Genomic DNA, 113,046 nt, shown 5'->3' with positions numbered 1-113,046 from the left:
GAAGAAGGGGCGTGAGCGGGAAAATCCGGACAGCGGGGAGTCAGCTCAACAGGAAGACGACCACACGCGACCGAAGTCGATGTGGGAGCGGGTGACCAGCCACTGCTGCGGATGCATGGGCCAAGTGGAGCAGGCATCCGAGTGCGCGTCAACCAAGGTGAGATGTACGGCTCACAGTGTGGACAGGCTTGACAACGCCCCGTGCACGCCGCTTATCTCGAAGACGGACCGGCGCTGAGGGGCCCGGCCCACGTGTGGTTTCCGGTGTGAAGGCACGCCCCGTGTTCGATCTGAGCATCCACGGAGCTCCCCCATGCCCCCGCAGACCGTCTCGCTGCCCCCCTCCTCCTCCCCGTCGCTCGTCAAGGACGCTGCCGACGTGGTGCCGCGCATCGTCCCGGTACGCCGAACAGGCCGCTGGGCAGCGGCTGTCGCCGTCCTCGTGCTGCTCGGGCTGGCGCTGAACTCCGTCCTGCGCAACGACGCCTTCCAGTGGGACGTCGTGCTCTCCTACTTCGCCACCGTCCCCGTCCTGCGCGGACTCTGGCTCACCCTGTGGCTCACCGCGGTGGTCGTGGCGCTCGGCTTCGTGCTGGGAGCCCTGCTCGCCGTGCTGCGCCTCTCCGGCAACCCCGTTCTCCAGGCGGTCGGCTGGGGATACGTCTGGCTGTTCCGGTCCACCCCGATCCTGGTCCAGCTGTTGTTCTGGTTCAACATCGGCGCCCTGTACCCGCAGATCCTCGGCGTCTCCACGGTCAGCCTCCTCGGCCCGGTCACCATCGCCGTCATCGGACTGACCCTGCACGAGGCCGCGTACGCCGCCGAGGTGGTGCGCGGCGGGATCCTCTCCGTGGAGCGCGGACAGGTGGAGGCCGCCCAGTCCCTGGGCCTGGGACCCTGGCGGCGGTTCCGGCGCATCGTGCTGCCGCAGGCGATGCGCTCCATCGTGCCGCCGGCCGGGAACATGCTGATCGGCACCCTCAAGGGCACCTCCATCGTCAGCATCATCGCCGTGCAGGACCTGCTCTACTCCGTCCAGCTCGTCTACCACCGCACCTACCAGGTCATCCCGCTGCTGCTCGTCGCCACCGTCTGGTACGCGCTCGTCACCACGCTGCTGAGCATCGGCCAGCGCTATGTGGAGCGGTACTACGCCCGTGGCACGGCGGGCGCGCGATGAACCCCGCACCCAGCATCGTGGTGATCGGCGGCGGCCCCCGCGGCGCCGGAGTCATCGAGCGCATCGCCGCCAACGCCGGTGAGCTGTACGCGGACACGCCCCTGGACATCCACCTGGTCGACCCCTACCCGGCGGGCGGCGGCCGGATCTGGCGGCCGGACCAGTCGCCGCTGCTGTGGATGAACTCCATGGCCGAGGACGTCACCGTGTTCACCGACGAGACGGTGGAGCTGGACGGGCCCGTCGTGGCGGGCCCGGCCCTGGACGCCTGGGCCGAGGACGTCCGCACCGGCCGCGTCGTCCCGGACGCCGACCCCGCCGTCCTGGCCGAGATACGCGGCCTCGCCGGAGCGGACTTTCCCACCCGGCGCCTCCAGAGCGCCTATCTGCGCTGGGCCTACGAGCGGGCCCTGGCCGCCCTGCCGCCCGGCATCACCGTGCACGAGCACCGCACCACCGCCCTCACCGTCACCGGACCGCGCGGCGGCCGCCAGCGCGTCCGGCTCCAGGACCGCGCCGAACCGCTGCTCGCGGACCTCGTCGTGCTGACCGTGGGCCATCTCGACGCCGAGGAGGAACCCGAGCAGGAGCAGCTGGGCGGCTTCGCCCGGCGCAACGGACTGGTGCATCTGCCGCCCGACTTCACCGCCGACAGCGACCTCGACGCCCTGCGCCCCGGGGAGCCGGTCATCGTCCGGGGCTTCGGGCTCGCCTTCATCGACCTGATGGCGCTGCTCACCGAAGGGCGCGGCGGGCGCCACGAGAACGGGGTCTACCTGCCCTCCGGCCGAGAACCCGTGCTGCATGTCGGATCGCGGCGAGGCGTCCCCTACCACGCGAAGATCGGCTACGGCTGGACCGGCGAACGCCCGCCGCTGCCGCGGCATCTGGACCGGGCGTGGGCCGATGAGCTGCTGAGCCGGCCTGGGCCGCTCGACTTCCGGCGCGATGTCTGGCCGACGGTCGCCAAGGAGCTGGGCCACGCCCACTACCACCGGCTGTTCACCGTCCACCCCGAGCGCACCGCCCTGGCCCACGAGGTCTTCGCCGAGAAGTACGCCGCCGCCGACCCGGGCAGTCCCGAACTGGCCGGCCTGATCGCCGAGGCCGTGCCCGACCCCGCCGACCGGCTCGACCTCGACGCCCTCGACCGGCCTCTGGACGGCATCCGCCACGACTCGCCCGAGGCCCTCCAGGAGGCCCTGCGCGACCACGTCACCGCCGACCTGACCCGGCGTCACGACCCGGAGCACAGCGAGGATCTCGCGGTCTTCCTCGGGCTGCTCTCCGCCTACGCCCAGCTCACCCGGCTCGGCGACATCGGCGGGTGGTGGCACGGGTTCTTCAGCTACCTGGCCTCCGGCCCGCCGGGCCCCCGCCTGCACCAGCTCCTGGCCCTCTCCCGGGCCGGCGTCGTCCGCTTCCTCGGCGCCGACCTCACCGTGGAGACCGATGAGGAACGCGGCGTCTTCCGGGCCCGGAGCGCCACGGTCCCCGGCGCGCACACCGAGGCCCGCGCCCTGGTCGAGGCCCGTCTCCCCGACCCCTCGCTCCGGCACACCGCGAGCCCCCTGCTGCGCGCCCTGCGCGAGGACGGCGCCGCCGTCACCGACACCGGTCTGCTCGCCGTGGACCCGGCCGACAGCCGGGTGCTGGACCGCGAGGGCCGCCCGCACCCGCGCCGCTTCGCGCTGGGCCCGTTCACCACCGCCCGCAACAGCGGCGCGTTCACCCGGCCCCGTACCGGCGGACCGGCCTTCCGGCAGAACGACGCCGCCGCGCGCGCCGCGCTCGCCTTCCTGCGGGACCTCTCCTGTCGGGGATGTCCGGGGGACCGGCTCGCCTCCTGACCGGCCCCGCCCCGCCCCCCTTCCCGCACCACCGCCGCTTCCGCGCCCAAGGACTCCTCTCATGTCGCTGACCAGCGATCCACCCATCGACCCACCCATCGATCCACCCGTCGAACCGCCCGTCGGCCCACCCGCCGCGAAGGCGGCAGGCCCCGACGCGGACCCCGACGAGCTGACCGTCGTCCCCGTACGCCACCCGTGGCGGTGGGTCGCCATCGCCGCGACAGCCATCCTGCTGGCCCAGTTCCTCAACGGGCTGATCACCAACCCCGGCTGGGAGTGGGACGTCTTCGCGCAGTTCTTCACCGCGCCGACGATCCTCAAGGCCGTCTGGATCACGCTCCAACTGACCTTCTACGGCACGGCGATCGGCTTCGCGCTCGGCATCGGGCTGGCCTTCATGCGGCTGTCGGCGAGCGTGTTCCTGAGGACCGTCGCGTACGGCTACATCTGGGCGTTCCGCTCGATCCCGCTCATCGTGCAGCTGCTGTTCTGGTTCAACCTCGCCTATCTCTACAAGGAGTTGAAGTTCGGCATCCCGTTCGGGCCGGGCTTCTTCACCTTCGAGACGATGAACCTGGTCGGCGCGATGAGCGCCGCCGTCCTCGGCCTCGCACTGCACCAGGCGGCCTACGCGGCGGAGATCGTGCGCGGCGGCGTACTGGCCGTGGGAAGCGGCCAGTTGGAAGCCGCGGCCGCGCTCGGCATCCCCAAGTTCCGGCAGCTGCGGCGGATCGTGCTCCCGCAGGCGATGCGCTCCATCCTGCCCAACGCCGCCAACGAGATCATCTCGCTGTTCAAGGGCACCTCGATCGTCTCCGTCATGGCGATCGGCGAGCTCTTCTACCAGGTGCAGGTGGTCTACGGCCGCAACGGCCGGGTGGTGCCCCTGCTGATGGTCGCCACCGTCTGGTACATCCTGCTGACCACCGCGCTCTCCGTCCTCCAGTACTACGTCGAACGTCACTACGCCAAGGGGGCCGTGCGATGAGCGCACCCAGCGATGCCATGGTCGAGATCCGCTCCGTGCACAAGAAGTTCGGCTCCCTGGAGGTGCTGCGCGGGATCGACCTGTCGGTCCGGCCCGGCGAGGTGACCGTCATCCTCGGCCCCTCCGGCTCCGGCAAGTCCACCCTGCTGCGCACCATCAACCACCTGGAGAAGGTCGACCAGGGCTGGATCAGCGTGGACGGCGCCCTGGTCGGCTACCGCAGGGACGGCAACAAGCTCTACGAACTGCGCGAACGCGAGGTGCTGCGCCAGCGCACCAAGATCGGCTTCGTCTTCCAGAACTTCAATCTCTTCCCGCACCTCACCGTGCTGGAGAACATCATCGAGGCGCCGGTCTCGGCGCTGCGCCGCCCCCGCAGGGAAGCCGTGGCGGCAGCCGAGAAGCTGCTCGACCGGGTCGGCCTCTCCGACAAGGCGACGGCCTACCCCGGACAGCTCTCCGGCGGCCAGCAGCAGCGCGTCGCCATCGCCCGCGCCCTGGCCCTGGAACCCCGGCTGCTGCTCTTCGACGAGCCGACCTCCGCGCTCGACCCCGAACTCGTCGGCGAGGTCCTCGACGTCATCAAGGACCTGGCCCACGGCGGCACCACGATGATCGTCGTCACCCACGAGATCGGCTTCGCCCGCGAGGTCGCCGACACCGTCGTCTTCATGGACGAGGGCCGCATCGTCGAACAGGGCCCGCCCGGCGACGTGCTCGACCGCCCGACCCAGGAGCGCACCCGCGCGTTCCTCTCCAAGGTTCTCTGACCCGCCCTCATGATTCCGACCCTCGCAAGGAGTGCGCACGTGTCCGTCCGCCGCAGCATCACTCTCGCCGTCGCCACGCTCACCGCCACCGGTCTGCTCACCGCCTGCGGCGCCTCCGACCCCTCCACCGACCTGGCGGCCCCGAAGGGCCACCAGGACACCGGGGTCAACATCGGGCCCGACCAGGACCGCATCAGGGGCAAGAAGGCGGCGGCCGCCGCCGACCTCGTACCGGAGGCGATCCGCGAGCGCGGCACGCTGAGGATCGGGGCCAGCGCGGACGCCTCGCCGCCGCTCGGCTTCTATGCCACCGACGACAAGACCCGGATCGGTTCCGAGATCGACATCGCCACCCTCGTCGCCGACACCCTCGGCCTCGAGCCGCGGTTCGAGGAGGTCTCCTGGGAGAACCTCTTCGTCGGCCTGGACAGCTCCAAGTTCGACGCCGTCCTGTCCAACGTCACCGTGACCGAGGAGCGCAAGGAGAAGTACGACTTCGCCACCTACCGGCTCGACAACATCGCCTTCGAGGCACAGAAGGGCTCCGGCTGGAAGGTGAAGGGCCCCGCCGACGTCGCCGGGAAGACGATCTCGGTCTCCTCCGGCACCAACCAGGAGAAGATCCTCGTCGAGTGGAGCGAGGAGAACGTCGAGGCCGGGCGCAAGCCGGTGGACATCAAGTACTTCCAGAAGGACACCGACTACTACCTGGCCCTCCAGTCCGGCCGCATCGACGCCCACCTCGGCCCGAGCCCCACCGCCGCCTACCACGTCGCCTCGGCGGGCCAGTCCGAGATCATCGGCCAGCTCTCCGGCGCCGGCGGCGACCTCCAGGGCAAGATCGCCGCCACCACGAAGAAGGACAGCGGCCTGGTCGAGGCGTATGCCGCCGCGATCGACCACATCGTGCGGGACGGCTCGTACGGCAAGGTCCTCAAGCGCTGGGGGCTCGGCGGCGAGGCGGTGGAGAAGTCGGAGATCAACCCGCCCGGCCTGCCCAAGACGAAGAGCTGATCCAGGGAGCCCCCTGCCGGGCCCGCCGTCCCGGCCGCGCGTCCCGTCCGGCGCGCGGCCCGGGGCAGCGGACCCGGCGGGAGCCCCGACCGACCGTCGACCCGAGAGGTCCCCGCCATGTCCGCCCGAACATCCCTCCACCTGGCCGCCGAGATCGGCGGCCCGCCGCACTACGACGCCGGGCACTACCTCCGGCTCGCCCAGCTCGCCGAGGACGGCGCGCTCGACTACGTCACCCTCGGCGACTCGTTCGCCCGCCCGGGGCTCGACGCGCTCGCCGTCCTCGCCCGCGTCGCGCCCGCCACCGACCGCATCGGGCTCGTCCCGACCGTCACCACCACCCACACCGAGCCCTTCCACGTCTCCTCCGCCGTCGCCACCCTGGACTGGGTGAGCCGGGGCCGCGCGGGCTGGAGCGCGGACGTCTCCACCACCGAAGCGGAGGCCCGGCTCTTCGGCAGACGCCCGGCCGCGCCCCCCGCCGAGCTGTGGCAGGAGGCCGGGGAGGTGGCCGACGTGTCCGGGCGGCTGTGGGACAGCTGGGAGGACGACGCCGAGATCCGATCCATCGCCACCGGACGTTTCATCGACCGGGACAAGCTGCACTACGTCGACTTCGAGGGCTCCACGTTCACGGTGAAGGGCCCGGCGATCGTGCCGCGCCCGCCGCAGGGCCGCCCGGTCACCGTCATCGACGCCACCACCGCCCCGGCCCGCGAGGCGGCCGCCCGGCACGCCGACGTCGTCCACATCCGGGCCACCACCCCCGAGCAGGCGGCCGCCGTCCGCGACGAGGTGCGCCGCAAGGCCGCCGCCCACGGGCGCGACCCCGAAGCCCTGCGGGTCCTGGTCGCGCTCACCGTCGACCTCGGCGACGTCGAGACCGCGCCGGAACCCGGACTGGAGAGCGGACCGCGGCTCGCCGGGCGTGGCACCTACTTCCGGGGCGGCCCGGTCGACCTCGCCGACCTCATCGCCCAGTGGCACCGGGCCGGCGTGGCCGACGGCTTCCACCTCACGCCCATCACCCCCGAACGCGACCTCGAAAGGATCGTCAACGGCACCGTGGCCCTCCTCCAGCACCGCAGCCTCTTCCGTACCTTCCACCCCGGCGGCACCCTGCGCGAACACCTGGGGCTCGTACGCCCCGCCAGCCGGTACACCGTCGCGAAGGAGGTCTGACCGTGCCCCGTCCGATGCACCTCGCCGCCCATTTCCCCGGCGTCAACAACACCACCGTGTGGGCCGACCCCCGCTCCCGCAGCCAGATCGACTTCTCCTCCTTCGAGCAGTTGGCCCGGACGGCGGAGCGCGGGAAGTTCGACTTCTTCTTCCTCGCCGAGGGGCTGCGGCTGCGCGAGCACAACGGCCGTGTCCACGACCTCGACGTGGTCGGCCGGCCGGAGTCGCTGACCGTGCTGAACGCGCTGGCCGCCGTCACCGAACGGCTCGGCCTCGCCGCCACCGTCAACGCCACCTTCAACGAGCCGTACGAGCTGGCCCGCCGGCTCGCCACCCTCGACCACCTCAGCGCGGGCCGTGCCGCCTGGAACGTGGTGACCTCGTCCGACGCCTTCACCGGGGAGAACTTCCGCCGGGGCGGCTATCTGGACCGGGCCGACCGGTACACCCGGGCCGCCGAGTTCGTCGCCACCGCCCGCGAACTGTGGGACTCCTGGACGCCCGACGGCGCCTCGCGGCCGTTCGCCCACGAGGGGCCGCAGTTCTCGATCTCCGGTGAGTTCACCGTGCCGCGCTCGCCGCAGGGGTACCCGGTGGTCATCCAGGCCGGGGACTCCGACGAGGGACGGGAGTTCGCCGCCTCGGCCGCCGACATCATCTTCACCCGGCACGGCACCCTGGAGGCGGGCCGCACCTTCTACGCCGACGTCAAGGCGCGGCTGGCGGCCCACGGCAGGGAGCCCGAGGACCTCAAGATCATGCCCGGCGTCACCGTGGTGACCGGCGACACCGACGCCGAGGCCCAGGAGCGCGCCGCCGAGATCCGCCGGCAGCAGGTCTCCCCGCAGAACGCGATCCTCGCCGCCGAACAGATCTGGGGCACCGACCTCTCCGCGTACGACCCCGACGGGCCGCTCCCCGGGATCGACCCCGTCCCCGACTCCGAGATCACCCAGGGCCGGGTCCGGCACGGGGACCCCTTCGCGACCGTCGCCCGGTGGCGCGCGATCTCCGAGAGCAAGGGGCTCTCCCTGCGGCAGACCGTCATCGAGACGACCACCCGGCAGTCGTTCATCGGCTCGCCCCGGACGGTCGCGGCGGAGCTGACCGCGTTCGTCGACGAGCGGGCCTCCGACGGCTTCATCCTCGTACCCCATCTGACCCCCGGCGGCCTGGACGACTTCGTCGACCGGGTCGTCCCGCTCCTCCAGGAAAGCGGGGCGTTCCGCTCCGAATACACCGGCTCCACGCTGCGGTCGCACCTCGGCCTCGCGGAGCCGGTATGGAAAGGTTGACCGCATGAGCACGGACGCGACGCAGCAGGAGCAGGACGGCGGGCCGGACGCCGCGCGGGACTGGCAGCGGTGGCACGAAGGGCGCATCGTCGCCGTGGCCGCCCCGTACGGCCCCCTTTCCCTGACCGGAACCCACTGGCTCTCCGACTACCCGGAAGGGCGAATTCCGGCCGTCCCGGGGCAGTGGCGCGAGGACGGCGACGAGGTGGTCCTCACGGCCGCCGCCGAGGACGGCGTCGTCGTCGACGGCAAGCCGCTGACCGGCCAGATCCGGCTCGGCGCGGACCGCGGGCCCATCGACGACTCCCGGGTGGCGCAGGGGGCGCGGCGGCTGGTGGTGCTGCGCCGCGAAGGGCTCTGGGCGGTACGGGACTTCGACCCGGGTTCACCGGCCCGGCGCGCCTTCTCGGCCATCGAGGCCACCCCCTACGACCCCCGCTGGGCGCTGTCGGGGACCTTCCGTCCGTACGGCGGCGACCGGACCGTACAGGTGGCCAACGCGGACGGGGTCGAGCGCGGTCTCGGGCTCGGCGGGGAGATCGCCTTCACGGTGGACGGAGAGGAGCACACGCTCCAGGTCGCGGTCGAACCCGACGGTTCGCTGTGGGCCGTCTTCGCCGACGCGACCAGCGGGAACAGTAGCTACCGCTTCCGTTTCCTGCGGCCCGGCGCGCCCGCCGCCGACGGCCGGGTGAGCGTCGACCTCAACCGCGCGCTGCTGCCGCCGTGCGCCTTCGCCGATCACTTCATCTGCCCCTTCCCGCCACCCGGCAACACGCTCGCCGTGGCGGTCCCGGCGGGGGAGCGGAACCGGATCGACGCCTGACCCGCGAGAGGTCCCTCCGGCCCCGGCAGCCCCATGGTTCCCGGGGCCGGAGACGCGGGTGATCCGGGTGGCCGAAAGGCATGCTTGCGCCCCCTGTCCGGACCCCTCGATACTCCGGTCAGCGATTGTCAGGGGCACGGCAACTCCGGAATCCGGACAGGGCCCCCGACTGCGCCTCACGGGCCCGCCACCCCACAGGAGGGCCCCCGATTCCCCTCGGAGGAACCCGAAGTGTGGATCAAGCGCACCAACAACCGCTCGAACACGGCGAGACGCGTCCGGACCACGGCCGTACTCGCGGGGCTCGCCGCCGTCGCGGCACTGGCCATTCCCACCGCGAACGCCGAATCACCCCGTACGTTCAGCGCCAACCAGCTGACCGCGGCGAGCGACGCCGTGCTCGGCGCCGACATCGCGGGCACCGCCTGGAACATCGACCCGCAGACCAAGCGCCTCGTCGTCACCGTCGACAGCACGGTCTCGCAGGCCGAGATCAACCGGATCAAGAAGTCGGCCGGCGCCAACGCCGACGCACTGAGCATCGAGCGCACCCCCGGAAAGTTCACCAAGCTGATCTCCGGCGGCGACGCGATCTACTCCAGCACCGGACGCTGCTCCCTCGGCTTCAACGTCCGCAGCGGCAGTACCTACTACTTCCTGACCGCCGGTCACTGCACCCAGGGTGCGACCACCTGGTGGGCCAACTCGGCCCGCACCACCGTGCTCGGCACGACCTCCGGGTCCAGCTTCCCGAACAATGACTACGGCATCGTGCGCTACACCAACACCACCATTCCCAAGGACGGCACGGTCGGCGGCCAGGACATCACCAGCGCCGCCAACGCCACCAACGGCATGGCGGTCACCCGCCGCGGCTCCACCACCGGCACCCACAGCGGCTCGGTCACCGGACTCAACGCCACCGTCAACTACGGGGGCGGCGACGTCGTCTACGGCATGATCCGCACCAACGTGTGCGCCGAGCCCGGCGACTCCGGCGGCCCGCTCTACTCCGGCACCCGGGCGATCGGTCTCACCTCCGGCGGCAGCGGCAACTGCTCCTCCGGCGGAACGACCTTCTTCCAGCCGGTCACCGAGGCGCTGAGCGCGTACGGCGTCAGCGTGTACTGACCGGCCCCGCCGGCCAGGTACGGAGCACTCCGTACACACGTGCCCCCGTCCGGATTTCCGGACGGGGGCTCCCGCTCGCCCGGGGGCTCTTGAGAGGATGTCGCGACGACGGGTCGTCGTGACGGGGCGACGGGGGCGGACCCGCCCCCGGGGTGCGCTCCGCTGGCATCAGGGGGTAGCAGGTCCGTGAATCGCATCGGAGTGACCGGTCACCGCTCCATCCCCGCCGAGGCCCAGGCCCATGTGCTGGCGGGTCTGCGGGCCGCGCTGTGCGGCCTCGACGGCGCGACCCAGGCGCTCTCCAGCCTGGCGGTCGGCGCCGATCAGCTCTTCGCCGACCTCGCCCTGGCCTGCGGCGCCGAACTGACCGCCGTGATTCCCAGCGGCGACTACGAGGCCTGCTTCGAGAACGCCGCCGACCTCGCCCGCTACCGGATGCTCAAGGCGCGCGCGGCGCAGGAGGTCCGGCTCGACTTCGCGCACTCCACCGACGAGGCGTACTACGCGGCGGGCGCCTACATCGCCGACCACTGCGACCGGCTGCTCGCGGTCTGGGACGGCCTCCCGGCCCGGGGCCTCGGCGGCACGGGCGACATCGTCACGTACGCCCGCACCCTGGGCCGCCCGGTCACCGTGATCTGGCGGGACGGGGTGCTGCGCGGCTGACGGGCCGCCACCCGCGACAAGGATCCCTGCGGCGACCGGCTCACACGCGGTGTCTGACCAGCCAGTCGGTGTGCTCCGGCGACACGATCCGCTCGGTCTCGAACACCGCCGCCGGCCAGTGCCGCTCGGTGAGGGTGGTCTCCATGGCGGCCTGCATCGACTCCAGGTCCTGCTCCACCAGCGAGTGGGCCGAGATCAGCGGATGGTGGCGGCGCATCTCGTTCCAGGCGAGACAGGCGGCCGCCGCCGCGGACAACGCCCCCGTCAGGCCGAACGACCGCCCCACCCCGAAGGTCTGGAACACGCTCAGCACCAGCGCCGGGAGCGTCAGCGCGACCACCGCGCCCGACCACAGGAGCGCCCCGCGCCGGGAGGCCTGCTGACGTCTGCGGTACCACCGCCGCTGTTCGATGAGCCGGTCCCGTACATAGGTTTCCTTGCGGACCGTGTAGGCCTTGTTCCGTAACGCGCGCATCGACTCCGTGATGAGGCCGCCGGAATCCTTCAGGTCCTCGCGCGGGTCGGCCCAGCCCACTTTCCGCAGCTCCTGGAGGCCGTCCTCCAAGCGATGGGCGAACAACGCCTCGGGGTGTCCGGAGGCGCTGTCGAACGGCGCGCCGTGGACCGCGTAACGCCAGCAGTTGGACTTGATGAACTCGGCCGCCGAGCGGTTCAGTTGCCAGTGCGACTTTGCTTTCCGGCGGGAGGCGAGGAAGGTCGCGAGGAGCACGCCGAGGTAGGCCAGCGCCGCCACGCCGTACAGGGCCCGGACCGCCGGGCCGTCCTCGGCGCGCCAGGGCAGCGCCGCGGGCACCGTGCCGCCCACGAGCAGCGCCAGTTGGACCCGCGTGGTGTTCACGGCCTCGCGCTGGCGGGCCACGGCGACCGCGTCCGTGTGATGGAACAGCGCCGGCAGGTCATCGTTCCTGAAGACCATGGATCTCAGCGGCTCGGGCAGCGCCGTCATGGTCGCCTCCGTCTGCAGTTGTCGTGTGGCCCGGCCGGTCGTCGTGCCCCCGTCCGGGCCACGAGAGTAGGGGGGAGGGCCGGGCGCGGCAAGACCGTCCCGGCCCCCCGGGCGGTCACCACGGCGGGGTTCGGCCACTTCGGCGCAGGCGTCCTTCCTCGCCCCGCGACAATGTGGCAAGGTTGCCCAACTGGACTGACAGGCAGGTGAGTTGTCGCTTCTTCGGAGGCGCGGCCGCCTCCGGGCGGGGGAGGGGCCATCGAGGAGGACCGGCACGGAGGGGCGGAGGACGACATACCGCTCCAGGACAGCCAGAGCAGGGTGCGCCGCAGCCCCCTGCTCTTCACCGCTCCCCTGGTGCTGCTCGCCGTCCTGATCCTGATCCTTCTGTGGGAGGCCGTCCGGGCCAACGTCTCGCCCGGCGCCCGGAGCGACTGGCCCTGGCGCCTGCAACTGCTGGACATGGAGGCGCTCGGGAGCCTGCTGGCCGTGGCGGCGGGGGCCGTTCTGGCGAGGGCGCAGTACGCGCGTACGGTCCGGCCCTACCTCGGCTACCGGGGCTCCTGGCGCAAGGGGCTGCTCGCCGAGGGGGAACCGGCTTGGCGGGTGGGGATACTGAACGGCGGTCAGCACATCGCCGTGATCGACAGCTGGGACTGCCGTGTGGTCCTGCGCGGCAAGCCCGAAGGGGCGACGGCGCCCTGGGTCGCCGTCCCGGACGTCGTCGCGACCCTGGACGCGGGCGGGCTGACGGTGGGGCGGGACTACCAGCTCATCGCCTTCGGACAGGGCTTTCCGCTGGTCGGCACCGGGGGCTACGAGACCGTGCCGGTGGGGATCTTCTCGCAGCGGTTCGTCGGGAAGGTCGAGTCCCTCCACGTCCGGGTGCGGGTCACGGACGTCGTGGGCGACAGTCACGAACGCGTCCTGGACTGCATGCGCGGCTCCCGTGCGGGATACAACGTTCCCGGCGAGGAACCGCTGAACGAGTGAATGACATCACGCCGAGGCGTCCGGGCGAGCCGGGCCGGGGCTCCGGAAGGCGCGTCCCGGTTCGCTCTCCCGACACATCCGTGCACGGCTTTTCCGGCGGCGGGAAGTCTCCCACCTGCAAGGGCCGGCGGCTGGGCGGACCACTGCGCGGTCCGCCGCTTCCACCCCTCCACTTCCGCTCACCCGACCGGTCGAGCGGAGGGCGTGTTTCGACTTTTGAAACCCGTGGTGAAGGCTGGTCCGCCGGCATGTGTCAGGGGCCGCGCGGTAGTAAAGTGCGCGTGCCGGGCCGTGTGATGACACGGAATCCGGCAGCGTTTCAATGTCCGGAAACAGACCCCTTCAGGATCCCCCTAGGACGGCCGTGAAGACCTACGGAACCACCCCCGCCTTCGCCCTTGCGAAGACCCGCGCCACCCTCGCGGCGACCGACGTCCACAGCGCCGAGGCTGCCAGGAAGCTCAGCCGCGTGTGCGGTGCGACAACGGCCCGGTCCACACGGATCTCCACCTTCAGTTCGGCGCTCTGAACGGCCGTCAGGAGTGGCTAGAATGTCGGAATGACAGGACCCTTGGTCCCCTTCCGTGAATTCGTTCTCAAAGTGCACAGCAGGTGCGATTTGGCCTGTGACCACTGTTATGTCTACGAACATGCAGATCAGAGCTGGCTGACCCGCCCCAAGACCATCTCTGACGAGGCAATTTCCTGGACTGCCCGGCGCCTGGCCGAGCATGCGACCACTCATGCGCTTCCCTCCGTCACAGTGATCCTGCACGGCGGGGAACCGCTCCTGGCGGGGCCCGCGCGACTGCGACGGGTCTGCGAGGAGCTCGGCTCGGCTCTGAACGGCATCGCTGAGCTGGACCTCAGGATCCACACCAACGGCGTCCAGCTCAGCCCCCGTTACCTCGAACTCTTCGACGCCTTCCACGTCCGGGTCGGGATCTCGCTCGACGGCGACCGGGCGGCCAACGACCGCCACCGCCGATTCGCCAACGGACGCAGCAGCCACCCGATGGTGATGCGAGCGGTCGAACTGCTCCGCCAGGAGCGCTACCGCCATCTGGACCTCGGCCTGCTGTGCACGGTCGACATCCACAACGACCCGGTGGCCGTGCACGACGCCCTCGCCGCGCTCGAACCCCCGCTCGTCGACTTCCTGTTGCCGCACGCCACCTGGGACGACCCGCCGCCGCGGCCGGACGGATCGCCCACCGCGTACGCCGACTGGCTCCTGGCGGTCCACGACCGCTGGACGGAGCAGGGCCGCCCCATGCCCGTACGGATGTTCGCTTCGGTGCACTCCAGCCTGAGCGGCGGCCCGAGCCTCACCGAGTCACTCGGCCTGGCCCCCACCGACCTCGTCGTCATCGAGACCGACGGGCAGCTGGAACAGGTCGACTCGCTCAAGAGCGCCTACGAGGGCGCTGCCGCCACCGGGTTCGACGTCTTCCGCAACAGCTTCGACGAGGTCGCGGCCCACCCCGGCGTCCAGGCGCGACAGCTCGGTCTGGCCGGCGTCAGCGAGACCTGCCGCCGCTGCCCGGTCGTGCGCTCGTGCGGCGGCGGGCTCTACACCCACCGCTACCGCTCCGACAGCGGATTCGACAACCCGTCGGTCTACTGCGCCGACCTGGCCGCCCTGGTCCGGGGCATCGAGGACCGCACGGCCGCCGCCGCCGAGTCGCCCGCCGTCCGGTCGCCGGACGAACTGCTCGCCGCCCACCAGGACCTGACCCGGACGCTGCTCGCCGTGCTCCACGACACCCTGGACGGCCGGGGCGGAGCGCTCTGGGACGAGGCCTGGCGGCTCGCGGCGGCGCTGGAGGCGGACACCACGGGCGCCGAGGCGCTCGACGCGGTGCTCGCGCATCCCTACACCCGCACCTGGCTGGTCGGCGCCCTCGAGGACGTCCAGGCCGGCCGCGGCCTGACGGGGCCCGCCGCCGAACGGCTCGGCGCCTCCGTGGCCGCCGCCGCCGTCCGGGCCGGACGCGACCTGCCCGTCCCGGTGGCCCACCGGGACGGACGCCTGTATCTGCCCACCCTCGGCACGGTGCTCATCGGCGGCCCGGGGGAGCGGGGAACAGCGGTGGTGCGGGCCGCGGGCAACGGCTTCCTCGTCCGCGGCCAGGACGCCGCACCCGGAACGGAGCTGCACATCGCGCCCGGGAGCGCCGAGGGCCCGCACTGGCGCCCCGTGCGCCACCTGCGGCGGGCAGCGGCCCCCGCCCTTCTGCTGGACGACCTCGACCCCTTCCGCGACTGCTTCGACGCCCCGGCGGCCGGCCGCCTCGAAGCGGCGGGGGCCGAGGCCTGGGCGGACCGGATCGCCGAGGCCTGGGCGCTGCTGGAGGACGCCGTTCCGGACCAGGCCGCCGAGGCGGCCCGGACGCTCACCACGGTGACCCCGCTCGCCTCCGGTGCGGCCCGGCCCGGCCGGCACGGCCCCGGCGCACTCGGCGCCGGGGCGACATCCGACGCGAAAGAGCTGGCACTCGGCCTGCTGAGCGGATTCCGTCGGGCGAAGCTGCGGGCGCTCGGTGAAGTGACGGATCTTTACGCCTTGGACGGTACCTGGGAACATCGGACGCCCTGGGAGGGCGAACACGTGACGTTCTCCCGGCTGCTGGCCGAGACATTCGAACGGGCGGGGCTCGGGCTTTATGATCCGCGCTTCCTCACGGGTGTTCCGGAAGCACTCGACATGATCGAAAACGCGGCGGAGGTGACGGTCGACGGAAAACAGCTGATCGCCGCTGTCCGCAAGGAGATCAGCGGAACGCGGAGGACGGCCGGGAAGAATCGCGGCACGTACTCCCCGCCGTCCGGGTCGAGCATCGAACGTTCTGACGTCTGACCAAAAAGTGACGTTCGAATGACCGAACGGCAGGGGGGTGTAAAGCGGTCCGTTCCGGAATGATGAGTTCGCTTGCACTCCCTTCCTCCTTCTGGGATGCGAGTGCTCACACAGGACGGGGGTCGTGTGCACGCATCGACGCAACAGCGAGCGGTGGGCCATCGGCCGTATTTCTTTCTGAGTTACGCCCACACACCGGGGTATGGCGGGGGCACGGACCCCGATATGTGGGTCGAACGGCTTTTCCAAGATCTCTGCGGCCATGTGATGGCCATGACCGACTTACCCGCCGGCGCACCGGCGGGATTCATGGACCGGGAGATACGTTCCGGCGAGGGCTGGTCGGAACGGCTCGGCGATGTCCTCGCCACCTGCCGGGTCTTCGTCCCGCTGTTCTCGCCGCGCTACTTCGCCAGCGAGATGTGCGGCAAGGAGTGGTACGCCTTCGAACAGCGGGCCATCCACCACCGGGCCCGCTCCAACCAGCCGGCCGAGGCCATCGTCCCGGCCCTCTGGGTGCCGGTGCCGCCCAGCCAACTGCCGGGCTCCGCCGAGCGGTTGCAGTTCAACCACCGTGACTTCGGAGAACGCTACGTCAGCGACGGGCTCTACGGCCTGATCAAGCTCCGACTCTTCGCCGAGGAATACGAACGGGCCGTCTACGAACTGGCCAAGCGCATCGTCAGCGTCGCCGACTCGGTCCGCATCGACACCGGCCGGCCGGTCGACTACCGCCTCGCGCCCAGCGCCTTCGGCTCCCCCAGCAGCGGAGTCGGCGCCCCCCGGCCGATGCAGATCACCGTCGCCGCGCCCACCCGCCACGATCTGCCCGAGGGGCGCAACAGCGACCACTACGGCGACCACCCCCAGGACTGGAACCCCTACTACCCGGCCGCCGCCCGCCCGCTGGCCTATGTGGCCGAGGAACTGGTCCGATCGCTCAACTACCAGGCCGTCATCACCTCGTTCGACGAGGACCGGCACGACGGCAAGGCCCCGCCCAGCACCCCCGAGATCCTGCTCGTCGACCGCTGGGCCCTCAGGGACGAGGACCACCGCCGCAGGCTCGCCGCCTTCGACGCCGAGAACCGGCCCTGGGTGACCATGGTCGTCCCCTGGAGCCGCGACGACCACCAGAGCCGAGCGGCGGAGAACGAGCTCACCGAGAAGCTCGAAGCGACCATGCCGATCAAGATGGGCCAGGGCCGGGCCCTCTGCCGTGCCGCCGCGAAAGGAGTCCCCACCATGGAGGCGTTCGGTCAGCTGCTGCCCCAAGTGGTCGAGGTGGCGGCCCAGCAGTACCTCAAGCACGCGAAGGCCTACCCGCCCGGAACCGGCGGCGGATCCGGCGAGCGGACCCGGCTCACCGGCCCCATGGGCAGTACGAGCTACACCCCCGACCCGCACGACCCTGCGACGGAAGCGGAGGACCTATGAGTGCCGGTCGTGACGGGCGCATCGTCACCTTCTACTCGTACAAGGGCGGTACCGGGCGCACCATGGCGCTCGCCAACACCGCCTGGATCCTCGCGGCCAACGGCAAGCGGGTGCTGGCCGTCGACTGGGACCTGGAGGCCCCCGGACTCCACCGGTTCTTCCACCCCTTCCTCGACCCCGCCACCCTCGGCGCCACCACCGGCGTGATCGACCTGATCACCGAGTACGCCTGGGCCGCGACCAGCCCCGCCCAGCGCGCCGAGGACTGGCACCGCGACTACGCCCGCATCCAGCCGCACGCCGTCTCGCTGACTCCGGAGTCGCTCGGCTGGGAGTTCCCGCAGGGCGGCACGCTCGACTTCGTCTCCGCCGGACGGCAGAACCGCGAATACTCCGCGACCGTCTCCACCTTCGACTGGGACAACTTCTACGACCGGTTCGGCGGCGGCCACTTCTTCGACGCGCTGCGCGACGACATGAAGGCCAACTACGACTACGTCCTCATCGACAGCCGCACCGGCCTCAGCGACATCGCCGACATCTGCACCGTCCACCTCCCCGACGTGCTCGTCGACTGCTTCACCCTCAGCGACCAGTCCATCGACGGCGCGGCCTCCGTCGCCCGCCAGATCGCCGAGCGCAACACCGGCCGCCCCATCGCCCTCTACCCCGTCCCGATGCGCATCGACGAGGGCGAGAAGGAGAAGGCGGACGCCGGACGGGCGCTGGCCCGGCTCAAGTTCGACCGGCTGCCGCGCGACCTGTCCGGCGACGAACTCACCGCCTACTGGGGTGCGGTGGAGATCCCCTACCGCCCCTACTACGCCTATGAGGAGACGCTCGCCACCTTCGGGGACGAGGCCGGACTCACCAACTCGCTGCTCTCCGCCTTCGAACGGCTCACCGCGGTCATCACCGACCGGGAGATCACCTCGATGCCCCCGATCGGCGAAGAGGTCCGGCTGCGCATCCGCGACGCCTTCACCCGGCGCAGGCCCGCCCTGCCCGCCGATCTCTTCCTCAGCTATGTGGCGGAGAACCGGATGTGGGCCGACTGGCTCGAGTCGATCCTCACCCGGGCCGGCTTCCGGGTGGTTCCGCGCGACGTCTCCGCCGAACGCCCCCCGGAGGAGCCGGCTGACGCCACCGCATCGAGCGCCGTCCGTACCGTGGTGCTGCTCTCCAGCGCCTACCTGAAGTCCCAGCGCGCGGTCGAGCTGTGGGAACGGACCGCCGCCGAGGCCGTCGGCAGCGGCCGCCGCCGTCTGGTCCCGCTGCGGGTCGGCGACGTACGCCTGACCACTCCGTACATCGACCGCAATCCGGTCGACCTCTTCCGGCTGGACGAGGTGCACGCCACCACCGCCGTGATGCGGGCCCTGGACCGCCCGGTGCAGGTGGCCGACGGGGTATCGCCCGGCCCCCGCTTCCCCGGCACCGTGCCGAGGATCTGGAACGCACCGCCCCGCAACCCCGGCTTCACCGGCCGCTCGCTCGTCCTGGAGCGGATGCGCGACCAGCTCGGCGGCGGCCTGGCCGTCGTCCTGCCCCAGCCGCAGACCCTGTACGGACTCGGCGGCGTCGGCAAGACCCAGGTGGCTCTGGAGTACGTGCACCGCTTCATGGCCGACTACGACCTGGTGTGGTGGATATCGTCCGAGCAGCCCGACGACGTGGTCGCCTCGCTCGCCGAACTCGCCGTCCGGCTCGGCGCCCAGGGCGGCGACGACATGGCGGCCGCCTCGCAGGAGGCCGTCGACCTGCTGCGACGCGGCGTGCCCTCGGACCGCTGGCTGCTGGTCTTCGACAACGCGGACGACCCCGAACAGCTGCGCCGCTACTTCCCACAGGGCGGCTCCGGCCACATCCTGGTGACCTCCCGCAACCAGAGCTGGTCCCAGCACGGGGACGCGCTGCCGGTGGACGTCTTCCTGCGCGAGGAGTCGATCGAGCACCTCCAGCGCCGGGCCCCTGGGCTCAGCGACGAGGACGCCTCCCAGGTGGCGACCGCGGTGGGCGATCTGCCGCTCGCCGTGGAACAGGCGGCCGCCTGGATCGCGGAGACCGCCACCCCCATCGACGCCTATCTCGAACAGCTCGCCCGGCAGGCGCCCCAGGTCCTCGCGCTCAACCAGCCGGCCGGCTACCCGGAACCGGTCGCCGCGACCTGGAACATCTCCATCGCCCGGCTCAAGGAGCGCTCGCCCGCCGCCGTACGGCTGCTCCAGCTCTGCGCCTTCTTCGCCCCGGAACCGATCTCCGCGAACCTCCTCTACAGCAAGGAGATGATCGACGCGCTGAAGCCGTACGACTCCTCGCTCCAGGAGAAGCTGGTGCTGGGCCGGGTCATCCGGGAGATCGGCCGGTTCGCCCTCGCCAAGGTCGACCAGGTCTCCAACTCCATCCAGGTGCACCGCCTCGTCCAGGCCGTGATCAAGGCGCAGCTCAGCGAGGAGGAGCAGCGCGAGGCCCGGCACGTCGTCCACCGGATCCTCGCCGGCGCCCGACCCGACGACGACGAGCCGATCGACAACCCGGACACCTGGCCGCGCTTCGCGACGATCTGGCCGCACCTCGGCCCCTCCGACGCACGCAACTGCAAGGAGCCGGAGACCCGCAGGCTGCTGATCGACCGGGTCCGCTACCTCTGGAAGCGCGGCGACGTCAGGACCGCGGGGGCCCTCGGCGACGAGCTGCGGGCCATCTGGCACGAGAAGCTGGGGGAGCGGGACCTGCAGTACCTCTACCTCTGCTTCCACCTCTCCAACATCCTGCGCACCCGGGGGCGTTACGTGGAGGCGAGGGATCTCGACGAGTTCACCCTGGAACGGCAGCGGGCGGTGCTGGGACCCGAGCACCCGCACACCTACATGACCACCAGCAGCCTGGCCATCGACCTCGGTCTGCTGGGGGACTACGCGCGGGCGATCGAGATGGCGACCGAGGCCCACGAGGGGTTCGGGCAGATCTTCCACGACTCCCACCCCCGGACCCTTGCCGCCGCCAACAACCTGGCCCTGAACCTGCGCAGCGTCGGCCAGTACGCCCGCGCCCGGGAGATCGACCAGGATGTCTACGACCTCCGCTCCCAGGTGCTCGGACCGGAGCACCCCTACAGCCTGTCCTCCGCCATGAACCTCGCTCGTGACCTGCGGGAAGTGGGACGGTACGAGGACTCGGTGGGGCTGCTCAGCACGACGTACAACAGCTTCAAGGAGACGATGGGCCGCAGCTTCCCCGCCACGCTGAGCGCGGCGAAGAGCCTCGCGGTGTCGTTGCGCAGGGCGGGCCGGCTGGAGGACGCCCGCCGCCTCACGGTGGCGACCCGCGGCCGCTACCGGGCGAAGTACACCACGGCCAACCCCGATTCACTGGCCTGCGATCTCAACCTCGCCGCGGACCTGTTCGCGGCGGGCGAGAGCGCCGAGGCGAGGGCCACCGCGCAGGAGGTCGTCGACCAGTACATGAAGGTGCCGGGGGAGAAGCACCCGTACACCCTGGCGGCGCAGAACAACCTCGGCGTCTATCTGACGGGGGCCGGGGAGCCGGACCAGGCGGAGCGGGTGCTGAAGCTGGTGGTCGCCGCCATGCGGGAGACGTTCGGCCGGGAGCACCCCAACACCCTGTTCTGTGTGATGAACCTGGCCAGCGCGACAGCGGACCGGGGGGAGCTGGACATCGTGCTGGAGACCGAGCAGCGGCTGTCCGGGCAGTTGCGCGAAGCGCTCGGGGCGCACCATCCGGAGACGCTGGCCATGACCTCGAACATGGCGGTCACGCTCGATGCCATGGGCCGGGAGGACCAGGCGCTGCAGTTGCGGGCGGAGATCGTCGTCGAGCTGTCCCGCCAGCTCGGCGACGACCATCCGCTGACCCGGATCGCCCGGACCGAGGAACGGTTCCGGCGGGAACTGGAGCCGATGTCGGTGTGACCGCCCGTGCCGGGAGGGCTCACCCTCCCGGCACGGCCGCCGGTCGTCTCCTGTCCGGGTGCTCCCGGCCGTCCAGCAGCCAGTCGAGGATGCGGGGGAACACGGGGAACGCGTCGAAGTGCGCTGCCGTCGGTTCGAGTACGGCGGTGGCGCCCGGGATCTGCCCGGCCAGCCAGCGGGAGTGGCCGACCGGGGCGAAGACGTCCTTCACCCCGTGCCAGAGCAGCACCTTGCCGGTGATCCGGGCCGGCTCGAACCCCCAGGGGGCGCAGAACGCGATGGCGTCGTCGATCCAGCCGTAGGCCGAGGTGCGCAGCCCTTCGCTGTAGTTGCGCAGCAGCATGGACCGGATCCCCGCGTCGTTGACCACCACCCGGTCGGAGTCGGTCAGCTCCCGGCGCAGATCGTCCAGGAGCCGGACCGGGTCCCGCCGGATCTGCGCGGAGCGGACGATGAAGGACTCCGCCAGGCCGTCCGGGTCGTCGGCCGCCGTGGAGTAGGCCAGCACATTGGACGCGGTCATCCCGTCGAACCAGTCGAGACCGGCCGCGTCCGGGGGCGCGAGACTGACCAGAGCCGCGGTCCGGGTGATCCGCTCCGGCATCAGCGCCGCGCAGGCGAGCGCGTGCGGGGCCCCGCCGGAGCGGCCCACCACGGCGAAGCGCTCCAGTCCCAGCGAGTCGGCGATGGCCCGGACGTCCTCGACGACGTCCTTGATCCGGCGGCCCTCGTGCCGGTCGCTGCCGCCGTATCCCGGGCGGTCGTAGGTGATCAGCTGCGTATGGCGCTGGTAGAGCACCATGCCGCGTGGGGCGGGCCCGAGCCTGCTGCCCGGGGTGCCGTGGAGGAGGAAGACCGGTCTTCCCCGTGGGTCCCCCATCCGCTCCACCATCAGATGCCGGCCGTCCGCCGCGAGCACCCGATTGCGCACCCGTGCCTCCTCCCGCTCGGTCACCCGGCGGCGCACACCGCCTTTTCGATGATGGCCCATCAGAGGCGTTACGGGGACCGTTCGACGACAGGAACTGTGAAGGTCCTGGGAGGTCCCGGCGGGCGATTTCCGTCGGCATCCGGACGGGTGCGTACAACATCCGGACCGGCAGGGGCGAATATCGGACAGGACTAGTCCTCACCCAGGGGCCGCCGATCGTTGCACCGGGTGTTCGCGAATGGAACCGACGTGGCATGACGCCCGGGAGGTGAACGCCTCGCGTGCGAAGCGTCTGTGTCGTGTGCACGTCTGGAAGTCGGCCTTGTGTGCGTTTCCCGGCCTCGGAATAGTGGGCGCCCCATCCTCCGTGTACGGGCACCCCACTTGCTCCGTGCGCGGCCCCACAGGAGGTCGAAGTTGAAGCATCGACGCATATCCAGGAAGCGCGCGACGCTGGCCGGCTCGGCCGTCGTCGCTCTCGTCGCAGCGGGATTCACGTTCCAGACTGCGAACGCCAGTGACGATGTGCCGGAGTTCACGGCCAAGACCCTCAGCGCGGACGCGGCCGGAAAGCTGGCCGGCGCGCTCGACCGTGACCTGGGCGCGAACGCGGCCGGCTCGTACTACGACACCACGGCGAAGTCCCTCGTCGTGAACGTCGTCGACGAGGCCGGCGCCGAGCAGGTCCGCCAGGCGGGCGGCAAGGCCAAGATCGTGGAGAACTCCCTCGCCGAGCTGAAGTCGGCCCGGCAGACCCTCACCGACAAGGCGACGATCCCGGGCACCTCCTGGGCGGTCGACCCGGTGAGCAACAAGGTGGTCGTCACCGCCGACCGTACGGTCGACGGCGCGGCCTGGAAGAAGCTTTCGGCCGTGGTCGACGGCCTCGGCGGCAAGGCCGAGCTCAACCGGACGGCGGGCGAGTTCAAGCCGCTGATCGCGGGCGGCGACGCGATCTGGGGCTCCGGCTCCCGGTGCTCGCTCGGCTTCAACGTGGTCAAGGACGGCGAGCCGTACTTCCTGACCGCCGGCCACTGCACCGAGTCGGTCACCAGCTGGTCGGACACCCAGGGCGGCTCGGAGATCGGGGCGAACGAGGGCTCCAGCTTCCCGGACAACGACTACGGCCTGGTCAAGTACACCTCGGACACCGCGCACCCGAGCGAGGTCAACCTCTACGACGGCTCGACCCAGGCGATCACCCAGGCGGGCGACGCGACGGTCGGCCAGGCGGTGACCCGCAGCGGTTCGACCACCCAGGTGCACGACGGTGAGGTCACGGCGCTGGACGCCACGGTCAACTACGGCAACGGCGACATCGTCAACGGCCTCATCGAGACGACCGTCTGCGCCGAGCCGGGCGACAGCGGCGGCGCCCTCTTCGCGGGCGACACCGCGCTCGGCCTGACCTCGGGCGGCAGCGGCGACTGCTCCTCGGGCGGCACGACCTTCTTCCAGCCCGTACCGGAGGCGCTGGCCGCCTACGGCGCCGAGATCGGCTGACGCACCACAGCACCACGGCACGACAGCTCCACTGCTCCACAGCTCCACGGCTCCACAGCGACAAGGAGAGGCCCCCGGTTCGCCGGGGGCCTCTCCCCTGTGCGGGGACGGGTGCGGTGGAAGGTCAGGCGGCCTTGGGCAGGTTGTCGGCGTCCGCCTTGGCCGGGGAGATGCCGAAGACGCTCACGGCCTGGTAGTAGGTCCAGGCCGTGCCGTTGCACGACGTCTTCTTGGCGCCGGAGTAGCCGGAGCACACGCGCTTGAGGTCCTCGTAGAAGGCGGAGTCGATACGAGCCTTGTTGGCGGGGAAGATGCCGGCGGCCTTGTGGTTCCGGTAGCCGAAGTCATGGCGGGCGCAGGAGGTCTGGAAGGGGAAGCCGAACGGGTTGTCGGGGGAGCTGCTGCAGTAGTCCGTCGACCAGTCGAAGCCGTATGCGGACCAGGCGCCCTGGTTGTTGCGGGCGGCGTTCCAGGCGTTGTAGCTGGAGGCGCTCGTCTGGGTCCAGGAGCTGAGCACCTGAGGCTTGTCGGCCGGGGCGGCCGATGCGGAAGCGGCGGTGATCAGGGTGAGCGGCAGCGACAGCGCGACTGCGGCGAGCGGAGCCATGAATCGACGACGCATGAGCGACCTCCGTGGGGGTGTAAGGAGTGGTTTTCTGGCCGTGCTCCTCGTCGGGTGTACGAGGCGGCTCCAGCATGTCGTCATGTACCTGTCATGCCTAGTCATTACGTCGACCTGACATCAAGAATTGGGGCGCATGTCAGACGGGGCCGCCATCGGGACGGCCCCACAGACGGATCATCACGGAGGAAAGGGGCGAAGGGAGGAGAGGGGGAGAGGGGAGGAGAGGAGAGGGGGCCGGCCGCTCGGCGTCAGACCGCGGTCGACCCGCCGGCGCCCGGAGCCGGGGCGGCGGCCGGGTCCGCCGGGCCCGTCGGATCCGCTTCCGGCCGGTGGCGCATCGACAGCAGCAGGGTCAGCGCCGTGCCGACGACCGCCCAGGCGGAGAGCACCAGCAGCGGACCGGTGACCGCGTTGCCCCGGAAGTACGCGATCGAGCGGGCCACCCAGGTGCCCGCGCCCGGGGGCAGGGCCGGGCCGATCGCCCGCCAGAAGTCCGGGAGCATCGGGAGCGGGAAGGCGCCGCCCGCGCTCGGGTTGCCGGCGATGACGATGATCAGGACGGCCAGGCCGATGCCGACGACGCCGGTGAGGGCCTCCAGGGCGAGCGTGATCATGCCGACCGAGAAGACGACCAGGGCGCCGAGACCGGCCAGGCCCCAGACGCTGCCCGGCAGCGCGCCGAGGATCGGGCCGATGATGATCGCGCCGCCGATGCCGCCTGCGATCGCGTACAGCGCCATCACCGCGGTCCGGATCACCGCGCGTTGCCGGTTGGCGGGCTTGGCGCCGGCGCTGATCGCCAGGATCGAGGCGCAGAGGTAGCCGCCCACGCACCAGCCGACCACCAGGTAGAAGGACGAGAGCCCGTCGAAGTCCTCGGGCGAGGCCGGGGCCACGTCCACGGTCCGTACGGTCCGCTGCTGGGAGCCCTCGACCTGGGTGAGGATCCGCTCCAGGGCGCTGGAGAGAACGGTCCCGCCGCCGGAGGCGACCAGCAGGGTGTCGGTCCGGCCCTCCGGCGAGACGATCAGGGCGCCGTCGATGTCGCGGTTCATGATCTGCTCGCGCGCCTCGGCCGCGCTGCTCACCGTGCGGGGGTCCAGCGGTCCGCCGGGGAGCCCGTCCAGTTGGCTGACGAGCTGTTGGGACATCCGCTGCGGGGCCACCACCCCGAAGGCGACGTCCGTCGGCTTCGGCTTGTGGAGCGCTCCGACGTAGGACGCGATGAACAGCAGCTGCAGTCCGAGCACACCGATGACGAGCAGGGCGGCCCGTGGGGTGACGGCGTTCTTCACCTCGTCGACGAAAGTCATGCCCCCACCGTCCGGGCGGGGCGGAGTTCGCGCAGGCGGGGCGGGGCCGAACGGCTTAGGGGTCGGCGGCCGTGTCGGCCGCCGACGGGAAGCCGGCCGTGGGCTCCCGTGCGGTCCCGTGAGGGGTCGTGAGGGCCCGTGAGGTTTTTCCGGGTTTCCGTGAGGGTTTCCGTGCGGCGGGGCCGCCCGGCGCACGGCCTGAATCGTACGGTGGGCGCCTGCGGTGGTCCGCTGTGAGGCCGCGCCATCTTTTTACCGACGCGTAACTTCCCTCCGTACCTTACTCGTGCGTAAGTTGGCATGAGCACACAAAGCTTGTGGTCCGGGCCACAGGGCGCACCGCCATCGCACCCCCCTTGAGCCGCAAGGAGATCACACGATGCTGCCCTGGATCCGTGCTGCGCGCGTTCCCCGCGCGCGGAGTCTGTTCGCCGCCCTGCTCCTCGCCCTCACCGTTCTCGTCGCCCCCACGGCGACCGCGACCGCGGCCACCCCGGCCGCCGCCGCAGCCACCTCGCGTGGCTGGAACGACTACTCCTGCAAACCCTCCGCCGCCCATCCCCGTCCCGTCGTCCTGGTTCACGGAACGTTCGGGAACTCCATCGACAACTGGTTGGTCCTCGCGCCCTACCTGGTCAACCGGGGCTACTGCGTCTTCTCCCTCGACTACGGCCAGCTCCCGGGCGTGCCGTTCTTCCACGGCCTCGGCCCCATCGACAAGTCCGCCGAACAGCTCGACGTGTTCGTCGACAAGGTGCTGGACGCCACCGGAGCCCCGAAGGCCGACCTCGTCGGCCACTCCCAGGGCGGCATGATGCCGAACTACTACCTGAAGTTCCTCGGCGGCGCGGACAAGGTCAACGCCCTCGTCGGCATCGCCCCGGACAACCACGGCACCACGCTGCTCGGCCTCACCAAGCTGCTGCCGTTCTTCCCGGGCGTGGAGAAGTTCATCAACGACAAGACCCCCGGACTCGCCGACCAGGTCGCGGGATCGCCCTTCATCACCAAGCTCACGGCGGGCGGCGACACCGTTCCCGGCGTCCGCTACACCGTCATCGCGACCAAGTACGACCAGGTCGTGACCCCGTACCGCACGCAGTACCTGGACGGCCCGAACGTACGCAATGTGCTGCTCCAGGACCTGTGCCCGCTCGACCTGTCCGAGCACGTGGCGATCGGGACCATCGACCGCGTGGCCTTCCACGAGGTGGCCAACGCCCTCGACCCGGCCCACGCCACTCCGACCACCTGCGTCTCGGTCGTCGGCTGACCCACCGCGCAACGACGGGCCGGGGCCCGCCGTCCGATGCGGACGGCGGGCCCCGGCCTCGTCATGTCCTGCCGCGCCCGACGTCCCGGAGGGACGCGGCAGGGGTACGGAGAGGGGCGCTGCGGCGGTCAGCGGCCGTGGCGGCCCGTCGACGTGGCGGCCCGTCGGCGCTGCGAGGCGAACAGTACGGCCGCGCCGGCGGCGAGCACCCCGGCGCCCCCGATCGCCAGGTAGGTGCTGCTGCCGGAACCGCCCGTCTCGGCCAGCACCTCGTCCTCGCCCGCGGCGTTGACCTCGGGGGCGTTGCCCTCGGTCTTCTCCTCCGGGGCTGCCGGAGCGGCGGCGGTGACCTTCGCCCCGGTGTTCGCGTCGTCGTCGCCGTGGCCGTTGTGCTCGACGGACGACTTCTCGGCACCCTCGGCGATCGCGTCGTCGGAGGGCGCGGAGGGCGCGGGGGCCTCGGCGCCGGAGTCACCGCCGGTGCCTTGCTGCCCCTTCCCCTCTTCCTGCTCCGCCGCGCCGCCGCCCGCCGAACCGCCGCCGAACGTCACGTCGGAGCAGGCGTAGAACGCCTCGGGGGAGTCGGAACGCTGCCAGACCGTGTAGACCAGCTGCCGCCCCGAGCGCTCGGGGATCGTCCCGTCGAAGACGTACGAACCGTCCTCCAGCACCGGGTCGGTGGCCTCGGCGAACGGCTTCTCCTCCAGGTCCGACCAGGCCAGCGGCTTCGTGGCGTCGTAACCGGGCTTCGTCATGTACAGCTCGAACGAGCCCTTGTGCGGGGCCGTCGCGCGGAACCGGAAGGTGTGCTTGCCCGCCGCCAACGCGGTGGCCGGCCAGTCGGCGCGCGGGAGGTCGAGCCCCTTGAACTTGTCGTTGGCCGCGCTGCACAGCTTGCCGTCCGGGATCAACTCACGGTGCTTGCCCGCCGCGTTGGCGATGTTGACCCCGTTCCAGTCGTACAGCGCCTGCGTCCCGCCCGCCGCTACCGCCGCCTGGCACGCCGCCGACTTCGGGCTCTCCGGGCCCTCCGCGAAGCAGGCGGACACCCGGCTCACCGGATCGGTCAGCGAACCGTGCGCGACGGCCGGGGTGGCGCTCAGCCCGGCCAGCGCGAGCGGTGCGAACCCGAGGGCGAGGATCCCGGCGGCCTTGCGACGAGCGGTCATGGATGGATCTCCTTCTGAACGGCACGGCTGTGGGGGTGGCGATCAGCAAGCTAGTCGCTCGGAAGGTCGAAAAAGCCTGCTGGGACGGGGTGATGGCGATCCTTATGCTCCGGTTAAGGGGCGGTTAGGAGAGAGCTGAGGAAGCCCCGGATCCGGCAGCGTCCGACCGCTGTCAGTGGGGTGCGTGATACTCGATGAGGAAGGGCGCAGAGGCCTGATCGGGGGAGGGGGAACGGCGATGGCCGACCGATGGGGCGAGGACGAGCCGGTGCGGGACGAGAGCCTGCCGCTGGAGTACGCGGTGCTCCCCGGGCAGCGGCGGCTGTGGCGGTGGATCGCCGGGGGGTGGCTGGCGACCTATGCCCTCGCCGCTCTGTACCTGGGCGCGGGCAGCGCGGCCGCGCTGCCCCTGTGGGCGGCGGCTCTCGTCTGTCTGCCGGTGGTGGCGGGGGCGGTGCACTCGTGGCGCAGGTCCGCCGGGGGGACCCGCATCGACCAGGACGGGGTCACCACCGGAGTCTGGCCCACCCGGCAGCTGTGCCGCTGGGAGGAGATACGGACCGTCACCACCGTGCGGACCGGCCGGGGGCCGAGCGCCCGCACCTTCATCCAGCTCATACGCCAGGACAGCCGCGCCGTGACGCTCCAGGCCCCCGTCGATCTGGCGGAGGACCCCGATCACCGTTTCCGGCGTGCCCACGCGATCGTGCGCGGCACCTGGGAGGAGCGGTGCGCCGGCGGCGCCCCGTGAGGCCTCAGCCCGTCCAGCGGTAGCGGCGTTCGGGGCGGCCCGCGCCTCCGTAGCGCAGGGTCACCTCGGCCCGGCCCGTGCCGGCGAAGTACTCCAGGTAGCGCCGCGCGCTCACCCGGGACAGCGCCCCCGCCTCGGCGCACTCCGAGGCGGACAGGCCCCCGGGATGGTCGCGCAGGGTGCGTTCCACCAGCTCGGCCGTGGGGGCGGCCAGTCCCTTCGGCAGCTCGCGGGAGCCGGGCGGGCGGGTGCCGAAGATCTGGTCGACATCCTCCTGGCGGGCCTCTCCCAGCTCGTCCAGGCGGGTGCGGAGCGAGGCGACATGGCGCATCTGCTCCTGGAGGGCGGACCGGCTGAACGGCTTGATCAGGTAGTGCAGGGCCCCGGCGCGCAGCGCCGCCCGGATCACCCCCGCGTCCCTGGCCGCCGTGATGAACAGGGCGTCCGTGCTGGCGCGTGAGGCGTCCCGCTCCTCCGCCGTGCGCAGGGCGCGCAAGACGTCGATCCCGTCCATATCGGGCAGGTAGATGTCGAGCAGCACCAGATCGGGGCGCAGCCGCTCGGCCGCCCGCAAGGCGTCGGCGCCGTTGTGCGCCACCCCGACGACCGCGAAGCCGTCCATGGCGGACACATAGCGGCTGTGCAGTTTCGCGACCATGAAGTCGTCGTCCACCACCAGCACTGTTGTCACGCCGACACGCTAAGCCGCGACCGCAACGACCACAACATCCGTTGATTCCGGAAGAGAGACAGCTTCTCGACGCGCGGGCAACATGTGGGCCACTTCACAGCGAAAGGCGGAACCCGTGCGACTGCGCACTCCCCTCGCCCTGGTCGGGGCCGCGTTGCTGGTGCTGGTGGGGCCACCCCTGCTCTCCACCGGCGACGGCTCCGACACCGGCACCCAGATTCCCGGGCTCCGCTTCATGGTCCCCAACACTCCCGGCGGCGGTTATGACATCACCGCCCGCACCATGGCCAAGAACGCCGAGGACGCCGGACTCACCCACAACATCGAGGTGTTCAACCTGCCGGGCGCCGGCGGAACGGTCGGCCTGACCCGGCTCGTCGGCGAACACGGCAACGGCAAGCTCGCGCTCTCCATGGGCCTCGGCGTCGTCGGAGCCGTCCACACCAACAAGTCCCCGAGCACGCTCGCCGACACCACCCCCATCGCCCGGCTCACCGAGGAGCCGGACATCGTCGTCGTCGGCAAGGACTCCCCGTACCGGACCATCGGTGAACTGCTCGCCGCCTGGAAGAAGAACCCGGCCGCCGTGCCGGTCGGTGGCGGCTCCTCGCCCGGCGGCCCCGACCATCTCGCCCCGATGCTCATGGCGCGGGCCGCCGGGATCGCACCGAAGGCGGTCAACTACGTCCCGTTCGACGGCGGCGGCGAGCTCCTCGCCTCCGTCCTCGGCAACAAGGTCGGCTTCGGGGTCTCCGGCCTCGGCGAGTACCGCGACCAGATCGAGGCCGGTGAGCTGCGGCTGCTCGCGGTGACCGGCCCGAAGCGGGTGCCCGGACTCGACGCCCCCACCCTGCGCGAAGCCGGACTCGACACCGAGTTCACCAACTGGCGCGGCATCGTCGCCCCGCCCGGTCTCTCGGCGGCCGAACGCGACAAGCTCACCGGCCTGATCCGCGAGCTCCACGACTCGAAGCAGTGGCAGGAGTCGATGAAGAAGAACGGCTGGGACGACGCCTTCCTCACCGGCGAACCCTTCGGCGACTTCCTCGACGAGCAGGACCAGCGGGTCGCCACCGTTCTCAAGGAGCTCGGGCTGTGACCACCGAACCCACCGGACCCACCGGACCTACCGAACCCACCGGACCTACCGAACCCACCGGACCTACCGAACCCACCGGACTCACCGACCTCGCGGGGCAGTCGGGCGACGAAGCCGCTCGGCAGGAGAACACCACCCGTTCCTGGCTGCGCGAACACTCCGAACTCGGCGTCTGCGTGCTGCTGTTCGCCCTCGGCGCGCTCGTCCTCGTCGACGCCCTCACCATGAGCGTCGACATCGCCCAGCGCGGACCCATCGGCCCCCGGACCGTGCCCTTCGCCGTCGGCGCCGGGCTCCTCCTCGTCGCCGCCCTCCTCGCCCTCGACGTCCTGCGCGGCGGCCGCGGCGAGGCCGAGAGCGGCGAGGACATCGACCTCGACGAACCGGCCGACTGGCGCACCGTCCTCCTCCTCACCGGAGTATTCCTCGCCGCCGCCGTCCTCATCGGCCCCCTCGGCTTCCCGATCGCCGGGGCACTGCTCTTCTGGGGCTCCGCCTACGCGCTCGGCAGCCGGCACCACGGCCGGGACCCGCTCATCGCGGCCGGACTCTCCCTCGCCACCTACTTCGTCTTCGACAACCTGCTCGGTGTCCCCCTTCCCGGCGGCCCGCTGATGGGGGTGCTCTGACCGATGGATTCCCTCAACTCCCTCCTCGACGGCTTCGGCACGGCGCTCACCCCGATGAACCTGATGTGGGCCGCGATCGGCGTCCTGCTCGGCACCGCGATCGGCGTGCTCCCCGGCATCGGCCCGGCGATGGCCGTGGCGCTGCTGCTCCCGGTGACGTACGGCCTCGATCCGACCGGCGCGTTCATCATGTTCGCCGGGATCTACTACGGCGCGATGTTCGGCGGCTCCACCACCTCGATCCTCCTCAACACCCCCGGGGAGAGCGCCGCCGTGGTCGCCGCGATCGAGGGCAACCCGATGGCGAAGGCAGGACGCGGCGCCCAGGCGCTCGCCGCCGCCGCGATCGGTCACTTCGCGGGCGGCATGATCGGCACGATCCTGCTGGTCGTCCTCGCCCCGACCGTCGCCTCCCTCGCCATCGGCATCGGCGCGCCCGACTACTTCGCCATCATGGTGCTGGCCTTCATCGCCGTCACCTCCGTCCTCGGCGCCTCCCGCATCCGCGGCATCGCCTCCCTCCTCATCGGCCTCACCATCGGCCTGGTCGGCCTCGACCAGATGACCGGCCAGCAGCGGCTGACCTTCGGCTCGCTCCAACTGGCGGACGGCGTCGACGTGGTGATCGTCGCGGTCGGGCTCTTCGCGATCGGCGAGGCCCTCTGGGTCGCCGCCCACCTGCGCCGCTCCACCGGAAAGCCGATCCCCGTCGGACGCCCCTGGCTCGGCCGGGCCGACCTGAAGCGCACCTGGAAGCCCTGGCTGCGCGGCCCCGTCATCGGCTTCCCCTTCGGCGCGATCCCGGCGGGCGGCGCCGAGATCCCCACCTTCCTCAGCTACGTCACCGAGAAGCGGCTCTCCAAGCACCGCGACCAGTTCGGCAAGGGGGCCATCGAAGGCGTCGCCGGACCGGAGGCCGCCGCCTCCGCCTCCGCGGCGGGGACCCTCGTCTCGATGCTCACCCTCGGGCTGCCCACCACCGCCGTCGCCGCCGTGATGCTGGCCGCCTTCCAGCAGTACGGAATCCAGCCCGGCCCCCTCCTGTTCGAACGCGAACCGGAGCTGGTCTGGGGCCTCATCGCCTCGCTCTTCGTCGGCATGGTCCTGCTGCTCGCCCTCAACCTCCCGCTCGCCCCCGTCTGGGCGAAGCTCCTGCGGATCCCGCGCCCCTATCTGTACGCGGGCATCCTCTTCTTCGCCGCCGTCGGCGCGTACGCGGTCGGCGGCGAGTCCCTCGACCTGGTGATCCTCCTGGTCATCGGGCTGATCGGGTTCGGGATGCGGCGCTACGGGCTGCCGGTGCTGCCCGCCGTCATCGGGGTGATCCTCGGCCCGGCCGCCGAACAGCAGCTGCGCCGCGCGCTCCAGATCAGCGACGGGAGCGTGTCCGGCCTGGTCAACACCCCGTTCTCCGTCACGGTCTACGCGATCGTGGCGCTGATCGTGGCCTGGCCGCTGATCAGCCTGCTGATCGCACGGCTGCGCGGAGGCCGGAAAACCGCGGAGGAGTCCCGCACGGCCGGTGACGGCTGAGAGCATCGGAACCATGACCACGATCGACTGGGACGCGGCGGCCGGATCCTTCGACGAGGAGCCCGACCACGGGCTCCTCGACCCCGCCGTGCGCGACGCCTGGGCCGGGCGGCTGGAGAGCTGGCTGCCCGCCACCCGCGGCGACGTGCTGGACCTGGGGTGCGGCACCGGCAGCCTGTCCCTGCTCGCCGCGGGCCAGGGCCACCGCGTCACCGCCGTGGACCGCTCGCCCCGCATGGCCGAACGGGCCCGTGCCAAGCTCGCCGGGACCGGCTCGGAGGTCCTCGTCGGGGACGCCGCCCGGCCCCCGGTCGGGGAGCGGGCGTTCGACGTGGTCGTGGCCCGGCACGTGGTCTGGCTGCTGCCCGACCCGGCGGCCGCCCTGGAGCACTGGTTCGGCCTGCTGAAGCCGGGCGGGCGGCTCGTCCTGATCGAAGGGGTGTGGGGCGGCGCCGGCCTGTCCGCCACCGCGCTCACCGCCCTGCTCTCCGCGCACACCGAGCGCATCCACCACGAGGACCTGGCCACCGACGCCAGGCTGTGGGGCAAGGAGGTCGACGACGAGCGCTATGCGCTGGTCGCCCGCGCGATGCCGCCGCACCGGCACACCGAGGTCGTCGACGTCCATCTGATCCTGCGCCGCGGCCCGGACGTCCTGCTCGCCCGCCGCTTCAATACGGGATACGCGGACGGCCTGCTCCACATGCCCTCCGGCCACGCGGAGGACGGCGAGGACGTCCGCGAGGCGATGATCCGGGAGGCCGCCGAGGAGATCGGCCTCGACCTGGATCCCGACGAGTTGCGGGTGGCCCTCGTGATGCAGCACCGGGGCCCCGGCGGCGGGGCGCGCATGGGCTGGTTCTTCGTCGCGGAGTACGACCCGGCCCGCCCGCCGCGCAACGCGGAGCCCGAGAAGTGCTCCGAACTGGCCTGGGTCCCGCTGGACGCGCTGCCGGACGACATGGTCGCGTACTGCCGTGCGGGCCTGGACGGCTACCGGGCGGGCGAGCACTTCATGATCCACTGGCATCGGGACGGGGAGCCGATCGCGTATGTGCCGGACGGCGTCCGCCGGGCCGTCCCGCTGCCCGCCGCCGGGGAGGTCACCGGACGGGTGCACCACATCGAGCTGTGGGTGGCGGACCTGGCGGAGGCGGAGCGCGGCTGGGGCTGGTTGCTGGGCCGGCTCGGCCATGTCCCCTATCAGCACTGGGCCCACGGCCGCAGTTGGCGGCGCGGCGATGCGTACGTGGTGCTCGAACAGTCGCCGGACCTGGTCGCCGGCGGTCACGACCGCCGCCGCCCCGGCCTCAACCACCTGGCGTTCCATGTCGCGGACCGGGCCGCGCTCGCGGCCCTGACGGCCGAGGCCCCGGCGTACGGCTGGCGGCTGCTGTTCCCCGACCGCCATCCGTACGCGGGCGGCGACGGGCACCACGCCGCCTATCTGGAGGACCCGGCGGGGCACGAGGTCGAGCTCGTCGCCGACTCCCGGCCCCACCCCTGATCCGGTCTGCGGTCCCTCGGCGGTCCCGTCAGTCGGGGAGGCCGGTCAGACCGGTCAGGCCCTCGGTCCTGGCCAGGCGTTCCAGCTCGTCCAGGGCCGACACCGCTGCCCCCGCCGCCGCCGGATCGCGCCCGGCCAGACCGCTCGCGGCGAACTCGTCCTCGTCCAGCCGCAGTACGCGGGAGCCGTCGGCCGACACCCACAGGTCCAGGTCCAGGTCCTCGACCGCCAGCACCCCGTCCGCCAGCACGGCGGGCCGGGTGATGTCGCAGTACCAGCCCTTGAGCGCGCCGTCGCCGGTGCGGACCTCCTTCACCGCGAACCACCGGTCCCGCCAGTAGTGCTCGGTGAAGACGTCGCCCGGCACGAACCGGACGAAGCCGAAGTCCCGCACCCCGGGCGCGGCCCACGGGGCCCGGACGGTGACGCGGACGCCGTCGTCCCGGACCAGCTGCGCGGGATACCTGATCTTGGTGCGGCCCGCCTTGGTCAGGGCTACGACCACCCCCTTCGAACGGGCCGCGAAGGGCTCAGGGGAGCGTGCGGACATGGCGGACCTCCGTCGCGCAGATCGTGTAGCCGAACCACGCGTTGACGGCCAGCATCGGGCCGTTGCCGGTGTCGTTCGAGGTGTAGGCGTCCGTGTACCCGGCCGCCCGCGCCCGGTGCAGCGAGTCGTTCTTCGCCAGCTTCGCCAGGCCCCGCCCCCGGAACTCCCGCAGCGTGCCGGTCATGTTGCTGGTGTACGTCCGCAGACCGTCGGAGCCGGCCGCGCTGAACGCCGCCACCTTCCCGTCCACCAGCACCACCGAGGTCAGCCCCGGGTCGAAGGACGGATGCCGCCAGACGTTCGCCAGCCAGTCCTCGTAGTCGTCCAGCTCGACGGCGACGTCGCTCGGCTCGTCCGCCGTCACCTCGGCGTCCGCGTCGAACAGCGGCCGGGGATCGCCGGCGAAGTCGGACCCGGGCCTCAGCTCGACGCCCGCCGGAGGCTCCCGCCGCGGCGGCAGTGACCCGCCCGCGAGGTCGAGGTGCTGGAAGTGCGCGGAACGGCTGGGCCGGTAGCCGCGGCCGCGCGCGAACTCCAGACTCTCCGCCGTGTCCATCGCCCAGGCGTACACGACGGAGGCGCCCGCCTGGGTCAGGTGCTCCTCCGCCGCACGCAGCAGCAGGGAGCCGGCCCCGCGGCGGGTGCGGCCGGGGAGCGTGTGCGGGGTGCAGAACCCCTGCCCCGGCTCCGCGCTGTCGTGGGCGATGCCGGCCTGTGCCGTGCCGATGATCTCGCCGTCCTCCTCGGCGACCAGCAGTCGGTAGTGCCGGTCGGGATGCGCACGGTCCAGGTCGTGGAGGACCTGCTCGGGGGTGGCCACCATGTAGGGGAGCGAGGCCCGGCGGACACGTGTCCACGCCTCGGCGTCGGACGTCCGGAAATCGCGCACGATCACAGTCATGCGGAGGACCGTATGCGCAGCCCCGCCCCGAACGCCTCCTCTTTTTCCGGCGGTGGGGGAGAATCGGCCCGTGATGGAAAAGATCGTCCTCGACCCGGACTCCGGCATCGCGCCGTACGAGCAACTGCGCACCCGGCTCTCCGAACTGGCCCGCTCCGGCGCCCTGCCCGTGGGCCACCGGCTCCCGACCGTACGCGGCTTCGCCGAGGAGCTGGGGCTGGCCGCCAACACCGTCGCCAAGGCCTACCGGGCCCTGGAGGCGGACGGGGTGATCGAGACCCGGGGGCGCAACGGGACCTTCGTCGCGGCCGCCGGGGGAGCGGCCGAGCAGCGGGCCGCGACCGCCGCACAGCTGTACGCCGAGACCGCCGAGCGGCTCGGCCTCACCCGGCAGCAGGCGCTGTCGCTGGCCACGGACGCGGTGCGGGCGGCGTACGGGGACTGAGCGTTCGGGCCGGCGGCGCGGACATCGCCCGCCCCGACCGCCTCTCGGGCCGCGAACCGCGCCCGGAGTAACCGCTACAGGTACAGCCCCGCGTCGGCCCCCGCGTCCTGCTTCGGCACCGAGGCGGGGCCGAAGCCCCGGCGCAGCGCGTACAGCTCGGCGAGCGAATTGCCCTCCCGGTTCACCCCTTCGTCCGTGCCCAGCCAGGCCACCGACTCCTGGCGGGTCAGCGGGCCGACCTCGATCCGGGCCAGGCAGCGGCCGGGCCGGACGACCGCCGGGTGCAGCCGTTCCAGGTCCTCGTTGGTGGTGACCCCCACCAGGACGTTGCGGCCCTGGCCCAGCAGACCGTCCGTCAGGTTCAGCAGCCGGGAGAGCGCCTGGCCCGCCGTGTGCTTGGCCTCGCCGCGGATCAGCTCGTCGCAGTCCTCCAGCAGCAACAGCCGCCACCGGCCCTTCGCCGTACCGTCGTCCTCGCCGATGGCGATGTCCATCAGATAGCCGACGTCGTTGAAGAGCCGCTCGGGGTCCAGCACGCAGTCGACCTGGCACCAGTCGCGCCAGGAGCGGGCCAGGGTGCGCAGCGCGGACGTCTTGCCGGTGCCGGGCGGGCCGTGCAGCAGGAGCAGCCGGCCCGCGATGTCGTCCGGGGTCACCTTCATCAGCCGGCCCATGGCGTCGGCCACCGGCGCGGTGTAGTTGGGGCGGACCTCGTCCCAGCTGCCGGCGGCGATCCGGCGGGTGGTGCGATACGGGCCGCGGCGCGGGGAGACGTACCAGAAGCCCATGGTCACGTTGTCGGGCTGGGGCTCCGGCTCGTCCTGCGCCCCCTCCGTGGCCTGGCCGAGGACCTTCTCGGCCAGCTCCGCGCTGGTCGCCGTCACGGTGATGTCCGCGCCCCGGTTCCACCGGGAGGCCAACAGGGTCCACCCCTCGCCCTCCGCGAGCGTCGCGCTGCGGTCGTCGTCGCGGGCGGCCCGCAGCACCGTGGCGTCCGGCGGCAGCAGCGTGGCTCCGGTCCTGACCCGGTCGAGGGAGGAGCTGTGCGAGTACGGCTGCTCGCCCGTCGCGAAGCGGCCGAGGAGGAGCGCGTCGACGACGTCGGACGGTGAATCGCTGTCGTCGACGGTGAGCCGGATCGGCAGAGCGGATTCGGGGGAGTCAGACATGGCGCCCATGATCCGCCACGGGGACACCCGGTGCACCCGGGTTTCGCAGGCTCCGGCCGGGCCCGCGCCCCGGCCGACGGGGCGACAGCGGCGCGTCAAGGAGCGGCCGTTGAACCTCCGGGGGCGGACGGAAGCATTCGAGCCCTATTTTTGGCATGAACACTTCCACAGCAACGGGCCTGCTGCTACTACGGAGTAGGCAGATACCCCCTGCTCAAGGAGGTTCCATGAAAATGTCCAGACTCGTGGCGTTCTCGTCCTCTCTCCTGCTCGGCGCCGCCCTCGCCCTCACCGGTGCGGGGGTCGCGAACGCCGACTCGTCCGCCGCGGCCGTCGACTACGTCGCCCTCGGCGACTCGTACTCCTCCGGCGTCGGAGCCGGCAGCTACGACGGCTCCAGCTGCAAGCGCAGCAGCCGCGCCCACCCCGCCCTCTGGGCGGCCGCCAACTCCCCCTCCTCGTTCGTCTTCGCCGCCTGCTCCGGCGCCCGGACCGGAGACGTCACGGGCGGTCAGCTCGGCGGGCTGAACGCCTCGACCGACCTCGTCTCGATCTCCATCGGCGGCAACGACGCGGGCTTCGCCGACGTCATGACGACCTGTGTCCTGCAGTCCGAGGCCACCTGCCTCAGCCGGATCGCCACCGCCCGCGCCTATGTCGACTCCACCCTGCCCGGCAGACTCGACTCGGTGTACTCGGCCATCCGCTCCAAGGCCCCCGCCGCACAGGTCGTCGTCCTCGGCTACCCGCGCTTCTACCAGCTCGGCGGCGGCTGCATCGCCGGTCTGAGCGAGAAGGAGCGCTCCGCCATCAACGGGGCCTCCGACCACCTCAACACGGCCACCGCCAAGCGTGCGGCGGACCACGGCTTCACCTTCGGCGACGTCAGGACGACCTTCGCGGGGCACGAGATCTGCTCGGGCAACTCCTGGCTGCACAGTGTGAACTGGCTCAACATCGGCGAGTCCTACCACCCCACCGCCGCCGGACAGTCGGGTGGCTATCTCCCGGTCCTCAACTCCGCTCTCTGACACGGGAAACCGTTCCGCCGCCCGCCGTCCCCCGCGCGGGAGGCCTCGCTCGTCGAGGCCTCCCGCGCCACGGCCGAGCGGCCGGTGACTCCGGGGCAAACCGGTTGAACTGTCCCAAGTCGCCCTGGAATCGCGCGGATTCGGTAACGGGCCGTCAACCTCCGTATGTGTGTGCGCAATCCTGTGGCCGGGATACACGGGTGTCACCGCGGGACGATAGGGTTAACCTGCCCGGACCGGGTGCCCTTGTACGGGTGGGGAGTGACATGGAACAGATAACGGTGCGGAGCAGGCCGCGGGTGCCTGCCATCACATGCGGGAGCGGTGCGACCAGTACGCGCCTCGACCGCCATCTCGCGGTGCTCGGCGGCCCCGTCGTCCCGCAGCGCGAGTCGGCGGAAGCGACGCTGCTGATGCGCGAGCTGACCTCGCGTGATGCCGCGCACACCCGCCGGAGCAGGAGCGCCCGCGTGTCGCTCTTCGCGCCGCTGCGGCGACTGCGACGCTCGCTCTTCGGCAGCCGCCGCTGACCCACGGCACGGCATCGCCCGTCTGGACCGGCCCGCCGCTCGGGACGGCTCAGGCGATCACTCCGTCCCGGCGCAGCGCCGATGTCTGCTCGTCCGTCATCCCCAGGGCTCGCAGCAGCGCATCGGTGTGCTCACCCAGCGCCGGTACGGCACCCATGAGTGTCTCCGCACTCCCCGGCAGCGTGATCGGCGGCAGCAGCGCCCGCAACGGTCCCACCGGTGAGCCCACCTCCCGCCACCGGTCCCGGGCCGCGAGCTGCGGATGCGCCGCCACATCGGCCACCGTGTTCAGCCGGGCACAGGCGATGCCCGCCGCTTCGAGCCCGGCCAGCGCCTCCCGACCCGTCAGGCCCGCCAGCGCCCGGCCCACCGCCTCATCGGTCCGCGCCCGGTTCGCGGTGCGTGCCGCGTTCGTCGCGAAGTGCGGATCGTCGGCCAACTCGGGCCGTCCGAGCACCTGTTCCGCCAGCCGACGCCACTCCCGGTCGTTCTGCACGGAGAGCAGCACCTGCTCGCCGTCGGCCGTGGAGAAGGCGTCGTACGGGGCGATCACCGAGTGCGCGAGACCGGTACGCGCCGGGGGAGCGGAGCCGTGCATCCCCTGGTGCAGCGGGTGGCCCATCCACTCGGCCAGCGCGTCCAGCAGGGAGACCTCCACCGGGCCGCCCCGCCCGGTCGTGGCCCGCCGCAGCAGCGCCGCAAGCACCCCGGAGAACGCGTACATCGCCGCCGCGATGTCCGCCGCCGGAATGCCCGCCTTCACCGGCTGCTCCGCCGTCCCCGTCACCGAGACCAGACCCGCCTCGCACTGCACGAGCATGTCGTAGGCCCGCTTGTGCGCGTACGGCCCGTCGGCCCCGTAGCCGGAGATGTCGACCGCCACCAGCCGTGGGTGCGCCGCGCAGAGCGAGGCGGCGTCGAGCCCGAGCCGGGCCGCCGCCCCCTGTGCCAGGTTCTGGACGAACACATCGGCCCCGGCGACGAGCTCCCGGACCACCGCGAGGCCGCGCGGGTCCTTCAGGTCGACGGCGAGGGACTCCTTGCCCCGGTTGCACCAGACGAAGTGCGAGGCGAGCCCGCGCGCCGCCGTGTCGTAGCCGCGCGCGAAATCGCCGCCGTCCGGGCGCTCCACCTTGATGACCCTGGCTCCGAGATCGGCGAGCTGTCGGGTGGCGAAGGGAGCGGCGACCGCCTGTTCGACGGCCACCACGGTGATGCCGTCGAGGGGGAGTGGAAAGGTGTTCATGGCCCCGTGCTTACCCTCTGACCGGCGCTTTCGCCACCCTCCGCCCCCCCGGGCCGCCGCTACAGCAGCGCGAACTGTCCCTCCGGGCCCTCCTCCTGGTGCCCGAGCACCGAGGCGGGACGCCGGGCCGAGGCGGGAACCGGCAGCACCCCCGCCGCCCGCAGCTCGGCGGGGGCGATCAGCTGCCCCGCCTCCAGCCGGTCCCGCAGGTCCTTCCGGGGCCCCGCCGTGCCGTCCAGCAGGGCCAGCACGGTGATGAGTTCGAGCAGCTCCGAGGTCCACTCCCGGGGCCAGCCGCGCGCGCCGACGGCCTCGAGACCGTCCGGGGCCGCGCCGTCCGGCCCCCGGCCCGCCGCCGACGCGGCCCGGCGCCCGAACCAGAGCTCCAGCACCCGCACCCCGCCCACCGTGAACGCCCAGGCCGCCGCGGGCACCGGCGAGATCCGGCCGTCGCCGACGATCAGCGCCTCGTCCCCGGCGTCGTAGGACAGCTCCGAGGGGCGGGCCGGGAGGGCCGCCCGCACATAGGGCCTGCGCCCGCCCGGCAGCCGGGGGCGCTCGCCGCCCCGGGCCCCGCGCAACTGGAGCCGTGTCAGCTCCCGGCCGAGCGCCACCCCCGCCGACCACGCCTGCGCGTCGGCCGGCAGCGGGACCCGGGGGCCGGTGGCGGAGGGCCGGGCGGCCGCCAGGATCCAGGCCAGCACCGCCTGCGGGGTGAAGTCGCCGGTGTCCGCCCCGCCGCCGAGCCGCCCGCGCAGCAGGTCCAGGAGCCCCGGCGCCAGATTGGGTTCCGTGCCGCCGGGCCTGCGGAAGAGCGGCCTGATCCGGCCGGGCCGCCCGGCGGGGGAGTGCCCGTCGGGCAGCAGCGCGGTCACCGACAGGGCGGGCCCGGCATCCTCGGGGGCGGCGCTGTGCTCGACCGCGAAGAGCTGCTGCCCGTCGGCGACCCGCCACAGCTCGGGGCGGGCCGCGTCGATCAGCCGGTGGTCGGGCAGCAGCCACTGTTCGTCGTAGGGGCCGTGCAGGATCCGTACGGGGTCGGGGCAGGGGCCCGGCGTCCGGGCGAAGCGGCCCGTCCCGGCGGACCGGCCGGGCAGCGCCGCGACCGAGGTGCGCGGCGTACGGGAACGGGTGGACGCGAACAGCCGCTCCTGCTCGGCGGCGCCGGCGGCGGCCAGCCGTTCCCAGCGGGCCCGGAGTGCCGCGGGGTCGGGGCCGCTCACCCAGGCGCGACCGGTCCGCAGCGGCCGTACGGACCACGGCATCAGCTCGTCCAGCGGGACGAGCCCGTCCAGCGCCGAGGGCGTCCCCGGCGGCGTGGACGCCGTGTCCCCGTCGCGGCCGGCCGTCCCCTCCCCGCCCACTCCCACCTGCCCGTCCTCCCCTGTCCGCGGTGACCCTTTCGCATCGTAACGGCGGGCGGCGTCCCCGTGGGGCGGGGTCAGTGGGCGTCCACCGTCACGGAGAAGGAGAACCGGTCGCCCCGGTAGCGGATCCGGGCCACGTCCACCACGCGCCCCTCCGCGTCGTACGTCACCCCCGTGTAGTGCAGGATCGGGCTGAGCAGCGGGACCTGGAGCAGCTCGGCGGTGACGGGATCGGCGAGCCGCGCCTCCACCGTGTCGGTGATCCGGGAGATATTCACCCCGGCGACGTCGCGCAGGACCTTGGTCATCGGCCAGCGTTCGAGGGCGGCCAGCTCGATCCGGGCGGCGACGTCGGGGCGTACCGCGTTCTCCGCCCAGTTGGTGGGCTCGTCGCTCTGGCCGTCGCGGCGCAGCCGCCGGTAGCTGATCACCTCGGCGCAGTCCGGGAAGAACTCGGCGAACTCACCGGGCACCGGCGTCGGGCCGTGGCTGAGGACGGTCGTCGCGTCCCCGGACTGCTGGGCCACGATCGCGTCGACCGAGCCCAGCAGCCGGACCGGGGAGACCCGCCGGGCGCGCGGCTCGATGAACGTGCCGCGCCGCCGGTGCCGGCTGATCAGCCCCTCCGTCTCCAGCTCCTTGAGCGCCTGGCGCATGGTGAGGACGCTGACGCCGTAGTGCGCGGCCAGCTGCTCCTCGGTGGGCAGCCGGGCGGGGGCGTCCTGCGGGCGGCCCAGTACGGAGGCCCGCAGGGACTGGGAGACCTGGTACCAGAGCGGCAGCCTCCGGTTCAGGACGAGGGAGTCGGGGGCGAAGGCGGGCGGTTGCGGCGCCCTGGCCGCCTTGGCGTCCGGGCCCGGCCCGGCCGCCGTGGCGCCCGCCGTGGTGTTCGCGCCCGGCCCGGCCGGGACGTCCGCATCCGTGTCTCCCCGGGCGTCCGCCCCGGCTCTCTCGTGGCTCTTTGTCACGTCGTCCCCGTCCCTGTGGCCCTTCCGCCGTCTACGGCCGGAAGTTGCGGCTCAGACCCTGCCACACGTCGTCGTAGCCGCGCTGCAGCCGGTCGGACCCGGCTGCCTGGGCGGTCGCCGTGACCGGCCAGCGGGTCTCGAACATGAAGGCCAGGCCGTCGTCGATCTTCTGCGGCCTCAGCTCCGCCGCGCTCGCCCGGTCGAAGGTCTCCCGGTCCGGTCCGTGGGCCGACATCATGTTGTGCAGGGAGCCGCCGCCGGGGACGAAGCCGTCGGCCTTCGCGTCGTACGCCCCCTCGATCAGGCCCATGTACTCACTCATCACGTTGCGGTGGAAGTAGGGCGGGCGGAAGGTGTTCTCGCCGACCAGCCAGCGCGGGGCGAAGACGACGAAGTCCACTCCGGCCAGCCCCGGGGTGTCGGACGGCGAGGTCAGCACCGTGAAGATCGACGGGTCGGGGTGGTCGTAGCTGATCGTGCCGATCACATTGAACCGGCGCAGGTCGTAGACGTACGGGGTGTGGTTCCCGTGCCAGGCGACCACGTCGAGCGGCGAGTGGTCGTACGTCGCCGACCAGAGGTTCCCGCAGAACTTGTTGACCACCTCCACCGGGCCCTCGTGGTTCTCGTACGCGGCGACGGGGGCGAGGAAGTCCCGGGCGTTCGCCAGGCCGTTGGCGCCGATCGGGCCGAGGTCGGGCAGCGCGAACGGGCGGCCGTAGTTCTCGCAGACGTATCCGCGCGCGGTATCCTCCAGCAGCTCCACCCGGAAGCGGATGCCGCGCGGGATCAGCGCGATGTGGCCCGGTTCGACGTGCAGCAGGCCCAGTTCGGTCCGCAGGAGGAGTCCGCCGCGCTCGGGGACGATCAGCAGCTCCCCGTCGGAGTCGCTGAACACCCGGCCGTTCATGGAGGAGTTGGCGCTGTAGAGATGGATCGCCATGCCGGCGCGCTGGGCGGCGTCGCCGTTGCCGCCGAGCGTCCACAGGCCGCTCAGGAAGTCCGTGCCGGGCGCGGGGTCGGGCAGCGGGTTCCAGCGCAGCCGGTTCGGGTCCGGCACGGTCTCGGTGAAGGGCGCCGAGCGCAGGCCCCCGTTGTCGGTCCGGGTGAACGCCGGGTGGGCGGCGGAGGGGCGGATCCGGTAGAGCCAGGAGCGGCGGTTGTCCGCGCGCGGCTCGGTGAAGGCCGAACCGCTCAGCTGCTCCGCGTACAGCCCGAGCGGGGCGCGCTGGGGGGAGTTGCGGCCGTGCGGCAGCGCCCCGGGCACCGCCTCGGAGCCGTGCTCGTTGCCGAAGCCGGAGGAATACGTCAGCCCCTCGGCCGTCTTCCTCGCCTCGTCGATCGCGCTCATCCCGCACTCCCGGTGCCCAAGAAAGCCCTCGGATCCACCGGACGGCGAATCCTATGTACTACCGTAGGAATAGGAGAGGGGTGCGTCAACGGCATACATCGCGCCATTCGGGGCCTGTGCGGGGAAGGGGCTCTCCCGCGTCGGGTACGGCTGCCGTCCGACGGGCGGAGGGGGCACGGCATCATGGGGCCCGTGCCTCCTGTCAACCCGAACCTCCGGCGCGCCCCCGTGCAGCAGCGCAGCGCCGACCGCCTGGCCCGGATACTCGACTCCTGCGCCGGCCTCCTCGACGAGACCGGCTACGAGCAGCTCACCACCCGGGCCGTCGCCGAGCGTGCCGAGGTGCCCATCGGCTCCGTCTACCGCTTCTTCTCCAACAAGCGCGCGCTCGTCGACGCCCTCGCGCTGCGCAACCTGGACACCTACGCCGACCGCATCGCCGCCCGGCTCGCGGGCCTCCCCGCCGCCGACTGGCGCGCCGCCATCGACGCGGTGCTCGACGAGTACCTGGCGATGAAGCGCAGCGTCCCCGGCTTCGCCCTCGTCGACTTCGGTCCGCCGTTCCCGGCGGAGGGGGCGGCGGACGACGCCAACCGTCGCCTGGCGGACCGGCTCGCCGCACTGCTCGCCGGCCACCTCGGCCGCCGGCCCGACGAGGGGCTGTCCCGGGCGATCCTGGTGAGCGTCGAGGCCGCCGACGCGCTGCTCCAGCTCGCCTTCCGCACGGATCCGTCGGGGGACGCGGCCATCGTCGCCGAGACCCGGACCCTGGTCAGGTCCTACCTCGCCCAGACGCTCGACTGAGCGGCGCCCCCGCGTCCGCCCTTTGCTCCGCTCGACACCTCCCCACCATGCGTACCGGTCGGTATGCTCGGCCGTGCCGGGGCTCCCACGCCCGCCCGGCCCATGTCCGCGCGCCGTCGCCGCAGCAGCCCCGGGGAGGGCCCATGTCCCACGAATCCCGCACCGCTCCGCGTATCTGCCCCCTCTGCGAGGCCACCTGCGGCCTCGTCCTGACCATCGAGGGCAATTCCGTCACCGGGGCGCGCGGCGACCGCGACGACCTCTTCAGCCAGGGATTCATCTGCCCCAAGGGCGCTTCGTTCGGAGGGCTCGACGCCGACCCCGACCGCTTGCGCGTCCCGCTCGTACGCGGCGACGACGGGGAGCTGCGCGAAGCCACCTGGGGCGAGGCGTTCGACCTGATCGCCGCACGGATACCGGCCCTGACGCAGGCCCACGGGTCAAGGGCCGTCGGCGTGGTCCTCGGCAACCCCAACGTGCACACGATGGCGGGCTCCCTCTACCCGCCCCTGCTGCTCGCGGCCCTGCGCACCCGCAACGTCTTCACCGCGAGCACCCTGGACCAGATGCCCAAGCACGTCTCCAGCGGCCTGCTCTTCGGCGACGCGCAGGCCATTGCCGTACCGGATCTCGACCGCACCGACCACCTCCTCCTGATCGGCGCGAACCCGCTGGAGTCCAACGGCAGTCTCTGCACCGCCCCCGACTTCCCCGGCCGGCTCAAGGCCCTGCGCCGGCGCGGCGGCACCCTCACCGTCATCGACCCGCGCCGCACCCGCACCGCCCGCATCGCCGACCGGCACGTCGCGATCCGGCCCGGAGCCGACGCCCTGCTGCTGGCCGCCATCGCGCACACCCTCATCGACGAGCAGCTCGCCGACCCCGGACCGCTCGCCGAGCACCTGGAGGGGATCGACCAACTCGCCCCGGCCCTGGCGGACTTCACCCCGGAAGCGGTGGCCGCCGCCTGCGACGTGGACGCGGACACCATCACCGCGATCGCCCGCGAACTCGCCGCCGCCCCCACCGCCGCCGTCTACGGCCGCATCGGCAGCTGCACCGTCGAACACGGCACCCTCGCCAGCTGGCTGGTGGACGTCCTCAACATCCTCACCGGCAACCTGGACCGTCCGGGCGGCGCGCTGTTCCCGCTCTCCGCCACCGCGCGCGCCCCACGCGCCGCCGCCCCGGGCAAGGGGTTCGCGCTCGGCCGCTGGGCGAGCCGGGTCTCCGGGCACCCCGAGGCCAAGGGCGAACTGCCCATCGCGGCCCTCGCCGAGGAGATCGAGACCCCGGGCGAGGGCCGCATCCGCGCCCTGCTGGTCCTCGCGGCCAACCCCGTGCTCTCCGCGCCCGACGGCGACCGCCTCGACGCGGCCCTCGCCGACCGGCTCGACTTCATGGTCAGCGTCGACCCGTATCTCAACGAGACCTCCCGCCACGCCGACGTCGTCCTGCCGCCGCCGCCGCCCTCGCAGAGCGCCCACTTCGACTTCGCGCTCAACTCCCTGGCCGTGCACAACCAGGTGCGCTACACCCGCGCCGCGCTCCCCCTCCAGGACGGCCGGATGGACGAGAGCGAGATCCTCGCCCGGCTCGTCCTCGCCGTGAGCGGCATGCACGGCGCGCCGCCCTCCGCCGTCGACGACCTGGCCATCGACACCGCGCTCACCCGGGCCGGAGCCCCGAAGGAGCTGGCCGCCGAGCTCACCGGGGACAGCGGACCCGAACGGCGACTGGACCTGATGCTGCGCCTCGGTCCGTACGGGCTGACCCTGGAGCAGCTCCTCGCCCACCCGCACGGCATCGACCTCGGCCCGCTGAAGCCCCGCGTCCCGGAGATCCTGCGCACCCGCTCCGGGCGCATCGAACTGCTCCCGGAGCCGATCGCCGCCGACCTGCCGCGCCTGCGCCGCGCGCTGGGCGACCGGCCCGCCCCGCTCGTCCTCGTCGGCCGCCGCCACCTGCGGTCCAACAACAGCTGGATGCACAACATCGGCTCGCTCTCCGGCGGGTCCAACGTCTGCACCCTCCAGATCCACCCCGACGACGCGGCCCGCCTCGGGCTCGTGGACGGGGCCACCGCCCGGATCGAGTCGGCGGGCGGCGGGATCGAGGCCCCCGCCGAGATCACCGACTCGGTGCGCAGCGGAGTGGTGAGCCTGCCGCACGGCTGGGGCCACAGCCGCCCCGGCACCCGGCTGTCGGTCGCCGCCGCCCGGCCCGGGGCGAACGTGAACCAGCTGCTCGACGGCACCCTCCTGGATCCGCTGTCCGGCACCGCCGTGCTCAACGCCATTCCGGTCTCCGTGACCCCCGCTCTCTAGCATCACCGTGTTGACCTGGGGTTTTGCTCGTATTGCTCACGCGTCAACATCTTGTTAACGCTGCGAGGGGGCCCCTAACGTCGTCCGGACCGCCGAGACCGGTGGGAGTTCAAGGATGAACGTTAGGTATCCCCCATGCTGACAATCCTCGGCTTCGCCATGATCGCGACCTTCCTGGTCCTGATCATGACGAAGAAGATGTCGCCGATCGCGGCGCTGGTACTGATCCCCGCACTGTTCTGTGTCGCCGTCGGGCAGGGAGCGCAGCTCGGCGACTACGTCATCGAAGGCGTCGGCAACCTCGCGCCCACCGCCGCCATGCTGATGTTCGCCATCGTCTACTTCGGCGTGATGATCGACGTCGGCCTGTTCGACCCGATCGTCCGGGGCATCCTGAAGTTCTGCCAGGCCGACCCGATGCGGATCGTCGTCGGTACGGCGGTGCTCGCCGCGATCGTCTCGCTGGACGGCGACGGCTCCACCACCTTCATGATCACCGTCTCGGCGATGTATCCCCTCTACAAACGCCTGAAGATGAGCCTCGTCGTGATGACCGGTGTCGCGGCCACCGCCAACGGCGTCATGAACACCCTGCCCTGGGGCGGCCCCACCGCCCGTGCCGCCACCGCGCTCAAGCTGGACGCCTCCGAGATCTTCGTGCCGATGATCCCGGCGCTGGCCGTCGGGCTGCTCGCCGTGTTCCTGCTGGCGTACGTGCTCGGCCGCCGGGAGCGCACGCGCCTGGGCATGCTCACCCTCGACGAGGCGCTCGCCCGCGAGCCCGAGCCGCAGACCGTGTCGGCCGGCGCGGCCGGGACCGGCGGCGAGGACCGCCTCCGCAAGGGCGCCGCCGCCTCCGGCTCCGGTTCCGCGTCCGGCCACCCGGGTGCGGGCGCCGGCGGCGCGAGCGCAGGCGACGAGAACGACGAGAGCGACGAGGACGAGGAGGAGTTCAAGGGCCTCGACCCGAACCGGTCCACCCTCCGTCCGAAGCTCTACTGGTTCAACGCCGGACTCACCGTCGCCCTGCTGACAGCGATGATCATGGAACTGCTGCCGATCCCGGTGCTCTTCCTCCTCGGCGCGGCCCTCGCCCTCACCGTCAACTTCCCGCACATGCCCGACCAGCGGGCCCGGATCGCCGCCCACGCCGACAACGTCCTCAACGTCTCCGGCATGGTCTTCGCCGCCGCCGTGTTCACCGGCGTCCTCACCGGCACGGGCATGGTCGACCACATGGCCACATGGGTCGTCGGCGCCGTCCCCGACGCGATGGGCCCGCACATGGCCATCGTCACCGGCGTCCTCAGCCTGCCGCTCACCTACTTCATGTCCAACGACGGCTTCTACTTCGGCGTCGTCCCGGTCCTCGCCGAAGCCGGGGCCGCCCACGGCGTCTCCCCGCTGGAGATCGCCCGCGCCTCCCTGGCCGGACAGGCCCTGCACATGTCCTCGCCGCTCGTGCCCGCCGTGTACGTGCTCGTCGGCATGGCGAAGGTCGAGTTCGGCGACCACACCCGCTTCACCGTCAAGTGGGCCGTGCTCACCTCACTCGTCGTGCTCGGCGCGGGCATCCTCTTCGGCACCATCTGATGGTTCGGCGCCCTGGGGCGGCACCCGCACCGCGACCCGGGCCCGGCAGGGGCTGGCTGCTGCGCCTCGTCATCGCCTTCGCCTTCGCGCAGGGGGCGGTGTCCATGGCGCGGCCCGCCGTCTCCTACCGGGCCCTCGCGCTCGGCGCGGACGAGGCCGCCATCGGCGTGATCGCCGGGGTGTACGCCCTGCTCCCGCTGTTCGTCGCGGTGCCGCTCGGCCGCCGTACCGACCACGGCCGCTGCGCACCCCTGCTGCCGCTCGGCGTTCTGCTGATCTCCGGCGGCTGCGCGCTCAGCGGCATCGCCTCCTCGCTGCCCGCGATGGCCGCGTGGAGCGGGGTGATGGGCCTCGGCCACCTGTGCTTCGTGATCGGCGCGCAGTCGATCGTGGCCCGGCAGTCCGCGCCCGAGGAACAGGACCGCAACTTCGGGCACTTCACCATCGGGGCCTCGCTCGGCCAGCTCGTCGGCCCGGTCGCGGCGGGTGCGCTGATCTCCGCCGAGGGCGGTGCTCTGGGCCGTACGAGCGCCCTCGCGCTCCTTGTCTCGGCAGGGGTCTGCGCGGTCGCCCTCACCTCGCTCCGGCGCATCGAACACCGCCGGGCGACCGGCTCCGGGGGCAAGCCCGGCCGGCGGGTCCCGGTCCGCGCGATCCTGGGCGCACGCGGCGTCCCGGCGGGCATCCTCATCAGCATGGCGGTGCTGTCCGCCACCGACATCCTCACCGCCTACCTGCCGGTCGTCGGCGAGCACCGCTCCATCGCGCCGCTCACCGTCGGACTGCTGCTCAGCCTCCGGGCCGCCGCGACGATCGCCTGCCGGCTGGTGATGACGCCGCTGCTGCGGCTGCTGGGCCGCAGAGCCCTGCTGGCCGGCAGCTGTCTGCTCGCCGGGCTCCTCTGCGCGGGCGTCGCCCTCCCCGTGCCCGTCCCGGCCCTCGCCGTCATGCTCGCCGTGCTCGGCTTCTGCCTCGGCGTCGGCCAGCCGCTGTCCATGACCACGGTGGTCCGGGCCGCCCCCGCCGGGGCCCGGTCCACCGCGCTCGCCCTCCGGCTGACCGGCAACCGGCTCGGCCAGGTCGCCGCCCCCGCGGTGGCGGGCCTGATCGCGGGCGCGGTGGGGGTGGCGGCCCCGTTCGTGCTGCTCGGGGTGGGGCTGTTCGGCGCGGCGGGACTCGGGCTGCGCGACGGCGGACGTACGAAGTCCGCACCCGTGCCGCCGGATTCCGGGCCCGCTCCCGGTGGCCCCGCCGACGCCGTGCCACCGGACACCGCGCCGGCCGCGGAACCGCCGACCGTCCGGAGCGGGACCGAGCCCTCCGGCTGACCGTCCCACCCGACACCCACGCCCCAACCTTCGCGCGAGTCATTCCCACACCCCGCCCGGTGGGCTAGCTTCCCCACAACGCCGCTCCCCACCGCGATGCCACCACTTCCCTTCGGGCGGACCCTCATGACGCGCGCGATCTCCCTGCACCATGTCAGCAAGACCTACGGCCGGGACCGGCGGGCCGTCGACCGGTTCACGCTCTCCATCGACCCGGGCGAGTTCGTCGTGCTGCTCGGCCCCTCCGGCTGCGGCAAGTCCACCGTGCTGCGCATGATCGCGGGCCTGGAGGAGATCACCGAGGGCGACCTGTTCCTCGACGGGGAGCACGCCAACCACACCCCGCCGCGCGAACGCGGCATGGCGATGGTGTTCCAGAACTTCGCGCTCTACCCGAGCATGACCAACCGGGCCAACATCGGATTCCCGCTGAAACTGGAGAACCCCCGCGAGGACAGCACCGCCCGCGTCGAGGCCACCGCCCGGATGCTCGGGATCGGGCACATCCTCGACCGCTACCCGGCGCAGCTCTCCGGCGGTGAGCGCCAGCGGGTCGCGATGGGCCGGGCGATCTCCCGCCGGCCCTCCGTGTTCCTGATGGACGAGCCGCTCTCCAACCTCGACGCGAAGCTGCGCAGCCATCTGCGCGCCGAGATCGCCCTGCTCACCAAGGAACTCGGCGTCACCACCGTCTATGTGACGCATGATCAGGCCGAGGCGATGTCCCTCGGCGACCGGGTGGCCGTGCTGCGCGGCGGGGTCCTCCAGCAGGTCAGCTCGCCCCGCGAGGTCTACGCCCTGCCGGACAACGTCTTCGTGGCCGCCTTCATCGGCACCCCGCGCATCAATCTCCTCCAGGCCGTCGTGCACGCGCCGCTGGAGGGCCGGATGTCGATCGACCTCGGCCGGCAGCGGCTCGCCCTGCCCGAACCTCTCAGCCCCGACCACCAGTTGCTCCGGATCCAGCAGGGCCGGCGGATCATCGTGGGGCTGCGCTCCGAGGCGGTCCGGATCGCCCCGCCCAGCCAGGCCCGCCCCGGCGAGGTCGCCCTGAGCGGCATCGTCGAGCACGTCGAGTACCAGGGGCACGAGGCGCTGGTCCACCTCAGGACCGGCTCGCGGCCCGCCGTGGTCCCGGACCTGGAGTCCGCCCAGCCCCGGGCGATGCCCCGCCGTCGTAGGGCGGCGGCCGGCGGGGGAGGCGGGGTCGGCGTCCTGGAGCGGCTCAGGGGCCGGGCCGCCGGCCGGATCAGCGGACCCGTCGTCACCCTCGACGAGCCCGCCGCCGACCCCACGGAGCTCCGGGGCCCCGACCACCCCGCCATCCCCTCGGGCGACCTGGTCGTGCGGACCGGACCCGATATGCGGCTGCGGACCGGGGGGCAGGTGCCGCTGCTGGTGGACCTGGCCCACCTGTACGTCTTCGACCACTACGGCCGCCGCATCTGCCCGCTGCCCCAGGACGCCCCCGGACTGGACGACGCCCCCCGGGCGCATTGACCGGCGTCGGCCTCCGCGACCGATCGCGCCGGGCGTGACCGGGGTCTCGGGTGGCTCCCTGGCGTCAGAAAACTAACGGCGCTAGTTTGGGCGGGTGCGACGTGTGCCCCGCGCCGCACGGCTTCGGCGCTCCGCACAGCCCGTCCGGGAGGAAAAAGCCATGAAGGCCCACGACCAGATGTACATCGACGGCGCCTGGCGGCCCGCCGCAGGCCAGGACACGATCGCGGTCGTGAATCCGGCCGACGAGCAGGTCATCGCCCACGTGCCGGCGGGAACGGCCGAGGACGTCGACGCGGCGGTGCGGGCCGCGCGCGCCGCCTTCCCCGCGTGGGCCGCGACCCCGCCCGCCGAGCGCGCCGCCCGGCTCACGGCGCTGGCCGACGCGCTGGCCGCCCGCAAGGACGCGCTGGCCGAGACGATCACGGCCGAGCTGGGCTCGCCCCTGCCGCTGTCGCAGATGGTCCACGCGGGCGTGCCCGTGCTGGTGGCCGCCTCGTACGCCGAACTGGCCGCCCGCCACGCCTTCGAGGAGCGGATCGGCAACTCCACCGTGCTGCTGGAGCCGGTCGGCGTGGTCGGCGCGATCACCCCCTGGAACTACCCGCTCCACCAGATCGTCGCCAAGGTCGCCCCCGCGCTCGCCGCGGGCTGCACCGTCGTCCTCAAGCCCGCCGAGGACACCCCGCTCACCGCCCAGCTCTTCGCGGAGGCCACCGAGGCGGCCGGACTGCCGCCCGGGGTCTTCAACCTCGTCACCGGCCTCGGACCGGTCGCCGGCCAGGCGCTCGCCGCCCACGAGGACGTCGACCTGGTCTCCTTCACCGGCTCCACCGCCGTCGGCAGGCAGATCGGCGCCACCGCCGGGGCCGCCGTCAAGCGGGTCGCGCTGGAGCTGGGCGGCAAGTCCGCCAACGTGATCCTGCCCGGCGCGGACCTCGCCAAGGCGGTCAACGTCGGCATCGCCAACGTGATGACCAACTCCGGCCAGACGTGCAGCGCCTGGACCCGGATCCTCGTCGACGCCGAGCGGTACGACCAGGCCGTGGAGCTCGCGGCGAACGCCGTCACCAAGTACGTGCCCGGCGAGCGGGTCGGCCCGCTCGTCAACGCCAAGCAGCAGGCCCGGGTGCGCGGCTACATCGCCAAGGGCGTCGAGGAAGGCGCCCGGCTGGTCGCGGGCGGTCCGGACGCGCCCCTGGAGACCGGCTACTACGTCAGCCCCACCGTCTTCGCCGACGTCACCCCGGACATGACGATCGCCCGCGAGGAGATCTTCGGCCCGGTGGTCTCGATCCTGCGGTACGAGGACGTGGACGACGCCCTGCGGATCGCCAACGACACCGTGTACGGGCTCGCCGGGGCCGTGTGGGCCGCGGACGACGAGGAGGCGGTGGCCTTCGCCCGCCGGATGGACACCGGGCAGGTCGACATCAACGGCGGGCGCTTCAACCCGCTGGCCCCGTTCGGCGGTTACAAGCAGTCGGGCGTGGGGCGCGAGCTGGGGCCGCACGGTCTGGCGGAGTACCTCCAGACCAAGTCGCTCCAGTTCTGAGCCCCCTCAACCCTTCGCGTCGACACCAAGGAGTCTGTTCGTGGTCCGCGCCGCCGTACTGCCCGCCGTCGGAGCTCCGTTGGAGATCACCGACATCGTCCTGCCGGAGCCCGGCCCCGGCCAGGTGCGTATCGCGCTCGCCGCCGCCGGGGTCTGCCACTCCGACCTGTCCCTGTCCAACGGCACCATGCGTGTCCCGGTGCCGGCCGTGCTCGGCCACGAGGGCGCGGGGACGGTCCTGGCGGTCGGCGAGGGCGTCACGCAGGTGGCCCCCGGCGACGGCGTGGTCCTCAACTGGGCCCCCTCCTGCGGGGCCTGCTTCCACTGCGGGATCGGCGAGGTCTGGCTCTGCGCCGACGCCCTCAAGGGGACCGCGGGCCTCCACGCCCGTACGGCGGACGGAGTCGACCTCCACCCCGGCCTCAACGTCGCGGCCTTCGCGGAGGAGACCGTCGTCGCCGCGAACTGCGTGCTCCCCGCCCCCGAGGGCATCCCGCTCACCGACGCCGCCCTCCTCGGCTGCGCGGTCCTGACCGGCTACGGGGCGATCCACCACAGCGCCCGGGTCCGCGAGGGCGAGAGCGTCGTCGTCTTCGGGATCGGCGGCGTCGGCCTCGCCGTGCTCCAGGCCGCCCGGATCGCGGGCGCCTCCCGGATCATCGCGGTCGACGTCTCCCCGGCCAAGGAGGAGCTGGCCCGGAAGGCGGGCGCCACCGACTACGTCATCGCCTCCGCCACCACCCCGCGCGAGATCCGCAAGCTGACGGGCGGCCAGGGCACGGACGTCGCGGTGGAGTGCGTCGGCCGGCCGGCGACCATCCGGGCCGCCTGGGAATCCACCCGGCGCGGCGGGCGCACCACGGTCGTCGGGATCGGCGGCAAGGACCAGGAGGTCACCTTCAACGCCCTGGAGATCTTCCACTGGGGCCGGTCCCTGACGGGCTGCGTCTACGGCAACAGCGACCCGGCCCGCGACCTGCCCGTCCTCGCCGAGCACATCCGCGCCGGCCGCTTCGACCTGTCGATGATGGTCACCGAGCACATCGGCCTGGACGGCATCCCCGCTGCCTTCGACAACATGATCGAGGGCAGGGGCGGCCGCGCTCTGGTCGTGTTCCAGGGGCGGCCGGATACCCCCGGGGCCGAGAGGCCCGGCGTGCCCGGCTGACCGTGCCGCCCCCGCCCGCCGCGTCCCGCCCCACCCCGGAGAGGATCACGAGGTCCGTTCCGCTCGGCGCTCCTCGGCCGGGCGGGGGGCCTCCACCGGCCGGTCCGGCTGTCCGGGGGCGGGCACGGTCCGCTGACGGCTCCGGGAGACCGCCACCCCGGCCAGGCACAGCACCCCGCCGGCCACGCCGAGCAGGGTCGGCACCTCGTCCAGCACCGCCCACGCCATCGCCACGACGAGCGCGGGAACCGCGTACGTGGTCGCGCCCATCCGGCCCGCGGTGGTCCGGGCCAGCGCGTAGCCCCAGGTGGTGAAGGCCAGCGCGGTCGGGAAGACGCCCAGGTAGACCATGTTCAGGGTGGCGGACAGCGGCGCGTCGGCCGCGTCGGAGATCAGCATCCCGGTGAACGGGAGGCAGGCGACGGCCCCGATCAGGCAGCCGAAGGTGTTGATCTGGAGCGAGGAACCGTGCGCGAGGGCCGGCTTCTGGCTCACCACGCCCAGCGCGTACACCACCGCGGCCAGCAGGCACAGCGCCACGCCCAGCACGGAGGAGCCGCCGTGCCCGGACATCGCGAGGCCGACGACGACCGCGCCCGAGAACGAGATGCCCATCCCCAGCAGCAGGCGGCGCGGCAGTCCCTCGCCGAGCATCCGGGCGCCCAGCAGCGCCATCAGGATCGGCCCGATGTTCACCAGCATCGCCGCCGTCCCGGCGTCGACCTCCTGCTCGCCCCAGTTGAGCGCCACCATGTACAGCCCGAACCACAGCACGCCGGAGGTGACGATCCCCCGCCAGGCGCCGCGCCCCGGCAGCCCCTCCCGGCGGACGAGCAGGATCGCCCCGAGCACCAGGGCGCCGGTCGCCAGCCGCCCCAGGGCCAGGGCGCCGGGGGAGTAGGCCTCGCCCGCGCTGCGGATCGAGACGAAGGCGGAGGCCCACAGCACGACGGTGGTGCAGGCGGCGGCGGGGGCCCGCCAGCGGTGGGCCGGCGGGGAGACCGGAAGGGGCGTCGGGGTCGTCGTCATGGCCACGACCGTAGAGCCGGAAACGCTTCGGACCCCACCGAATTGTCGAGGACCGTCAATCGACGGGTCTCGGTCAGGGGCGGTTCGGGGCCGGCCGAACCGTCGCCGGGCCGGCGGACCCCGTCCGTCCGTGCCGCTCCGGGAGCTGCTCGTACTGGAGCGCCAGGCCGTCCAGCAGGGCCCGCAACCCGGTCTCGAACGCCCCTTCGTCGACCTGGCGGCGGTGGTCGGCCAGCAGGTGGGCCTGGCCCAGGTGCGGGTAGTCGGCGGGGTCGTAGGCGGTCTCGTCGTCGACGAATCCCGCGGCGAAGGAGCCCAGCGCCGAGCCGGTGATGAAGTAGCGCATCAGGGCCCCGATCCGGGTGGCCTGGGCGGGCGGCCAGCCCGCGCCGGTCATCGCCCCGAACACCGCGTCGGCGACCCGCAGCCCGGCCGGGCGGCGCCCGGGGCCCCGGGCCAGGACCGGGACGATGTGCGGGTGCGCGGCGAGGGCGGCCCGGTAGGACAGTGCCCAGTCGTGCAGGGCCGCGCGCCAGTCGCGCGGGTCCGACTCTTCGAACATCGACAGATCGACCTGTACGGAGACCGCGTCGGCGACGGCGTCGAGGATCTCCTCCTTGTTGCGGAAGTGGTTGTAGAGCGAGGGCCCGCTGACCCCCAGGACGGCCGCCAGGCGGCGCGTCGAGACGGCGTCGAGCCCCTCGGAGTCCACGAGCGCGCTCGCCGCCCCGACGATGCGGTCTCTGCTGAGGAGGGGCTTGCGCGGTCGGGCCATGCGGCTCATAGTAGGGCCTGCGAACCAGAAACTAGCAGTGCTAATTAAAGTGGCGCTCAGAAGAAGCGAGTGGGGTGGCGCACGATGGACCTGACGCTCAGCGAGGAGCAGGAAGCTGTCCGGCGACTGGCCGAGGACTTCGTCGCCCGCGAGGTCGCCCCGCATGTCGTCGCGTGGGATCGGGCCGAGAATGTCGACAGGTCGATCGTCGGCAAGCTCGGGGACCTCGGCTTCCTGGGACTGACGGTCCCCGAGGAGTACGGCGGCTCCGGCGGCGACCACCTGTCCTACTGTCTGGTCACCGAGGAGCTGGGGCGCGGCGACTCCTCCGTGCGCGGCATCGTCTCCGTATCGCTCGGTCTGGTCGCCAAGACCCTCGCGTCCTGGGGGAGCGAGGAGCAGAAGCGCGCCTGGCTGCCCCGGCTGACGTCGGGCGAGGCGATCGGCTGCTTCGGCCTCACCGAGCCCGGCACCGGCTCGGACGCCGGAAACCTCGCCACCAGGGCCGTCCGCGACGGCGGAGACTACGTCATCAACGGCACCAAGATGTTCATCACCAACGGCACCTGGGCCGATGTCGTCCTGCTCTTCGCGCGGACGAACGACACCCCGGGCCACCGGGGCGTCTCCGCCTTCCTCGTCCCCACCGACGCCCCCGGCCTCACCCGCCACACCATCCACGGCAAGCTCGGCCTGCGCGGCCAGGCCACCGCCGAACTGGTCCTCAGTGACGTCCGGATACCGGCGTCCAGCCTTCTCGGACCCGAGGGCAAGGGCTTCTCCATCGCCATGTCCGCCCTGGCCAAGGGGCGGATGTCGGTCGCGGCGGGCTGTGTGGGCATCGCCCAGGCCGCCCTGGACGCGGCCGTGCGGTACGCCGGGGAGCGCGAGCAGTTCGGCAAGACCATCGCCCGCCACCAGCTCGTCCAGGAACTGCTCAGCGACATCGCGGTGGACGTGGACGCCGCCCGGCTGCTGACCTGGCGGGTCGCCGACCTGATCGACCGGGGCCAGGAATTCGCCACCGCCGCGTCCAAGGCCAAGCTGTACGCCTCCGAGGCCGCCGTCCGCTGCGCCAACAACGCCCTCCAGGTCTTCGGCGGCTACGGCTACATCGACGAGTACCCGGTCGGCAAGCTGCTGCGGGACGCCCGCGTGATGACGCTCTACGAGGGCACCAGCCAGATCCAGAAGCTGATCATCGGCCGCGCGCTGACGGGCGTCTCCGCGTTCTGACCGGCGCCCGGGTTCGTACGGGTGTCTGAGTACCGGCCTGAGTAGGGGCACGGATGTGGCCTGCGCCACCTCGGCGGATGCTGAACCCATGAGTGACACGACATCGGTCAAGCAGCAGAGCACCGCCGCCTTCTACGGCCAGGCCGTCGCCTCCTTCATGGTGGCGATCGGCGCGGTGGCCCTCGGTATCTTCTTCCTCGACGCGGACGGCTGGGTGCGCGGCTTCCTCGCCATCGGCGTGCTCTACCTCGTCACGTCCTCCTTCACGCTGGCCAAGGTGATCAGGGACCGCCAGGAGGCCGGGCAGATCGTCAGCCGGGTGGACCAGGCCCGGCTGGAGAAGATCCTCGCCGAGCACGACCCCTTCCAGAAGCTCTGACCGGCAGGACCGGCGGGGCAACCCCTAAGCGCTTGCTCAGGTTCGGGGTATGGTGTGCGTCCTGCTGACGGAGAGGGGTCCTGGGCGATGAGTGCGGCGGAGGGGACGAGCGGCGAGGACGTGCCGTGGGGCGAGGTCACGCCGGAGGCGGCCCGACGGCTCCTCGTCGCCGCCGTGGACGCCTTCGCCGAGCGCGGGTACCACGCGACCACCACCCGGGACATCGCCGGCCGGGCCGGGATGAGCCCGGCCGCGCTCTACATCCACTACAAGACCAAGGAAGAGCTGCTCCACCGGATCAGCAAGATCGGCCACGAGCGGGCCCTGTACGTCCTCGACGCCGAGGCCGAGCGGGACGGCACGGCCACCGAACGGCTCGCCGAGGCCGTCCGCTCCTTCGTCCGCTGGCACGCGGAGCGCCACACCACCGCCCGGGTCGTGCAGTACGAGCTGGACGCCCTCGGTGACGAGCACCGCACCGAGATCGTCGCGCTGCGGCGCAGGAGCGACGCGGTGGTGCGCCGGATCATCAGCGAGGGGGTGCGGGACGGTGAGTTCGACGTCCCCGACGTCCCCGGCACGACGCTCGCGGTGCTGTCCCTCTGCATCGACGTGGCCCGCTGGTTCAACGCCCAGGGCAGCCGTACGCCCGACGAGGTCGGCGAGCTGTACGCCGACCTCGTGCTGCGGATGGTGGGGGCCCGGCAGGATCAGAAGTAGTAGCGGGACACCGACTCGGCGACACAGGCCGGCTTCTCGCTGCCCTCGCGCTCGACCGTGACGACCGCCGTGACCTGCACGCCGCCGCCCACCTCGGTCACGTCCCGGAGCACCGCCGTGGCCCGCAGCCGCGAGCCGACCGGGACGGTCGAGGGGAAGCGGACCTTGTTGGTCCCGTAGTTGATGCCCATCTTCATGCCCTCGACCCGCATCACCTGCGGTACCAGCGCGGGCAGCAGCGAGAGCGTCAGATAGCCGTGCGCGATGGTCGTGCCGAACGGCCCGTCCTTCGCCCGTTCCGGGTCCACGTGGATCCACTGGTGGTCGCCGGTCGCCTCGGCGAACCCGTCGATCCTCTGCTGCTCGATCTCCAGCCAGTCGCTGTGTCCCAGCTGCTCGCCCACCCCGTCCCGCAGCTCCTGCGCGGACGTGAAGATCCTCGGCTCTGCCATGTTCCCGGTCCCTGCCTTCCGGCTCGACGCGCTGTCCGGCGCGATGTCTAAGCGCTTGCTCAGCATCGTCGTGCGCCGCGTTCCTGTCAACGACATGGCAGTAGGTTTGGGGGGTGCCCCAGATCCCGCAGACACTCCACGAACTCTCGGTCGGCCAGCTGTCGGCGCGCAGCGGCGCCGCCGTCTCGGCCCTGCACTTCTACGAGTCCAAGGGCCTGATCAGCAGCCGCCGCACCAGCGGCAACCAGCGCCGCTACTCACGGGACGCACTGCGCCGGGTCGCCTTCGTCCGGGCGGCCCAGCGGGTCGGCATTCCGCTGGCCACGATCCGCGACGCGCTCGCCGAACTGCCCGAGGGGCGCACGCCCAACCGTGAGGACTGGGCCCGCCTCTCCGAGGTCTGGCGCAAGGAACTCGACGAACGGATCGCGCAGTTGCACCGCCTGCGCGACCATCTGACCGACTGCATCGCCTGTGGCTGTCTGTCGCTGGAGACCTGTGTGCTGTCCAACCCCGACGACATCTCCGGCGAGCGGATCACCGGCTCCCGCCTGATGCCCGAGCGCAAGCAGCCCTCCTGAACACCGTCTCACGCCGCGGCGGCGGCCTGCCTCCGGTGCCACGGCAGCCGGGCCCTGGCCAGCGTGCGGTCGGTCAGCGCGGGCTGCGGCACCGCGATGCCGCAGCCCGTGCACACCGGGCCCGCCCACGGCTGCTCGCCCCGCTCCTGCCGCCACTCGATGCCGGTGCCCGCGCAGACCGGGCAGGCGGAGCCGGGGCCGGAGCCGAGCGCCGCGATCAGGCGGCGCAGGACCTCGGCGAGCGGCTCGGTGGGGTGGATCCCGGGGTCGCAGCAGCGGGCCACCCCGTGACCGCCCCAGGTGCGGCGGTGCCAGTCGTCGAACGCGCCGGGCCGCCGCACCCCCGCGTGCTTCTCGCGCCGCCGCCGCTCGGCGAACCCCGCCTCGTACGCGAGCCAGACGGCCCGCGCCTCCTCCAACTCGTCCAGCGCGCGCATCAGACGCGCCGGATCGGGCGCCCGGTCCTCGGGACCGATCCCGTGCCGGGCACACAGATGGTCCCAGGTCGCCCGGTGCCCGTACGGGGCGAACCTCTCCAAACACTTGCGCAGGGAATACCGCCGCAGGGCCAGGTCACCCAGCGGATCGCGGACCTGTCTCGCAAGACTCCGGAAACCGGCCATGACACCGCCACCTCCGTCGCTCGTCCTTGGACGTCAAGGAATGGACGTACGCCTGCCCGTTTCGGCTCCATCGAAAGATGAAATCCGTCCATTGGCTGAGATTCCCCATGTGGGGCGGGGTATCGCGGGAGGGAGCGGAACGGCGCGCGGGCGGGTGGTGCGAGGGCGTGCGGTCCTCGCGCCCCTGCCCGAAACCCGTTGGCGGCATCACGGTTCGTGCGGTTGGGTTCCCCCATGACTGCAGTTCGCCCGTGCCTGGAGAAGGTCACCCGCGACAACGTACTCGCCGCCTGTCGGCTGGAAGTCGCACCCGAGCAGCGCGAGTTCGTCGCCCCGGTCGCCCGGTCCCTGGCCGAGGCCTACGTACATCCCGACATCGCCTGGCCCCGGCTGATCTGTGACGGCGAGCGCATCGTCGGCTTCGTGATGGCCTTCTTCGACGTGCCGTTCGACTTCGACGCCGCCGTGCCGGACGCCCCGCCCCGCTCCGGCCTCTGGCGGCTCGCCGTGGCCGCCGGCGAGCAGGGCCGGGGCTACGGGCGGTTCGCCGTCGGAGCGGTGAACGAGGAGATCCGCCGGCGGGGCGGGACCGTCTCGACCGTGACCTGGCACCCCGGCGAGGGCGGGCCGGAGGAGTTCTACCTCCGGCTCGGCTACCGCAGGCGGGGCCTCACCGACGACGGCGAGTACCTCGGCGACCTGGACCTGACCGGCTGAACCGCCGGCCGGGTCCGGGCCGCCCGCGCTATCCGCCGTACCGCAGATACCTCCGCCGCTTCGCCCGGAACGCCGACAGGTCCTCCTGCCAGGCCCGTACCACCGTGTCGGTGTCCGCGCCCGCGTCGATCAGCGTGCGGACCCGGGTGTTCCCGGTGAGCTTGTCGATCCAGTGGTCCGGCCGCCAGGCGAAGCCGCTCCACGTCTGCTTCGCCGTCACCAGCAGGGCGATCCCGGTGCGGACCGGGTCGAAGACCTCCCGGTCCTGGACGTGCACCTGCACCCCGCCCACCGTCTTCCCCTCGAACTTGGAGAACACCGGCGCGAAGTACGCCTCGCGGAAGGCCACCCCCGGCAGCTCCAGCGCGTTCGCCGCGGCCGCCCAGCGGTGGTCGATGCCCTCCGCGCCCAGCAGCTCGAAGGGGCGTGTGGTGCCCCGGCCCTCGGAGAGGTTCGTGCCCTCGAAGAGGCAGGTGCCGGAGTAGACGAGAGCCGTCTCGGGCGTCGGCATGTTCGGGCTCGGCGGCACCCACGGCAGCCCGGTCTCGTCGAAGAAGTCCGAGCGCCGCCACCCCGACATCGTCACCACGTCCAGCCGCACCGGATTCTCGTGCAGGAACTCCGCGTTGAAGAACAGCGCCAGCTCCGCCACCGTCATCCCGTGCGCCTGGGCGATCTCCCGGCGGCCGACGAACGTGGCGAACGCCGGGTCCAGCACCGGGCCCAGCGCCGCCCGCCCGGTCACCGGGTTCGGCCGGTCCAGGACGACGAGACGCTTGCCCGCGAGCGCGGCCGCCTCCATGCAGTCGTACAGCGTCCAGATGTACGTGTAGAAGCGGGCCCCCGCGTCCTGGATGTCGAAGACGACGGTGTCCACGCCCGAGGCGGTGAAGACGTCCGCCAGCGGCTGCCCGCTCTTGAGGTACGTGTCGTAGACCGGCAGCCCGGTCGCCGGGTCGTCGTAGCGGCCCTCGGAACCGCCCGCCTGCGCGGTGCCCCGGAAACCGTGCTCGGGCCCGAAGACGGCGGTCAGGTTCACCCGCGCGTCCGGGTGCATCACGTCGACGATGTGCCGGACGTCCGCGGTGATGCCGGTCGGGTTGGTGACGATCCCGACCTTCTGGCCCCGCAGCAGCCGGTAGCCGTCGGCCGCCAGCCGGTCGAAGCCGGTACGCACCCGGCCGCGCCCAGGCCCCGAGCCGCGTCCGGGTGCGGCCGACGCGGCGGCCGGGCCGGTGCCCGCCGCCGTCGCCGCGAGCGCCCCCACGGCGCCTCCCGCGGCCAGCAAACCACGTCGGGACAGGCTCATTCCGCTACCTCCATGATCGCGCCGACTGTCATGGCCACGCACGCTAGCGCGGGCCGGGGCGCTACGGAACGACCTGGGCCGCGCCGATTCCGCCGGCCGGTCCCGGTCCTGGCTCCCGGGCTCCGGCGGGCCTGTTCCGGGCCCTTCCCCGATCACATACCGACCGGTTAGTCTGCCGATGCAGCCGGATGGGAAAGGCGGGATGACGATGGGTACGGTGCAGGGCGCCGGCGTGGTGGTCACAGGGGCCGGAGGCGGCATCGGAGCCGCTCTGGCCCGCAGGTTCGCCGCCGGGGGTGCGCGGGTCGTGGTCAACGACCTCGACCTCGCGCGGATCGAGCCGCTCGCCAAGGAGATCGGCGGCTTCGCCGTCGCCGGGGACGCCTCGGGCGTCGTGGACGCGGCCCGGGAGGCGCTGGGGGGCACGGTGGACGTCTACTGCGCCAACGCGGGCCTGGCCTCGCCCGGTGACGCGTTCGCCGACGAGGAGGTCTGGGCCGCCGCCTGGGACGTCAACGTGATGGCCCACGTCCGCGCGGCCAAGGCCCTCCTGCCGGACTGGCTGGAACGCGGCAGCGGCCGTTTCGTCACCACCGCCTCCGCCGCCGGGCTGCTGACGATGATCGGCGCGGCCCCCTACAGCGTCACCAAGCACGGGGCGGTCGCCTTCGCCGAGTGGCTCTCGCTCACCTACCGCCACCGCGGGATCAAGGTCCACGCGATCTGCCCGCAGGGCGTGCGCACGGACATGCTCACCGCCGCCGGATCGGCCGGCGAACTGGTGCTCGCGCCCGGCGCCATCGAGCCGGACGCCGTCGCCGACGCGCTGTTCGAGGCGATGGACGCCGACCGCTTCCTGGTCCTGCCGCACCCCGAGGTGGCCGGCTACTACCAGGCCCGCGCCGCCGATCCCGACCGGTGGATGGGCAACATGAACCGCCTCCAGCAGAAGTGGGAGGCGAGCGGCGCATGAGCGACCCGACCTCCGGCGCCCCGGCCCCCGGCGACCCGACCTCCGGCGACCCGGTTTCCGGCGCCTCCGCTTCCGGCGGCTCGATTTACGCCGCCCAGCCGTGGCTCGCCCTCCTCAGTGACGCCCAGCGCGCTCCCGTCACCCCGCCCGCGACCCTGCTGCACGCCTTCCGGGAGGCCGTCCGGCGCGCGCCCGAGCACCCGGCCCTGGCCTACTTCGACGGCCGCCTGAGCTACCGCGAGACCGACGCGCTCTCCGACGCGGTGGCCGGGCGCCTCGCCGGCCGAGGACTGCGGCGCGGCGACCGGGTCGCGATCATGCTGCAGAACAGCCCGCACTTCGTCCTCGCGCTGCTCGGCGCGTGGAAGGCGGGGGCCACCGTCGTCCCGCTCAACCCGATGTACAAGTCCGGCGAGGTCGGCCATGTCCTCCAGGACGCCGGGGTCACCGCGCTGATCTGCTCGGACCGGGCGTGGGAGGCGTATCTCCGGGACACCGCGGCGGCGGCCCCCGGCCTCACCATCGCGCTCACCGCCTGCGAGCTGGACTTCCAGAGCGTGAACGACCCCCGTGTCCTCGGCTTCGAACGCCTCCCGGCGCCCGGCCCCGACGACCTCGCGGAGGACCTGCTGACCTTGGCCCGCGCCGGGGACCCGGCCCCGGAGGGACGGGAGCTCACCGCCGCCGACGTGGCGCTGATCAGCTACACCTCCGGGACCAGCGGCACCCCCAAGGGCGCGATGAACGCCCACGGCAACATCATGGTCAACGCCGAACGCCAGCGCACCGGCCACCCGATCGCCGAGGGCTCCGCCTACTTCGCGCTCGCCCCGCTCTTCCACATCACCGGCATGGTCTGCCAGCTCGCCGCCTGCGTCGCCAACGCGGGCACCCTCGTCCTCGCCTACCGCTTCGAGGCGGGCGTCGTCCTGGCGGCCTTCGCCGCACACCGCCCCGCCTACACCGTCGGGCCGTCCACCGCCTTCATGGCCCTGGCCGCGCACCCGGACGTCACCCCGGACCACTTCGCCTCGTTCCGGGTGATCTCCTCCGGCGGCGCGCCCCTGCCGCCCGCGCTCGTCGAGAAGTTCCGCGCCGGCTTCGGCCCGTACATCCGCAACGGCTACGGACTCACCGAGTGCACCGCCCCCTGCGCCGCCGTCCCGCCGGAACGCGAGGCCCCCGTCGACCCGGTCTCCGGCACGCTCTCCGTCGGCGTCCCCGGACCCGACACCGTCGTGCGGATCCTCGACGAGGACGGCCGGGAGGTGCCCTTCGGGGAGCAGGGCGAGATCGCGGTGCGCGGCCCCCAGGTCGTCTCCGGCTACTGGAACCTCCCCGAGGCCACCGCCGCCGCCTTCCCCGACGGGGAGCTGCGCACCGGCGACATCGGGTTCATGGACGCGGCGGGCTGGCTGTACGTCGTGGACCGCAAGAAGGACATGATCAACGCCTCCGGGTTCAAGGTGTGGCCCCGCGAGGTGGAGGATGTCCTCTACACCCACCCGGCGGTGCGCGAGGCGGCCGTCGTGGGCGTGCCCGACGCGTACCGGGGGGAGACGGTCCGGGCCTACGTCAGCCTGCGTCCGGGCGCCGCCGTGGACCCCGGCGAGCTGGGCGCGTACTGCAAGGAACGGCTCGCCGCGTACAAGTATCCGCGCGAGGTGGAGATCCTGACCGAGCTGCCGAAGACGGCGAGTGGGAAGATCCTCAGGCGGGAACTGCGTTCCCCCCGTTAGAACCGCGTCGAACAGCGTATGCACGGAACGAAAGGAAGGTGGCGGCTCATGGCCAAGGCGACGGATCAGAACGGCGCTCCCGTCCCCCAACGGCTGCTGGCCGCCGCCACCCGGCTCTTCGCCGAGCGGGGGTACGACCGCACCTCGGTCCAGGAGATCGTCGAGGCGGCGGGCGTCACCAAGGGGGCGCTCTACCACTACTTCGGCTCCAAGGAGGACCTGCTCCAGGAGGTCTACGCCCGGGTGCTGCGGCTCCAGCAGGAGCGCCTGGACGCCTTCGCGAACGCCGAGGCGTCCATCGAGCAGCGGCTGCGCGACGCGGCGGCCGACGTGGTCGTCACGACCATCGACAACCTGGACGACGCGGCGATCTTCTTCCGCTCCATGCACCACCTGAGCCCCGAGAAGAACAAGCAGGTGCGCGTCGAGCGCCGCCGCTACCACGAGCGCTTCCGGGCCCTGATCGAGGAGGGCCAGCGCGGCGGCGTGTTCTCCTCGGCCACCCCCGCCGACCTGGTCGTCGACTACCACTTCGGCTCGGTCCACCACCTCTCCACCTGGTACCGCCCGGATGGCCCGCTCAGCCGCCAGGAGGTCGCCGACCACCTCGCCGACCTGCTGCTGCGCGCCCTGCGCCCGTAGGGGGCCGCGGCGGTACGGAGCCGAGCCGGGGCCACCCGGTGGCCCGCTCCACCGGTCGGGGTGAGTCTGGATATATGACGTATGTCCTGCCTCCCGATGAGGCGCCAGGGTTCGCGGGCACGACTCTGTTCGTTAATAGAACGGTTCTGTCCGGTTTCCGCTCTTGACGGAGCACTGTCACTTCCTTGAGCATCGGTCACGCATTGCGCACCTCTGGGCCCCCGGGGCCTCTCGTCCCCGGGCCCATGCTCCAGGACCCGGCCGGATCACCACACGGCCGGGGACCCCCCGCACGTTCCGTCAGTCCCCAACGGAATCCGGAGCTCGTGAATGAGACCGAACCGCTTCACCCTGCGCAGATCTCCCGCGGCCGTCGCGGCCGTCGCCCTCGCCGCCGTCCTCGGAGCCGGGGCGCCGGCCGCCCAGGCCGTCGGCCCGGCAGCGCCGGCAGCCGCCGTGGCCGCCCCCGACATCCCGCTGGCGGCCGTCAAGGGCCACCTCACCCAGTTCTCGACGATCGCCGCGAACAACGGCGGCAACCGCGCCCACGGCCGCCCCGGCTACAAGGCGTCCGTCGACTATGTGAAGGCCAAGCTCGACGCGGCCGGATACACCACCACGCTCCAGCAGTTCACCTCCGGCGGAGCCACCGGATACAACCTGATAGCCGACTGGCCCGGCGGCGACCCGAACCAGGTCCTGATGGCCGGGGCCCACCTCGACTCCGTCTCCTCCGGTGCCGGGATCAACGACAACGGCTCCGGCTCGGCCGCCGTGCTGGAGACCGCACTCGCCGTCGCCGGCACGCAGTACCAGCCCGACAAGCACCTGCGGTTCGCCTGGTGGGGCGCGGAGGAGCTGGGCCTGGTCGGCTCGAAGCACTACGTCAACAACCTGCCGTCCGCCGAACGCTCCAAGCTCTCCGGCTATCTGAACTTCGACATGATCGGCTCGCCCAACGCCGGCTACTTCGTCTACGACGACGACCCGGTCATCGAGAAGACCTTCAAGGACTACTTCGCCGGCCTGTCGATCCCGACGGAGATCGAGACCGAGGGTGACGGCCGCTCCGACCACGCCCCGTTCAAGAACGTCGGCGTCCCCGTCGGCGGCCTCTTCACCGGTGCCGGCTACACCAAGTCCGCCGCCCAGGCGCAGAAGTGGGGCGGCACCGCGGGGCAGGCCTTCGACCGCTGCTACCACTCGTCCTGCGACAACACGAGCAACATCAACGACACCGCGCTGGACCGCAACAGCGACGCCGCCGCCCACGCCGTCTGGACGCTGTCCTCCGGCACCGGCGAACCGCCCACCGGCGAGGGCGTGTTCAGCAACGCCGCCGATGTCGCCATCCCGGACGCGGGAGCGGCGGTGACCTCGCCGATCGCGGTCACCGGGCGAACGGGCAACGCCCCGGCCACCCTTCAGGTGGGCGTCGACATCAAGCACACCTACCGCGGTGACCTGGTCGTCGACCTGCTCGCGCCGGACGGCAGCGCCTACCGGCTGAAGAACTCCAGCAGCGGCGACTCGGCCGACAACGTCGTCGCGACGTACACGGTCAACGCCGCCGGCGAGGTGGCCAACGGCTCCTGGAAGCTCCGGGTCCAGGACGTGGCCCGTCAGGACACCGGCTACATCGACAGCTGGAAGCTCACCTTCTGACCGTCGACCGACCGGCAGCGGCCCCCTCCCGAAGAGCACCTCGGGAGGGGGCCGCACCGCTGTCCCTCACACGTACCGCTTGATCTCCCGCCTGGCCAGCGACCGCTGGTGCACCTCGTCCGGCCCGTCCGCCAGCCGCAGCGTCCGCGCCGAGGCCCACAGCTCCGCCAGCGGGAAGTCCTGGCTCACCCCGCCCGCGCCGTACAGCTGCACCGCGGAGTCCAGGATGTCCACCACCGCACGCGGAGTGGCGATCTTGATGGCCTGGATCTCGGTGTGCGCGCCCTTGTTGCCCACTGTGTCCATCAGCCAGGCCGTCTTCAGCACCAGCAGCCGCAGCTGCTCCACCGTGACCCGGGCGTCCGCGATCCAGTTCTGCACGACGCCCTGCTGGGCCAGCGGCTTGCCGAACGGCGTACGGGCCACCGCCCGCCGGCACATCAGCTCGATGGCCCGCTCCGCCATCCCGATCAGCCGCATGCAGTGGTGGATCCGCCCCGGACCCAGCCGCGCCTGCGCGATGGCGAAACCGCCGCCCTCCTCGCCGATCAGGTTCGCCGCCGGCACCCGCACGTCGTGGAAGACCACCTCGGCGTGACCGCCGTGCGAGTGGTCCTCGTACCCGTACACCCGCATGGCGCGCCGCACTTCGAGGCCCGGGGTGTCGCGGGGCACCAGGATCATCGACTGCTGGCGGCGGATGTCCTCGCCGTCCGGGTCGGTCTTGCCCATCACGATGAAGACCGCGCAGTCCGGGTTCATCGCCCCGGAGATGTACCACTTGCGGCCGTTGACGACGTAGTCCCCGCCGTCCCGGACGATCCGGGTCTCGATGTTCGTCGCGTCCGAGGACGCCACGTCCGGTTCCGTCATCGCGAACGCGGAGCGGATCTCCCCGTCGAGCAGCGGCTCCAGCCACTGCTTCTTCTGCTCATCGGTGGCGAACTGGAAGAGCACCTCCATGTTCCCGGTGTCCGGGGCCGCGCAGTTCAGCGCGGTCGGCGCGAGATGCGGGGAGCGTCCGGTGATCTCCGCGAGCGGCGCGTACTGGAGGTTCGTCAGCCCGGCCCCGTACTCCGCGTCGGGCAGGAAGAGGTTCCACAGACCCTGCCGCCGGGCCTCGGCCTTCAGTTCGCCCACGATTGCCGGGGTGTCCCACGGCGAGGAGAGCAGCGCCCGCTGTTCCTCGGCGACCTGCTCGGCCGGATACACGTGCTCGTCCATGAACGCGAGCAGCCTGCTCCGCAGGTCCTCGGTACGGGCGTCGAATGCGAAGTCCATGGGTTCAGCCTTCCTGGAGGGTGGTGAGGCCGTGCTCGATGAAGACGGGGACCAGATCGCCGATCCGGTCGAACCCCGGGCCGACGGTCCGGCCCAGGGTGTAGCGGTAGTGGATGCCCTCCAGGATCACGGCGAGCTTGAACCACGCGAACGCGGTGTACCAGGAGATGGCGGAGGCGTCCCGGCCCGAACGGGCCGCGTAGCGCTCGATCAGCTCGGCGGGGGACGGATGCCCGGCCGCTCCGCTGGTGGTGGAGACGGGCGACTCCGGTAGCCCGAGGTCGGAGCTGTACATCACGAGCAGCCCGAGGTCGGTCAGCGGATCGCCGAGCGTGGACATCTCCCAGTCGAGGACGGCCTTGATCCGGTCGTCGGAGCCGAGCAGCACGTTGTCCAGGCGGTAGTCGCCGTGCACCACGGTCGGGGCGGGGGAGGAGGGCAGCTCACGGCCGAGCGCGGCGTGCAGCTCGTCGACGCCCGACAGCTCCCGGTTGCGGGAGGCGTCCAGCTGCTTGCCCCAGCGCCGCAACTGCCGGTCCAGGAAGCCGTCCGGCCGCCCGAAGTCCCCGAGCCCCACCGCCCGCGGGTCCACGGCGTGCAGGTCGACCAGGGTGTCGACGAGCCCGAGGACCGCCGCCCGGGTGCGCTCGGGTCCCAGCGGGGCGAGCTGCTCGGCGGTGCGGTACGGGGTGCCCTCGACGTACTCCATCACGTAGAACGGAGCGCCGATCACCGTGTCGTCCTGGCAGAGCAGCAGCGGCTCCGGCACCGGTACGGCGGTGGGGTGCAGCCCGCTGATCACCCGGTGCTCGCGCGACATGTCGTGCGCGGTGGCCAGCACATGGCCGAGCGGAGGTCTGCGCACCACCCACCGGCCCGTCCCGTCGCTGACGACATACGTGAGGTTCGAGCGGCCGCCCTCGATCAGCCGCGCTTCCAGGGGTCCGCTCACCAGCCCCGGCCGCTCGCGGTCGAGATGGCCGCGCAGCAGCTCCGGGTCGAGTCCTGGTGGGGGGACTGGGCTCATGGTGCGTACCTCCGGAGTGACGGAACGATCGGGAACCATGATGCCGACCAGTCGGTATGTCGTCCAGTGCCTTCCGTGATCCGGCGGCGGGAAGTCCGCCCCGACCCTGGTGGGAAAACGCATCCCTGAATAGGGTTCACGTATGAATACAGCTCTGGTGATCGAAGACGTCCGGCTCACCCCGATCCTCGTGGCCGATCCGCCCCTGCTGAACACGCAGGGCGTCCACCAGCCGTACACCCCGCGCCTGATCGTGGAGGTCGTCACCCGGGGCGGAGCGACCGGCGTGGGAGAGACCTACGGCGACGCCGCCTACCTGGAGCCCGCGCGCTCCCTCGCCGAGGCGCTCCCCGGCCGGGCGGTCACCGATCTGAACGGGCTGTTCGCCCTGGCCGAGCAGGTGTGCGGCGTAGCGCGCGCGGCCGACGACCGGGTCGACGCCGGAGGACTGCGCGGAGTCAGGAACGCCGAGAAGATCCGCCTCTCGGTCGCCTCCGCCTGCGAGGTCGCCTGTCTGGACGCCCTCGGCAAGGCGCAGGGCCTGCCGGTCCACGCCCTGCTCGGCGGCAAGGTCCGCGATGCCGTCGAGTACAGCGCGTACCTCTTCTACCGCTGGGCCGCCCACCCCGGCGCGGGGGAGGCCGACGACTGGGGCGCGGCGCTCGACCCGGCCGGCGTCGTCGCCCAGGCCCGGCGCTTCGCCGACACCTACGGCTTCACCTCCTTCAAGCTCAAGGGCGGCGTCTTCGAGCCCGACCGGGAGATCGCCGCGATCCGCGCCCTGGCCGAGGCCTTCCCGGGCCGCCCGCTGCGTCTGGACCCCAACGGCGCGTGGTCCGTCCCGACCTCGCTGTACGTCGCCGACCAGCTGAAGGGCGTCCTCGAATACCTGGAGGACCCCACCAGCGGCACGGAGGGCATGGCCGCCGTCTCGGCGGGCACGGACGTCCCGCTCGCCACCAACATGTGCGTCACCACCCTCGCCGAGGTCCCCGAGGCCTTCGCCCGCGACGCTGTCCAGATCGTCCTGAGCGACCACCACTACTGGGGCGGACTGCACCGCACCCGGGAACTGGCGGGCATCTGCCGCACGTTCGGCGTCGGGCTCTCCATGCACTCCAACACCCACCTCGGCATCAGCCTCGCCGCGATGACCCAGGTCGCCGCCACGGTGCCGGACCTCGCGTACGCCTGCGACAGCCACTACCCGTGGCAGACCGAGGACGTCATCACCGAGCGCCACACCTTCACCGAGGGGCGGCTGACCGTCTCCGACGCCCCCGGCCTCGGCGTCGAGCTGGACCGCGACCGGCTCGCCGCCCTGCACCGGCGCTGGCTGGCGGACGACGGGACCTGCCGCGAGCGCGACGACGCGGCGGCGATGCGCGCCGCCGACCCGCAGTGGAGGACCCCGGCGGTCCCGCGCTGGTGACAGCGGGGCCCACGGCCGTACCCCCTGAGTTGCGAGGACCCTGACCTGCACGGAAGGTCGAGGAATGAAGGCGATCAGCTACAGCGCGTACGGCTCCGCCGACGTCATGGAGTACGGCGAGCGGCCCGACCCCAAGGTCGGCCCCGACTCGGTCCTGGTGAAGGTGCGGGCCGCCGCCGTGAACCCGGTCGACTGGAAGGCCCGCGAGGGCTATCTCCAGGGGGGCCTCGAGGCCGTCTTCCCGGTGATCCCCGGCTGGGACGTCTCCGGAGTCGTCGTGCAACCCGGCGTCGCCGTCGACGAGTTCGCGGTCGGCGACGAGGTCATCGGCTACGTGCGCGAGGACTTCCTCTCCCGGGGCACGTTCGCCGAGTACGTCGCCGCCCCCGTGCGCACCCTCGCCCGCAAGCCGCTGCGCCTGAGCTTCGAGGAGGCGGCGGGCCTGCCGCTGGCCGGACTGACCGCGTACCAGGTGCTGCACCGCACCCTGAAGGTCCGCGAGGGCGACACGGTCCTGGTCCACGCGGCGGCCGGCGGCGTCGGATCGCTCGCCGTCCAGATCGCCCGGCACGCCGGCTGCCGGGTCGTCGGCACCGCGAGCCTCCGCAACCACGACCACCTCCGCAGCCTCGGCGCGGAGCCCGTGGAGTACGGCGAGGGGCTCGTCGACCGGCTGCGCGAACTGGTCCCGGACGGCTTCGACGCCTCCTTCGACACCGTCGGCGGCGACGCCCTGCGCGCCTCCGCCGACACGCTCGCGCCGGGCGGCCGGCTCGCCTCCGTCGCGGACGCCGAGGTCTTCTCCTACGGTGGCCGCTACGCCTTCGTGCGCCCCGACGCGAACGACCTGGCCCAGGTCGCGGAACTGGCCGAGCAGGGCATCGTCAGCGTCCACGTGGACCGCGTGTTCCCGCTGGAGCAGGCCGCCGACGCCTACCGGCTCAACCAGGAGGGGCGGACCCGCGGCAAGATCGTGGTGACGGTGGACTGGGACACCTCGGCAGCCCTCGACACCTGAGCCGTCCGGAGACCTGAACAGCCCGGACGGGCCGGGCGGGCGAGGCGGGCGGGGCGGGCCGGGCCGTCCGGGGTCAGAACAGCATCGCCGCCGCGAACACCGCCAGCGCCACCGTGCACAGCGCTGCCGTCAGCGCGTCGCGCGGCGCGAGCGGCGCCGGCCGCGCCACCTCCATCCGCAGCATCCGGCGGTGGGCCACCATCAGGAAACCCAGCCAGGCCAGGGCGCACAGCGCCAGCGCGACCAGGGCGGCCGGGGTCGCCCCGCTGTGCAGCGCCTGCCGTCCCGCCAGCAGCGCGACCACCGTGGCGGACAGCGTCGTGCGCCGCCAGGCCAGCCGGGTCCGCTCGGGCTGCAGCCCGGGATCCCGGTCCTCGGCCGCCGTCACACGCCCTCCCAGCCGAAGAGGACCACCACCACCATCGCCACGGCCACGACGGCGACCACCAGACTCAGCAGGGTCGGGAACCGGGACACCGGCAGGTCCTCGCCCCGCCGCATCGCCCGCTCGCACCGCACCCAGTGGTTGACCGCCCGCAGCGCGCAGAGCACCCCGGCGGCCAGCAACCCGAGCGCGAGCCCGGCCCGGACGCCCCACACCAGCTCCGGCAGGAACTGATCGACGGCGAAGCCACCGCCGATCAGGGCCAGAGCGGTCCGGATCCAGGCGAGGAAGGTCCGCTCGTTGGCCAGCGAGAACCGGTAGTCGGGAGTGTCCCCCTCGTCCCGGATCCGCTGCGGCGCGAACCACAGCCGTACGCTCTGCGCGATCTTGTTCACACCGCGCACCCTAAGGGCTGTCCCGGTCAGGCTGCCCGGAACTCCCGCAGCCGCCGGTACGCGTCCACCCCGTCGGGCACCCAGGGCCACTCCCCGAGCCGCTCCTCGATCTCCGCGTCGTCCAGGAAGGAGTGCCAGGCGACCTCCTCGACCTGCGGGACCACCGGCAGCTCGCACCGCACCTGGTAGACGGCGGACCACCAGGTGTGCGCTGCGTCGGCGAAGAGGAACCGGAACAGCGGCTCGGGCTTCGGTAGCCCCGAGACCCCCAGCTCCTCCTCCGCCTCGCGCAGCGCCGCCTCGTCGTAGCTCTCGCCCGCGCCCACGACCCCGCCGACGAACATGTCGTAGTGCGAGGGGAAGACCAGCTTCGTGGCCGTACGGCGGTGGACGAACAGACGCCCCTGCGCGTCGCGCACCTCGATGAACACGCAGCGGTGCCGCAGCCTCCGTGCGGTCGCCTCCCCACGCGGGGCCTGGCCGATGACCTCGTCGTTCTCGTCGACGATGTCCAGAATCTCGTCAGAGGGTGTCATGCGTTTCATCCAACAACACCCGGAAGGTTGACGTGGCCCCGGCGGGTATCCAAGATCTGACGCACGGGTAACTTGAGCGTTGCTCCACATCGCCCCGAACGGCCCCGCCCGCCCCGAGCCTCCCCGGAACAGGATGGAACCCATGGCGTACGACGCTGATGTGATCGTGATCGGGGCAGGTCTCGCCGGGCTCGTGGCCACCGCCGAACTGGTCGACGCCGGCCGTTCGGTGATCCTCCTCGACCAGGAGCCCGAGCAGTCCATCGGCGGCCAGGCGCACTGGTCCTTCGGCGGCCTCTTCTTCGTGGACTCGCCCGAACAGCGCCGGCTGCGGATCAAGGACAGCCGGGAGCTGGCCCTCCAGGACTGGTACGGCACGGCCGGCTTCGACCGCGAGGAGGAGGACCGCTGGCCGCGCAGGTGGGCCGAGGCGTACGTCGACTTCGCCGCCGGTGAGAAGCGCTCCTGGCTGCACCAGCAGGGGCTGCGCGTCTTCCCGGTCGTCGGCTGGGCGGAACGCGGCGGCTACGACGCCACGGGCCACGGCAACTCCGTACCCCGCTTCCACATCACCTGGGGCACCGGCCCCGGCGTCGTCGCCCCCTTCGAACGGCGGGTCCGCGAGGGCGTCGCCAAGGGGCTCGTCCAGCTGAGGTTCCGCCACCGCGTCACCGGCCTCGCCCGCACCGCGGGAGACCTCGACACCGTCACCGGCGAGGTCCTGGAGCCCAGCGCGGCCGATCGCGGCACCGCGAGCAGCCGGGAGGTCACCGCCCCCTTCGAGCTGAAGGCCCAGGCGGTGATCGTCACCTCCGGCGGCATCGGCGGCAACCACGACCTGGTCCGCGCCCAGTGGCCCGAACGCCTGGGCACCCCGCCCGAGAAGATGCTGTCCGGGGTGCCCGCGCACGTCGACGGGCTGATGCTCGGCATCGCCGAGAAGGCGGGCGCGCACCACATCAACCGCGACCGGATGTGGCACTACACCGAGGGCATCGAGAACTGGAACCCGATCTGGGCCCGGCACGGCATCCGGATCCTGCCCGGTCCCTCGTCCCTCTGGTTCGACGCGCGCGGCAAGCGGCTGCCGGTCCCGCTCTTCCCGGGCTTCGACACGCTCGGCACCCTCGAACACATCATGGGCTCCGGCCACGGTTACACCTGGTTCGTGCTCAACCAGCGCATCATCGGCAAGGAGTTCGCGCTCTCCGGCTCCGAGCAGAACCCGGACCTGACCGGCAAGTCGGTCCGCGACGTGATCGGCCGGGCCCGCGCGGACGTGCCCGCACCGGTCAAGGCGTTCATGGACCACGGCGTGGACTTCGTCGTCGAGAAGGACCTCGGCGCCCTGGTCCGCGGCATGAACGCGGTCACGGGGGAGGACCTCATCGACGAGGAGAGCCTGCGCCGCGAGATCACCGCCCGCGACCGGGAGATCGCCAACCCCTTCACCAAGGACCTCCAGGTCACCGCGATCCACGGGGCCCGCGCCTACCTGGGCGACCGCCTCATCCGCACCGCCAAGCCGCACCGCGTCCTGGACCCGGCGGCCGGCCCGCTGATCGCCGTCCGCCTCAACATCCTCACCCGCAAGTCCCTGGGCGGACTGGAGACGGACCTGTCCTCCCGCGTCCTGACCGCCGATGGCACCCCCCTCCCCGGTCTGTACGCGGCGGGCGAGGCGGCGGGGTTCGGCGGCGGCGGGGTCCACGGCTACCGCTCCCTGGAGGGCACGTTCCTGGGCGGCTGCATCTTCTCGGGCCGAGCAGCGGGCCGAGCGGCAGCGGAAGCGGTCACCTCCTGAAATCGAGCCCCTCCGGCGATTGAGGAGCGGGGTCCGGGCCAGCGCCCCGGCCGAAGGCCCCGCCCTCACCCCCCGGTCGGACCGACGTCCGCGGACGGACCCAACCGCCCGACTACCCGAAACCGCTCCGCGACAATCAGTGTCCCGTCGTTCACCGTGAACGCCGGATCCCCCATCGCCTCCCGCATCTCCGCACCGTGCCAGAACGCCTCGTGCCCCGCCCGCCACTCCGCCACCGAGGCGTAACCCTCGCCCTCGTCCAGCGCGTGCCGCAGATCGACGGCCCCCAGCGGCAGCACCCGTACATCGGTCACCTCGAGGACCGCGACCTCCCGGCCGTCCGAGTCGATCAGCGCGGAGCGTTCACCCACCGGCGGCAACTCCTCCTGCTCCAGCTGGTATTCGGCCAGCAATCCGGTGGTGGACACCTTCTCGCCGGAGAGGACGGCCGCCACCAGCCGGTCCCGCAGCGGGCCGGGAAAGGCGAGGAGAAAGGGCTTCAGGGGTTCATGTCGCTCCATGCGACCAGTGTGGCAGGCGTCACCTCGCTCCACCCGTCCCGCCCGCACGCTGCGCCGATGCCCCCGACGGCTCGATCAGATCCAGCCAACTGGCTGGGACGCCCAAGCTGTTGACGGACGACGCCCCTTGACGTGGAGCACGGCCTACCGGTTTGCTGTGCGCGATCATCTGCTCGCACACTGCATCGAAAGAAGCCTGCGGCATGCCCCCGCCTCCGCCGCCCCTGGGCCGCTCCCGCCGTCGGGGCAGCCGCTCGGACCACGTCTTCGACCCCGCCCTCGACGACGACGAACTCATTGCCGCACGCGGCCGGTTCACCCAGGGGAGATGGTCCGAGGCCCGCACCCTGCTGGTGGACACCGGTCGGGACTGGGACCGCCGCGGACACCGGTTTCTGGCCCTCGCCGAGACCCCGTCCGCCGTGGACTGGGCCGGTGACTGGCTGCTCGTCGAACCCGAGAGCGCCGATGCCGCCACCCTGCTCGCCTGCGCCCGGGTCGCCCGCGCGTTGCGGCCCAAGGCCAAGGCGGGGGAAGCCTCCCGCGCCCGGGAGGCCTGCCTGGCCGCCGCCCGCCTCCTCCCCGAGGACCCGACCCCGTGGCTCGCGCTGCTCCTCCTGGACCGGGGCCGCGACGACGGGGCCGACGAGACCGGCCGGCTCTTCGAGGAAGTGCGCTCCCGCCACCCGGACCACCACCACGCCCACCACGTGATGACCGGTCTGCTGGCCGAGAGCAACCCCGGCAGCGGCCACGACCCCCTCCACGAGGTGTACGACTTCGCCGCCTGGGCCGCCGAACTGGCCCCCGCCGACTCCCCGCTGGCCGTGCTCCCGGTCGTCGCCCACGCCGAGCGCTACCGCGTCCTGGTCGCCGCCGGCATCGAGCCCGACGACCCGGCGGTCTCCGAGCACTGGTCGGGACGCCGGGCCCGCCAGGTGATGAAGGCCGCCTTCGACTGGTGGCTGGAATGGGAGCGCGAGGACCACCCGCGCCACCGCCTCGACCTGAACTTCCTGGCGCACGCCAAGGTCTGCGAGGGCCGGCCCGCCGAGGCCGCCGCCCTCTTCCACCGCATCGGCGCCTACGCCACCGCCGCGCCCTGGTCGTACTCCGGCCGGGAGCCCCACGCCGCGTTCACCGCCGCGCGCGCCTACGCGCTCGGCACCCCGTGAAGCACGAAGGGCACCACCCCACCCCACCACGAAGAAGGGACCCATCCCGCCATGTCGAGGGGCAGTTCATTTTCCAGCGAGCCCGGCACCACCAGGGGGACGGCCGATACCGGCGGGATCAACACCTACAAGGGTGAGGAGCGCGCCCTGCGGGCGAATCGGCTCGGCACCCCCGGCCTCCTGCTGTCGGTGGTGGCGGCCAGCGCCCCCCTGATGGTGGTCGCCGGAGTGATGCCCACCGTCTTCGGCGTGATGGGCATCGTCGGCCAGCCCCTGCTCTACATCATCCTGGGCATCGTCCTGATGCTGTTCAGCGTCGGTTACGCGGAGATGAGCCGGCACGTCCACAACGCCGGCGCGTTCTACGCGTACATCGCCCGCGGGCTCGGCCCGACCGCCGGCGCCGGCGCCTCCCTCGTGGCGCTGGTTGCGTACAGCGCGATGCAGGTCGGCATCTACGGGATCCTCGGCTTCGAGGTCTCCGGGATCTTCGCCACCTACCTCGACATCGAGGTCGCCTGGTGGATACCGGCCCTGGTCGCGGCGGCCGCCGTCGGCGTCCTCGGCTGGCTGAAGATCGACCTCAACGCCAAGGTGCTCGGCGTCCTGCTGGTCATCGAGTGCGCCCTCGTCGTGATCTTCGACATCGCCGCCGTGAGCAAGCCGGGCCCCGAGGGCCTGTCGCTGCACGCCTTCAACCCCGAGACCCTCACCGGCGCCGGGCTCGGCACCGCGCTCTGCTTCTGCATCGCCGCGTTCGTCGGCTTCGAGCAGGCCCCGGTGTACGCCGAGGAGACCAGCCGCCCGCAGATCGTGGTGTCCCGGGTGATGTTCCTCGCGGTGGGCTACGCCGCGCTGTTCCTGGCGATCAGCTCCTGGGCCCTCACCGTCGCCGCCGGGCCCGGCTCCATCGCCGAGACCTCCCTCAAGGAGGGCCCCGGCATGCTGTTCGGTCTCACCGAGGACCGACTCGGCTCCACCTTCACCGACATCCTGCACATCCTCTTCGTCACCGGGATGTTCGCGGCGCTCCTCAGCTTCCACAACGTGGTGGCCCGCTACGCGTTCGCGATGGGCCGCGAGGGCCTGCTGCCCTCCCGCTTCGGCCGCACCAACCGGGCGAGCGGCGCCCCCGGCACCGGCTCGCTGCTCCAGACCGCCGTCTCCGTGGTGATCGTGCTGGCCTTCGCCCTCACCGACGACAACCCGGTCGGCGACCCCACCGCCCCCGTGCTGCGGCTCTTCACCTGGATGGGCAACGTCGGGGCGCTCGGCGTCATCCTGCTGATGGCCGCCGCCTCCTTCGCCGTCATCGCCTTCTTCGTCAAGCGTGGCGCCGGCCGCGCGCAGGCGCCGCGCCTGGTCGCCTCCGCCCTCGCCGGACTCGCACTGCTGTCGATCGCCGTCTTCACCGTCCGCGACTTCGACGTGCTCGTCGGCTCCGGCCCCGGCTCGGCCCTCAACTGGCTGCTGCCGGGCGTGATCATCCTCGCCCTCGTCGGCGGCCTCGTGTACGGGGAGGTGCTGCGCTCGGTCAAGCCCGAGGTGCACGCCCGGATCGGCCTCGGCAACGAGGCGTTCCAGCTGGAGAAGGCGGCCGAGAGCGAGTCCGCCCGCCGCTGACCGCGCTTCCGGCAGCGCCCCGAAGTCTTACCGAACGATGACGGGTTCCCGCGTTCCCTGGTGACGGGGGAGCGCGGGTGCTCGAATGGTCGGGTGGACAACCCCCCGACCGATACCGAAGGCGCCCCCGTGGGCCGCCGCCTCGTCCTGTCCATGCTGGGGCTGGGAGCCGCCGGCGTCGCGGCGGCCCCGCTGCTCCAGCGGGGTCTGGAGGCCGGACTCGGCGCGCTCGCCGACAAGGACCCGACCGGGCTGACGGGGCTGCTGCCCAACGGCGGCGGATTCCGCTACTACTCCGTCGCCTCCTCCGTGCCGAAGAAGGGGCCCGCCGACTACCGCCTCACCGTCGACGGACTCGTCGCCCGCCCCTCCACGTACACCCTGTCCGCTCTCCGGGCCCTGCCGCAGACCCGGATGGTCCGGGACGTCCAGTGCGTCACCGGCTGGCGGGTCCCCGACACCCCCTTCGAGGGCGTCAGGCTCTCCGAGATCCTGGACGCGGCCGGTGTGCGTCCCGGGGCGAAGGCCGTCCGCTTCACCTGCTTCGACGGCGCCTACAGCGAGAGCCTCACCCTCGACCAGGCCCGCCGCCCCGACGTGCTGGTCGCCCTGCGCATGCAGGACCGGGACCTGACCCACACGCACGGCGGGCCGGTCCGGCTGTACGTGGCCCCGATGTACTTCTACAAGTCGGCGAAATGGCTCTCCGGGATCACCGTCACCGACTCGGTCCGGCCCGGCTACTGGGAGGAGCTCGGCTATGACGTCGACGCCTGGGTGGGACGGTCCAACGGCCGTGACGACGCCCCCACCGTCTGAGCCGGCGCCCAGGGTGCACCGGTTCGGACCCGCGCAGCGACGGGTGCACCGGGCGACGTCCTGGCTCGTGCTCCTCTGCGTGGCGACCGCGGCCTGCCTCTACGTTCCCCAGCTGGCCGAACTCGTCGGCCGCCGCCGGCTCGTGGTGACCGTCCACGAGTGGTCCGGCCTGCTCATCCCCGTACCCCTGCTCCTCGGTCTGGCCTCCCGTGAGCTGCGCGCCGACCTGACCCGGCTCAACCGGTTCGGGCCGCACGACCGGCGCTGGCTGCGGGCGGTGCGCCGTCGGGACCGCCGGGCGTCGGCACGGCCCGCGGGCAAGTTCAACGCGGGCCAGAAGCTCTACGCGTCGTGGATCGCCGGGGCCCTCCTGGTGATGCTCGGCACCGGGCTGCTGATGTGGTTCACCTCGCTCGCGCCGCTGGTGGTGCGCACGGGAGCCACCTTCGTCCACGACTGGCTGGCCCTCGCCGTCGGCATCGTGCTGGCCGGTCACATCGCGATGGCGTACGCCGATCCCGAGGCGCGGCGCGGCATGCGGACGGGGTCGGTCGACCCCCACTGGGCCCGGACCGAACACCGGCTGTGGCAGCGGGAAGGGGAAGGGAAAGGGGAAGGGGGCCGGTCCCCCGCTCCCTCCCGGGCGGGCGACCGGCCCCCTCGGGAGCCCGGTGCGTAGCGGGCGCGCTACAGCAACAGCGACAGCAGCAGGATGAAGGCCATGGCCACCACGGAGATGATCGTCTCCATCACCGACCAGGTCTTCACCGTCTGACCGACGTCCATGCCGAAGTACTCCTTCACCAGCCAGAACCCGGCGTCGTTCACATGGCTGAAGAAGAGCGATCCGGCGCCGACGGCCAGCACCAGCAGGGCCGCGTGCGAGGTCGACATGTCGGCGGCCAGCGGGGCGACCAGACCGGCGGCCGAGATGGTGGCGACGGTGGCCGAGCCGGTGGCGAGGCGGATCGCGACGGCGATCAGCCAGCCGAGCAGCAGGGCGGGGATCGACCAGTTCTCGGAGAACTCCAGGATCATCTGGCCCACCCCGGCGTCGATCAGCGTCTGCTTGAAGCCGCCGCCGGCGCCGACGATCAGCAGGATTCCGGCGATCGGGACGAGGGACTTCTCCACCGTGCCGGCCAGCCGGTCCTTGGTGAACCCGGCGGCCCGGCCGAGCGTGAACATCCCGACGATGACGGCCGCGAGCAGGGCGATCAGCGGTGAGCCGACGACCATGGTGACCTTCTGGAGGCCGTTCTCGGGGTTGTCGACCACGATCTCGACGAGCGCGTTCAGCAGCATCAGGACGACCGGCAGCAGGATGGTCGCCAGGGTCGCGGGGAAGCTCGGACGGCGGTCCAGGTCCTCGGAGGGGCGCTGCGGGACCATGTTCTCCGGCGGCTTGATGTCCACCCAGCGCGCGGCGTAGCGGGAGAACACCGGACCGGCGATGATCACCGTCGGGATGGCGACCAGCACGCCGAGGGCCAGCGTCACGCCGAGGTTGGCGTCCAGGGCGTCGATCGCGACCAGCGGGCCGGGGTGCGGCGGGATGAGCCCGTGCATCACGGAGAGCCCGGCGAGCGCCGGGATGCCGATCCGCATCAGGGAGTAGTTGCCGCGCTTGGCGACGAGCAGGACGACCGGGATCATCAGCACGATCCCGACCTCGAAGAACAGCGGCAGCCCGATGATCGAGGCGATCAGGACCATCGCCCAGGGCATGGCCCGGCCGCTCGCCCTCGCCAGGATGGTGTCGACGACCTGGTCGGCCCCGCCCGAGTCGGCGAGCAGTTTGCCGAGGATGGCGCCGAGCGCGATCAGGACGCCCACGCTCGCGACGGTGGAGCCGAGGCCCGTGGTGAAGCTGAGGATCGTATCGGCCGGTGCGGCTCCGGCGAGGGAGCCGAGCGCCAGCGAACCGATGGTCAGCGCCAGGAAGGCGTGCATCTTGAATCGGGTGATGAGGAGAACGATGACGGCGATGCCCGCCAGGACGGCGATGCCCAGCTGAGCGTTGCCTGCCGAGGTGATCGGTTCGGCGGCGTCCGCTGCCAGCATCTCGACGCTGAGACTGGTCACGGTGATGGTCCTTAGTCTTCGAGCCGGCGCAGCGCGGCGACGGCTCGCTGGGTGATTTCCTCGGGAGTGCCGGACACGTCGACGCTCACTCCGGCCTCGTCGGCCTGGAGCGGCTGCAACGTCGCGAACTGGGAGTCGAGCAGCGCGGTGGGCATGAAATGGCCCGTGCGGTCCGCCATCCGCTCCTCGATCAGCGCCCGGTCACCGGTCAGATGAAGGAAGACGGCGTCCGGCGCCCCGTCCCGCAGCCGGTCCCGGTAGACCCGCTTGAGCGCGGAACTGGAGACGACCCCGCCGAGCCCCGCCCGTCCGTGCGACCACGAGCCGATGGCGTCCAGCCAGGGCCACCGGTCGTCGTCGTCCAGGGGGGTGCCGGCCGACATCTTGGCGATGTTCGCCGGGGGGTGGAAGTCGTCGCCCTCGGCGTAGGGAACGCCGAGTTCGGCGGCGAGCAGGGGACCGATCGTGGTCTTGCCGGTTCCTGCCACGCCCATCACCACGACGACGTGGGGGGTGCTCATGGGTGCCTCGCTGTCTTCTTCGACATCGGTCCGTCGCGCTACTGAAACCTATTAGGTACGACGTATTCAAGAGGCTGTGACATAAACGTCGTACTTTTTGTTCCCGAGGGCCGCCCCGTAGGCTTGACCCATGACCACACAGAGCCAGGGGCTGCATACCCATGTGCTGGACACCCTGGGTCTGGAGATCTCCTCCGGCCTGTTCCCGCCCGGCAGCGTCCTGCGCACCGACGAGCTCGCCCAGCGCTTCGACGTCTCCCGTACGGTCGTCCGCGAAGTGGTCAGGGTCCTGGAGTCGATGCACCTGGTCGAGTCCCGCCGCCGGGTCGGCGTGACCGTCCGCCCCACCGAGACCTGGAACGTCTACGACCCCCAGGTCATCCGCTGGCGCCTCGCCGGCGCCGACCGCCCCCGCCAGCTGCGCTCCCTGACCGTGCTGCGCTCCGCGATCGAACCGGTCGCGGCCGGCCTCGCCGCCCGGCACGCCACCGCGGCGCAGTGCGCCGAGCTCACCGAACGCGCCCTCGGCATGGTCGCCACCTCGCGCGGCCAGCAGCTGGAGGGCTACCTCGAACACGACATCGCCTTCCACCGCATCGTCCTCAACGCCTCCGGCAACGAGATGTTCGCCCGTCTCGGGGACGTGGTCGCCGAGGTCCTCGCCGGCCGCACCCACCACCAGGTGATGTTCGAGGACCCCGACCCGGCCGCCGTCACCCTGCACGTACGGCTGGCCGACGCGGTCCGCGAGGGCGACCCCGAGGCCGCCGAGCGGATCACCAAGGAGATCGCGGTGGGAGCCCTGCACGAACTGGACGTGCTCGCTCCATAGCGGGTCTCCCAAGGCGTACGGTGGTTCGCGATCGATCTTCGCGAAGCGCGGGAGCAGGGAGAGCAGGGCTATGGCACAGCAGGTGCAAGCGGTCATCGCACCGGGGAAGAACGAGCCGGTCAGGGTCGAGACGATCGTGATCCCGGACCCCGGCCCCGGCGAGGCGGTCGTGAAGATCCAGGCGTGCGGCGTCTGCCACACCGACCTGCACTACAAGCAGGGCGGCATCAACGACGAGTTCCCCTTCCTCCTCGGCCACGAGGCCGCGGGCGTCGTGGAGTCGGTCGGTGAGGGCGTCACCGACGTCGCCCCCGGCGACTTCGTCATCCTCAACTGGCGTGCGGTGTGCGGCCAGTGCCGGGCCTGTCTGCGCGGCCGCCCCTGGTACTGCTTCGACACCCACAACGCGAAGCAGAAGATGACGCTGCTGGACGGCACGGAGCTGTCGCCCGCCCTCGGCATCGGCGCGTTCGCCGAGAAGACCCTCGTGGCCTCCGGCCAGTGCACCAAGGTCGACCCCGCGGTCTCCCCGGCCGTCGCGGGCCTCCTGGGCTGCGGTGTCATGGCGGGCATCGGCGCGGCCATCAACACCGGCCAGGTCGGCCGCGGCGACTCGGTCGCCGTCATCGGCTGCGGCGGCGTCGGCGACGCGGCCATCGCCGGGGCCCGGCTGGCCGGCGCGGCGAAGATCATCGCGGTCGACATCGACGACCGCAAGCTGGAGACGGCGAAGACGATGGGCGCGACCCACACCGTCAACTCCCGCTCCAGCGACCCGGTCGAGGCGATCCGCGCCCTCACCGACGGCAACGGCGCCGACGTCGTCATCGAGGCCGTCGGCCGCCCGGAGACCTACGAACAGGCCTTCTACGCCCGCGATCTCGCCGGAACGGTCGTCCTGGTCGGCGTCCCGACCCCGGACATGAAGCTGGAACTGCCGCTCCTGGACGTGTTCGGCCGCGGTGGCTCGCTCAAGTCCTCCTGGTACGGCGACTGCCTGCCCTCCCGCGACTTCCCGATGCTCGTCGACCTCCACCAGCAGGGCCGCCTCGACCTCGCCGCCTTCGTCACCGAGACCATCGGACTCGGCGACATCGAGCAGGCCTTCGCCCGCATGCACGACGGTGACGTCCTGCGCTCGGTGGTGGTCTTCTGATGACCGCCCGCATCGACCACCTGGTCACCTCCGGCACCTTCGCCCTCGACGGCGGTGAGTGGGAGGTCGACAACAACGTCTGGATCGTCGGCGACGACACCGAGGCGATCGTCATCGACGCCGCCCACGACGCCGCCGCCATCGAGGCCGCGCTCGGCGGCCGTACGCTGCGCGCCATCGTCTGCACCCACGCGCACAACGACCACATCGACGCCGCCCCCGCCCTCGCGGACGCCACCGGCGCCCCGATCCTGCTCCACCCGGACGATCTGCCGCTCTGGCAGCAGACGCACCCCGACCGCACCCCCGACGGCACCCTGACCGACGGCCAGGAACTGACCGTCGCCGGCACCGCCCTCACCGTTCTGCACACCCCGGGCCACGCCCCCGGCGCGGTCTGCCTGTACGCCCCCGGGCTGGCCACCGTCTTCACGGGGGACACGCTCTTCCACGGCGGGCCCGGCGCCACCGGGCGGTCCTTCTCGGACTTCCCGACGATCATCGACTCGATCCGGTACCGGCTGCTCACCCTGCCGGGCGACACGGCCGTCCGCACCGGCCACGGCGACCCCACCTCCATCGACGCGGAGGCCCCGCAGCTCGACGTGTGGATCAAGCGCGGCCACTGACGACGGCGTGCGTCACCGGTCCGGCCAGGCGGAGAGCCGCAGCCCGCTCTCGAAGCGGCGCGGCTCCCCGCTGACCGGATCGGTGAACTCCAGCCGCCGCGCCAGTAGCTGGAGGGGCCGCGAGAAGTCATCGGCGGACGCCTCCGCGGCCACCGCGGGATACAGCGGATCGTGGACGATCGGCAGCCCCAGCGCGTTCATATGGACCCGCAGCTGATGGGTCCGCCCGGTGGCGGGCACCAGCCGATAGCGCCCGAGCGGCCCCCGGCGCCCCACCAACTCCACCCGGCTCTCGCTGTTCGCCTCGCCCGGCTCCTCGCGGGCGGCCAGCACCCCGCGCTCCTTCACGATCCGGCTGCGCACGGTCCGGGGCAGGGCCACCGAGGGGTCGTACGGGGCCACCGCCTCGTACTCCTTGCGCACCAGCCGGTCCCGGAACAGCGTCTGGTACGCGCCCCGGTCCTCGGGCCGCACCACGCACAGCACCAGCCCCGCGGTCAGCCGGTCCAGCCGGTGCGCGGGCTGCAGCGCGGGCAGGCCCAGCTCCCGCCGCAGCCGGGCCACCGCGGTCTCGGTGATGTGCCGGCCCCGGGGCACGGTCGCCAGGAAATGCGGCTTGTCGGCGACCACGAGACGCTCGTCCCGGTACACGATCCCGACCGGGAAGGGCACCGGCTCCTCCGGCGCGAAGTCCCGGTGGAACCAGAGATACCGCCCGGCGGTGTACGGCTCGGCGCCCCGCACGGCGACCCCGTCGGCCCCCACGAACCGGCCGGCGTCGAGCATCGCGGCCACCCGCTCCGCCCCGATCGCCCCACCGAACCGCGCGGCCAGATGCTCCCCGACCGATGCCCAGGCCCCGGCGGGATCCTCCGGCAGCCGCACCCGCACCGCGTCGATCCCGTTCCGCTGGGGGAGCGGGGCGGCAGGCGGCTTTCTGCGACCTCGCATGGCCGCCCCTCTCCGTGGTCGCCCGGTGACGCAAAAGAGCCCCACGGAAGTGGGGCTCCTGCTGGTGTCCGAGGGGGGACTTGAACCCCCACGCCCGATAAAGGGCACTAGCACCTCAAGCTAGCGCGTCTGCCATTCCGCCACCCGGACAAGGTGTCTGTCTCGCGGGCCAGTGCCCGTTCCGACGTGGAAAACCATAGCAAACATTCGGGGGTGCTCGATCACGCCCCGATGGCTGTGAACGGTGCGTGACGGGGGGTGTGCGGCCTTGGGTGTTCGCCGTGGGCGCGGGAGGATGAGAGAGGAGCACCGCAGCGACAGTGGAAGGAAGCAGCGTGAGCGAGAGCAGCACGGGCAGGACCGTCTCCGGTGGCAACGCCGAGAGGGAGGTCGTCGACCTCTGTCGTGACCTGATCCGGATCGATACCAGCAACTACGGCGACCACTCGGGCCCCGGTGAGCGGCTCGCGGCCGAGTACGTGGCGGAGAAGCTCGCGGAGGTCGGCCTGGAGCCGCAGATCTTCGAGTCGCACAAGGGGCGGGCCTCCACCGTCGCCCGGATCGCGGGCGAGGACCCCTCCCGCCCGGCGCTCCTCATCCACGGGCACACCGACGTCGTCCCGGCCAACGCGGCGGACTGGACGCACGACCCGTTCTCCGGCGAGATCGCGGACGGCTGTGTGTGGGGCCGGGGCGCGGTCGACATGAAGGACATGGACGCGATGACCCTCGCGGTCGTCCGCGAGCGCATGCGCACCGGCCGCAAGCCCCCGCGCGACATCGTGCTCGCCTTCCTCGCCGACGAGGAGGCCGGCGGCACCTACGGCGCGCGCTACCTCGTCGACAACCACCCCGGGCTCTTCGAGGGCGTCACCGAGGCGATCAGCGAGGTCGGCGGCTTCTCCTTCACGGTCAACGAGAATCTGCGGCTGTATCTGGTGGAGACGGCCCAGAAGGGCATGCACTGGATGAAGCTGACCGTGGACGGCACCGCCGGGCACGGCTCGATGATCCACAAGGACAACGCCATCACCGAGCTGTCCGAGGCGGTCGGGCGGCTGGGGCGGCACAAGTTCCCGGTCCGGGTCACCAAGACGCTGCGGCACTTCCTCGACGAGCTCTCCGACGCGCTCGGCACCGAGCTGGACCCGGAGAACATGGACGCGACACTCGCCAAGCTCGGCGGCATCGCCAAGCTCATCGGCGCCTCCCTCCAGAACACCGCCAACCCCACGCAGCTCGGCGCCGGCTACAAGGTCAACGTCATCCCGGGCCAGGCGACCGCCCACGTCGACGGCCGGTACCTGCCGGGGTACGAGGAGGAGTTCCTCGCCGACCTGGACCGGATCCTCGGCCCCAACGTCCGGCGCGAGGACGTGCACGCGGACAAGGCCCTGGAGACCACGTTCGACGGCGCCCTGGTGGACGCCATGCAGACCGCGCTGGTCGCCGAGGACCCGATCGCCCGTGCCGTGCCGTACATGCTCTCGGCCGGCACCGACGCCAAGTCCTTCGACGACCTGGGCATCCGCGGCTTCGGCTTCGCCCCGCTGAAACTGCCGCCGGAGCTGGACTTCGCCGGGATGTTCCACGGTGTCGACGAGCGGGTCCCGGTCGACGGTCTGCAGTTCGGCGTGCGGGTGCTCGACCGCTTCATCGACCATTCCTGACCGCGCGGCGACCGAGGGGGCGTCGATTCGCCCACCTGTACGGGCATGTCCGAACGAGTGAAACGAGCCGTTCACACGTAGCCCCGCCACATCCTCCTCGTTACAAGGTGTGCGGTCCGCGGCTGGGACCGCATTTCCAACTAGGAGGAATAATGATCAAGAAGGTCGTCGCAGTTGCGGCTGCTACGGGTGGCCTCGTTCTCGCGGGTGCGGGCATGGCTTCCGCCGACGCGGGCGCCCAGGGTGCTGCCATCGGCAGCCCCGGCGTGCTCTCCGGCAACGTCGTCCAGGTTCCGGTCCACGTGCCGGTCAACGTGTGCGGCAACACGGTCTCCGTGATCGGTCTGCTGAACCCCGCCTTCGGCAACACCTGCGTCAACGCGTGACGTTGAACGTCAACCCGTAAGGGTTTGAGCTCGACCGGTCCCGGAGTGCACTCCATGCACTCCGGGACCGTTCGGCATTCGGCTCCCGCACGGTCATGTCCGGGGGTTTTTCGGAAGGCAGAAGGCAGGAAACGAACCTATGCGACAGGTCACTCGTAAAGGCCTGATCACCATGGCGGCGGCGGGCGGAGTGCTCGCGCTCAGTGGCGGATACGCCCACGCCGACTCCGGCGCGGCAGGCACCGCGTCCGGCTCGCCGGGCGTGCTGTCCGGCAACTCGGTCCAGGTCCCGATCGACATCCCGGTCAACGTCTGCGGCAACTCCGTCAGCGTCGGCGGACTGCTCAACCCCACCGGCGGAAACGACTGCGGAAACGGATCAGCAGCATCCGACCGCTCCGGTGACCGCTCGGCCGACCGCTCGGCCACCCCGGAGACCCGCTCGGTCCCCGGCGGCTCCGGGAACAGCGCCCAGGCAGGCGACACCACCACCACGGACCGGCACTCCGAGCCCGGCACCGGACGGCACCGGGCCCCGGGCGGTGGCGCCACAGCCGAAGGGACCGCCCAGGGCTCGCCCGGCATCCTCTCCGGCAACCTGATCCAGGCGCCGATCGACATTCCCGTGAACCTCTGCGGGAACAGCGTCACCATCGGCGGACTGCTGAACCCCGCCTTCGGCAACAGCTGCTCCAACGACGCCGAGGTTCCGCCCCCGCCGCCCGAGGAGCCGGAGGTTCCCCCGGTCACGCCGGAGAAGCCGGTCACCCCGCCGGCCAACCAGCCGCCCGAGCCGAACGCTCCGGAGACCCAGCACCTCCCCGAGGAGCAGCTCGCACAGACCGGTGGGGGAGGGCTCGAACTGCTCATCCCGGCCAGTGCCGGACTCCTGCTGGCCGGTGCGGGATCGGTTCTCTACCGCCGCTCGCGCAGCGCCGCCTGATCCGGGCGGACACAGCACGGCACACCCCGGAAAAAGGGGGAGCGGGCCCCGCGACCGCGGGGCCCGCTCCCTGTCACCAGGTGGCCCGTAGCTGACGGATGATCCGCCTGCGCAGCCGCACCCTGCGGCTGCCGTCGCGGCGGAGCGTCAGGCGGTCCAGCTCCCAGTGTCCGTACTCGGCGTGGTCGGTCAGAAGTCGGGCCGCCTCCTTGCGGGAGACCCCGCGCGGCACGTACACGTCGATGAATTCGTATTCCGGCATCGCATCTATTGTGCGGGCAGAGCCCCCGTACGGATAGCGTCTGCACTATGTCTGATGCTGCGCAGCCCACCGCTGCCGAGGTACGTGCCGCCGCCGAAGCGGTCAAAGCCGCGATCGACCGTCACCTCGACGCGGTCGAACGCCGTACCGGGGACGACGACCCCGCCGTCTACGACGCGTTCAACGCCCTTGCCGCTGCCGCCGAGGTCTACGACGAGCTCCTCTACGACCGCTACGACGAGGTCACCCCCTTCGAGATCCCCGGCGCGGACGATTCCCTGCCGACCTACGCCGGTCCCGCGGAGCCCAGCGCGCTCAGCGTCCTGATCCGGCGCGACTACGTGGTCGTGGAGCCCCCGCGCCTGCTCGCACAGGCTCAGCGCCTCGCCGACCTCGACGCCGGTCCGGTCGGCGGACAGGAGACGGCCCCGGTGGTCGGCACCAGCGTCCACGCCGCGCTCGGTGTGCTCTTCGGCGAGTACGAACCGGACGAGATCGCCTCCCGGCACAAGGAGTTCGGTCTGGAGGAGGGCGACTCCACCCTGTGGGTCTCGGCCGGCGAAACCCCGCCGGAGCCGGGGGAGTGGCTCGGCGCCCCGTTCGAGGACGCCGACCCCGAACGGGTGGTCTGCCGCTTCGACGTCAGCGCGGTCTTCGACGAGGAGGACGAGTCGGACGAGGACTTCGCCGGGCCCGCGGTGGGCGGCCTCTGACCCTCTCCCTCCCCCCTCCCCGCACCGGACGTGACGGTGGGGCCCCGGTGCACGCACGACGCACCGGGGCCCCACCGCTGTCCGGATCCGCTCAGGAAGCCGCGTCGGGCGTCGGGAGCGCCTCCAGCAGCGGGCGCAGCCTGGTCGTCCGCTCCTGGGCCGGAACCTGCGCCACCGCGTGCGGGAGCGCCTGGTCCACCCCGTGGACCACGGACAGATGCCGCTCGCCCCGGCCGAAGGCGGTGTACACCCACGGTCGGCTGAGCCCCTGGGCGGCGTCGCCCGGCAGCACCACGACCGCGGCGGGCCAGCGCATCCCGGCCGCCTGGTGGGCGCTGAGCGCCCAGCCGTGCCGCACCGACGACTCCACCTGCTCCTGCGGTACGACGACGGGGACGCCCCCGCAGTCCAGCCGGAGCCCCTCGGCGTCGGCCGAGCGGACCACCCCGGGCACCGCACGGCCGGGCGCGGGCACATGGACCACGCGGTCGCCCGGGTCGAAACCGCCGAACCGGCCGGGGCCCGGGTTGAGCCGTTGCTTCAGCGCCTCGTTCAGTGCCCGGGTCCCGGCGGCCCCGCCGTGGCCCACGGTGATCACCTGGGTCTCCTCGGCGGGGATGGAGAACGCCCGGGGCACCGAGTCGGCGACCAGCTGCACGGTGCGGTGGACCGCCTCGCCCGCGTCGCGGACCGGAACGATCACCACCTCCTTGCCCGGGGCTTCGACCTGGTTCAGCTCGCCGATGCCGATGCCGGAGACCAGCTCGCCGATCGGCCCGGGGTCCGGGGTGCGCGAGACGACCTGCGGGCAGGCGCGGGCGGCCAGCACATCGGCGAACACCCGCCCCGCGCCCGCCGAGCCGAGCACGCCGGGGTCGCCGCTCAGCACCAGCCGGGCGCCGTCGGCCAGCGCCTCGACCAGGACCGCCGCACTCTCCACGTCCAGCTGCGGGGCGTCCAGGACCACCAGCAGGTCCAGAGCGAGCGCCCCGTCCTCGTCCCGGCCGGGGCCCTGCGCGCCGGACAGCAGACCGGCCAGGGTGACCGCCGTGTCCGGGTCACCGGTGGCCGCCGCGAGGCGCCGGCGGCCGTCCTCGCTGTGGGTCGCGCCCAGGGCCCGCAGGCCCAGGCCGCGCGCCGCCGCGATCAGGGCGGCGGGCTCGGCCCGCGCCGCCTCCCCGCCGCTGTGCGCGACCAGTCCGGCGGCGGCGGCCGTACGGATCAGCTCGGCGGCCGAGGGCGACGGCGCGGCCGCGGCCGCCTCCGCCCAGTCGGCGGCCTTCTCACAGGCGTTGACCAGCCGGGCCAGGCCGTCGGCGAGGCTCTCCTCGGCCAAGGCGTAGCGGTCCAGGCCCAGCAGCACCTGGACCGGCTCCCGGGCCGCGTCGGCGTCCTCCGCGAGGCCCGCCCCGTCCGTCTCGTCGCTCTCGCCGTCCGCCGCTTCGGCGTCGTCCGGTTCCAGGTCGCCCCCCTCCTGGAAGACCAGGGCGACGCCTTCCTCGACGGCGTCGCGCACCGCCGCGTCCGGGTCGCCGACCGCACGCTCGGCGAGCGCCGCCCGCACCGTCCCGGCGTCCAGCGCCGTGTGGCCCTGGAGGGCGGCGCGCTCCAGCAGCCAGCCGACCAGGGCCGCCGTCCTGCGCCCGTCGTCCGGACCGCAGTCGGCGCCCAGCAGGGCCCGTGCGAAGCCGTCGGCCTGCTCCGGCCGCACGCCGGGCACGGCCAGCAGCTGCCAGGGGTCGGCGCGCAGCAGCTCGGCGGCCTGCTCGCCCAGGACGCCGACGGCCGGGCGGGCCAGCGCCTCGGGGCCCCCGCCCTCCGCGAGCACCGCACGCACCGCGTCCAGGGCCTCCGGGGAGGAGGCCCGCTGTGCAGCGGACGCGGCCTCGGGCACGGGAGCCCGGGGCGGCTGCGCGGCGGCCGGAGCGGGACGCCGGGGCGCCGGGGCAGCGGCGGGCGATGCGAAGAACTGGGTGCCCGCCTTCTCGCCGCTCTCCACGGCCCGGACGGCCGCGAGCAGATCGGCGGCCGTGCCGCTCAGACCGGTGCCGGCGGCGATGGGCGCGGCCTTCTCCGCCTTGCGCTTCTCGATCCGCTCCCGCAGCTCGCGCTGCGCGGCCAGCTCGGCCTGCGCCTCCGAGAGCTCGGCGGCGGACGACGCGTCGGCGGCGCCCTCAGCGGGCGCGGCATCGGCGGCCGGGCCGTCCTCCGCGTCGGCAGCCTCGGCCGGGCTGGCCGCCTTGGCAGCCTCGGCCGGCGGCTCGGTGGCTTCGGGCGCTTCGGCGTGCGCGGGGCCCTCGGCACCGGGGTCCGGCGGGGACACCGCGTCCTGTGGTGTGTCCGTGCCGACGGTGCCGGGGGTCTCCCCGGGAAGCGCAGTCACAGCGTGCTCCAGTCCTGGTCGGGATAGCGGTGCACGGGCGCCGACACATCGTCGAGCGCCTGGCAGATCTCGTAGGGAAGACTAAGCGCCTCCACTGACAAAGCCTCCGCCAGCTGACCGGCGTTGCGTGCGCCGACGATCGGCGCGACCACTCCGGGCCGGTCCCGGACCCAGGCGAGCGCCACCTGGAGCGGGCTCGTCGCCAGGCCGTCCGCCGCCGTCGCCACCGCTTCGGTGATCCGGGACGCCGCGTCGTCGAGATAGGGCTCGACGAACGGGGCGAGCCGCTCGGACGCGCCCCGGGAGTCGGACGGGGTGCCCTGGCGGTACTTGCCGGTGAGCACACCGCGCCCCAGCGGCGAGGACGGCAGCAGGCCGATCCCGAGGTCCAGCGCGGCGGGCAGCACCTCGCGCTCGATGCCCCGCTGGAGCAGCGAGTACTCCATCTGCGTACTGGCCAGCCGGGTGCGCACCCCGGGCGCGGCGAGCTGCCAGGTGGCGGCCTTCGCCAGCTGCCAGCCGCAGAAGTTCGAGACGCCCGCGTAGCGGACGCGGCCGGAGGACACGGCCAGGTCCACCGCCTGGAGGGTCTCCTCCAGCGGGGTCGCCGGGTCGAAGGCGTGTATCTGCCACAGGTCCACATAGTCCGTGCCGAGCCGCTCCAGGGAGGCGTCGAGGGCGGCCAGCAGGTGCCCGCGCGAGCCGTTGAAGCGGCGGTAGGGGTCCGGGACGTTGCCCGCCTTGGTGGCGATGACCAGATCCTGGCGGGGGACCAGGCTGTCGACGATCCGCCCGAGCAGATACTCGGCCTCGCCGCCCCCGTACACGTCGGCGGTGTCCACCAGGGTGCCGCCCGCGTCCCAGAAGGCCTTGAGCTGGTCGGCGGCGTCGTGCTCGTCCGTGTCCCGGCCCCAGGTGAGGGTGCCGAGCCCGATCCGGGACACGCGAAGGCCGGTACGGCCGAGATGCCTCTGCTCCATGGGCGCTGAGATTACTGGCCGGGGCCCCACGGGGTGGAGGCCTGTGGACAACCGGAGGTCCGCCGGGCCTGCCGGATCGCCGTCACCCGCGCTAGAGTCCGGAGAAAGGGACGTTACTGATCAGTAAGGGGAGCGGTTATGCGGCTCGGCATCAATCTCGGTTACTGGGGCGCCGGCATGGACGGCGACAACCTCGCCGTCGCGCAGGAGGCCGACCGGCTCGGCTACGACGTCTGCTGGGCGGCCGAGGCGTACGGCTCCGACGCCCCGACCGTGCTGACCTGGGTCGCGGCCCAGACCGAGTCGATCGACGTCGGCTCCGCGATCATGCAGATCCCGGCCCGTCAGCCCACCATGACGGCGATGACGGCCGCCACCCTCGACTCGCTGTCCGGCGGCCGTTTCCGGCTCGGCCTCGGGGTCTCGGGCCCGCAGGTCTCCGAGGGCTGGTACGGCGTGAAGTTCGACAAGCCGCTGGCCCGCACCCGCGAGTACGTGGAGATCGTCCGCAAGGCGATGACCCGCGAGCGCCTGTCGTACGAGGGCGCGCACTGGACGCTGCCGCTGCCCGGCGGCCCCGGCAAGCCGATCAAGCTCACCGTGCACCCCGAGCGCGAGCACATCCCGCTCTACATCGCCGCGATCGGCCCCAAGAACCTGGAGCAGACCGGTGAGATCGCCGACGGCGCGCTGCTGATCTTCCCCTCCGCCGAGCACCTGGAGGAGACCGCGATCCAGCCGCTGCGCGCGGGCCGGGAGAAGGCCGGGAAGACCATGGAGGGCTTCGACGTCAGCCCGACGCTGCCCCTCGCCGTCGGCGACGACGTGAACGGCCTGGCCGACATGTTCCGCCCGTACACCGCCCTGTACGTCGGCGGCATGGGCAGCCGGAAGCAGAACTTCTACAACCAGCTCGCCCAGCGCATGGGGTACGAGAAGGAGGCCGCCGAGATCCAGGACAAGTACCTGGGCGGGGACAAGGCCGGGGCCGCCGCCGCCGTACCGCACCAGCTGATCGACCAGACCTCGCTGCTCGGCTCCGTCGAGCGGATCGCCGAGCGGATGCAGGCGTACGCCGCCGCCGGGGTCACCACGCTCAACCTCGCCCCGGCCGGCTTCACCCTGGAGGAGCGGCTCACCGCCCTGCGCGCCGGCACGGACGCCCTGGAGCGCTCCGGACTCGCCTGACGGACACCGGGACAGCACTACGGCCGTGGTGGGGGCTCGGGGGTCTTCCCCGCCACGGCCGTCACCCGGAACAACGCCCCGCACGCCCGGGGGTTACGCCGTCCCGGCGGGCGCTGTCCGTGACCGCTCCGGTTGCCGACTGCCGCGCGGCACATTTGACTCTCCCTGCGGACTACTGCTCGGCGGACCTCGGCTCCGCGGGCAACGGGTACGGAGGTGGCCCTCATGCTCTCAGCGCAGACCCTGTTCCAGGAGATCCTGGACAACGACGAGTCGTACCGGCTCTTCTGCTCCATCGCCGCGAGCGGCGAGGCGCAGGGCGGCTGGGAGAACGCCCGCATCGCCGCCCTCGTCCCGGAGGGCCGCCGCGACCTGGCCCCCAAGATCGTCCGGCACGGGGCCGACGAGGACAAGCACGGCCGGATCTTCAACGCCCTCCTGAAGAAGCGCGGGCTGCCGCCCGTCGAGGTCCCGCCGGAGACCGACTACACGATGCTCCTGGAGCAGCAGGGGATCGGCCTCGCGCACTCCCGGCTGCGGGGCGAGGAGCGCCTCACCGAGCGCGACATCATCACCTACCTGGCCCACAGCCGGGTCACCGAGCAGCGCGCCTCGGAGCAGATGCGCCTGCTGCGCCGGTACTTCGCCGACCACCCCGACCTGGGCCGCGCGGTGAAGATGATCTCCAACGACGAGGACAACCACCTCGCCTACTGCCACGAGGAACTCCTCGGCCTCGCCCGCGCCGGACACGGCCGGACCATCCAGCGGATCATGCGCGAGTGCGCCCTGGCCGAGATCCGGGTCTACCGCGACGTCAGCCTCGCCGTGATGGCCGCCATGGGACGCGTGCTCGGCTGGTCGCGCCCCAAGGCCGCCGTGCTCGCCGCCGGCATCCACGCGATGTACGCGTACGAGCGCCTCGTCGGCTGGCGGCGCATGGTGAGCCTGGAGATGCCGCAGCGGCGCGACGCGCTCGGCAGCCCCGCCGTACCGGAACACGAGTACGCCTGAGGGTTCCCGCGACGCGCGGCCGCCGGGCCGTCAGAGCCAGCCGCGCCGCTTGAACAGCCGGTGGAGGCCGAACACGGCGCAGCCCATCAGCGCGACCACCGCCGGGTAGGTCCACACCCAGTGCAGCTCCGGCATGTGGTCGAAGTTCATGCCGTAGACGCCCGCCACCATCGTCGGGACGGCGGCCATGGCCGCCCAGGCCGAGATCTTGCGCATGTCGTCGTTCTGCCGCACGCCCATCTGCGCCAGATGCGCCGACAGGATGTCCGAGAGCAGCCGGTCCAGCCCCTCCACCTGCTCGTTGGCGCGCGTCAGGTGGTCGGCCACGTCCCGGAAGAACGGTTGCGCGTGCTCATGGACGAACGGCACGCCCGCCCCCGCGAGCCGGGCCATCGGCGCGGTCAGCGGACCGGCCGCCCGGCGGAACTCCAGCACCTGCCGCTTGAAGGTGTAGATCCGGGCGGCGGTGTTCTTCGAGTCGCCGCCGCTCGGGGCGAAGACCTGCGTCTCCAGCTCCTCCAGGTCGACCTGGAGCTCGCCTGCCACGTCCATGTAGTGGTCCACGACCGCGTCGCTGACCGCGTACAGCACCGCCGTGGGGCCGTGCTTCAACACCTCGGGCTCGGCCTCCAGCCGGCGGCGCACGGCCGCCAGCGGGGCGCCCTCGCCGTGCCGGACCGTCACCACGAAGGAGTCCCCTATGAAGACCATCAGCTCGTCGGCGCTGACCGTGTCGCTCTCGGGCTCGTAGACGACCGGCTTGAGCACCGCGAACAGCGAGTCGTCGTACACCTCCAGCTTGGGGCGCTGGTGCGCCCGCAGCGCGTCCTCCACGGCCAGCGGGTGCAGCCCGAACTCGTCCCGTACGAGGTCGAACTCCGCCTCCGTCGGCTCGTGCAGCCCGATCCACAGGAACGCGTCCTGCGAGGCGCGCGCCTCGTCCAGGGCATCGGAGAAGTCGTCGGGCCGTTCGGTGCGGCGCCCGTCCCGGTAGATGGCACAGTCCACGATCACGGCGGGCATTCTTCCCCGTGACCGCCCCGCGCGCACCTTCGCCTCCCCTCTAGGCTGGCGGACATGCCCACGCTGATCCTCGTACGCCACGGACGCTCCACCGCCAACACCGCCGGAGTGCTCGCGGGCCGCACCCCCGGCGTCCTCCTCGACGAACGGGGCGCGGCGCAGGCCGCGGCCCTGCCCGCACGGCTCGCCGCCCTGGCCCCGGCCCTTGCCGTCAGCAGTCCGCTGGAGCGCTGCCGCCAGACGCTCCAGCCGCTCCTCGACGCCCGCCCCGGCCTGCCTCTGCACACCGAGGACCGCATCAGCGAGTGCGACTACGGCCACTGGTCGGGACGGAAGCTGGCCGAACTCGCCGACGAGCCCCTGATGTCCGTCGTCCAGCAGCATCCCTCCGCCGCCGCCTTTCCCGGCGGCGAGTCCATGCGCGCGATGCAGGCCCGCGCCGTCGACGCCGTACGCGACTGGAACGACCGCGTCGAGAAGGAGCACGGCGAGGACGCCACGTACGTCATGTGCTCGCACGGCGACATCATCAAGTCCCTCGTCGCCGACGCGCTCGGCATGCACCTGGACCTCTTCCAGCGCGTCCACGTCGACCCCTGCTCGGTCACCGCGATCCGCTACACGCGCCTGCGCCCCTTCCTCCTGAGGCTCGGCGACACCGGCGATCTCGCCCCCCTGGCCCCCCGCGAACACTCCGTCGGGGCGGACGCCGCCGCGTCCCCCGCGGGCGACGGCACGGCGGACGCGACGGTCGGGGGCGGCGCGGGCGCGCCGTGATCGCTCCGGGCAGTAGGGTGGACGCGCCGTAGCGCCCCCCCCAACCACCTTCGAATCTCAAGGGAGCAGGACGTGTCCCGTCAGGTGTTCCTCTACGACCCACCGGACCGATTCGTGGCCGGTACGGTCGGGTTGCCTGGCCGCCGTACGTTTTTCCTGCAGGCGTCCTCCCAGGGCCGGGTCACCAGCGTGGCCCTGGAGAAGACCCAGGTCGCCGCTCTCGCCGAGCGGATCGACGAACTGCTCGACGAGGTCGTGCGCCGCACCGGGGGCAACTCCCCGGTGCCCGCGGTGGCCCCCACCGACGTCTCCGACACCGCGCCGCTCGACGTTCCGGTCGAGGAGGAGTTCCGGGTCGGCACCATGGCCCTGGCCTGGGACGGCGAGGAACAGCGCATGATCGTCGAGGCGCAGGCCCTCGTCGAACTCGACGCCGACTCCGAGGACGACCTCGCGGAGGCCGAGGAGAAGCTCCTCCAGGACGAGGAGAACGGCCCGCCGATGCTCCGCGTCCGGCTCAGCGGGGCCCAGGCCCGCGCCTTCGCCAAGCGGGCCCTGGAAGTCGTCAACGCGGGCCGCCCGCCGTGCCCGCTGTGCAGCCTGCCGCTCGATCCGGAAGGACACGTATGCCCGCGCCAGAACGGATACCGTCGCGGAGCCTGACGGACACCGAGCTGCTGACCCTGCTCACCGAGGGCGCGATCACTGTCCTCGGGCAGGTCGGCGGGGCGTCCAACGCGGTGCTGCACTGCACGGTGGCGTACGAGGGCGAGGAGCGCACCTGCGCGTACAAGCCGGTCGCGGGGGAGCAGCCGCTCTGGGACTTCCCCGACGGCACGCTCGCCCAGCGGGAGGTCGCCGCGTACGAGATCTCCCGGGCGACCGGCTGGGACCTCGTGCCGCCCACCGTGCTGCGGGAGGGGCCCTACGGGCAGGGCATGTGCCAGCTCTGGATCGACGCCCCCGAGCCCTCCGGCGACGGCGGCGGCGAACCGCCGTTGCTGGCGCTCGTCGAGGACGAGGAGCCCGGGGAGGGCTGGAAGGCGGTGGGCCTCGCGGACGTGGGGGAGGGGAGGACCGCGCTGCTGGTCCACGCGGACGACGCCCGGCTGCGGCGGCTCGCGGTGCTGGACGCGGTGATCAACAACGGCGACCGCAAGGGCGGGCACCTGCTCCCCGCCCCCGGCGGACGGCTCTTCGGCATCGACCACGGCGTCACCTTCAATGCGGACGACAAACTGCGCACCCTGCTGTGGGGCTGGGCGGGCGAGCCGCTGACCGAGGAGGCCCTTCAGGTGCTGGGCCGGCTCGCCGCGGAGCTGGCGCCCGGGACCGTCCTGACCACCCGGATGGCCGAGCTCATCACACCGGCGGAGCTGGAGGCCCTGCGCGAACGGGTCGACGCGCTGGTCAAGGGCGCCGTCCACCCGCAGCCGAGCGGCCAGTGGCCGCCGATCCCCTGGCCGCCGGTGTAGCGCGGCCGACGGCGGAGCCGGGCGCTAGCGCCTGACGGAGCTCGGCGCAAGAAGGCCTCTTCGGACAGGATTACGGATCCGGTTCGTATCCGGAAGCATCGTCCGGTTACGCTCATGACATGCATGCCTGGCCCGCTTCTGAGGTCCCCGCCCTGCCTGGCAAGGGCCGCGACCTTCGGATCCACGACACCGCGACCGGCGGACGGATCACCCTTGACCCCGGTCCCGTCGCCCGCATCTATGTCTGCGGCATCACGCCGTACGACGCGACCCACATGGGTCATGCGGCGACTTACAACGCGTTCGATCTCGTTCAGCGCGTGTGGCTCGACACCAAGCGGCAGGTCCACTATGTCCAGAACGTGACCGACGTGGACGATCCGCTGCTGGAGCGGGCCGTGCGCGACGGTCAGGACTGGACCGAGCTCGCGGAGCGCGAGACGGCCCTCTTCCGCGAGGACATGACCGCCCTGCGGATGCTGCCCCCGCAGCACTACATCGGAGCGGTCGAGGCGATACCGGGCATCGTGCCCCTCGTCGAACGCCTCCGGGACGCGGGCGCCGCCTACGATCTGGACGGCGACGTCTACTTCTCCGTCGACACCGACCCGCACTTCGGCGAGGTCTCCGGCCTCGACGCCGAGGCGATGCGCCTGCTCTCCGCCGAACGCGGCGGCGACCCGGAGCGCCCCGGCAAGAAGAACCCCCTCGACCCGATGCTCTGGATGGCCGCCCGCCCCGGCGAGCCGAGCTGGGACGGCGCCTCGCTCGGCGCCGGCCGCCCCGGCTGGCACATCGAGTGCGTCGCCATCGCGCTCGACCACCTCGGCATGGGCTTCGACATCCAGGGCGGCGGCTCCGACCTCGCCTTCCCGCACCACGAGATGGGCGCCTCGCACGCCCAGGCCCTCACCGGCGAGCACCCGTTCGCCCAGGCCTACGTCCACGCCGGAATGGTCGGCCTGGACGGCGAGAAGATGTCCAAGTCCCGCGGCAACCTGGTCTTCGTCTCGGCCGTGCGCCGCGACGGCGTGGACCCGGCGGCCATCCGGCTCGCCCTGCTCTCCCGCCACTACCGCTCCGACTGGGAGTGGACCGACCAGGTGCTGACCGACGCCGTGGAGCGCCTCGCGCGCTGGCGGGCCGCCGTCTCGCGCCCGGACGGACCGTCCGCCGACGCGCTGGTCGAGGAGGTCCGCGAGGCCCTCGCGGACGATCTGGACAGCCCCGCGGCGCTCGCCGCGGTGGACCGCTGGGCCGTGCTCCAGGGCGCGGAGGGCGGCACCGACGAGGGCGCGCCCGGCCTCGTCTCGCGTACGGTCGACGCCCTGCTGGGAGTCGCGCTGTAGGACGGAGCGCGGCTCCCGCCGCTCGATCCGGCCATCCGGACCGGCCTCGGACTTCTCTACGAAGTTCGGGGCCGGTTCCTTTTTGTCCATGGTCATGTGCTCGAAGTTGCGCTAAAAGCTCACTATGCAATCATCAACGCGCATGAGAGCGGCAGCCGTTGCTGCACTGCTCGGACTGTTCGCGCTCCTCGCGGGGCCCGGCGGGGCCCACGCCGACGAGGCCCCGCCGGAAGCCACCACCGTCGGGGACGTGACCGGATTCCGGGCGGACGGGGCGGTGTACCGGCTGAGCGCCGGGCCGGCCGAGGCCCGCGTCAGCTTCGTCTCCGAGGAGACCTTCCGCATCGAACTGGCCCCCGACGGCACGTTCGCCGACCCCACCGGCGACGACATCGTCCTGCCGCAGAGCAAGCCGCCCCGCACCCGCTGGAAGGACCGCGGCGACCGCTACGAGCTGTCGACGGCCGAGGTCACTCTGCGCGCCTACAAGAAGCCGCTGCGCTTCGCGCTGCACCGGGCCGACGGCAGCCGGATCTGGTCCGAGGAGAAGGGCCTGAGCTGGACCGGCGACCGGACGGTCCAGACGCTCGCCCGGGGCGCCGGTGAGCAGTTCTACGGGGCCGGAATGCAGAACGGCCGGGGCAACACCTCCCACCGCGACCAGACCGTCGAGGTCGCCGTCGACTACAACTGGGACGACGGCGGACACCCCAACTCCGTCCCGTTCTACCTCTCGTCGGCCGGCTACGGCGTCTTCCGCAACACCTACGCCCCCAACACCTACGCGTTCACCGACCCGGTGACGACCAGCGCGAAGGAACAGCGCTTCGACGCCTACTACTTCGCCGGCGACGGGGCCAAGGACGTCATCGGCCAGTACACCGACCTCACCGGCAAGCCGTTCCTGCCGCCCGTCTACGGCATGGAGATCGGCGACGCCGACTGCTATCTCCACAACGCCAACCGCGGCGAGCGCCACACCCTGGACTCGCTGGAGGTCGCCGACGGCTACGTCGAGAACGACATGCCGAACGGCTGGATGCTCGTCAACGACGGCTACGGCTGCGGCTACGAGGACCTGGAGGAGACCGCCCAGGGCCTGAAGGACCGCAAGATGGAGCTCGGGCTGTGGACCGAGGACGGCATCGAGAACCTCGCCGCCCAGGTGAAGGCCGGACAGCGGGTCGCCAAGCTGGACGTCGCCTGGGTCGGCGAGGGCTACAAGTTCGCCCTCGACGGCTGCAAGGACGCCTACCAGGGCATCGAGGACAACAGCGACGCCCGCGGCTTCACCTGGGCCCCCGAGAGCTGGGCGGGCGCACAGCGCTGCGGAGTGCAGTGGTCCGGCGACCAGTCCGGCACCTGGGAGTACATCCGCTGGCAGATCCCCACCTACGCGGGCGCCACGATGTCCGGACTCGCCTACACCACCGGTGACGTCGACGGCATCTTCGGCGGCAGCGCCAAGACGTACGCCCGCGACCTCCAGTGGAAGATGTTCCTCGGCACCACGATGACCATGGACGGCTGGGCCGCCATGGACAAGCAGCCGTTCCGGTACGGGGAGCCGTACACCTCGATCAACCGCGACTACCTCAAGCTCAAGGAGTCGCTGCTGCCCTACCAGTACAGCTACGCCCACGAGGCGACCAAGACCGGTGTCGGCATGGTCCGCCCGCTGGTCCTCGAATACCCGGACGACCCGAAGGCCTCGACGGAGACCGCGAAGTACGAGTTCCTCTCCGGCGAGCACTTCCTCGTGGCGCCCGTCTACCAGGACACCACCGAACGCAAGGACATCTACCTCCCCAAGGGCACCTGGATCGACTACTGGAGCGGCCGCACCTACGAGGGCCCCACCACCATCGACGCCTACAGCGCCCCGCTCGACACCCTGCCGCTCTTCGTGAAGGCCGGCGCGGCCGTCCCGATGTGGCCGGGGATCCGCTCCTACCTCGACCGCACCGCCGACTCCCCGCTGGCCTGGGACGTCTACCCGCAGGGGAACACCTCCTTCACCCTGTACGAGGACGACGGCGTCACCCGCCGGCACCGCGACGGCCAGTACGCCACCCAGCGCGCCGACGTCCGGGCCCCCAAGCACGGCGGGGGCGACGTCGCCGTCACCATCAACGAGAGCCGGGGCAGCTTCACCGGCAAGCAGAGCGAGCGCCCCTACGAGTTCACGGTCCACACCGGCTCCGAGCCCCGCTCGGTGAAGCTGGACCGGACGCTGCCCGAACTGACCTCGCAGTCCGCCTACGACCGGGCCCGGCAGGGCTGGTGGTACGACCGCGACGACCGGGGCGGTGTGGTGCACGTGAAGACCGCGCCCCTGAGCACCGCGAAGAAGTTCACCGTGAAGCTCCTCGGCACCAGCGCGGTCGGCGGCAAGAAGGCCTCGCAGGCTGCCGCGCTCACCGCTCCCACCGGCCAGGAGGCCGGAGCCGGGACGCCCGGCACGGTCCTGGTCGACGTGACCGCGGGCAGCTCCGCCCTGACCGACACCTCGGTCTCCCTCCAGGTCCCCGAGGGCTGGCGGGCCGCCACGGCGAAGGTCCCGGACCGGATTCCGGCGGGCGCCACCCGCCGGGTCGAGGTGGCGGTCACCCCGGCGAAGGACGCCGAGGTGCGCGAGACCACGCTGACGGCGCTGGCCCGCTACCGGGCCGGCGGCGACGCCCGCACCGGCGAGCAGCGGCTCGCCGTCTCCGTACTGCCGCCGGCGCCGGAGGGGGAGGCCTGGGCGAGCGATCTCGTCTGGCTCTCCGAGACCAACGGCTACGGTCCGCCCGAACGCGACCGCTCCAACGGGGAGTCGGGCGCGAGCGACGGGAAGACACTCACGCTCGCGGGAACGACGTACGAGAAGGGGATCGGCACGCACGCCGACTCCGACATCGCCGTCCATCTCGGCGGCCGCTGCACCGCGTTCACGGCCGACGCCGGGATCGACGACGAGATCGACGGCTACGGAGAGGTCGCGTTCTCCGTGGAGGGCGACGGCAAGGTGCTGTGGACCTCGCCGAAGCTGACCGGAGCCTCGGCGACCCTGCCGGTGGACGTGCCGCTCGACGGCGTACGGCAGGTGCGTCTGAAGGTCACCGACACCAACGGCTCCAAGACCGGCGACCACGGCGACTGGGCGGCGGCGAAGTTCCACTGCGCCTGAGCCGTACCCGGTGAACGGACCGGGGCGCCGCACGGGACCGATCCCGTGCGGCGCCCCGTCTCACCGGTCGCGGGGGTCAGTCCTCGTCGGGGGCGTCCCCGGACTCGCCGTCGGCACCGCCGTCCTCGTTCCCGTCCTTCTTCCTGCCCTCGGCGGGCGGGGTCGGCCCGGTCTCCGGACGCGGCGGCTTCGGCGGGCGGGTGCGGCCGCTGGGGGGATCGCGCAGATACGACACGTCCCCGGTCTCCGTCGCATGGCCGCCGGGCCCCTGCCCGGGGCCGCCGTCCCGCCGCCGCAGATACCGCTCGAACTCCCGGGCGATGGCCTCGCCGGACGCCTCGGGCAGCTCCGCGGTGTCCCGCGCCTCCTCCAGCGTCTGCACGTACTCCGCGACCTCACTGTCCTCCGAGGCCAGCTGGTCCACGCCGAGCTGCCAGGCCCGCGCGTCCTCGGGCAGTTCGCCCAGCGGGATGCGCAGCCCGATGAGGTCCTCCAGGCGGTTCAGCAGGGCGAGCGTCGCCTTGGGGTTCGGGGGCTGCGAGACATAGTGCGGGACCGCCGCCCACAGGCTGACCGCGGGCACCCCGGCATGCGTGCACGCCTCCTGCAGGACCCCGACGATGCCCGTGGGGCCCTCGTACCGGGTCTCCTCCAGGTCCATCGTCCGCGCCAGGTCCGCGTCGGAGGTGACCCCGCTCACCGGTACCGGCCGGGTGTGCGGGGTGTCACCGAGCAACGCGCCCAGGATGACGACCATTTCGACGCCCAGCTCATGGGCGAACCCGAGGATCTCGTTGCAGAACGACCGCCAGCGCATCGACGGTTCGATGCCGCGCACCAGGACCAGGTCCCGGGGCTTCTCCCCGCCGACGCGCACCACGGACAGGCGCGTCGTCGGCCAGGTGATCTTCCGCGTTCCGCCGTCCAGCCACACCGTGGGCCGGTTGACCTGGAAGTCGTAGTAGTCCTCGGCGTCCAGCGCCGCGAACACCTCGCCCTTCCACTCCCGGTCCAGATGACCGACCGCTGTGGAGGCGGCGTCCCCGGCGTCGTTCCAGCCCTCGAACGCGGCCACCATGACCGGGTCGATCAGCTCGGGCACCGACTCGAGCTCGATCACCCGGGCCTCCTTCCGATGTCTCCATACGTACGGAGCAACCTTACGGCTTCCCGGGCCCCTTGCCGCAGCCCTCTCGCACGGCCGGGTGAACCCTGTTCGATCACTCCCAGAGCGAGGACGGGGCCTCCCGCCGCACGACCGGGGCGATCTCCTCCGCGAACCGCTGGAGCGTCTCCGACTGCTCCGCCCGGCCGAGCCCGAAACCGTCCACGGTGACCGACTGGAGGTCGTGGCGGTAGACCGTGTGCCAGCCGAGGATCTTGTCGATGATCTGCTGCGGACTGCCGATCAGCTGCGGGCCGTCCTCGATCGCGTCCTCGATGGTGCGGAACGGGGTGTTGTAGCCGGCCCTGCCCGCGAGATGCGGCTTGAAGGTCTGCCGCACCCGCGCCTCGTACAGCTCCTTGTACTGCGTGACGGCCGCCTGCGAGCTGCTCGCGATGAGCAGCCCGCCCGATCCCGCCGCCACCTTCGCGTCCGCCGGATCGTGCCCGTACGCCTCGAACCGCTCCCGGTAGTGGGCGATGAGCCTGGCGTACGCCTCACGCGGCTGGATGGCGTTCGCCGTGAACAGCGGGTCGCCGTGGAGCGCGGCCAGCTCGGGGGAGTTGAGGCTGGTCGCCGAGCCGTGCCAGATGCGCGGGAGCCCGTCGTAGGGGCGTGGCACCGTCGTCACGTTCTTCAGCGGCGGGCGGAACTCGCCCTCCCAGTCGACGCCCTCCTCGCTCCACAGCCGGCGCAGCAGCTCGTACTTCTCCTTCTGGAGGTCCCACTGCCGCTCCTCGTCGAGCCCGAACAGGTCGAAGTGGCCCGCCTCCGCGCCCTTTCCGACGACCAGTTCGATACGGCCCCGGGATATCTGGTCGAGCGTCGCGAAGTCCTCCGCCACCCGGACCGGGTCGAGGATCGCGACGACGGTCACCCCGGTGAGCAGCCGGATGGTGCTCGTGCGGGCCGCCACGGCGCCCAGCACCACGCTCGGAGCGGAGGAGAGGAAGGCTCCGGCGTGCCGTTCGCCGACGGAGTAGGCGTCGAAGCCGAGCCGCTCCGCCACCGAGGCCGTGTCGATCACCTCTTCGAACCGGTCGGCGGCGGAGGGAAGGCCACCGGTCAGCGGGTGCGGGTCGTGACCGATCAGGGAGAGCACGGAGAATCTCATGAACTCCACTGTCCCCGCGGCACATTGCGCGGGTATGGCGGGAGTGTGGCACCTGCCCGGTGCGGGCGGGCACGGCGACGGGGGCGGCTCCCGTGCGGAAGCCGCCCCCGTCGCCGTGCCCCCGACCGGCGGGGGGACGGGTCAGTCCCGGTCGGCCAGCAGCTTCTCGACGCCGTCGCGGACGTCGTCCGTCGCCAGGCCGCGGATCGTCAGCGTGGTCCGGCGGCGCAGCACGTCGTCCGCCGTCTCGGCCCACTCGTGGTCGCGGGCGTAGGCGACCTGGGCCCAGATCTCCGGGGCGTCCGGGTGGACGCGCTTCGCCAGTTCGGGGTTCTCGTTCGCCAGGCGCGCGATGTCGAAGGCGAGCGAGCCGTAGTGCGTGGCCAGGTGCCGTGCGGTGTCCGGCGCCATCCGCGGGCCGGGGGCGGGGCCGTCGATGAGCAGCCGGTGTGCGACGGCGTTCGGGTTGGCGATGCCGGGCAGCGGCAGCTTCCTCGGCAGCCGGTTCATCGGCTCCATGTCCTCGGCCAGCGGGTGCCCCGGGAGGGCGGCCAGCTTGTTCATCACCGTGCGGCCGATGTGGCGGAAGGTCGTCCACTTGCCGCCGGCGATCGACAGCATTCCGCCGCGGCCCTCCGTGACGACCGTCTCGCGCTTGGCCTTGGCGGTGTCGCCGGGCCCGCCGGGCAGCACCCGCAGACCCGCGAAGGAGTACGTGATCAGATCGCGCGACAGCTGCTGGTCCTTGATCGAGAACGCCGCCTCGTCCAGGATCTGCGTGGTGTCCGCCTCGGTCACCGCGACATCGGCCGGATCGCCCTCGTACTCCTCGTCCGTCGTGCCGAGGAGCAGCATGTCCTCCCACGGCAGGGCGAACGTGATGCGGTACTTGTCGATCGGGGTGGCCAGCGCCGCCCGCCACGGCCGGGTCCGCTTGAGGACCAGGTGCGCGCCCTTGGACAGCCGGATGGAGGGGGCCGCGTTCGGGTCCTCCATCTTCCGCAGGTGGTCGACCCACGGTCCGGTCGCGTTCAGCACCAGGCGGGCGGTGACGCCGAACTCGGTGCCGTCCGTGCTGTCCTTCAGCTCGGCGCCCGTGACCCGGCCCCGGGTGAAGCGCAGCCCGGTGACGGCCGCGTGGTTGAGCACGACCGCGCCCGCCTCGGTGGCCGCGCGGACCGTCATCAGCGCCATGCGGGCGTCGTTCATCTGGCCGTCGCCGTAGACCGCGACGGCCTTCAGGTTGTCGGTGCGCAGTTCGGGGACGTCGCGCTGGGCCTTGGCCGGGGAGATGACGTGGCCGACGCCGTCGCCGAACGCGGACAGCGCGGAGTAGGCGAAGACGCCCGCGCCGAGCTTGGCCGCGCCGTGCGGGCCGCCCTTGTAGACCGGCAGGTAGAAGGTGAGCGGGTTGGCCAGGTGCGGGGCCACCTCGCGGGAGACCGCGCGGCGCTCGAAGTGGTTCTCCGCGACCAGCTTGACCGCACCGGTCTGGAGGTAGCGCAGACCACCGTGGAGAAGCTTGGAGGAGGCGGAGGAGGTGGCGCCGGCGAAGTCGCCGGCGTCCACCAGAGCCACCCGCAGCCCGGACTGCGCGGCATGCCAGGCGGTGGAGATGCCCAGGATGCCGCCGCCGATGACCAGGAGGTCGTACGTGGCCCGGGACAGCTGGTCCCGGGTCTCGGCGCGACTCGGCAGCGAGCCGGAGGCCGGGTGCGTTCCGAGGGCGGGAACGCTCTGCAGGGTGGTCATGGAATGCTCCTCGTCAGCTTTCTTCGTCCTCGATCCAGCTCATGGTCCGTTCGACGGCCTTGAGCCAGCTCTTGTACTCGCGGGCACGGGTGTCCGCGTCCATGCGGGGGGTCCACTCGGCGGCCCGGCGCCAGTTGGCGCGCAGTGCGTCGGTGTCCGGCCAGAAGCCGACGGCGAGACCGGCGGCGTAGGCGGCGCCGAGGCAGGTGGTCTCGGCGACCATGGGGCGCACCACCGGCGCGTCCAGGAAGTCGGCGAGCGTCTGCATCAGCAGGTTGTTGGACGTCATGCCGCCGTCGACCTTGAGCGCGGCCAGCTCGACGCCGGAGTCCTTCGTCATGGCGTCGCTGATCTCGCGGGTCTGCCAGGCGGTGGCCTCCAGGACGGCACGGGCGATGTGCGCCTTGGTGACGTAGCGGGTGAGACCGGCGATCACCCCGCGGGCGTCGGGACGCCAGTAGGGGGCGAAGAGACCGGAGAAGGCGGGCACGAAGTACGCGCCGCCGTTGTCCTCGACCGAGGAGGCCAGCGTCTCGATCTCGGCGGCCGACTTGATCAGGCCCATCTGGTCGCGCATCCACTGCACCAGCGAACCGGTGACCGCGATGGAGCCCTCCAGCGCGTACACCGGGGGCTTGTCGCCGATCTGGTAGCCGACGGTGGTGAGCAGCCCGTTGTACGAGTTCACCGGGGTGGAGCCGGTGTTCATCAGCATGAAGGTGCCGGTGCCGTACGTGGACTTGGCCTCGCCCTCGGCGAAACAGGTCTGGCCGAACAGGGCCGCCTGCTGGTCGCCGAGTGCGGAGGCGACCGGTACGCCGTCGAGGACGCCGCCCTTGGCGTGGCCGTACACCTCGGCGGAGGAGCGGATCTCGGGGAGCACCGCGGCCGGGATGCCGATGGAGGAGAGGATCTTCTCGTCCCAGGCCATGGTGTGCAGGTTCATCAGAAGGGTGCGCGAGGCGTTGGTGACGTCGGTGACGTGCACCCCGCCCTCGGGACCGCCGGTCAGGTTCCAGATGACCCAGGAGTCCATGGTGCCGAAGAGGATGTCGCCGGCCTCGGCGCGCTCGCGCAGCCCCTCGACGTTGTCGAGCAGCCAGCGGACCTTGGGCCCGGCGAAGTACGAGGCGAGCGGCAGCCCGGTCTCGCGGCGGAACCGGTCCTGGCCCACGTTGCGGCCGAGCTCCTTGCAGAGCGCGTCGGTGCGGGTGTCCTGCCAGACGAGGGCGTTGTGCACCGGCTCACCGGTGTTCTTGTCCCACATCAGCGTGGTCTCGCGCTGGTTGGTGATGCCGATCGCCTTGACGTCGGCGGAGGTGATGCCGGCCTTGACGATGGCCCCGGCGACGACCTCCTGGACGTTCTCCCAGATCTCGGTCGCGTCGTGCTCGACCCAGCCCGGCTTCGGGAAGATCTGCTCGTGCTCCTTCTGGTCGACGGAGACGATCCGGCCGTCCTTGTCGAAGACGATGCAGCGGCTGGAGGTGGTGCCCTGGTCGATGGCCGCGATGAACGGCCCGGTGCCATGGGTCCCGGTGGTGTGTGCGTCGGTCACGGTGTGCTCCCGGAAGTCTGTGAAGTGGTGAGGATGCGGCTCGGGCTACGCGAAGGCGAGGTTGTAGAGCCCGCCGGCGAGGGCGCCGCCGATGAGCGGACCCACGATGGGTACCCACGCGTAGCCCCAGTCCGAACCACCCTTGTTCGGCAGCGGCAGCCGGGAGTGCACGATGCGCGGACCGAGGTCGCGGACCGGGTTGATCGCGTAGCCGGTCGGGCCGCCGAGCGAGAGCCCGATGCCGACGACGGCCAGGGCGGTGATCAGCGCGCCGAGCGTGCCGAGACCGGTCCCCTCGTTGTTGAGGCCCTGGGTCAGGATCGCGAGGACCAGTACGAGGGTCGCGATGACCTCGGTGATGACGTTCTGCACGCCGTTGCGGATCTCCGGACCGGTGGAGAAGATCCCGAGCACCGGGCCCGCCTTCGGGGCGGCGGTCTGGTCGACCATGCCCTCGTCGGCGGACTTGGTCCCGACGATCTCCGGGTCGGTCAGATGGGCGTGGAACTGCCCGTAGTAGACCGCGTAGACCAGGACGGCGCCGATCATCGCGCCGAGCAGCTGGGAGGCGAAGTAGACGGGCACATCGCCCCACGCGGTGCCGCCCTCGATGGCGAGGCCGAGCGTGACCGCGGGGTTGAGGTGGGCGCCCGATACGCCGCCGGCGAGATACGCGCCGGTCAGCACGGCGAAACCCCACCCGAAGGTGATGGCCAGCCAGCCCGCGTCCCGGGCCTTCGAGCGCTTCAGCGTGACGGCGGCACAGACACCGCCGCCGAGCAGGATGAGTACGGCGGTACCTATGGTCTCGCCGATGAAAATGTCGGAGCTGGACACCCGCGACTCCTTTGTCCTTCGTCCAGGGGGAACGGATCACCGGGTCCCTCCGGTGTTCCACGCCCCAGGTGGGTATCCACGAAGCGTGGACAGTCCACCTGTGAGGGCTTGACCGGCCCTTGGCACTGTCACACCCTAACGCGTATTGCCGTTAGGTGTTCGACAATGCCGACCGTTGAACGGCAGTGTTTCCCCCGAGTGAAGGAAGCGTCAAGGGTTCTGTGGCGCACGACTCGGTGCGCGACGCGATCGTTACCGCGAACGCCCGGAGGTGTCGGGGCGGGGGCGTGCCGGGGTGGGCGCCGGAGGGGGGTGCGCCGCCCTCAGAAGCGGCCGGCGCCCAGGTCCCGGGAGACCGCGCGGGCGCAGTCCCGTACGGCCGCGATCAGCTCGGGGCGCAGTGTCCCGCCCGGGGCCACCCGCTCCACCGCGCCGGTCACGGCCACCGCCCCGACCGGCATCCTGCGCCGGTCGTGGACCGGGGCGGCCACGGCGGCCACGCCCTCCCAGGTCTCCTCGGCGTCGGCGGCCCAGCCCTGGGCCCGGATCAGGTCGAGCATCGACTCGAACGCGTCGGCGGCGGTGACGGTGCGCCCGGTGAAGGAGCGGCGCTCCGCCTCCATCACCTCGCTGTGGGCCACCGGGTCGTACGCGGACAGCACCTTGCCCAGCGCCGTGGAGTGCAGCGGCTGCATGGCCCCGACCTCCAGCACCTGGCGGCTGTCGTCGGGCCGGAAGACGTGGTGGACGATCAGCACGCCGTGCTGGTGCAGCACCCCGAGGTGGACGCTCTCGCCACTGGAGCGGGCCAGGTCGTCCGTCCAGACCAGGGCGCGCGCCCGCAGCTCGTGGACGTCCAGATAGCTGTTGCCCAGCCGCAGCAGCTCCGCGCCCAGCTGGTAGCGCCCCGACGCCGCGTCCTGCTCGACGAAGCCCTCCAGCTGGAGGGTGCGCAGGATGCCGTGCGCGGTGCCCTTGGCCAGCCCCAGCGAGGAGGCGATGTCGGAGAGCCCGAGCCGGCGCTCGCCGCCCGCCAGCAGACGCAGCATCGCGGCCGCCCGCTCCAGCGACTGGATGTTCTTGGCCATCGCGCCGTACTCCTCCACCTCGGTTCGACAATGCTGAACACTATCGGTCGATGCCGACCTGCGCCGGACTCCGGGGGAAAGTCTCCGCCACCGTGCCGTGCGCGCCGCACCCCGCACAGCATGCAGTCCGTCCCATGGACGTCATGACGGCCCCGGACGCCGTCCGGCTACGCTGGCGATGTGCGCCTTCCTCCAAGAAGGACGCAAAGCCGACAGCCGTCGCATCCCTGGGAGATCATCCATGGCCTCGTTGCCGACATCCGCCGCCGACAGCCGGACCCGCGCAGACGCGCTCCGAGAGGCACTCGCCACCCGCGTGGTGGTGGCCGACGGGGCGATGGGCACCATGCTCCAGGCGCAGGACCCCACGCTGGAGGACTTCGAGAACCTCGAAGGCTGCAACGAGATCCTGAACGTCACACGGCCCGACATCGTGCGCTCGGTCCACGAGGAGTATTTCGCGGTCGGCGTCGACTGCGTCGAGACCAACACCTTCGGCACGAACTACGCGGCGCTCGCCGAGTACGACATCCCCGAGCGGGTGTACGAACTGGCCGAGGCCGGCACCCGCATCGCCCGCGAGGTCGCCGACGAGTTCACGCACTCGACCGGACAGCAGCGCTGGGTCCTCGGTTCGATGGGTCCCGGCACGAAACTTCCCACCCTCGGCCACGCCCCCTACGTCACGCTGCGCGACGCCTACCAGCAGAACGCCGAAGGCATGATCGCGGGCGGCGCCGACGCGCTCCTGGTGGAGACCACCCAGGACCTGCTCCAGACCAAGGCCTCGATCATCGGCGCCCGGCGCGCCATGGAGGCCACCGGCACGAACCTCCCGCTGATCTGCTCGGTGACGGTGGAGACGACCGGCACGATGCTCCTCGGCTCGGAGATCGGCGCGGCCCTCACCGCCCTGGAGCCGCTCGGCATCGACATGATCGGCCTGAACTGCGCGACCGGCCCCGCCGAGATGAGCGAGCACCTGCGCTACCTCGCCCGGCACTCCCGCATCCCGCTCTCCTGCATGCCCAACGCCGGTCTGCCCGTCCTCGGCAAGAACGGTGCGCACTACCCGCTGGGCCCGGCCGAGCTCGCGGACGCCCAGGAGACCTTCGTCCAGGAGTACGGCCTCTCGCTGGTCGGCGGCTGCTGCGGCACGACGCCCGAGCACCTGCGCCAGGTCGTCGAGCGGGTCCGCGGCCTCACCCCCACGGCCCGTGAACCGCGCCCCGAGCCCGGCGCCGCCTCGCTCTACCAGACCGTCCCCTTCCGCCAGGACACCTCGTACCTCGCGATCGGCGAGCGGACCAACGCCAACGGCTCCAAGAAGTTCCGCGAGGCCATGCTGGACGCCCGCTGGGACGACTGCGTGGAGATGGCGCGCGACCAGATCCGCGAGGGCGCGCACATGCTCGACCTCTGCGTCGACTACGTCGGCCGGGACGGCGTCGCCGACATGGCGGAGCTGGCCGGCCGCTTCGCGACCGCCTCCACCCTCCCGATCGTGCTGGACTCCACCGAGCTGCCCGTCCTGCGCGCCGGCCTGGAGAAGCTCGGCGGCCGCGCGGTGCTGAACTCGGTGAACTACGAGGACGGCGACGGCCCGGAGTCGAGGTTCGCGCAGGTCAGCGCACTGGCCTCGGAGCACGGCGCGGCCCTGATCGCGCTGACGATCGACGAGGAGGGGCAGGCCCGCACGATCGAGCACAAGGTCGCCATCGCCGAGCGGCTGATCGAGGACCTCACCACCAACTGGGGCATCCACGAGTCCGACATCCTCATCGACACCCTGACCTTCACCATCTGCACCGGTCAGGAGGAGTCCCGGGGCGACGGCGTAGCCACCATCGGGGCGATCCGCGAACTCAAGAAGCGCCACCCCGACGTCCAGACCACCCTGGGCCTCTCCAACATCTCCTTCGGCCTGAACCCGGCCGCCCGGGTCGTGCTGAACTCCGTCTTCCTCGACGAGTGCGTCAAGGCGGGCCTCGACTCCGCGATCGTGCACGCCTCCAAGATCCTGCCGATCGCCCGGCTGGAGGAGGAGCAGGTCAAGGTCGCCCACGACCTGATCTACGACCGTCGCGCCGAGGGCTACGACCCCCTCCAGAAGCTCATGGAGCTGTTCGAGGGCGTCAACATGAAGTCGATGAAGGCGGGCAAGGCCGAGGAACTCCTCGCCCTCCCGCTCGACGAGCGCCTCCAGCGCCGCATCATCGACGGCGAGAAGAACGGCCTGGAGGCCGACCTCGACGAGGCGCTCCAGAGCGCCCCCGCCCTCGACATCGTCAACAACACGCTGCTGGAAGGCATGAAGGTGGTCGGCGAGCTGTTCGGCTCCGGCCAGATGCAGTTGCCGTTCGTCCTCCAGTCGGCCGAGGTGATGAAGACCGCGGTGGCCCACCTGGAACCGCACATGGAGAAGACCGACGCCGACGGCAAGGGCACCATCGTGCTCGCCACCGTCCGCGGCGACGTCCACGACATCGGCAAGAACCTCGTCGACATCATCCTGTCCAACAACGGCTACAACGTCGTCAACCTCGGCATCAAGCAGCCCGTCTCCGCGATCCTGGAAGCCGCCGAGGAGCACCGCGCCGACGTGATCGGCATGTCCGGCCTCCTCGTGAAGTCGACGGTGATCATGAAGGAGAACCTCCAGGAGCTCAACCAGCGCAACATGGCCGCCGACTACCCCGTCATCCTCGGCGGCGCGGCCCTGACCCGGGCCTATGTCGAGCAGGACCTCCACGAGATCTACGAGGGCGAGGTCCGCTACGCCCGCGACGCGTTCGAGGGCCTGCGCCTCATGGACGCCCTGATCGCGGTCAAGCGCGGCGTCCCCGGCGCCACCCTCCCCGAACTCAAGCAGCGCCGGGTGCCCAAGCGGGACACCCCCGTGATCGAGGTCGAGGAGCCGGAGGAGGGCGTCCGCTCGGACGTCTCCACCACCAACCCGGTGCCCGAACCGCCGTTCTGGGGCACCCGGGTCGTCAAGGGCATCCAGCTCAAGGAGTACGCCTCCTGGCTGGACGAGGGCGCGCTCTTCAAGGGCCAGTGGGGCCTCAAGCAGGCCCGCGACGGCGACGGACCCACCTACGAGGAGCTGGTGGAGACCGAGGGCCGCCCGCATCTGCGCGGCTGGCTCGACAAGCTCCACACCGAGAACATGCTGGAGGCGGCCGTCGTCTACGGCTACTTCCCCTGCGTTTCCAA

At 72.2% G+C, this 113,046-nt stretch carries 100 protein-coding genes and 1 tRNA gene (1 of these 101 cut by a window edge); 63 read left to right on the top strand and 38 right to left on the bottom strand.

All coding sequences use genetic code 11. The features are described from left to right. Positions 1-313: 313 nt before the first annotated feature. The 10 genes from ACH4UK_RS25405 to ACH4UK_RS25360 all read left to right on the top strand — a co-directional run bounded on the left by ACH4UK_RS25405 (position 314) and on the right by ACH4UK_RS25360 (position 10,905). Positions 314-1,180, top strand: coding sequence for an amino acid ABC transporter permease (locus ACH4UK_RS25405; RefSeq protein WP_398359841.1), 867 nt, complete (start codon positions 314-316; stop codon positions 1,178-1,180). Then, on the top strand, positions 1,177-3,030 hold the full coding sequence (locus tag ACH4UK_RS25400; RefSeq protein WP_398359839.1) for an FAD/NAD(P)-binding protein: 1,854 nt from the start codon (positions 1,177-1,179) through the stop codon (positions 3,028-3,030). The genes ACH4UK_RS25405 and ACH4UK_RS25400 overlap by 4 nt, the downstream gene beginning before the upstream one ends. Before the next feature lie 61 nt (positions 3,031-3,091). Beyond that, the gene (locus tag ACH4UK_RS25395; RefSeq protein ID WP_398359837.1) at positions 3,092-4,021 is read left to right on the top strand and encodes an amino acid ABC transporter permease; all 930 of its coding nucleotides are present in this window, start codon (positions 3,092-3,094) and stop codon (positions 4,019-4,021) included. 17 nt (positions 4,022-4,038) lie between these two features. Continuing rightward, positions 4,039-4,791, top strand: coding sequence for an amino acid ABC transporter ATP-binding protein (locus tag ACH4UK_RS25390; RefSeq protein WP_398359951.1), 753 nt, complete (start codon positions 4,039-4,041; stop codon positions 4,789-4,791). Positions 4,792-4,830: 39 nt separating this feature from the next. Beyond that, positions 4,831-5,805, top strand: coding sequence for an ABC transporter substrate-binding protein (locus tag ACH4UK_RS25385; RefSeq protein WP_398359835.1), 975 nt, complete (start codon positions 4,831-4,833; stop codon positions 5,803-5,805). 117 nt (positions 5,806-5,922) lie between these two features. Then, entirely contained in the window at positions 5,923-6,987 is a 1,065-nt protein-coding gene (locus ACH4UK_RS25380; protein ID WP_398359833.1) for an LLM class flavin-dependent oxidoreductase, read from the top strand. Between the two features lie 14 nt (positions 6,988-7,001). After that, positions 7,002-8,282: an NtaA/DmoA family FMN-dependent monooxygenase gene (locus tag ACH4UK_RS25375; RefSeq protein WP_398359949.1), complete on the top strand. Its 1,281-nt coding sequence runs from the start codon at positions 7,002-7,004 to the stop codon at positions 8,280-8,282. Between the two features lie 4 nt (positions 8,283-8,286). Then, positions 8,287-9,108, top strand: coding sequence for a DUF1684 domain-containing protein (locus ACH4UK_RS25370; protein WP_398359832.1), 822 nt, complete (start codon positions 8,287-8,289; stop codon positions 9,106-9,108). A 231-nt stretch (positions 9,109-9,339) separates the two neighbouring features. After that, complete coding sequence (locus ACH4UK_RS25365; RefSeq protein WP_398359830.1) at positions 9,340-10,239, top strand: S1 family peptidase; 900 nt, start codon at positions 9,340-9,342, stop codon at positions 10,237-10,239. Positions 10,240-10,425: 186 nt separating this feature from the next. Next, positions 10,426-10,905, top strand: coding sequence for a hypothetical protein (locus ACH4UK_RS25360; RefSeq protein WP_398359828.1), 480 nt, complete (start codon positions 10,426-10,428; stop codon positions 10,903-10,905). 40 nt (positions 10,906-10,945) lie between these two features. On the opposite strand, the gene ACH4UK_RS25355 is transcribed toward ACH4UK_RS25360, so the two are convergent. Then, positions 10,946-11,872 (bottom strand): DUF4231 domain-containing protein, encoded by a 927-nt coding sequence (locus tag ACH4UK_RS25355; RefSeq protein ID WP_398359827.1) that lies wholly within the window; start codon positions 11,870-11,872, stop codon positions 10,946-10,948. A gap of 321 nt (positions 11,873-12,193) precedes the next feature. Between ACH4UK_RS25355 and ACH4UK_RS25350 the strand changes: the two genes are divergently transcribed. The 5 genes from ACH4UK_RS25350 (at position 12,194) to fxsT (ending at position 21,094) form a co-directional block, all read left to right on the top strand. Further along, the gene (locus ACH4UK_RS25350; protein ID WP_398359825.1) at positions 12,194-12,865 is read left to right on the top strand and encodes a hypothetical protein; all 672 of its coding nucleotides are present in this window, start codon (positions 12,194-12,196) and stop codon (positions 12,863-12,865) included. Positions 12,866-13,229: 364 nt separating this feature from the next. Next, a complete protein-coding gene (gene fxsA / locus ACH4UK_RS25345) occupies positions 13,230-13,394 on the top strand; it encodes an FxSxx-COOH cyclophane-containing RiPP peptide (protein ID WP_398359823.1) in 165 nt (54 codons plus the stop codon). Positions 13,395-13,424: 30 nt separating this feature from the next. After that, positions 13,425-15,725, top strand: a complete 2,301-nt coding sequence (fxsBH, locus tag ACH4UK_RS25340) for a radical SAM/SPASM protein FxsBH, inactivated beta-hydroxylase extension form (protein ID WP_398359821.1) — start codon at positions 13,425-13,427, stop codon at positions 15,723-15,725. A gap of 96 nt (positions 15,726-15,821) precedes the next feature. Continuing rightward, on the top strand, positions 15,822-17,162 hold the full coding sequence (fsxC, locus tag ACH4UK_RS25335) for an FxsC protein (protein ID WP_398359819.1): 1,341 nt from the start codon (positions 15,822-15,824) through the stop codon (positions 17,160-17,162). Then, positions 17,159-21,094: an FxSxx-COOH system tetratricopeptide repeat protein gene (fxsT, locus tag ACH4UK_RS25330; RefSeq protein WP_398359818.1), complete on the top strand. Its 3,936-nt coding sequence runs from the start codon at positions 17,159-17,161 to the stop codon at positions 21,092-21,094. The genes fsxC and fxsT overlap by 4 nt, the downstream gene beginning before the upstream one ends. A gap of 19 nt (positions 21,095-21,113) precedes the next feature. Here fxsT and ACH4UK_RS25325 read toward each other — a convergent pair whose 3' ends face one another. After that, positions 21,114-22,025, bottom strand: a complete 912-nt coding sequence (locus tag ACH4UK_RS25325) for an alpha/beta fold hydrolase (RefSeq protein ID WP_398359816.1) — start codon at positions 22,023-22,025, stop codon at positions 21,114-21,116. Positions 22,026-22,349: 324 nt separating this feature from the next. Between ACH4UK_RS25325 and ACH4UK_RS25320 the strand changes: the two genes are divergently transcribed. Further along, positions 22,350-23,528 carry a S1 family peptidase gene (locus ACH4UK_RS25320; protein WP_398359814.1) on the top strand — a complete coding sequence of 393 codons (1,179 nt, stop codon included), beginning with the start codon at positions 22,350-22,352 and terminating at the stop codon, positions 23,526-23,528. A 124-nt stretch (positions 23,529-23,652) separates the two neighbouring features. Here ACH4UK_RS25320 and ACH4UK_RS25315 read toward each other — a convergent pair whose 3' ends face one another. Then, positions 23,653-24,150, bottom strand: a complete 498-nt coding sequence (locus ACH4UK_RS25315; protein WP_398359812.1) for a phospholipase — start codon at positions 24,148-24,150, stop codon at positions 23,653-23,655. 251 nt (positions 24,151-24,401) lie between these two features. Then, positions 24,402-25,466, bottom strand: a complete 1,065-nt coding sequence (locus tag ACH4UK_RS25310; protein WP_398359810.1) for a DUF3533 domain-containing protein — start codon at positions 25,464-25,466, stop codon at positions 24,402-24,404. A gap of 379 nt (positions 25,467-25,845) precedes the next feature. On the opposite strand from ACH4UK_RS25310, the gene ACH4UK_RS25305 reads away from it, so the two are divergent. Further along, a complete protein-coding gene (locus ACH4UK_RS25305; RefSeq protein WP_398359808.1) occupies positions 25,846-26,739 on the top strand; it encodes an esterase/lipase family protein in 894 nt (297 codons plus the stop codon). A gap of 128 nt (positions 26,740-26,867) precedes the next feature. Here ACH4UK_RS25305 and ACH4UK_RS25300 read toward each other — a convergent pair whose 3' ends face one another. Beyond that, positions 26,868-27,908, bottom strand: coding sequence for a lytic polysaccharide monooxygenase (locus ACH4UK_RS25300; RefSeq protein ID WP_398359807.1), 1,041 nt, complete (start codon positions 27,906-27,908; stop codon positions 26,868-26,870). Between the two features lie 238 nt (positions 27,909-28,146). On the opposite strand from ACH4UK_RS25300, the gene ACH4UK_RS25295 reads away from it, so the two are divergent. Continuing rightward, a complete protein-coding gene (locus ACH4UK_RS25295; RefSeq protein WP_398359805.1) occupies positions 28,147-28,659 on the top strand; it encodes a hypothetical protein in 513 nt (170 codons plus the stop codon). A 4-nt stretch (positions 28,660-28,663) separates the two neighbouring features. Here the strand turns inward: ACH4UK_RS25295 and ACH4UK_RS25290 are convergent, their stop codons facing one another. Next, a complete protein-coding gene (locus ACH4UK_RS25290) occupies positions 28,664-29,341 on the bottom strand; it encodes a response regulator (protein ID WP_398359947.1) in 678 nt (225 codons plus the stop codon). A gap of 124 nt (positions 29,342-29,465) precedes the next feature. Here ACH4UK_RS25290 and ACH4UK_RS25285 point away from each other — a divergent pair, with 124 nt between their 5' ends. The 4 genes from ACH4UK_RS25285 to ACH4UK_RS25270 are packed head-to-tail and all read left to right on the top strand — an operon-like array spanning position 29,466 to position 34,118. Continuing rightward, positions 29,466-30,449: a Bug family tripartite tricarboxylate transporter substrate binding protein gene (locus tag ACH4UK_RS25285; protein ID WP_398359803.1), complete on the top strand. Its 984-nt coding sequence runs from the start codon at positions 29,466-29,468 to the stop codon at positions 30,447-30,449. Continuing rightward, the gene (locus ACH4UK_RS25280; RefSeq protein ID WP_398359801.1) at positions 30,446-31,078 is read left to right on the top strand and encodes a tripartite tricarboxylate transporter TctB family protein; all 633 of its coding nucleotides are present in this window, start codon (positions 30,446-30,448) and stop codon (positions 31,076-31,078) included. Before ACH4UK_RS25285 ends, ACH4UK_RS25280 begins: the two co-directional genes overlap by 4 nt. 3 nt (positions 31,079-31,081) lie before the next feature. After that, positions 31,082-32,611: a tripartite tricarboxylate transporter permease gene (locus ACH4UK_RS25275; protein ID WP_398359800.1), complete on the top strand. Its 1,530-nt coding sequence runs from the start codon at positions 31,082-31,084 to the stop codon at positions 32,609-32,611. A 13-nt stretch (positions 32,612-32,624) separates the two neighbouring features. Then, the gene (locus ACH4UK_RS25270) at positions 32,625-34,118 is read left to right on the top strand and encodes a trifunctional class I SAM-dependent methyltransferase/NUDIX hydrolase/VOC family protein (protein ID WP_398359798.1); all 1,494 of its coding nucleotides are present in this window, start codon (positions 32,625-32,627) and stop codon (positions 34,116-34,118) included. A gap of 28 nt (positions 34,119-34,146) precedes the next feature. Here the strand turns inward: ACH4UK_RS25270 and ACH4UK_RS25265 are convergent, their stop codons facing one another. Both ACH4UK_RS25265 and ACH4UK_RS25260 read right to left on the bottom strand, forming a co-directional pair. After that, positions 34,147-34,668, bottom strand: coding sequence for a DUF402 domain-containing protein (locus tag ACH4UK_RS25265; RefSeq protein WP_398359796.1), 522 nt, complete (start codon positions 34,666-34,668; stop codon positions 34,147-34,149). After that, positions 34,649-35,569 carry a GNAT family N-acetyltransferase gene (locus tag ACH4UK_RS25260; protein WP_398359794.1) on the bottom strand — a complete coding sequence of 307 codons (921 nt, stop codon included), beginning with the start codon at positions 35,567-35,569 and terminating at the stop codon, positions 34,649-34,651. The genes ACH4UK_RS25265 and ACH4UK_RS25260 overlap by 20 nt, the downstream gene beginning before the upstream one ends. 70 nt (positions 35,570-35,639) lie before the next feature. Between ACH4UK_RS25260 and ACH4UK_RS25255 the strand changes: the two genes are divergently transcribed. Next, a complete protein-coding gene (locus tag ACH4UK_RS25255; protein WP_398359792.1) occupies positions 35,640-36,014 on the top strand; it encodes a GntR family transcriptional regulator in 375 nt (124 codons plus the stop codon). 74 nt (positions 36,015-36,088) lie between these two features. Here the strand turns inward: ACH4UK_RS25255 and ACH4UK_RS25250 are convergent, their stop codons facing one another. Then, the gene (locus ACH4UK_RS25250) at positions 36,089-37,183 is read right to left on the bottom strand and encodes a DUF5925 domain-containing protein (protein WP_398359790.1); all 1,095 of its coding nucleotides are present in this window, start codon (positions 37,181-37,183) and stop codon (positions 36,089-36,091) included. A 227-nt stretch (positions 37,184-37,410) separates the two neighbouring features. On the opposite strand from ACH4UK_RS25250, the gene ACH4UK_RS25245 reads away from it, so the two are divergent. Together ACH4UK_RS25245 and ACH4UK_RS25240 are read left to right on the top strand one after the other, a co-directional pair. Then, complete coding sequence (locus ACH4UK_RS25245; RefSeq protein WP_398359789.1) at positions 37,411-38,214, top strand: SGNH/GDSL hydrolase family protein; 804 nt, start codon at positions 37,411-37,413, stop codon at positions 38,212-38,214. Between the two features lie 266 nt (positions 38,215-38,480). After that, positions 38,481-38,744, top strand: a complete 264-nt coding sequence (locus ACH4UK_RS25240; RefSeq protein ID WP_003970092.1) for a hypothetical protein — start codon at positions 38,481-38,483, stop codon at positions 38,742-38,744. A gap of 49 nt (positions 38,745-38,793) precedes the next feature. Here ACH4UK_RS25240 and ACH4UK_RS25235 read toward each other — a convergent pair whose 3' ends face one another. From ACH4UK_RS25235 to hmgA, 4 genes are all read right to left on the bottom strand, one after another. After that, complete coding sequence (locus tag ACH4UK_RS25235; protein ID WP_398359787.1) at positions 38,794-39,990, bottom strand: CaiB/BaiF CoA transferase family protein; 1,197 nt, start codon at positions 39,988-39,990, stop codon at positions 38,794-38,796. Between the two features lie 59 nt (positions 39,991-40,049). Beyond that, positions 40,050-41,354 carry a type ISP restriction/modification enzyme gene (locus tag ACH4UK_RS25230; RefSeq protein ID WP_398359945.1) on the bottom strand — a complete coding sequence of 435 codons (1,305 nt, stop codon included), beginning with the start codon at positions 41,352-41,354 and terminating at the stop codon, positions 40,050-40,052. Between the two features lie 77 nt (positions 41,355-41,431). Continuing rightward, on the bottom strand, positions 41,432-42,325 hold the full coding sequence (locus tag ACH4UK_RS25225; protein ID WP_398359785.1) for a GntR family transcriptional regulator: 894 nt from the start codon (positions 42,323-42,325) through the stop codon (positions 41,432-41,434). Between the two features lie 31 nt (positions 42,326-42,356). Continuing rightward, positions 42,357-43,676 carry a homogentisate 1,2-dioxygenase gene (hmgA, locus tag ACH4UK_RS25220; RefSeq protein WP_398359783.1) on the bottom strand — a complete coding sequence of 440 codons (1,320 nt, stop codon included), beginning with the start codon at positions 43,674-43,676 and terminating at the stop codon, positions 42,357-42,359. 183 nt (positions 43,677-43,859) lie between these two features. Here hmgA and ACH4UK_RS25215 point away from each other — a divergent pair, with 183 nt between their 5' ends. The 7 genes from ACH4UK_RS25215 (at position 43,860) to ACH4UK_RS25185 (ending at position 53,951) form a co-directional block, all read left to right on the top strand. After that, positions 43,860-44,480, top strand: a complete 621-nt coding sequence (locus tag ACH4UK_RS25215) for a TetR family transcriptional regulator (RefSeq protein ID WP_398359781.1) — start codon at positions 43,860-43,862, stop codon at positions 44,478-44,480. A gap of 143 nt (positions 44,481-44,623) precedes the next feature. Beyond that, on the top strand, positions 44,624-46,807 hold the full coding sequence (locus tag ACH4UK_RS25210) for a molybdopterin-dependent oxidoreductase (RefSeq protein WP_398359779.1): 2,184 nt from the start codon (positions 44,624-44,626) through the stop codon (positions 46,805-46,807). Between the two features lie 135 nt (positions 46,808-46,942). Further along, positions 46,943-48,400 (top strand): CitMHS family transporter, encoded by a 1,458-nt coding sequence (locus tag ACH4UK_RS25205; RefSeq protein ID WP_398359777.1) that lies wholly within the window; start codon positions 46,943-46,945, stop codon positions 48,398-48,400. Beyond that, entirely contained in the window at positions 48,400-49,728 is a 1,329-nt protein-coding gene (locus tag ACH4UK_RS25200) for an MFS transporter (protein WP_398359775.1), read from the top strand. Before ACH4UK_RS25205 ends, ACH4UK_RS25200 begins: the two co-directional genes overlap by 1 nt. A gap of 126 nt (positions 49,729-49,854) precedes the next feature. Then, positions 49,855-51,228 carry an ABC transporter ATP-binding protein gene (locus ACH4UK_RS25195; protein ID WP_398359773.1) on the top strand — a complete coding sequence of 458 codons (1,374 nt, stop codon included), beginning with the start codon at positions 49,855-49,857 and terminating at the stop codon, positions 51,226-51,228. Between the two features lie 160 nt (positions 51,229-51,388). Next, positions 51,389-52,783 carry an aldehyde dehydrogenase family protein gene (locus tag ACH4UK_RS25190; protein ID WP_398359772.1) on the top strand — a complete coding sequence of 465 codons (1,395 nt, stop codon included), beginning with the start codon at positions 51,389-51,391 and terminating at the stop codon, positions 52,781-52,783. Positions 52,784-52,823: 40 nt separating this feature from the next. Continuing rightward, a complete protein-coding gene (locus tag ACH4UK_RS25185) occupies positions 52,824-53,951 on the top strand; it encodes a Zn-dependent alcohol dehydrogenase (RefSeq protein ID WP_398359770.1) in 1,128 nt (375 codons plus the stop codon). A 45-nt stretch (positions 53,952-53,996) separates the two neighbouring features. On the opposite strand, the gene ACH4UK_RS25180 is transcribed toward ACH4UK_RS25185, so the two are convergent. Both ACH4UK_RS25180 and ACH4UK_RS25175 read right to left on the bottom strand, forming a co-directional pair. Next, on the bottom strand, positions 53,997-54,980 hold the full coding sequence (locus ACH4UK_RS25180) for a DMT family transporter (protein ID WP_398359768.1): 984 nt from the start codon (positions 54,978-54,980) through the stop codon (positions 53,997-53,999). Positions 54,981-55,053: 73 nt separating this feature from the next. Then, positions 55,054-55,755, bottom strand: a complete 702-nt coding sequence (locus ACH4UK_RS25175) for a TetR/AcrR family transcriptional regulator (protein WP_398359766.1) — start codon at positions 55,753-55,755, stop codon at positions 55,054-55,056. 84 nt (positions 55,756-55,839) lie between these two features. Here ACH4UK_RS25175 and ACH4UK_RS25170 point away from each other — a divergent pair, with 84 nt between their 5' ends. From ACH4UK_RS25170 to ACH4UK_RS25160, 3 genes are all read left to right on the top strand, one after another. After that, positions 55,840-56,991, top strand: coding sequence for an acyl-CoA dehydrogenase family protein (locus ACH4UK_RS25170; RefSeq protein WP_398359764.1), 1,152 nt, complete (start codon positions 55,840-55,842; stop codon positions 56,989-56,991). A gap of 88 nt (positions 56,992-57,079) precedes the next feature. Continuing rightward, positions 57,080-57,370 carry a YiaA/YiaB family inner membrane protein gene (locus ACH4UK_RS25165; protein ID WP_398359763.1) on the top strand — a complete coding sequence of 97 codons (291 nt, stop codon included), beginning with the start codon at positions 57,080-57,082 and terminating at the stop codon, positions 57,368-57,370. Between the two features lie 87 nt (positions 57,371-57,457). Beyond that, on the top strand, positions 57,458-58,090 hold the full coding sequence (locus ACH4UK_RS25160) for a TetR/AcrR family transcriptional regulator (RefSeq protein WP_398359762.1): 633 nt from the start codon (positions 57,458-57,460) through the stop codon (positions 58,088-58,090). Here ACH4UK_RS25160 and ACH4UK_RS25155 read toward each other — a convergent pair. Beyond that, positions 58,081-58,542 carry a MaoC family dehydratase gene (locus tag ACH4UK_RS25155; protein ID WP_398359760.1) on the bottom strand — a complete coding sequence of 154 codons (462 nt, stop codon included), beginning with the start codon at positions 58,540-58,542 and terminating at the stop codon, positions 58,081-58,083. The genes ACH4UK_RS25160 and ACH4UK_RS25155 overlap by 10 nt on opposite strands. Positions 58,543-58,655: 113 nt before the next feature. Here ACH4UK_RS25155 and soxR point away from each other — a divergent pair, with 113 nt between their 5' ends. After that, the gene (gene soxR, locus ACH4UK_RS25150; protein WP_398359758.1) at positions 58,656-59,123 is read left to right on the top strand and encodes a redox-sensitive transcriptional activator SoxR; all 468 of its coding nucleotides are present in this window, start codon (positions 58,656-58,658) and stop codon (positions 59,121-59,123) included. A gap of 8 nt (positions 59,124-59,131) precedes the next feature. Here the strand turns inward: soxR and ACH4UK_RS25145 are convergent, their stop codons facing one another. Then, positions 59,132-59,746, bottom strand: a complete 615-nt coding sequence (locus ACH4UK_RS25145) for a hypothetical protein (protein WP_398359756.1) — start codon at positions 59,744-59,746, stop codon at positions 59,132-59,134. A gap of 234 nt (positions 59,747-59,980) precedes the next feature. Between ACH4UK_RS25145 and ACH4UK_RS25140 the strand changes: the two genes are divergently transcribed. Next, complete coding sequence (locus tag ACH4UK_RS25140) at positions 59,981-60,463, top strand: GNAT family N-acetyltransferase (protein WP_398359755.1); 483 nt, start codon at positions 59,981-59,983, stop codon at positions 60,461-60,463. A 28-nt stretch (positions 60,464-60,491) separates the two neighbouring features. Here the strand turns inward: ACH4UK_RS25140 and ACH4UK_RS25135 are convergent, their stop codons facing one another. Further along, a complete protein-coding gene (locus tag ACH4UK_RS25135) occupies positions 60,492-61,772 on the bottom strand; it encodes an exo-beta-N-acetylmuramidase NamZ domain-containing protein (RefSeq protein WP_398359753.1) in 1,281 nt (426 codons plus the stop codon). Positions 61,773-61,974: 202 nt separating this feature from the next. On the opposite strand from ACH4UK_RS25135, the gene ACH4UK_RS25130 reads away from it, so the two are divergent. From ACH4UK_RS25130 to ACH4UK_RS25115, 4 genes are all read left to right on the top strand, one after another. Continuing rightward, the gene (locus ACH4UK_RS25130) at positions 61,975-62,745 is read left to right on the top strand and encodes an SDR family oxidoreductase (RefSeq protein WP_398359751.1); all 771 of its coding nucleotides are present in this window, start codon (positions 61,975-61,977) and stop codon (positions 62,743-62,745) included. Beyond that, positions 62,742-64,484, top strand: a complete 1,743-nt coding sequence (locus ACH4UK_RS25125; RefSeq protein ID WP_398359749.1) for a long-chain fatty acid--CoA ligase — start codon at positions 62,742-62,744, stop codon at positions 64,482-64,484. Before ACH4UK_RS25130 ends, ACH4UK_RS25125 begins: the two co-directional genes overlap by 4 nt. A gap of 48 nt (positions 64,485-64,532) precedes the next feature. Then, on the top strand, positions 64,533-65,126 hold the full coding sequence (locus tag ACH4UK_RS25120) for a TetR/AcrR family transcriptional regulator (RefSeq protein WP_398359747.1): 594 nt from the start codon (positions 64,533-64,535) through the stop codon (positions 65,124-65,126). A 330-nt stretch (positions 65,127-65,456) separates the two neighbouring features. After that, complete coding sequence (locus ACH4UK_RS25115; protein WP_398359745.1) at positions 65,457-66,791, top strand: M28 family metallopeptidase; 1,335 nt, start codon at positions 65,457-65,459, stop codon at positions 66,789-66,791. 66 nt (positions 66,792-66,857) lie between these two features. Here ACH4UK_RS25115 and ACH4UK_RS25110 read toward each other — a convergent pair whose 3' ends face one another. After that, entirely contained in the window at positions 66,858-68,072 is a 1,215-nt protein-coding gene (locus ACH4UK_RS25110; protein WP_398359743.1) for an acyl-CoA dehydrogenase family protein, read from the bottom strand. A gap of 4 nt (positions 68,073-68,076) precedes the next feature. Next, positions 68,077-69,099, bottom strand: coding sequence for a phosphotransferase family protein (locus ACH4UK_RS25105; RefSeq protein ID WP_398359741.1), 1,023 nt, complete (start codon positions 69,097-69,099; stop codon positions 68,077-68,079). Positions 69,100-69,241: 142 nt separating this feature from the next. Between ACH4UK_RS25105 and ACH4UK_RS25100 the strand changes: the two genes are divergently transcribed. Both ACH4UK_RS25100 and ACH4UK_RS25095 read left to right on the top strand, forming a co-directional pair. Continuing rightward, positions 69,242-70,531, top strand: a complete 1,290-nt coding sequence (locus tag ACH4UK_RS25100; RefSeq protein ID WP_398359740.1) for an enolase C-terminal domain-like protein — start codon at positions 69,242-69,244, stop codon at positions 70,529-70,531. Between the two features lie 64 nt (positions 70,532-70,595). Then, on the top strand, positions 70,596-71,549 hold the full coding sequence (locus ACH4UK_RS25095) for an NADP-dependent oxidoreductase (RefSeq protein ID WP_398359738.1): 954 nt from the start codon (positions 70,596-70,598) through the stop codon (positions 71,547-71,549). Positions 71,550-71,622: 73 nt separating this feature from the next. Here ACH4UK_RS25095 and ACH4UK_RS25090 read toward each other — a convergent pair whose 3' ends face one another. The 3 genes from ACH4UK_RS25090 to ACH4UK_RS25080 are packed head-to-tail and all read right to left on the bottom strand — an operon-like array spanning position 71,623 to position 72,865. Next, complete coding sequence (locus tag ACH4UK_RS25090; protein ID WP_398359736.1) at positions 71,623-71,937, bottom strand: DUF202 domain-containing protein; 315 nt, start codon at positions 71,935-71,937, stop codon at positions 71,623-71,625. Continuing rightward, positions 71,934-72,329: a YidH family protein gene (locus tag ACH4UK_RS25085; protein ID WP_398359734.1), complete on the bottom strand. Its 396-nt coding sequence runs from the start codon at positions 72,327-72,329 to the stop codon at positions 71,934-71,936. Before ACH4UK_RS25085 ends, ACH4UK_RS25090 begins: the two co-directional genes overlap by 4 nt. A gap of 26 nt (positions 72,330-72,355) precedes the next feature. Next, on the bottom strand, positions 72,356-72,865 hold the full coding sequence (locus ACH4UK_RS25080; protein ID WP_398359732.1) for an NUDIX hydrolase: 510 nt from the start codon (positions 72,863-72,865) through the stop codon (positions 72,356-72,358). 142 nt (positions 72,866-73,007) lie between these two features. On the opposite strand from ACH4UK_RS25080, the gene ACH4UK_RS25075 reads away from it, so the two are divergent. Next, the gene (locus tag ACH4UK_RS25075; RefSeq protein ID WP_398359730.1) at positions 73,008-74,669 is read left to right on the top strand and encodes an FAD-binding dehydrogenase; all 1,662 of its coding nucleotides are present in this window, start codon (positions 73,008-73,010) and stop codon (positions 74,667-74,669) included. Positions 74,670-74,734: 65 nt separating this feature from the next. Here the strand turns inward: ACH4UK_RS25075 and ACH4UK_RS25070 are convergent, their stop codons facing one another. After that, entirely contained in the window at positions 74,735-75,190 is a 456-nt protein-coding gene (locus tag ACH4UK_RS25070) for an ASCH domain-containing protein (protein WP_398359729.1), read from the bottom strand. Positions 75,191-75,393: 203 nt separating this feature from the next. Here ACH4UK_RS25070 and ACH4UK_RS25065 point away from each other — a divergent pair, with 203 nt between their 5' ends. From ACH4UK_RS25065 to ACH4UK_RS25050, 4 genes are all read left to right on the top strand, one after another. After that, positions 75,394-76,365: a hypothetical protein gene (locus tag ACH4UK_RS25065; RefSeq protein ID WP_398359727.1), complete on the top strand. Its 972-nt coding sequence runs from the start codon at positions 75,394-75,396 to the stop codon at positions 76,363-76,365. A gap of 51 nt (positions 76,366-76,416) precedes the next feature. Next, positions 76,417-77,988 (top strand): APC family permease, encoded by a 1,572-nt coding sequence (locus ACH4UK_RS25060; RefSeq protein ID WP_398359725.1) that lies wholly within the window; start codon positions 76,417-76,419, stop codon positions 77,986-77,988. Between the two features lie 153 nt (positions 77,989-78,141). Further along, positions 78,142-78,807, top strand: a complete 666-nt coding sequence (locus tag ACH4UK_RS25055; RefSeq protein WP_398359943.1) for a molybdopterin-dependent oxidoreductase — start codon at positions 78,142-78,144, stop codon at positions 78,805-78,807. Continuing rightward, on the top strand, positions 78,749-79,486 hold the full coding sequence (locus ACH4UK_RS25050; protein WP_398359724.1) for a cytochrome b/b6 domain-containing protein: 738 nt from the start codon (positions 78,749-78,751) through the stop codon (positions 79,484-79,486). Before ACH4UK_RS25055 ends, ACH4UK_RS25050 begins: the two co-directional genes overlap by 59 nt. Positions 79,487-79,494: 8 nt before the next feature. Here ACH4UK_RS25050 and ACH4UK_RS25045 read toward each other — a convergent pair whose 3' ends face one another. Together ACH4UK_RS25045 and ACH4UK_RS25040 are read right to left on the bottom strand one after the other, a co-directional pair. Then, positions 79,495-80,892, bottom strand: a complete 1,398-nt coding sequence (locus ACH4UK_RS25045) for a GntP family permease (protein ID WP_398359722.1) — start codon at positions 80,890-80,892, stop codon at positions 79,495-79,497. A gap of 11 nt (positions 80,893-80,903) precedes the next feature. Next, positions 80,904-81,413 carry a gluconokinase gene (locus ACH4UK_RS25040; RefSeq protein WP_398359720.1) on the bottom strand — a complete coding sequence of 170 codons (510 nt, stop codon included), beginning with the start codon at positions 81,411-81,413 and terminating at the stop codon, positions 80,904-80,906. A gap of 130 nt (positions 81,414-81,543) precedes the next feature. Here ACH4UK_RS25040 and ACH4UK_RS25035 point away from each other — a divergent pair, with 130 nt between their 5' ends. The 3 genes from ACH4UK_RS25035 to ACH4UK_RS25025 all read left to right on the top strand — a co-directional run bounded on the left by ACH4UK_RS25035 (position 81,544) and on the right by ACH4UK_RS25025 (position 84,030). Then, complete coding sequence (locus tag ACH4UK_RS25035; protein ID WP_398359719.1) at positions 81,544-82,245, top strand: FadR/GntR family transcriptional regulator; 702 nt, start codon at positions 81,544-81,546, stop codon at positions 82,243-82,245. Positions 82,246-82,315: 70 nt separating this feature from the next. Next, complete coding sequence (locus ACH4UK_RS25030; protein ID WP_398359717.1) at positions 82,316-83,401, top strand: S-(hydroxymethyl)mycothiol dehydrogenase; 1,086 nt, start codon at positions 82,316-82,318, stop codon at positions 83,399-83,401. After that, positions 83,401-84,030, top strand: a complete 630-nt coding sequence (locus ACH4UK_RS25025) for an MBL fold metallo-hydrolase (RefSeq protein ID WP_398359715.1) — start codon at positions 83,401-83,403, stop codon at positions 84,028-84,030. Before ACH4UK_RS25030 ends, ACH4UK_RS25025 begins: the two co-directional genes overlap by 1 nt. Before the next feature lie 12 nt (positions 84,031-84,042). On the opposite strand, the gene ACH4UK_RS25020 is transcribed toward ACH4UK_RS25025, so the two are convergent. Both ACH4UK_RS25020 and ACH4UK_RS25015 read right to left on the bottom strand, forming a co-directional pair. Further along, a complete protein-coding gene (locus tag ACH4UK_RS25020) occupies positions 84,043-84,981 on the bottom strand; it encodes an RluA family pseudouridine synthase (protein ID WP_398359713.1) in 939 nt (312 codons plus the stop codon). Positions 84,982-85,043: 62 nt separating this feature from the next. Continuing rightward, positions 85,044-85,131: transfer RNA gene (locus ACH4UK_RS25015), tRNA-Leu, on the bottom strand. 185 nt (positions 85,132-85,316) lie between these two features. Between ACH4UK_RS25015 and ACH4UK_RS25010 the strand changes: the two genes are divergently transcribed. The 3 genes from ACH4UK_RS25010 to ACH4UK_RS25000 all read left to right on the top strand — a co-directional run bounded on the left by ACH4UK_RS25010 (position 85,317) and on the right by ACH4UK_RS25000 (position 87,980). After that, positions 85,317-86,651, top strand: coding sequence for a M20/M25/M40 family metallo-hydrolase (locus tag ACH4UK_RS25010; RefSeq protein WP_398359711.1), 1,335 nt, complete (start codon positions 85,317-85,319; stop codon positions 86,649-86,651). A gap of 152 nt (positions 86,652-86,803) precedes the next feature. After that, positions 86,804-87,037: a chaplin ChpH gene (chpH, locus tag ACH4UK_RS25005; RefSeq protein ID WP_006123411.1), complete on the top strand. Its 234-nt coding sequence runs from the start codon at positions 86,804-86,806 to the stop codon at positions 87,035-87,037. A 139-nt stretch (positions 87,038-87,176) separates the two neighbouring features. Continuing rightward, on the top strand, positions 87,177-87,980 hold the full coding sequence (locus ACH4UK_RS25000) for a chaplin (protein WP_398359709.1): 804 nt from the start codon (positions 87,177-87,179) through the stop codon (positions 87,978-87,980). Positions 87,981-88,053: 73 nt separating this feature from the next. On the opposite strand, the gene ACH4UK_RS24995 is transcribed toward ACH4UK_RS25000, so the two are convergent. Next, a complete protein-coding gene (locus tag ACH4UK_RS24995; protein WP_030114174.1) occupies positions 88,054-88,242 on the bottom strand; it encodes a DUF5703 family protein in 189 nt (62 codons plus the stop codon). Positions 88,243-88,289: 47 nt separating this feature from the next. Between ACH4UK_RS24995 and ACH4UK_RS24990 the strand changes: the two genes are divergently transcribed. Next, on the top strand, positions 88,290-88,955 hold the full coding sequence (locus ACH4UK_RS24990) for a hypothetical protein (RefSeq protein WP_398359707.1): 666 nt from the start codon (positions 88,290-88,292) through the stop codon (positions 88,953-88,955). A 91-nt stretch (positions 88,956-89,046) separates the two neighbouring features. Here the strand turns inward: ACH4UK_RS24990 and ACH4UK_RS24985 are convergent, their stop codons facing one another. Continuing rightward, a complete protein-coding gene (locus ACH4UK_RS24985) occupies positions 89,047-91,338 on the bottom strand; it encodes a helix-hairpin-helix domain-containing protein (protein WP_398359705.1) in 2,292 nt (763 codons plus the stop codon). Continuing rightward, positions 91,335-92,318, bottom strand: a complete 984-nt coding sequence (locus ACH4UK_RS24980) for an aldo/keto reductase (RefSeq protein WP_398359703.1) — start codon at positions 92,316-92,318, stop codon at positions 91,335-91,337. The genes ACH4UK_RS24985 and ACH4UK_RS24980 overlap by 4 nt, the downstream gene beginning before the upstream one ends. Positions 92,319-92,456: 138 nt before the next feature. Between ACH4UK_RS24980 and ACH4UK_RS24975 the strand changes: the two genes are divergently transcribed. Both ACH4UK_RS24975 and ACH4UK_RS24970 read left to right on the top strand, forming a co-directional pair. After that, positions 92,457-93,506: an LLM class F420-dependent oxidoreductase gene (locus ACH4UK_RS24975; protein WP_398359701.1), complete on the top strand. Its 1,050-nt coding sequence runs from the start codon at positions 92,457-92,459 to the stop codon at positions 93,504-93,506. A 225-nt stretch (positions 93,507-93,731) separates the two neighbouring features. Next, entirely contained in the window at positions 93,732-94,520 is a 789-nt protein-coding gene (locus ACH4UK_RS24970; protein WP_398359699.1) for a ferritin-like domain-containing protein, read from the top strand. A gap of 30 nt (positions 94,521-94,550) precedes the next feature. Here ACH4UK_RS24970 and corA read toward each other — a convergent pair whose 3' ends face one another. Then, on the bottom strand, positions 94,551-95,543 hold the full coding sequence (gene corA / locus ACH4UK_RS24965; protein WP_398359697.1) for a magnesium/cobalt transporter CorA: 993 nt from the start codon (positions 95,541-95,543) through the stop codon (positions 94,551-94,553). A gap of 54 nt (positions 95,544-95,597) precedes the next feature. Here corA and ACH4UK_RS24960 point away from each other — a divergent pair, with 54 nt between their 5' ends. The 5 genes from ACH4UK_RS24960 to ACH4UK_RS24940 all read left to right on the top strand — a co-directional run bounded on the left by ACH4UK_RS24960 (position 95,598) and on the right by ACH4UK_RS24940 (position 102,316). Then, entirely contained in the window at positions 95,598-96,320 is a 723-nt protein-coding gene (locus ACH4UK_RS24960; protein WP_398359695.1) for an MSMEG_4193 family putative phosphomutase, read from the top strand. A 72-nt stretch (positions 96,321-96,392) separates the two neighbouring features. Further along, positions 96,393-96,983, top strand: coding sequence for a DUF3090 domain-containing protein (locus tag ACH4UK_RS24955; RefSeq protein ID WP_398359694.1), 591 nt, complete (start codon positions 96,393-96,395; stop codon positions 96,981-96,983). Then, positions 96,947-97,795, top strand: a complete 849-nt coding sequence (locus ACH4UK_RS24950) for an SCO1664 family protein (RefSeq protein WP_398359692.1) — start codon at positions 96,947-96,949, stop codon at positions 97,793-97,795. Before ACH4UK_RS24955 ends, ACH4UK_RS24950 begins: the two co-directional genes overlap by 37 nt. A gap of 119 nt (positions 97,796-97,914) precedes the next feature. Beyond that, the gene (gene mshC, locus ACH4UK_RS24945; protein WP_398359690.1) at positions 97,915-99,144 is read left to right on the top strand and encodes a cysteine--1-D-myo-inosityl 2-amino-2-deoxy-alpha-D-glucopyranoside ligase; all 1,230 of its coding nucleotides are present in this window, start codon (positions 97,915-97,917) and stop codon (positions 99,142-99,144) included. Between the two features lie 124 nt (positions 99,145-99,268). After that, positions 99,269-102,316: an NPCBM/NEW2 domain-containing protein gene (locus ACH4UK_RS24940; RefSeq protein WP_398359688.1), complete on the top strand. Its 3,048-nt coding sequence runs from the start codon at positions 99,269-99,271 to the stop codon at positions 102,314-102,316. A gap of 76 nt (positions 102,317-102,392) precedes the next feature. On the opposite strand, the gene ACH4UK_RS24935 is transcribed toward ACH4UK_RS24940, so the two are convergent. The 6 genes from ACH4UK_RS24935 to ACH4UK_RS24910 all read right to left on the bottom strand — a co-directional run bounded on the left by ACH4UK_RS24935 (position 102,393) and on the right by ACH4UK_RS24910 (position 109,830). After that, positions 102,393-103,436: a PAC2 family protein gene (locus ACH4UK_RS24935; RefSeq protein ID WP_398359686.1), complete on the bottom strand. Its 1,044-nt coding sequence runs from the start codon at positions 103,434-103,436 to the stop codon at positions 102,393-102,395. Between the two features lie 100 nt (positions 103,437-103,536). Further along, complete coding sequence (locus ACH4UK_RS24930) at positions 103,537-104,595, bottom strand: LLM class flavin-dependent oxidoreductase (RefSeq protein WP_398359684.1); 1,059 nt, start codon at positions 104,593-104,595, stop codon at positions 103,537-103,539. 141 nt (positions 104,596-104,736) lie between these two features. Then, a complete protein-coding gene (locus tag ACH4UK_RS24925; RefSeq protein ID WP_398359682.1) occupies positions 104,737-106,347 on the bottom strand; it encodes an FAD-dependent oxidoreductase in 1,611 nt (536 codons plus the stop codon). 13 nt (positions 106,348-106,360) lie between these two features. After that, complete coding sequence (gene glpK / locus ACH4UK_RS24920) at positions 106,361-107,905, bottom strand: glycerol kinase GlpK (protein ID WP_398359680.1); 1,545 nt, start codon at positions 107,903-107,905, stop codon at positions 106,361-106,363. A 45-nt stretch (positions 107,906-107,950) separates the two neighbouring features. After that, the gene (locus ACH4UK_RS24915; RefSeq protein ID WP_398359678.1) at positions 107,951-108,742 is read right to left on the bottom strand and encodes an MIP/aquaporin family protein; all 792 of its coding nucleotides are present in this window, start codon (positions 108,740-108,742) and stop codon (positions 107,951-107,953) included. 323 nt (positions 108,743-109,065) lie between these two features. Further along, positions 109,066-109,830: an IclR family transcriptional regulator gene (locus tag ACH4UK_RS24910; protein ID WP_398359677.1), complete on the bottom strand. Its 765-nt coding sequence runs from the start codon at positions 109,828-109,830 to the stop codon at positions 109,066-109,068. A 241-nt stretch (positions 109,831-110,071) separates the two neighbouring features. On the opposite strand from ACH4UK_RS24910, the gene metH reads away from it, so the two are divergent. Next, positions 110,072-113,046: the 5' portion of a methionine synthase gene (gene metH / locus ACH4UK_RS24905; RefSeq protein ID WP_398359675.1), read on the top strand. 538 nt of this gene lie beyond the right edge of the window; only the first 2,975 of its 3,513 coding nucleotides appear in the window; its start codon is at positions 110,072-110,074; its stop codon lies off the right edge, out of view.

Source organism: Streptomyces sp. NPDC020884 (assembly GCF_044333935.1).
Taxonomy (GTDB): Bacteria; Actinomycetota; Actinomycetes; order Streptomycetales; family Streptomycetaceae; genus Streptomyces.
Note: the sequence above shows the minus strand (reverse complement) of the source record. Positions and strands in the feature narration are given on the sequence as shown.

Bases quoted from the DNA above. Each gene is read 5' to 3' on its own strand.
- hmgA (WP_398359783.1), bottom strand. From the start codon at position 43,676: ATGAGCGCGATCGACGAGGCGAGGAAGACGGCCGAGGGGCTGACGTAT.
- ACH4UK_RS24970 (WP_398359699.1), top strand. From the start codon at position 93,732: ATGCTCTCAGCGCAGACCCTGTTCCAGGAGATCCTGGACAACGACGAG.
- ACH4UK_RS24910 (WP_398359677.1), bottom strand. From the start codon at position 109,830: ATGGCCAAGAACATCCAGTCGCTGGAGCGGGCGGCCGCGATGCTGCGT.
- ACH4UK_RS25390 (WP_398359951.1), top strand. From the start codon at position 4,039: ATGGTCGAGATCCGCTCCGTGCACAAGAAGTTCGGCTCCCTGGAGGTG.
- ACH4UK_RS25235 (WP_398359787.1), bottom strand. From the start codon at position 39,990: ATGAACACCTTTCCACTCCCCCTCGACGGCATCACCGTGGTGGCCGTC.
- ACH4UK_RS25400 (WP_398359839.1), top strand. From the start codon at position 1,177: ATGAACCCCGCACCCAGCATCGTGGTGATCGGCGGCGGCCCCCGCGGC.
- ACH4UK_RS25065 (WP_398359727.1), top strand. From the start codon at position 75,394: ATGCCCCCGCCTCCGCCGCCCCTGGGCCGCTCCCGCCGTCGGGGCAGC.
- fxsT (WP_398359818.1), top strand. From the start codon at position 17,159: ATGAGTGCCGGTCGTGACGGGCGCATCGTCACCTTCTACTCGTACAAG.
- ACH4UK_RS25080 (WP_398359732.1), bottom strand. From the start codon at position 72,865: ATGACACCCTCTGACGAGATTCTGGACATCGTCGACGAGAACGACGAG.
- ACH4UK_RS25060 (WP_398359725.1), top strand. From the start codon at position 76,417: ATGTCGAGGGGCAGTTCATTTTCCAGCGAGCCCGGCACCACCAGGGGG.
- ACH4UK_RS25020 (WP_398359713.1), bottom strand. From the start codon at position 84,981: ATGCGAGGTCGCAGAAAGCCGCCTGCCGCCCCGCTCCCCCAGCGGAAC.
- ACH4UK_RS25115 (WP_398359745.1), top strand. From the start codon at position 65,457: ATGAGACCGAACCGCTTCACCCTGCGCAGATCTCCCGCGGCCGTCGCG.
- ACH4UK_RS25110 (WP_398359743.1), bottom strand. From the start codon at position 68,072: ATGGACTTCGCATTCGACGCCCGTACCGAGGACCTGCGGAGCAGGCTG.
- fxsBH (WP_398359821.1), top strand. From the start codon at position 13,425: ATGACAGGACCCTTGGTCCCCTTCCGTGAATTCGTTCTCAAAGTGCAC.
- ACH4UK_RS25055 (WP_398359943.1), top strand. From the start codon at position 78,142: ATGCTGGGGCTGGGAGCCGCCGGCGTCGCGGCGGCCCCGCTGCTCCAG.
- ACH4UK_RS24925 (WP_398359682.1), bottom strand. From the start codon at position 106,347: ATGACCACCCTGCAGAGCGTTCCCGCCCTCGGAACGCACCCGGCCTCC.
- ACH4UK_RS25295 (WP_398359805.1), top strand. From the start codon at position 28,147: ATGGCCGACCGATGGGGCGAGGACGAGCCGGTGCGGGACGAGAGCCTG.
- ACH4UK_RS25105 (WP_398359741.1), bottom strand. From the start codon at position 69,099: ATGAGCCCAGTCCCCCCACCAGGACTCGACCCGGAGCTGCTGCGCGGC.
- ACH4UK_RS24930 (WP_398359684.1), bottom strand. From the start codon at position 104,595: ATGAGATTCTCCGTGCTCTCCCTGATCGGTCACGACCCGCACCCGCTG.
- ACH4UK_RS24960 (WP_398359695.1), top strand. From the start codon at position 95,598: ATGCCCACGCTGATCCTCGTACGCCACGGACGCTCCACCGCCAACACC.
- chpH (WP_006123411.1), top strand. From the start codon at position 86,804: ATGATCAAGAAGGTCGTCGCAGTTGCGGCTGCTACGGGTGGCCTCGTT.
- ACH4UK_RS25130 (WP_398359751.1), top strand. From the start codon at position 61,975: ATGACGATGGGTACGGTGCAGGGCGCCGGCGTGGTGGTCACAGGGGCC.
- ACH4UK_RS25170 (WP_398359764.1), top strand. From the start codon at position 55,840: ATGGACCTGACGCTCAGCGAGGAGCAGGAAGCTGTCCGGCGACTGGCC.
- ACH4UK_RS25275 (WP_398359800.1), top strand. From the start codon at position 31,082: ATGGATTCCCTCAACTCCCTCCTCGACGGCTTCGGCACGGCGCTCACC.
- ACH4UK_RS25395 (WP_398359837.1), top strand. From the start codon at position 3,092: ATGTCGCTGACCAGCGATCCACCCATCGACCCACCCATCGATCCACCC.
- ACH4UK_RS25240 (WP_003970092.1), top strand. From the start codon at position 38,481: ATGGAACAGATAACGGTGCGGAGCAGGCCGCGGGTGCCTGCCATCACA.
- ACH4UK_RS25355 (WP_398359827.1), bottom strand. From the start codon at position 11,872: ATGACGGCGCTGCCCGAGCCGCTGAGATCCATGGTCTTCAGGAACGAT.
- ACH4UK_RS25375 (WP_398359949.1), top strand. From the start codon at position 7,002: ATGCACCTCGCCGCCCATTTCCCCGGCGTCAACAACACCACCGTGTGG.
- ACH4UK_RS25000 (WP_398359709.1), top strand. From the start codon at position 87,177: ATGCGACAGGTCACTCGTAAAGGCCTGATCACCATGGCGGCGGCGGGC.
- ACH4UK_RS25145 (WP_398359756.1), bottom strand. From the start codon at position 59,746: ATGGCCGGTTTCCGGAGTCTTGCGAGACAGGTCCGCGATCCGCTGGGT.
- ACH4UK_RS25160 (WP_398359762.1), top strand. From the start codon at position 57,458: ATGAGTGCGGCGGAGGGGACGAGCGGCGAGGACGTGCCGTGGGGCGAG.
- corA (WP_398359697.1), bottom strand. From the start codon at position 95,543: ATGCCCGCCGTGATCGTGGACTGTGCCATCTACCGGGACGGGCGCCGC.
- ACH4UK_RS25095 (WP_398359738.1), top strand. From the start codon at position 70,596: ATGAAGGCGATCAGCTACAGCGCGTACGGCTCCGCCGACGTCATGGAG.
- ACH4UK_RS25120 (WP_398359747.1), top strand. From the start codon at position 64,533: ATGGCCAAGGCGACGGATCAGAACGGCGCTCCCGTCCCCCAACGGCTG.
- ACH4UK_RS25310 (WP_398359810.1), bottom strand. From the start codon at position 25,466: ATGACTTTCGTCGACGAGGTGAAGAACGCCGTCACCCCACGGGCCGCC.
- ACH4UK_RS24950 (WP_398359692.1), top strand. From the start codon at position 96,947: ATGCCCGCGCCAGAACGGATACCGTCGCGGAGCCTGACGGACACCGAG.
- ACH4UK_RS24980 (WP_398359703.1), bottom strand. From the start codon at position 92,318: ATGGAGCAGAGGCATCTCGGCCGTACCGGCCTTCGCGTGTCCCGGATC.
- ACH4UK_RS25135 (WP_398359753.1), bottom strand. From the start codon at position 61,772: ATGAGCCTGTCCCGACGTGGTTTGCTGGCCGCGGGAGGCGCCGTGGGG.
- ACH4UK_RS25030 (WP_398359717.1), top strand. From the start codon at position 82,316: ATGGCACAGCAGGTGCAAGCGGTCATCGCACCGGGGAAGAACGAGCCG.
- ACH4UK_RS25075 (WP_398359730.1), top strand. From the start codon at position 73,008: ATGGCGTACGACGCTGATGTGATCGTGATCGGGGCAGGTCTCGCCGGG.
- ACH4UK_RS25205 (WP_398359777.1), top strand. From the start codon at position 46,943: ATGCTGACAATCCTCGGCTTCGCCATGATCGCGACCTTCCTGGTCCTG.
- ACH4UK_RS25245 (WP_398359789.1), top strand. From the start codon at position 37,411: ATGAAAATGTCCAGACTCGTGGCGTTCTCGTCCTCTCTCCTGCTCGGC.
- ACH4UK_RS25200 (WP_398359775.1), top strand. From the start codon at position 48,400: ATGGTTCGGCGCCCTGGGGCGGCACCCGCACCGCGACCCGGGCCCGGC.
- ACH4UK_RS24990 (WP_398359707.1), top strand. From the start codon at position 88,290: ATGTCTGATGCTGCGCAGCCCACCGCTGCCGAGGTACGTGCCGCCGCC.
- mshC (WP_398359690.1), top strand. From the start codon at position 97,915: ATGCATGCCTGGCCCGCTTCTGAGGTCCCCGCCCTGCCTGGCAAGGGC.
- ACH4UK_RS25250 (WP_398359790.1), bottom strand. From the start codon at position 37,183: ATGTCTGACTCCCCCGAATCCGCTCTGCCGATCCGGCTCACCGTCGAC.
- ACH4UK_RS25175 (WP_398359766.1), bottom strand. From the start codon at position 55,755: ATGGCCCGACCGCGCAAGCCCCTCCTCAGCAGAGACCGCATCGTCGGG.
- ACH4UK_RS25265 (WP_398359796.1), bottom strand. From the start codon at position 34,668: ATGTCCGCACGCTCCCCTGAGCCCTTCGCGGCCCGTTCGAAGGGGGTG.
- ACH4UK_RS25215 (WP_398359781.1), top strand. From the start codon at position 43,860: ATGGGGCCCGTGCCTCCTGTCAACCCGAACCTCCGGCGCGCCCCCGTG.
- ACH4UK_RS25210 (WP_398359779.1), top strand. From the start codon at position 44,624: ATGTCCCACGAATCCCGCACCGCTCCGCGTATCTGCCCCCTCTGCGAG.
- ACH4UK_RS25405 (WP_398359841.1), top strand. From the start codon at position 314: ATGCCCCCGCAGACCGTCTCGCTGCCCCCCTCCTCCTCCCCGTCGCTC.
- ACH4UK_RS25315 (WP_398359812.1), bottom strand. From the start codon at position 24,150: ATGCGTCGTCGATTCATGGCTCCGCTCGCCGCAGTCGCGCTGTCGCTG.
- ACH4UK_RS25305 (WP_398359808.1), top strand. From the start codon at position 25,846: ATGCTGCCCTGGATCCGTGCTGCGCGCGTTCCCCGCGCGCGGAGTCTG.
- ACH4UK_RS24995 (WP_030114174.1), bottom strand. From the start codon at position 88,242: ATGCCGGAATACGAATTCATCGACGTGTACGTGCCGCGCGGGGTCTCC.
- ACH4UK_RS25155 (WP_398359760.1), bottom strand. From the start codon at position 58,542: ATGGCAGAGCCGAGGATCTTCACGTCCGCGCAGGAGCTGCGGGACGGG.
- ACH4UK_RS25270 (WP_398359798.1), top strand. From the start codon at position 32,625: ATGACCACGATCGACTGGGACGCGGCGGCCGGATCCTTCGACGAGGAG.
- ACH4UK_RS25300 (WP_398359807.1), bottom strand. From the start codon at position 27,908: ATGACCGCTCGTCGCAAGGCCGCCGGGATCCTCGCCCTCGGGTTCGCA.
- ACH4UK_RS25380 (WP_398359833.1), top strand. From the start codon at position 5,923: ATGTCCGCCCGAACATCCCTCCACCTGGCCGCCGAGATCGGCGGCCCG.
- ACH4UK_RS25035 (WP_398359719.1), top strand. From the start codon at position 81,544: ATGACCACACAGAGCCAGGGGCTGCATACCCATGTGCTGGACACCCTG.
- ACH4UK_RS25070 (WP_398359729.1), bottom strand. From the start codon at position 75,190: ATGGAGCGACATGAACCCCTGAAGCCCTTTCTCCTCGCCTTTCCCGGC.
- ACH4UK_RS25260 (WP_398359794.1), bottom strand. From the start codon at position 35,569: ATGACTGTGATCGTGCGCGATTTCCGGACGTCCGACGCCGAGGCGTGG.
- ACH4UK_RS25165 (WP_398359763.1), top strand. From the start codon at position 57,080: ATGAGTGACACGACATCGGTCAAGCAGCAGAGCACCGCCGCCTTCTAC.
- ACH4UK_RS25190 (WP_398359772.1), top strand. From the start codon at position 51,389: ATGAAGGCCCACGACCAGATGTACATCGACGGCGCCTGGCGGCCCGCC.
- ACH4UK_RS25195 (WP_398359773.1), top strand. From the start codon at position 49,855: ATGACGCGCGCGATCTCCCTGCACCATGTCAGCAAGACCTACGGCCGG.
- ACH4UK_RS24975 (WP_398359701.1), top strand. From the start codon at position 92,457: ATGCGGCTCGGCATCAATCTCGGTTACTGGGGCGCCGGCATGGACGGC.
- ACH4UK_RS25125 (WP_398359749.1), top strand. From the start codon at position 62,742: ATGAGCGACCCGACCTCCGGCGCCCCGGCCCCCGGCGACCCGACCTCC.
- ACH4UK_RS25040 (WP_398359720.1), bottom strand. From the start codon at position 81,413: ATGAGCACCCCCCACGTCGTCGTGGTGATGGGCGTGGCAGGAACCGGC.
- ACH4UK_RS25140 (WP_398359755.1), top strand. From the start codon at position 59,981: ATGACTGCAGTTCGCCCGTGCCTGGAGAAGGTCACCCGCGACAACGTA.
- ACH4UK_RS25025 (WP_398359715.1), top strand. From the start codon at position 83,401: ATGACCGCCCGCATCGACCACCTGGTCACCTCCGGCACCTTCGCCCTC.
- ACH4UK_RS24940 (WP_398359688.1), top strand. From the start codon at position 99,269: ATGCAATCATCAACGCGCATGAGAGCGGCAGCCGTTGCTGCACTGCTC.
- ACH4UK_RS25100 (WP_398359740.1), top strand. From the start codon at position 69,242: ATGAATACAGCTCTGGTGATCGAAGACGTCCGGCTCACCCCGATCCTC.
- ACH4UK_RS25180 (WP_398359768.1), bottom strand. From the start codon at position 54,980: ATGACGACGACCCCGACGCCCCTTCCGGTCTCCCCGCCGGCCCACCGC.
- ACH4UK_RS25370 (WP_398359832.1), top strand. From the start codon at position 8,287: ATGAGCACGGACGCGACGCAGCAGGAGCAGGACGGCGGGCCGGACGCC.
- ACH4UK_RS25050 (WP_398359724.1), top strand. From the start codon at position 78,749: ATGACGTCGACGCCTGGGTGGGACGGTCCAACGGCCGTGACGACGCCC.
- fsxC (WP_398359819.1), top strand. From the start codon at position 15,822: ATGCGAGTGCTCACACAGGACGGGGGTCGTGTGCACGCATCGACGCAA.